Source organism: Rhodococcus sp. IEGM 1305 (assembly GCF_030058635.1).
GTDB classification, from domain to species: domain Bacteria; phylum Actinomycetota; class Actinomycetes; order Mycobacteriales; family Mycobacteriaceae; genus Rhodococcus_F; species Rhodococcus_F opacus_D.
The window spans coordinates 1-81,119 of sequence record NZ_JASHKX010000029.1 but is presented as its reverse complement, the minus strand read 5'-3'; the positions used below and the strand labels follow the sequence as shown (position 1 = coordinate 81,119).

Below are 81,119 nucleotides of genomic sequence, written 5' to 3'. Positions count from 1 at the left end.
ATCGCCGCCAGCGGCTCGCTTCCGGACCAGTCGTGGCCCCAGTAGCTGTCCGCGGTGATCTCCTCCGCGGAGTAGTACTTCTCGTCCACCTTCATGCCCTCGGTGCCGAACTCGATGTCCCAGCCGCCGGGGGCACGCACGTAGAACGACACCATCTTGTCGTTCGTGTGGCGGCCGAGGGTCGAGGAGACGGAGAACCCGTCCTTGACGACGCGGTCGAGCGCCTGGCCGACGGCGTCGAGCGTGTCGACCTCCACCATGATGTGCACCAGTCCCGGCGCCCCGCCGTGCGGTGCCGGGCACAGCGCGAGGCTGTGGTGCCGCTCGTTGACACCCAGGAAGCGCACCCGCATCGGACCGAACTCCGGCGGTGCCGGGATGCGGAAGGCGCCGCGGGGCAGGAATCCGAGCACCTCGGTGTAGAAGTCGAACGCGCCGCTGAAATCCATCACCGGCAGCACCACGTGGCCGAGACCCTGCGCCCCCGTCACGAACTTCGCGCCGAACGGGGTGACCACCGGGCTGTGGTCGAGGACGGCGCCGTGGAAGACCTCGATCGTCGCACCGGTCGGATCCTGGAACGTGACGACCTCTTCGACGCGGCGGGCGTCGGCCTCTTCCACCGACAGCGGTTTGACGGCGATCCCGGCGCCCTCGACCGCCTCCTGGACGCGGACCAGACCTGCATGATCGCGGACCTCCCACCCGATGGTGACGACTTCGTCCGTCTCGCCCGGCACGATCACGATGCGGGCCGCGCGCTCGTCCATGCGGAGGTACAGGGCGTCCTCGTCCGGGCCCGATCCCTCGGCGAATCCGAGCACGTCGAACGCGAACGTGCGCCACCGCTCCAGGTCGTTGGTCTGGATCTTGACGTAGCCAAGCCCCTTGATATCTGTCATGTGTTGTCCTTCTGCTGTTTTCGAGGTCCGACGGCGGTCAGATCATCGACTTGAGGTTGTCGGCCGGGTCGAGGCCGAGCGAGCTGAGCGCGGAGGCGTGGTAGACGGTGCTCGGGACGTGGATGGCGTGCGCCAGGCCGGCGTGCGCGTCCCGCCAGTACCGCTGCAGCGGCTTGTCCATGCGCAGCGCGTTGCCGCCGGAGCGGGCGAAGATCTGGTCGACGGCTGTGACCGCACGCCACGCGGCACGCACCTGCGTCCGGCGCCCGGCCGCGCGGTCCTCGAACGTGACCTCCCTGCCCGACTCGACGAGGTCCCAGATCCTGTCGACGTTGGCGAGGAGTTCCTGGCGGGCGGCATTGATGTCGGCCGCGGCCTCGCCGACCGCGAACAGCACGTAGGGGTCGTCCTTGATCGCGGTGCCCTGCGCGCCGACGCGGTCGCGCTGGTAGTCGAGGTGAGCGGCCAAGGCGCCCTCGGCGATCCCCACCACGGCGGAGGAGATTCCGAGCGGGAACATCGTCGACCACGGCATGTTGTACAGCGTCTCGGTGCGCCCGAACTTCTGCACCGCGGTGCCGTTCATGACCTCGTCGGCGTCCATCACCCGGTAGTCGGGGACGAACGCGTTCCGGACGATGATGTCCTTGGAACCGGTGCCCTTGAGGCCGACGACGTTCCACGAGTCCTCGACGATCTCGTAGTCGCTGCGCGGCAGGATCATGTGCAGCATCTTCGGCGGCAGGGCCATCGCGCCGCCCTTGTCGCCGAGCATCGCGCCGAGGAAGATCCAGTCGCAGTGATCGGTTCCCGACGAGAACTGCCAGCGTCCGCTGAAGAGGTAGCCGCCGTCGACCGGGGTCGCGATCCCGGTCGGCGCGTACGGCGAGGCCATCCACGTGTCGTTGTCGGCCGCCCACACCTCGTCCTGCACCTTCGGGTCGGCGAACGCCAGCTGCCAGGGGTGCACGCCGACGATGCCGCACACCCAGCCCGTGGCCGGGTCGAGGGACGCGGCGGCCATGACCGTCTCCGCGAACTCGCGCGGATGAGCCTCGTAGCCGCCGTACTTGCCGGGCTGGAGCAGCTTGATCGGCCCGGCCTCGCGGAGCTTCTTCGCCGTGTCGTCGGGCAGCCGGCCGATCCGCTCGGCCTCGGGCGCTTGATCGCGGAGCTGATCCGCGATCGCCATGATGTTGTCGAGAACCTCGTGGGTCATCTGTCGTGTCCTTCTTCTCGGAGCCGGCTCAGGCGTTGGTGTCGAGCGGAACGACGCCGTTGGCGAGGTTGTCGGCGACTTCCGCCTCCCAGCTCTGCACCGCCCTGGTGGTGTCGATCTCGAATTCGAAGCGCTTGGTCATGTCGTCGGTGATGTCTTCGACGTCCACGTAGAACTGCTGGTACCAGCGACGCAGCTGGTACACAGGCCCGTCCTCCTCCGACAGCAGCGGGTTGTCGATGCGCGACTTGTTGAGCCAGATGTCGACGTCCTGCTTGAACCCGAGTTCCACGCCCTCGGCGAACTGCGCCGCCATGCCATTCGCCACGTCGTCGGACAGCCCCTCGGGCTTCTTCACCATGGCGCCCCACTGCAGGACGAACGAATTCGCGGTAACCGGGTAGTGGCAGTTGATGAGCACCGTCTCGATCATCATGCCGTTCGCTTCGCTCCACAGCTTGTCGATCATGTAGGACGGGCCGAAGTACGACGCGTCCGAACGCAGCGTCGAATTGGGGTCGTCGTAGCTGGTGCCCACCGAGATGTCGTGGCGGGGCGTCGACTGCATGTACTGGGTGGCGACGTGCCCTTCGAAGACGTTCTTGAAGTATCGCGGGAACGAGAAGTGGACGTAGTAGAAGTGCGCCATGTCGACCACGTTGTCGACGATCTCGCGGCAGTGCGAGCCCTCGACGAGCAGCGAATTCCAGGTCCAGTCGGTCCATTCCGGGGAGCCGAATCCCTCGATCTCGGGAATCGTCACGTCGGCGGGCGGCGGGTTGCCCTGCGGGTCGTTCCAGACGTAGAGCTGCCCGTTGCGCTCGATGGTCGTCCAGGCCCGGGTCCGCGCCAGCGGCGGAACGCGTCGCGCATACGGGATTCCCGTGCACTTGCCGTTGCCGCCCCAGCGCCAGTCGTGGAACGGGCACGCGATGGAATCGCCCTTCACGGTGCCGTGCGCCAGGTTGCCACCCATGTGACGGCAGTAGGCGTCGAGCACGCTGAGAGTCCCGTCGGACGTCTCGAACACCACCAGCGACGTGCCGAACGCATCGACCTGATGCGGGGCGCCGTCCCTGAAGGTCTTCGCCAGACCCAGGCAATGCCACCCCCGCGCGAAACGCGTTGGTGCCGATCCCACTTCGATCATCCGGACTTCGTCGCCGTCAACGGCACTGTTGCGCGCCATGTCTACCTCCGCCTCGCTGTACGTCAAGAACACCCTCGGGGTGTGGTGTAGCTCATAGTCGACGCACGCGGTCGGCTGCGGTACCCGACTCTCCCACTCAGCGAGAGGCTTTCGCATCCACGCCTCAGAGCGGAAGTTCGGCGTCCCGATCACAGGGACCACACCCCCCGTTTACGGGCCGCGGCGACTACCGTGCGGATCACATACCCGGAAATTGGGAGGAACGATGGCCGCACTCATCTCTTCGCAGCGGTACACAGCGGAGGTTCGCCGGCTCTGCGCCGACGCCGTCCCGAGCGGGGTGGTCGTCGCACCCGAGCCGGGAGCGGCCGTCGAGCACGATTTCCTCCTGCTGCGACCGCACCGGACGTCGGACGACGCCCTGTCCCCGCAGGTCCGGAGGGTGGGCGACCACGACCTGCTCGTCCGCTTCCGCAACCGCGACGAGCAGCTGGTCTTCGAGTTCTGGACGAACAGCTTCACCGGAACTCCGACGTCCGACGACCGGTCGGTGGACCTGCTGGAGCGCTACTGCGCCGAGCAGTTCCCCGGGACTCTCCGCAGGTTCCGCACCCGCATCCGGCGGGCCGTGCCGTCCGCAGCGGACTTCTCCGCGTCGCTGCAGCAGACGTACGTCCAGGACGGCACACGCATGGCGGACGTCACCGTCACGTGCACGCAGGGTGGTGACGTGCTCGCGCAGGCGTGGGCCACGTACGCACTCCCCGACTGATCTCGACCTCGTTCTCCCACGAATTGGTCAGCCGCGCAGGCAATTGTCTGCGCGGCTGACCAATGTCTGGGAAACTATCCCACCGGGTCGGCCAGCCTCGTCCGGGAACGGCTGAACTCGAAACCGCGGAACCCCTCCTCCGCGACGTCCGCGCAGATCCGCCCGTACGCGCCGAAGCCCCCGAGGTACGGCATGAACACGCGGGGCTTGCCCGGAATGTTGGCACCCATGTACCAGGAGTTCGCCAACGGGAACAGGGTCTGCGCGGCGAGCTCACGGCAGTGCTCCACCCACTGCTCGGTGGCGGGGACGGACGCCTCGATCGCGTCGTGGTCCTTCTCCCACAGGTGCTCGATGCAGTCCGCGATCCAGTCGACGTGCTGTTCGGCGCCGAGCACCATGTTCGCCAGCACCGACGGACTTCCCGGCCCCGTCACGACGAACAGGTTCGGGAACCCCGGAACACCCAGACCGAGATAGGTTTTCGGCCCCTCACTCCAGTACTCGGAAAGCGACACACCGTCGCGCCCGACGATCCGCATGCGGTCGAGGGCGCCGGTCATGGCATCGAATCCGGTGGCGAACACCAGCGTGTCGAGGGCGTAGTCGGCGTCGGCGGTGGTGATCCCCGACGGGGTGATCGCTTCGATCGGCGCCGCCTTCAGATCCACCAGGGTGACGTTCGGCCGGTTGTACGTTTCGAAATAGTGGGTGTCGGTGACGATCCGCTTGGTCCCGATGGGGTGATCGTTCGGGATCAGCTTGTCCGCGACGGCGGGGTCGTCGACGAGCAGGCGGATCTTCTCCTCGGCGAACTGGCGTGCCGTCGCGTTCGCGGCCTCGGTCTTCGTCTGGTCCGGAAAGGTTTTCGCGAACAGCACCCCGCCGAGCTTCCATCGCGTCTCGTAGGCCTCGCGACGTGCCTCGTCGGAGACCTCCAGCGCCGACTTCGGATGTGCGTTGTACGGCGAGCCGCCACCGCTCTCCCGGGACAGCCGTCGGCGCTCGTCGTATCCCGCCTTGATCGCGCGCCGCATCTCGTCGTCCCACGTCTGGTTGCCCGCCGGGACGCTGTAGTTGGCGCTGCGCTGGAACACGTACAGGTGCTCGGCCTGCTCGGCGATGAGGGGAATCGACTGAATTCCCGAGGAACCGGTGCCGATGATCCCGACCCGTCTGCCGGTGAAGTTGACACCCTCGTGCGGCCACTGTCCGGTGTGATGTGTGTCCCCGGTGAACGATTCACGGCCGGCGATGTTCGGCATGTTCGCGGTGGACAGCGCGCCGGTCGCGAAGATGCAGTACCGGGCGGACAGGACGTCGCCGCGGTCGGTGCGCACCTCCCACCGGAGCGACTCCTCGTCCAGTTCCGCGGAGGTCACCCGGGTGCCGAACAGGAAACGGTCGCGCAGGTCGAACCGGTCCGCGACGTGATTGATGTACGCCAGGATCTCGGGCTGGGTGGCGTACTTCTCGCTCCAGTCCCACTCCTGCTCGAGTTCCCGCGAGAACGAGTACGAATAGTCGACGCTTTCCACGTCGCACCGGGCGCCGGGATAGCGGTTCCAGAACCACGTTCCGCCGACGCCTCCCGCCGCCTCCACGCCCTGGACGGTCAGACCCAGGCTCCGCAACTTGTGGACGGCGTACAGTCCCGCGAATCCCGCGCCGACGACAACCGCGTCCACGTCGCCGATCCGATTCGCACGAGCATCAACTTCGGTGCGTGCACTCACGGGCGCGCTCCTCTCCCATTCGACAGACACATTCGGCAGCAAAGGCCTGTCTGGGACGGTAGGTCGCGGCACCGGGCAGCCACAGGTTCGTTCCCGGTGAGCGGTCGGGCAGCGCCTAACTGGACACGACGGGAGCGAGAGCGGGGTCGATCACGTCGGCCAGGGCGTCCCACGGCACGGTGACGGTGACGAGTCCGATGGCGTGCGGCCCCACCTGGTAGTCGTTGAAATGGATCTCCATGCCTGCCGGGGTGGCCAGCCAGTTCGCGAAGTTCGCCTCGGTCGGCTCGATGCCGCTGCGCTCGAAGTCCGCTCCCGCGACCGTCGCGGGGAGCAGGCGCGCGGATTCGTCCGACAGCGTCTGCAGTCCCGCCGGCAGGTCGGGGAAGAGATCACCGAGCGTGATCGGCGCGGCGGTGTCGGCATTCACCACCACCGTCGCGACGATCGGTGTCGGATGCGCACCGGGTGGGTCGGCGTTCCACGACGTCACCAGCAGCCCGCTGATCACGTGCTCGCCGATGTGCGCGACGCTGTGCTCCTGGCTGCTCAGCGTGAAGGCGTCGGTGCCCCAGCCGTCGATCTGGTCCTGGAGTGCGGCGCGCATCGATTCGTTGAACTCGGCGGTGACCGCCGGATTTCCACCCTCGATCTGCGGGATGAGGACGTCGTAGCCGACGCGGCCGGTGGAACCCGTGACCTGGAGCTCGGTCTCCGTGTAGGGCAGGCCCGCGGGCGTGGTCGCCTCGGTGCCGGGCGTGTCCGCGGCGGTGACGGTCGTCGTTGTCGGCGGCTCGCTCACTGCGGTGCCCGTCTGGTCGGAGCAGGCGGCCATGGCGAGGAAGACCGCAACGAGCGCCGCTGCCCGACCAGATCTCCGGATGCCGCTCATGAGCTATCTCTACCACGTCGATTCCGCGGGGTCACCTACCGATCGGGTCGACGATGGTGTGCAGCGTGTCGACGAAACCCTGTGCGGTGGACGCGTCGTAGAGGTCGGCGGAATACACCAGTTCGGCATCGATTCCGGCGGGCCTCCCGTCGACGTCGTGACGTTCCGTGAAGTGGAAGTGCAGATCGCACTTGGCGATGTCGAGTGGACGGGGTGTGACCTCGAAGTCGAGCCCGGACACGTTCAGGGCAGCGGGAGCGAAGTTGTTCAGCGACAGCGCAACCTGGAACAGCGGGTGCAGGGACGGCGACCTCGGCGGGTCGAGCACCTGGACGAGTCGCTCGAACTGCACGTCGGCATTTGCCAGAGCCCGAAGCTCCACGCCGCGTGACCGATCGACGATGTCGCACAGCGTCATTGTCGGGTCCACCCGGGTGCGCAGAACCAGCGTGTTGACGAACATCCCCACCACGTCGTCGAGCGCCGGGTCTCCCCGGCCCGCGATCGGAGTTCCGATCGCGATGTCGGGGTCGCCGCTGACGCGGGCGAGCAGGACCGCCACCGCCGACCTGAGCGCGGTGAACAGGCTGGCGTGGTGCTCGTGCGCGGTGGCCAGCAGGCCTCGGTGCGCATGCTCGTCGAGGGAGAACGGAAGTCGCCCCGCTCGGTAGGTCCACCGGCGCGGCCTGGGGCGATCGGTGGGCAGCGCGAGCTCCCCCCGAAGTCCCGACAGCTCCTTCGTCCAGTGGGCGATCTGCCGGGACGCGACACTGTCCGGGTCGGCCTCGTCACCGAGCAGTGCCCGGCGCCACACCGTGTAGTCGGCGTAGTGCACGACCGGAGGCTCCCATGCGGGCTCACTGCCGTTCGCCCGGGCACGGTAGGAGTCGGCGAGATCTCGTGCCAACGGCGCGAGCGACCAGCCGTCGGCGGCGATGTGGTGGACGACGCAGGCCAGAAGGTGGTCGCCGTCGCCGAGCCGGAACAGCCGGGCGCGCAGAGGAGGCTCGCGCCGCACGTCGAATCCCGCGGACAGCAGCTCCGACGTCTGCGCTTTCACGTCCGCGGCGCCGGTCTCCACCGGAGTCAGGTCGGGCAACGCATCGGCCACGTCGAGCACACGCTGGTACGGCCCCGACGGCGAGTCGGGAAACACCGTCCGCAGCGAGCGGTGTCGGCCCAGCACATCCGCCATCGCCGAGCGCAGCACCTCGACGTCGAATGCACCGCGTACTCGTACCGTGAACGGGATGTTGTGGAGAGCTCGTTCCCCTTTGGTGCGGTCGATGAAGTACTGCGACGGGGACAGCGGCACCCGGTCCGGCAGTGGTGCGACGCCCAATTTCGGTTCGCCGGACCGCCCCGCGTTCTGCGGGCGTGCGCCGGTGTCCGCGATCGTCCGTGCGAGTGCCGCGACCGTCGGTGCATCGAAGAGTTCGCGCACGCCCAGCGTGGTGCCCAGCTCGGCGTTGATCGTCGCGACCACCCGGATGGCCGACAGCGAATCGCCGCTGAGATCGAAGAAGGAATCGTCGGCGCCGACCGAATCCACGCCGAGTACCGCGGCGAACACCCGTGCGACGCGGCGTTCGGCCGGGGTCTCCGGGTCACGATGAGGCACCGAATCCGAGCCGAACTCCGGCAGCGGGAGCGCCGCCCGGTCGAGCTTCCCCGTCGGCGTCAACGGGATCGAGTTCACGAGCATGATCGATTTCGGAACCATGTAGTCGGGCAGGAATCGTGCCAGGTGCGCCTTCAACATTTCGCGATCGATGAACGCGTCCCCGTCGGCCATGATGTAGGACACCAGGGTCGGATCTCCGGCCGAATTCCGTTGCACCACCGTCGCGGCGAACGCGACGCCCGGATGCGTGTTCAGCGCGGCATTGATCTCGCCCAGCTCGACACGGATACCTCGGATCTTGATCTGGTCGTCCGCCCTGTCCAGGAACTCGAGCGTTCCTGCCGCCGTCCAGCGCACCACGTCGCCGGTGCGGAACATCCGGGAGCCGCTGCGACCGAACGGGTCGGCGACGAACCGGGACGCGGTCAGCCCGGGGCGCCGATGGTAACCCCGGGCGAGTGCCGGGGTGGCGAGGTAGAGCTCTCCGACAGCGCCCGGCGGAAGCGGACGTAGACGGTGATCCAGAACCACCGCGTCCACGCCGCGCATGAGCGAGCCGATCGTCATCCGCTCGTCCGGTGACAGAGGATCCGTGAGAGTGACGCTGCACGTCGTCTCCGTCGGACCGTACGCGTTCCGCATGGTCCGGCCACCGGCCCACCGCCGCGCCAGTTCCTGCGGACACGCTTCCCCTCCGACCAGCACCAACTCCAGTTCGTCCATGACGCAGGAGTCGACGGCGGCCAGGGCGGACGGCGTCGTCAGGAGGTGGGTGACGTGTTCGTCGCGCAACAGTCGTGACAGTTCCTCACCGCCGAACACCCCGGGCGGGGTCACGACGAGCGTCGCGCCGCCGACGCAGGCCGCGAGCACTTCGACGAGCGCGGTGTCGAAGCTCGGCGAGGCGAAATGCAGGACACGAGAACGCGCGGACACCGCGTACTTGTCCCGAATCTCCTGGGCGAGGTTGGCCAGACCGCGATGGGTGACGACGACGCCCTTCGGCGCTCCCGTCGACCCGGACGTGTAGATCAGATACGCGGGATGGTCCACGAGCAGCGGACGGGTCCGTTCCGCACCGGGGAGGGTTTCCTCACAGAGGTTTTCGAGTTCGTCGATATCCGTGGTCAGCCATGCGACGGTGCCGGGCAGTCGGGCGCGCTCCGAGCGGACGGTCAGCCCGACTGTCGCACCGCAATCGTCCAGGGCGTACGCGATGCGAGCGCTCGGGTGCGAGGGATCGATCGGAACGTATGCGGCGCCGGCCTTCGCGACGGCCCACAACGCCAGCACCGACTCGAGCGACCGCGGGATGGAGACCGCGACGATGCTCTCGGGTCCGATGCCCCGGCCGGTCAGGAGCCGGGCGAGCCGGCCGGCGAGCCGGTCCAGGTCACCGTAGGACAGTTCGCGTCCGCGATCGCGGATCGCGATCGCCTTCGGGTGGTCGGCGACGGTCCCCGCGAGGAGACGGTCGAGTGTGATCGGGTCGGCATCCGGAAGTCCCTGCGCGGGAGCGAATTCTCCGCGCTCGCCGGCGAGGAAGACGTCGAGGTCGGCGACCGGTCGTTCCGATTCGATCGATGCGGTGAACCTGTCGAGGTAGGCGAGGAAACGCGCATGATGTCCGGTCAGTTCGGCGTGGTCGTACAGTGCCGGATTTCCCTCGAAGTCGATGCGGGCGGCGCTGCCCTCTGCCCCCGGATAGATGTTGACGGCGAGGTCCGCGACGGGACCGGTGGTGAGTACCCGGACCGTCCCGTTCACGGCGCCGAGCGTGATCTCCTTCGTGAACATCATGACGTTGACCACCGGACCGAAATGCAGGAGTTCGACACCGCCCGTGGCGAGGTCCCGGCCGATGTCCTCGCGGCGGTAGCGTTGATGCCGCAGTGCCGCTGTCAACGCCGCCTCGGCGGTTCCGACCGCCTGACGGACGGTGGCAGAGCCGATTCCCTTCAGCCGCAACGGAATCACATTGGAGACCGAACCGCCCGAATACCTGAGGCGGGCCGTCGTTCTCGCCGACACCGGAAGCGACAGGACCACGTCGTCGACGCCGGTCATCCTGGCGAGGTAGGAGGCGAAGGCGGCGACCGTCACCGCCGTCGAATTCCGTGAGCTCTTGCTCGGGCTCGGGTGCCCGGTCGCCGTCCCGGCGTCGATGTCCGGTCGCGCCGTGCGACCGCTGAGGCTGAGGACCGAAGTCAGGTCGCCGCCGGATTCGCGCCAGTAGTCGCGGTCCCGGGCGAACCGGGTCGAGGCACGGTAGGTCGCGTCCTCCCGCACGAGACGTTCGGGCCCCACGATCCGGCTGTCCGGCGGCTCCCTGCCCTCGATGGCGGTGACATACAGTTCGGCCGTGCGGCTCATCAGCATCATCGCGGCGTACCCGTCCGACACGATGTGGTGAGCGCGGGAGTACCAGTAGTAGTGATCGTCGCCCAGCTGCAGAATGCGCGAGACGAGGAGCGGTCCGTCGTACATGTCGGTGCGAGCGCTCCGGTCATTCCGCATCCAGCGGTGGGCAGCGTCCACGGGATCGCCCTCGCCGCGAAGGTCGGTGGTGGGCACCCGGTCGTCGACGGTTGGGTCCACGACCTGATGCGGCTGCCCGTCGATGTCCACCAGGCGCACCGCTCCCCAGCCGAATTCGCGATTCGCGCGCCGGGTGGCTTCAGACAGAACGGCAAGGTCGGCCGGACCACGCAGATCGACGTAGTGGGCGATGACGTACGGGATCTCCGGCGTGAGCTGTTGCGCGAACCAGATGGATCGCTGCGCCGCGGTCAGCGGGAAGGCGCCCACGGCCGCTCGCGCCGGGCGCCCGAGCGGGCGTTCCACGATGGCGACGTCGGGCCGGACGGGCGCGGGCCTTTCCGGGCAAGCGCACGCCGTGCCGCCGGATTGCTGCTGCGAATCGAAATCGAAATTCATCTTTCCCCCTCAGGCTGCGCTCTGCACTCCACCACCCCACTGCGCAGAGTCGTCGCGGATGTCGGATCGGCGACTGCTATGGCACCAACCATCAGCCTCCTCGCCCCGCACCGCCTTCACCAGGCACCCCAGGGTGCGTACCCGCCTACCCTCCGAATTCGGGGAGGTGCCCGCGCCGCCACCCGAGTAGCGTCGAACGGGTGACTATTCGCCTTGGATACCAGATGCCGAATTTCAGTTACTCCACTCCCGTCGCGGACCTGTTCCCGACCGTCATCGCGCAGGCCCGCGAGGCCGAATCCGCGGGCTTCGACACCGCATTCGTGATGGACCACTTCTATCAACTGCCGGGCATCGGTGCGCCCGACGAACCGATGCTCGAGGCGTACACCGCCCTCGGCGCCCTCGCCACGGCCACCGACAACATCCAGCTGTCCGCGCTGGTCACCGGCAACACCTACCGCAACCCGCCCATGCTTGCCAAGGCGGTGACCACCCTGGACGTCGCCAGCGGCGGTCGGGCCGTCCTCGGAATCGGCGCCGGCTGGTTCGAACTCGAGCACACGCAGTACGGCTACGAGTTCGGCACGTTCACCGACCGATTCGAACGGCTCGACGAGGCACTGCAGATCATCGCGCCGATGCTGCACGGCGAACGTCCGACGTTCGACGGCAAGTGGTATCACGTCGAGAACGCGATCAACGAGCCGCGGATCCGCGACGACCTGCCGATCATGCTGGGAGGTGGCGGAGAGAAGAAGACGTTCGGTCTCGCCGCCCGGTTCGCGGACCACCTGAACATCATCTGCAACGCCCGCGAACTGCCGCGCAAGCTCGAGGCTCTCGATACCCGGTGCTCGGAGATCGGTCGCGACCGGTCCACGCTGGAGACCAGTTACCTGGCCTTCGTCATCATCGACGAGGACGGCGACCGCGCCCGGCAGCTTCAGCACGACTTCCTGCTCACGCAGGGCGTCGACCTGTCGACGGCGTCGGACGAGGAACGCGCCGCCGCCACCGACCGGCAGTTCTGCGGTGCCCCCGACGAGGTGGCCGAACAGCTGAAGACCCGTGTCCTCGACGCGGGAATCGACGGCATCGTCCTCAACCTCGTCGCCAACGGGCACGAACCCGGCATCGTCGAACTCACCGGGCGCACGTTGCGTCCCCTGGTCGACGCCTGACCGTTCCGGCAGCCAGGAATACGCGCACTACCTCTGCGGTTGGACCCAGAGGTAGTGCGCGAGGCTAGCCTCTCGCGCCTGTTCTTGGTGACGAAAGGTGACGAATCCCGTGAGCGCTGTTCTGTCGATTCTCGATCTGGCCTACATCCGCGAGGGCGACACGGCGCGGGACAGTTTCGATGCGAGCGTGAAGCTCGCACAACTCGCGGAGACCCGCGGGTACCGCCGCATCTGGTACGCGGAGCACCACAACATGCCGTCGATCGGCTCATCCGCGACGAGCGTCCTCATCGCGCACGTCGCCGCGCACACCGAGAGCATCCGGCTCGGCGCCGGCGGCATCATGCTGCCGAACCACGCGCCGCTGACGATTGCGGAGCAGTTCGGCACCCTCGAGACACTGCACCCCGGTCGCATCGACCTCGGACTCGGACGCGCCCCCGGCAGTGATCAGAAGACGATGTATGCGCTGCGCCGCGACCCGGCGTCCGCGGACCGCTTCCCGCAGGACGTGCTGGAACTCCAGGCATACCTCCGCGGTGTGTCACGGGTTCCCGGCGTCGACGCGATCCCCGGCAAGGGCACCAACGTTCCCCTCTACATTCTCGGGTCCTCGACGTTCGGCGCACAGCTCGCCGCGAAGCTCGGACTCCCCTACGCCAACGCGTCGCACTTCTCCCCCGACTCGCTCGTCGATGCCGTCACGCTGTACCGGGAGCGGTTCGAGCCGTCCGAGGATCTGTCCGAGCCGTACGTGATCGCCGGCGTCAACGCCATCGCCGCGGACACCACCGAGGACGCGCACCGGCAGTTCGAAGCGTCCCTGCGGCGGCGGGTGGTGCAGATGGTCGGTCGGGGGCAGAAATTCACCCCCGAGGAGGTCGACCTCATCATGACGTCCCCGGCGGGTCAGCAGGTCGCGCAGATGGTGCGCTACTCCGCCGTCGGAACGCCGACCGAGGTCAAGACGTACCTCGACGAGTTCGCCGAGCACGCGCAGGCCGACGAGCTGATCGTCGCCTCCCATGCCGAGAACACCGAGTCCTGGCTGAAGACATACGACCTGCTCGCCGACGTGTGGCGCTCCGCGCCCGTGCGCCTTTCTGGTAGCTAGCACAACCAGAAAGGCGCACGGGCGGCGAAGCCGCCTACTGCTCGTGGACGATCACGCCACGCAGGTTCTTTCCGTCCCGCAGATCCTGGTAGCCCTCGTTCACCTGCTCGAGCGTGTACTTGGTGGTGATCAGCTCGTCGAGCTTGAGCTGACCCGCGTCGTACAGGCGCAGCAGGCGGACGATGTCGTACTGCGGGTTGGCCGAGCCGAACAGCGAACCCTTGATCGTCTTCTGGTTCAGGGTCAGGTCGGTTCCCGAGATGTGCACCGTGAGCTTCGCCGGGTCGGCGAGGCCGGTGATGACGACGGTGCCGCCCTTGCCGATGACGGCGGTCGCGTTCTGCACCACCTCTTCGTCGACGGTGCCAACCAGGATGAGGGCCTGATCGGCGCCCTGCCCCCAGGTCAGTTCGTTGACCTTCTCCGCCGCGGTCGCGGCGTCCGCGAACGCGTGGGTGGCACCGAACTTCAGCGCGGCCTCCCGCTTCATGGCCACCGGATCCACCACCACGACGTACTTGGCGCCGGCGCTGACCGCGCCCTGCACGGCGTTGATGCCAAGACCGCCGATGCCGTAGATGACGACGGTGTCACCGGCGCGAACTCCGCCGGCGTACACCGCGGTGCCCCAACCGGACGGCACACCGCAGCCGACGAGGACGGCGGTCTCCAGCGGAAGCCAGTCGTCCACCTTCACCACCGAGTGCTGCGAGATGGTGGCGCGCTCCGCGAACGTGCCGAGCATGCACATGGCACCGAAATCCTGCTTGCCCGAGTGGAACCGGAACGAGCCGTCGGGCATCGAACCCTCGAGGATGGTGGCGCCCATGTCACACAGGTTCTGGCGGCCGGTGGCACAGTACCGACACGTGCCGCAGTTCGGGATGAAGCTGCAGACCACGTGGTCGCCGGGCTTCACCTTGGTGACGCCGGGGCCGACTTCCTCGATGATGCCGGAACCCTCGTGCCCGCCGACGATGGGGAAACGCGGTGGCAGATCGCCGTCGGTGAGGTGCAGGTCCGAGTGGCACAGGCCTGCCGCCACATACTTGATGAGCACTTCGCCGGGGCCCGGACCGTCGAGCTCGAGTTCCACGATTTCGAACGGCTTGTGCGTTTCGAACAGAACCGCTGCTTTGGTCTTCATGTCTTCTCCTCGTTGAGTGACGGTCAGAGTGCGATGTTGACGGCTTTGGTCTGGGTGTAGAGATCGATGGCGGTCGCCCCGAGCTCACGTCCCCAACCGGACTGCTTGTATCCGCCGAACGGCATGGCGGTGTCGAACCCGTTGTACTGGTTGATCCACACCGAACCGGCCTTGAGCTGACGGGCCGTGAGGTGCGCCTTGGACAGGTCCTTGGTCCAGATTCCGGCGGCGAGGCCGTAGATGCTGCTGTTCGCCGCCTTCGCGACTCCCTCCTCTGCGTTGAACGGGAGCGCTGCGACGACGGGGCCGAAGATCTCCTCCTCCACGATGCTGAACTCAGGTTTCACGTCCACGAACACCGTCGGCTCGACGTAGAAGCCGGTGTCGCCCCAGCGCTTTCCGCCGGTGAGGGCGCGGGCGCCGTCGGCGAGTCCGGCGGCCAGGTAGCCGGTGACCTTGTCGAACTGCTCCTGCGACACCAGCGGTCCGAGCTGGGTGGTGGGGTCGAGTCCGGGGCCGATCTTGACCTGGCTGGCGGCCTCGGCGACCGCTGCGGTGAAGTCGTCGAAGATGCTGTCCTCGACGAACATCCGGGTGCCTGCGACGCAGCACTGGCCGTGGTTGAACAGCCAGGCGTTGAGCGATCCGGTGACGGCGGCGTCGAAGTCGGCGTCCGCGAACACGACGTTGGCGCTCTTGCCGCCGAGTTCGAGCGACACCTTCTTGAGGTTGCCCCTAGCGGCGTCGACGATCTTCTTCCCGACCTCGGTGGAGCCGGTGAACGCGATCTTGTCGACGTCGCCGTGGGCCGACAGTGCCGCGCCGGCATCGCCGTAGCCGGTGACGATGTTGACGACGCCGGGCGGGAAGCCGGCCTCCTCGAACACCTCACCGAGCAGGATCGCGGTGAGCGGGGTCTGCTCCGCGGGCTTGAGGATCACCGTGTTGCCGGCGGCGAGCGCGGGGGCCAGCTTGAATGCGGCCATCAGCAACGGGAAGTTCCAGGGAACGATCAGACCGCAGACGCCGACGGGTTCACGCAGCGTGTACGCATGGAACTGGCCACCGGGGACGAACGGCATGCTCACGTTGACCGTGCTGCCCTCGATCTTGGTGGCCCAGCCCGCGAAGTAGCGGAAGATGTCGGCCGACCAGGCGACGTCGACTGCCGCGGCGATGCCCGCCGACTTGCCGTTGTCCAGCGCCTCCAGCTGGCCGAATTCCTCGGCGCGCTCGGAGAGGATGTCGCCGACCCGCCAGATCAGCCGTTCCCGCTCGTTGGGCTTCATGGTGGCCCACGGGCCTTCGTCGAATGCCGTGCGAGCGGCCCGGACCGCACGGTCTACGTCTTCGGCGCCGCCGCGCGCGACGGTGGTCAGCACCTGCCCGGTGGCCGGGTCGATCGTCTCGAACGTCTCACCGCTCGCCGATTCCACCCACTGCCCTCCGACGAGGAATCGCTTGGTGCCGGACAGAAAGTTCCGTACCGACGGCAAGAGTTCCGCTTGGCTGGGTTCGATCGTCGCTGTCATCAAAACCTCCGAAGTTGTGAATGTGACGTGGCTCATAGTGCACTGGTTGCCATATCACTAACTGTCCTGACTTCGGACACCTCCGGACGGTCGCGGATCGGTGGATGAAACTGCAGCTAGACGGTGATATCGAGAGCTCGGATCCGGACGTAGAGCGTGCTGCGGCTGATGCCCAGTGCGGCCGCGGCATGCACCTTGTTGCCGCCGCATTCCTGCAGTGCGTCGACAATGGCCTGCCGTTCGGCGCGCTCACGACCTGCCAACCGGGACACCCGTGTCGGCGTCCGATACTGGTCAGGTAGATCCACGACAGCGATGTTCGCGCTGCTGCGCCTGCCCGCAGCGGCCTTCAGCACCACGGACAGTTCCGCGATGTTGCCCGGCCAGTCGCGGGCGATCAGAGCGTCGAGCGCGCTCGCGGTGAGCCGGAGACCGGGATCGACCGAATCGAGGATCCCCTGCGCGATGTCGGCGAATTCGCGGCTGCGTTGTCGCAACGGCGGAAGCACCACTTGTCCGGGGCAGCGGCCCACCAGACCCGCCACGCCCGGCGGCAGGTCACCCAGAGGGGAACTCGTCATCACGATGCGTGGCCCCGCGTCGGCCGCCAGCATCTTCACGACCAGCGGCAGCATCGACTCGGGTAGCAGTTGCACTTCCTCGATCACCAGGACCGCGGAGGGTCCGGCCGCCAGCGTGAGAAGTCGGTCGATCCACGCGTCGGCGCCGTCGAGGGCGATGGCGGCGGCGTCCATACATACGAGCGACCGGTCGCCGGCCAGATCACGAACCGCCGTCGTCCTGCCGGTTCCCGGTTCTCCGCTGATCACCACCGGATCCCGGGTCTCCCGCAGCCGCGACAACTCCGACCTGCTGCGTTCGACGACGGAACTCGACGGGGACTTGCCGCGCCGGATGGGGGTGCTGGTCCGGCGGTCCGGTCGGACGACGAACACGGCCCCGCCGTCCGTGCCCGCCACGCGGTCGGCGCGGACCAACGCCGGTTCGCCCGAGGACAGTTGGATGCGCACCGTCTTCGACTGCTCCGGACGCAGGTCCGCGGCAAGCCCTCGCAGCGTCGCGTGATCGGACACCTGGAGCAGGTCGAGCGCCACCCGATTGCTGAGCAGGATGTCCTCGCCGATCGCGGTGACCGCCATCTGATTCTGCGGCGACACCCGCTGGAACGCGTCCACGAGCCGCTGCTGAGACACCCGGGACCCTTCGAGCAGCCGTCGTTCGATGTCCCCGGCCGCGCGGGCCAGGAACGGGGCGAACAGCGGGTTGGCGCGCGACGCGACGCCCGTCATGTCGAGGATGCCCTCGACGCGGCGCGTCACCGGGTGGACGATCGGGTGTCCGTAACAGCTGAGGTCCTTGAACCGCTCGAGGTAGTGCTCCTCGCCGTGGATCACGACTCCACGCCGGACCTCCATCGGCGTCCCCAGCGCGGTGGTCCCGACGCAGTCCTCGCCGAACCGCGAACCCAGCACCGCCCCGGCGCCGTCGATCAGGCGCTCGAGTCGGGGGCCGTCGAAGAGCCGGGCGACGATGCGGCAGTCGCGGTCGGCGAGCAGGACACAGAATCCGGTGCCCTGGATCTGCTGTTCCATCTCGTCGAGGACGGGCCGGGCCGCCTGCAGCAGCCGGCTGGAGTTGTCCAGGTCGGAGCAGGGGTCACCGGTCGGCGTCGAACTCGGTTCCAGGCCGCTGAGCGCCGAACGCTTCCAGGACAACGCGATCTCCGGCCGCATCGCCGCGTGCCCGGTCATGCCGCCAAACTCCAACCTCGACTCCTTGCCGCGCGCGGGTCGGGTCGTGCACCGGTGCACGACTCACACCCGAACGTACCCACCCAGTGTGACCCACGCCATAGTGCCTGTGGGCGCGGCGAGCAACTGTCCGGAATCTGGACAGTGCCTCGTTCACTCAGTCGAACAACCCCCGGACGAACGGGATGGTGTCGGCCTGCGAATCGACGAGAGTGCCGCTGTGGTCGGTCGGATACGTCTTGAACGTGACCGGCTCACCGTTGGCGGTCAGTGCCGCGACCAGCGAGAACGCCGAGGGCGCGGGCACGTCGATGTCGGCGAGCCCCTGCCCGATGAACAGGGGACGGTCGTACCCACTCGTCGGGACGCCCATGTAGTCCACGAGCAGCCCATGGAAGTTCGGGATCTGGTTCAGCGGCTTGCTGAACAGGTCGCCGACCACCACACCCTCCGCGGCGTCGTGGAGGTCGTTGACGCACAGCTGCTCCGCGGCGTCCACGTACCGGGCGCCGAGCGGGGTGAGATACGAGTCGAGGTCGATCTCGGGGTGCGCCGACCGCAGTCCCGCGAGGATGTAGAACAGGTACGACGTGAGGCCGGCGGGGATCGCCGTGGGCGGCACCCCCGGGCCCAGCGGCAGCAGTGTCAACTCGATGTTCGCGGGCACACCCGTTCCCACGGCCCCGCGGTAGTCGAGCGTCTCGCCGCCGTACTCGGTGGCGTAGCGGGCGGTGGTGATCGCGGCACCGCCACCCTGCGACTGGCCGACCACCACCCACTTGTTCGACAGGGACTCGTCGACGGCGCGGGCGGCCTTCACCGAGTCGACGACGCTGTGCGCCTCGACCTTTCCGTCGAGGTACGGCATCACACCGGGTGTGCCGAGGCCGACGTAATCGGTGGAGACGACGGCATATCCCTGCTCGAGCCAGCGTCCGAGGTACGGGTAGTCACGCTCGGGAAGCGCGGGACCGACGAGCGAGGGAGCACAGTCGTCCGCGAGCCCGGACGTGCCGTGTGCCCACGCGACCACCGGCCATCCCCCGTCGGGCGCGTCCCCCGGTGGCACGTACACGGCGCCGCTGCTGAGTGCGGGGCTCCCGTCGGACCCGATCGACCAGTAGGTGATTCGCTGCGCGTCGGCAGTGCCGGGGATCCAGAGGTCGGCCGGTAGCGGCTCGACCTCCACGACGCTCCCCGGCCCGCGTTCGGCCTCGTCGGCGAACGCGGCCGGGGAGGCGAGGCAGGTGCCGCCCACCGTCAGAGATGCGATCGCGACACTTGCCGCGGCTCGCGCCATACGTACCGAGTGTGTCTTCACCGCTTCAAGATAGAGCCTCCCCCGCACGTGAGTGGCAAAGCGTGCGGGAGCACACTTTGCCACTCACGTGCGCTACGTCTGGGACGCGAGATCCCGTCCCCGGGTCTCCGGGATCGTGAACAGTGCGGCGATCGAGACCGCGACCAGCGCGAGCGCGTACCACTCGAACAGTTCCGGCGTACCGCGGTCGGCGAAGAACGTCTGGACGTATGCGGCCGTCCCGCCGAACGCTGCCACACCGATCGAGTACGGCACTCCGACACCGGCGGCACGTAATCCGGTCGGGAACAGTTCGGCCATCATCGCGGGCATCACGGACAGGATCGCGCCCATCACGAACAGGGCGATCGCCATCGCGATGAACAGCGTGACCGCGCTGTGCCCGATCATGGCGTTGAGCGGGAACAGCAGGGCAGCGATACCGACGTTGCCGATGTACAGCACCGGTTTGCGTCCGATCCGATCCGACAACGCACCCCAGAACGGCAGCGACGCAATCAGTACGAGGTTCGCGCCGACCCCCGCCCACAAAGCGCCGGACGGATCGATGCCCCGGACGGTGATCGCGTACGCCGGCGCCGACACGGCCCACACGTAGTAGACGACGGTGCCGCCGACCGTGAAGAACAGGATCTGGAACACCTGCCGCCGGTGCGCCAGGAACAGCTGCCACATCGACTGCTTCGCCGTCTCGTCACCCGACTCCTCGTAGACTTCGGTCTCCTTCATCCGGGACCGCATCCACAGCACGAACAGCCCGAGCACGCCGCCCAGCAGGAACGGCACCCGCCACCCCCAGTCGGCCATCTGCTCCGAACTCAGCGTCGTCGTGAGCAGTGCGCCGAGAAGCGTGCCGACGACGACTCCGGTGGTGTTGGAGATGTAGATGAGACTCGACCACAGTCCACGCCGGGCCGTCGGCGCGAATTCGACGATGTAGGTCTGCGCGGAGGGCAATTCACCGCCGTGCGCGACGCCCTGCGCGAGGCGCGCCACGACGAGGACCACCGCCGCCGCGACACCGATCGTCTGATGGGTCGGGGTCAGACCGATGATCAGGCTGCCGACCGCGGCCAGTCCGACGGCGAGCGTCATCGACAGCTTGCGTCCCCGCCGATCCGACAGCCAGCCGAACAGCAGACCGCCGAACGGCCTGGCGACGAATCCGACGGCGAAGACGCCGAACGACGCGAGCAGGTCGGAGACCGCGGAGCCGGTGTGGAAGAACTGCGGGGCGAAGAACGCGGCGAACGTCGCGTAGACGGTCCAGTCGAAGTACTCGATCCCGTTGCCCGTGCCCACGCCGACGATCGCGCGGGCCTTCTCCCAGCGCTCGGATCTCTGCTGGACGGTGTTCACGGTCCCGCTCTCGGTGGCGATCTCGGTCATCGTGCGTCGCTCCCCGCCGCCACAGCAGCATTGTCGGACCGGGCCTTGTCCAGCCGTCGAACGGCCAGTCCGGCGTAGATGGCGGCGGCGTCGGCGAGCACCGCGTCGTCGAATTGCGCTCGGGGCGAATGGTTCATGGGAGCGGCAGCGGGATCGGCGCCGGGCATGCACGCGCCCAGTCCGATGAACGCACCGGGCACTTCCTGCAGGACGTAGGAGAAGTCCTCGGACCCGGCCATCGGGTGCGTGACCGTCTCGTATCGGTCCTCGCCCATGAGGTCGCTGACCACTTCGGCACCGAACGCGACCTCGTCGACGTCGTTGATCGTCATCGGGAACTCCGGGGCCACGGTGACGTCGACCTCGACCCGTTGCGCGGACGCCACCCCCTCGAGCACCCGGCGCAGCGCCGCCGGCACTTTCTCATACGTGGCGGGCGAGTAGCACCGGACCGTCGCTTCGAACCGCGCATCGTCGGGGATGATGTTGTGCCGCGACCCGGCCTGCACGTTCGCGACCGTCACCACGACGGGGTCGAACACGTCGAACGTCCGGGTGATCATCGTCTGCAGCGACGTGATCATCTCGGCCATCGCGGTGATCGGATCCCGGGCGGTCGACGGGGACGATCCGTGTCCACCCGCCCCGCGCACCGTGACCGTCAGCTTGTACGACGCCGCGAGCAGCGTCCCCGCCTTGGAGAAGAATCGCCCCTGCGGCTTCTGGCAGGAGAAGACGTGCATGCCGTAGGCGGTGTCGGCGCGGCGGCCGGCGACGTCGAGGACACCCTCGTCCACCATCACCTTGGCGCCGTCCCACCCCTCCTCACCGGGCTGGAACATCAGGACGACGTCGCCCGCCAACTGGTCGCGATGACGGCTGAGCAATTGCGCGGCGCCGACCAGCGCGGCGGTGTGCAGGTCGTGCCCGCACCCGTGCATGGCGCCGTTCTGTGCCGCGAAGTCGAGTCCGGTCTGTTCGGTGACCGGGAGTCCGTCCATGTCGGCGCGCAGCAGCACCGTCTGCGCGGCGTCGACCGACCGCCTGCCGCCGCGAAGCACCGCGGTCACCGACGTCGTGTTCGTTCCCGTCGAGATCTCGAGCGGCAGGCCGGTCAACGCCTCGAGGACACGTTCCTGCGTGCGCGGCAGGTTCAGTCCGACCTCCGGTTCGCGGTGCAGTACGCGACGCAACTGCACGAGGTCGCCCTGGAGGGCGCGGGCGTCGTCCACGAGATTCATTGCTCTCCCTTATGTCGGTGGTCACTTTCTCGACCGAATGCGTCGGTGGTCATATGCTGTGATCCGCGCAGCGACGGACCGCCGAGATCGTCGAAAACGATCATCTGTGCCGATTGAGGGAAGGTTTTATGAGCGAAACGCTGACAGAATCCGAGCTTTCGCTCATTCATGCACTGCAGATTCGTCCGCGCGCGACGTGGTCCGAGCTCGCCCCGATCCTGCGGACGACGTCCGCGACGCTGGCGAGGCGGTGGGAGTCGATCACCGAACGCGGACTGGCCTGGATCACCGCGTACCCCGCGCCGATGACGGGCGCCGGTGCGTTCACCGCCATGATCGAGGTGACGTGCGATCTCAGCGGCACGAAGGCACTGGTCGAGGCGCTCACCCGGGACCCGCGGGTGGCGTCGATCGAACATGCGGCGCGCGGGCGGGACCTCATCCTGACGGTGCAGACGGGATCCCTGCACGAATTGTCGGACCTGGTGCTCGAGGAATTGCCCCGCCACCCGAGCGTCAATTCGACCCGGACCCACACGTGCACCGCACTCCACGCGGAGGGCAGCCGCTGGCGCCTCGATTCCCTGGACACGGCACAGTCCGCCGCGATCGCCGCACTGGAGAACACCCCTCCGCAGTCCGGATCGGCTCGGCCGGAAAGCCTGACCGACGAGGTCGCCCGCGCGCTCGTCCGCGAACTCACCCGGAACGGCCGGGCATCCGCGCGCGAGATCGCCTCGGTCATCGACCGGCCCGCGTCGTCGATTCGCAGGCAGCTGGCGGGGTTGCTGCGCTCCCGGGCCGTGGTGCTGCGCTGCGACGTGGCCCAGGACGCGACGCGGTGGCCCATCACCGTCACGTGGTGGTGCCGCCTGCCCGTGCGTGCACACCGGGAAGTCGTCGAGATCGTCAACGCCCGGCCCGAACTGAGGTTGTGCATGTCGCTCACCGGGCCCGCGAACTTCCTCGTCAGCATGTGGGTGCCTTCGCTGCCCGACCTGTTGCGGGTGCAGGAGTGGCTGGAGAGCCGGGCCCCCAGCCTCGAGATCATCGACTCGTCGGTGACGCTCCGGTCCCGGAAGCGGATGGGGTGGGAACTCGACACCCACGGCCGCGCGACCGGTTATGTCACCGTGCACGGCAACTGACCGCTACGGTCGAATGCGCATCATCGGACCGGCTGGAGCAGGTGATCACCGTGACCTCTACCGCGAAATCGTCGACTACCGGCGAGCGCGCCGACTTGCTGGAGTCGCTGGCGAAACACCGCTACTTCCTCCGCTACACCGTCCGGGACCTCACCGACGAACAGGCGGCCCAGCGCACGACGGCGAGCGAACTGTGCCTGGGCGGACTCGTCAAACACGTGTCGGACGTCGAATCGGTGTGGGCCGACTTCATCGTGCGCGGCACCGACGCTGTGCGTGGCGGTCCCGCGGACGGCACCGGCGCCGACGATCGCGAGAAGGAGTTCACCCTCCGCGACGACGAGACGCTGGCCGACGTCCTCGACCGCTACGCGAAGGTGGCGCACCGGACCGACGAGATCGTGGCCTCGCTGCCCGACCTCGACATCTCGCATCCGCTGCCGAAGGCGCCGTGGTTCGAACCGGGATCACGCTGGTCCGCGCGCCGGGTCCTGCTCCACATCATCGGGGAGACCGCCCAGCACGCCGGGCACGCCGACATCATCAGGGAGGCTCTCGACGGGTCGAAGTCGATGGGCTGAGTCAGCCGCGTTTGCGGGCCTCGATGAGGAAGCGGGTCGAGTGGGCCACGAACGGCCCCTCCGCCTCGATCAGGCCGTGGAGTTCCCGCAGACGTTCGCGGTACTCCGCGACGGTGAAGCCGGGCACCATCCAGATCACTTTGCGCAGGAAGTAGATGACGGCGCCGATGTCGAAGAACTCGATCCGCAGAGATTCGAAGCGGAGATCGACGACGTCGAGACCGGCGGCCTGCGCGTCCGCACTCTCGTCCTCGTAGTGGCGGCCACGCCGCACCTTCTCCGGTTGCGGCCCCAGGAAGTACTCGACGAGTTCGAAGACACTCGCATGCCCGACGTGCTGCGAGAAGTACGTGCCTCCGGGTCGCAGGACGCGGGCGATTTCGTCCCACCACACCGTCGCGGGATGCCTGCTCGTCACCAGGTCGAAGGCGCCGTCGGCGAACGGCAGCGGCGGTTCGTCCGCGTCGGCCACCACGACCGCACCGAGCGGATGCAGCAGCGCCGTCGCCTTCGCGACGTTCGGCGGCCACGATTCCGTCGCCACCATCACGGGAGGCATCGTCGTTGCACCGGCGAGGACCTCCCCTCCCCCGGTCTGGATGTCCAGAGCGGCGTCCGCGCGCGCGAGGCGTTCACCCATCAGGCGCTGATACCCCCACGACGGCCGCTGTTCGGTGGCCCGGCCGTCCAGCCAGGAGAAATCCCAGCCGTCCACCGACACGGATTTCGCCTCGGCCACCAACTCCTCGAATGTGCGTGCCATGCCGGGAAGCCTGTCAGAAAGTCCCGGATCGATCGAGCGGATTATCGGGGAAGCACCGGGCCCTCGCCGATGTTGATCCAGGCATGACCGTGCCGGAACACCGCACCCGAATCGCCGAGGAACGCGCCGACGCCGAACGCCGCATCGCCTCGCTGACCGGCCGTTTCACCGCAATTGTGGAGGGGTCGGAATTCACCACGGACGACGACGAACACGACCCCGAGGGCTCGACGATCGCCTTCGAACGGGCCCAGGTGTCGGCTCTACTGGCAGACGCGAGGCGCGAGGTCGAGGACCTGGCGGCGGCGCAGCAGCGACTCGACCGTGGGACGTACGGTCTCTGCATTCGGTGCGGTCTGCCGATTGCCGATGTGCGACTCGACGCGCTGCCTGCCGCGCAGACCTGTATCGACTGCGCCGGTTAGCCGGTGTCGCCGGGCAGGAGGGCTCCCCATTCCCGGGTGGCCACGTCCCGTGCCCGTCGATGGTCGTCGGCGTCGGGGTGCACGCCGTCGGCGAGGTCGGCGAGAGCTTCCGCCAGATCCCCGACATCGACCTGATGCCGCATGGAGGAGTCGAGTAGTTCGTCGAAGGCCTGGTCCGCGCTGTACGAGCTACCGCGCGCGGTGGTCAGGATCTGTACTGCAGCGTCCAAAGCGGACAGGTGCCGTGTCGCGCGGGTGTCGCGGTGAGCTTCGATCGTCAATCTTCCGCCTCTGAGGTGTCGCCACTGGGCGTTGCCGGTCTCTTGTCATCACATCACATCACGATCCGGACGTCCGTGTTGCCGAATCGAGACCGTGTCCGAAAGTTGTTTCTCGCCAGCAGGATACGAACTCCGGCAAGATACTTGTAACTCGCGTTACTACTCCAGGGTTCTACCCGTCGGTAGGGGGCGGGCGGCACGACATTTCTGAATGGCTCCAGAACAGCGGATCGAAACCGAACAGACTGGCCGTTCCGCAATACTGGTTTCCGGGTGGAGGCCCTCCGCCCGACGCGATCGGACGGCCGTGCGCCGCGCAGTCCTGTGGACCCGTGTGACCAGAACTGTTCAGAATCGGGATGATTGACGTGAAACTCGTCGTCGACCTCAATCGGTGCCAGGGCTACGCGCAGTGCGTGTTCCTCGCACCCGGCGTCTTCACCCTGCACGGAGAAGAGGCTCTTCTCTACGACGCGGGCCCCACCGACGACGAACGCGACCACGTGGCGCAAGCCGCCGCCGCGTGCCCGGTGCATGCCATCACCACGGACATCCCCGACCGACACGATGGGCAGTGACGTGCGGATCGTCATCGTCGGAGCGTCGCTCGCGGGCCTGCGCGCCGCGGAGGCACTGCGGGGGCAGGGCTTCGACGGTTCCCTCACCCTGATCGGCGACGAACCCTACGAGCCGTACGACAGGCCCCCGCTGTCGAAGGCCGTGCTCCTCGGAATCATGCCGCCCGACCACGCGGCGCTGCCCTTCCGCCCGGACCTCGACGCGCAGTGGCGGCTCGGCGTGCGGGCCACCAGTCTCGATCTGGAGCACAACCGGGTGGTTCTCAGCGACGGCGACACCGTCGAGTTCGACAAGGTGCTGATCGCGACCGGCGTCCGCGCCAGGCCGTGGTCGAATTCGTCCGAGGCCGCACTCGACGGCGTCTTCACCATCCGAACCTGCGACGACTCACGCCGGCTGAACGAGCGACTGTCCGCCGGACCACGTCATGTCCTGGTGATCGGGGCGGGGTTCACCGGCTCGGAGATCGCGTCGGTGTGCCGGGAGCGCGGGCTGTCTGTGACGGTCACCGAACGCGGCCCGGCACCGCTGGTCGGCGCGCTCGGCGGAGTGGTGGCGGCGGTCGCGGCCGACATGCAACGCGACCACGGCGTCGACCTGCGCACCGGGGTCACGGTGACCGGGCTCGACGGGGACAGCAACGGGCAGCTGTGCCGTGCGCATCTGTCGGACGGGACCACACTCGACGTCGACGTGGCGATCGTCGCGCAGGGCAGTATCCGCAACACCGACTGGCTGTTCGGCTCCGGCCTCGCCGCCGGGCCCCGCGGAGTCACGTGCGACGCCGGTTGCCGGGCGTTCGACATCAACGGCATCGTCACCGACAACGTGTTCGTCGCCGGCGACGTTGCGCGGCAACCGCATCCGCTCTACGACTACCAGCTGCTGGCATTGGAGCACTGGGGTAACGCGATCGGTCAGGCCGAGGTGGCGGCGCACAACATGATCCACGACGGTCTCCGCCGGCGGCCGCACCTCGAGATTCCGGCGTTCTGGTCCAGCCAGTTCGGCGTCAACATCAAGTCCGTGGGCATCCCCACCTACTCCGATCAGGTGGTGATCACGCAGGGGTCCGTCGCCGACCGGCGTTTCGTGGCGGCATACGGCTTCCGCGGACGCGTCACGGCCGCTGTGGCGTTCAATCAGGGTAAGTGGCTCGACTTCTACCGGGGACTGATCGAGTCTGCCGCGGCGTTTCCCCCCGACTTCGATGTCATGGACCGGGCGGAGCCGTTCGAGGTGCGTGCGTCAGAGTTGCCGGACCCGGCCGTTCTCAGCCACGGCCCCACCGTCGCGGTGACCGGCCATCTGCCCACCGAACGTCGCGTCGAGTTCGTCTCGCTACCGAAGTAACAGGGAGAGTGTCCATGTCGCGTGCGCAGCTGTTCCAGCGGATCACCGACCAGGCGAGCCGGCCGAATCCGTATCCGCTGTACGAGGAACTTCGTGAGACTCGGGTGGCGCCGCAGGACAACGGTTCCTACCTCGTCGGACGGTACTACGACGTGAAGGCACTCCTGCACGACCCGAGGATCAGCTCCGACCTGCACAACCGTGGTGCGGGACTCCCCGGAGCGGATCGTGCCGGCGACGGGCCGGAGTCGTTCCTCAAACTCGATCCGCCCGAGCACGATCGACTACGCAGACTGACGACGCGGCAGTTCGGTCCGCCGCACAGCCCCGACCGAATCGACTCCATGCGTGGCGAACTCGCCGCACTCGTCACGAAGCTGGTCGACGGGCTGGACGGTAAGGAGCGCATCGACATCGTCGACGACTTCGCCTACCCCTTCCCCGTCACCGTGATCTGCCGACTACTCGGGGTGCCCCACGAGGAGGAACCTCGGTTCCACGCCTGGGCCGACGCGTTGGTGGCAGCCATCGACCCGCGGCGTGCCAGCGCCGACAACGATCAGGTGAAGGTGGCGCAGAAGGCTCAGATGGAGATGGCCATGTTCATGGCAGGTCTCATCGAGGACCGTCGCCGCGATCCCGGTGACGACATGTTGTCGGGGCTTGCCAACGATTCGGGGCCCGACGGTCGGTTGAACACCGTCGAGTTGGTCACCAACTCCATCCTGCTGTTCATCGCCGGGCACGAGACCACCGTCAACCTCATCACCAACGGCATGCTGACCTTGCTGCGCAATCCCGACGTTCTCGAACGTCTTCGCGCCGAACCGCAGTTGATGCCGCAGGCCGTGGAGGAACTGCTCCGCTTCGAACCGCCCGTGCATCTCCTGGGCCAGCGCACGCCGATCGTGGACATCGAAATCGACGGTGTCACCGTCCCGAAGGGTTCGCCTCTCGTACTGGCATTGGCATCGGCCAATCGTGATCCCGAACGCTTCGTCGACGCCGACAAGTTCGTCCCCGACCGCACGGACAACCAGCACGTCGGTCTGGGCAGCGGCATCCACAGTTGCTTCGGCGCACCCCTCGCCCGCCTCGAGGGGCAAATGGCGCTCGCCGAACTCATCCGCCGCCTCCCCAATCCGCGCCTCGTCGAGGACCCGCCGCCCTACCGGCCCAACCCGGTGCTGCGAGGTCCGCGGCACCTGCTGGTGGACTGTGGGTGAGCCGCCGCTGCGCATCCTCGATCAACTCACCGGGGTGATGTCGGTGGTTGATGCGGGGTCTTCGGGTGGGGTCGATGTGTGGTGGCGGGATCCATTCGGTTCGGCCCGCGTATGCGGAGTGATGGGGCGCGGACCTCGTCGCCCACCCGGCCGGACCGTCGTTGACCTGAGCGTGGCAGGCGTCGCAGACCAGGGCGAGACCCTCGATGTCGGTGTGTCCGCCCTTGTGCCAGTCGGTGACATGGTGCACCGCACACAGACTCGCCGGCGCCGAACACCCCGGCCGGGTGCAACCCCCGTCCGAGGAGATCAGGGCGAGCCGCTGATCGGCGCTGGCCAGTCGACGCCGCCGCCCCAGGTGCAGTGGACGACCCGCATGGTCGAACAGCGCGAGCACCGGATGCGCCTCCTCGGCCAGCGCCAATGCGTCCGCGATGGGGAGCACCCCACCTGTGGCTGTCGTGGCCAGGCCCCCGACCGCCTGCTCCAACTGCTCGAGTGTCATCGTGACGATCACTGTGGCCGGTAGACCCCGGTGCCGGCCGAGCACCCCCGACTCGAGCAGCGCCCGGAACACTGCGCTGAAGGCGTCGTGATTGCGCTGCGCTGCGGTGCGGGTATCGCGGGCGGCCGCCGCCGCCAACAGGTCACGATCGATCGACGGGTCTTCGCCGTCACCGGCCGGTGAGTCGGGATCGTCCGGATTGTTTATTCCGGGCCGCGCCCATTTTGCGAGGATCGGATCGAGCATCGCCCGCGCGACGGGGTCGAGTTCACCGGAGATTCTCGACATCAGTTCGGTGTCCTGCCGGCCGATCGAAATGCCCCGTCGGCGTTTCCGGTCGCGGTCGTCGCCGAGGTTCCCGTCCGGATTCAGATATGCCAGCAGCCGATGCCCCGCCTGCTCCACATCCTCCGGGGTTCCGCTCCTCGCCAACGTGGCCAGTACGGCCTCGGCGTCGGCCACCGCGTCGTTGTCGACGGCGTGGGGAATCTTGCGCATCACCTTCGCGATCGCCCGCACATGATCCGTGCCGATGTCACCGTCGCTCTGTGCCGCAGCGGTTTCCGGCAACACCGGTGGCATCGGAACGCCAGCGAGAGTGTGCCACACCCCCAGCTCGCGGGCGGCGGTGACGCGGGCGGACGCGTCCGCGCCCGAGATCCGCAGCACGTCGATCAGGAGTTTCTTCGGCGACGTATACCCCAGATTCGCCGGGACCGAGCGTTCCACGCTCTCCACGACCAATCGGTGTGAGGCCGACTCCGCACGGCGAAGGGACTGTTCCATTCCGCGCATCACCTCGACGAGCTCAGTGTCCGACAACTCGGCCAGGTCGGCATCGAGCAGCCCGTCGACCGCGGCAGCGAGCATCGACAGATGCTCCGCCACCCGGCTACCCACCGACCCCCCAGTCGAACTCATGTGCGAATACTATCGCGGGGGTCCGACAAGTTTCGGACGCGAACTCCGACGGCCTTACCGCTTCGACACCGCGACATACACGAGCCGCTCAGAGCCGGCAGGCGCGTGGACATGCACCCCCGCCGGAGGACAAACAAAATTCAGTACGCCAGAACCGTTGCAAGCAAGACTCATAAAGAGATACCTGACGCTGGAAGCCAAGCCCACGATGCAACGTAGCTGTCGCCAGCGATCCTTTGGACACGCTTCCGACCGAGCCTCGCCACCGAACCGATCAGAGCCCGCGATCGCGCAGCGACTCGGACGGCGTCACGCCGTACTTGCGGCGGTAGGCGGCGGCGAATCTGCCGGTGTGCATGATCCCCCAGCGTGTCGCGACTTCGGAAACAGTTGCGCAGGAATCGCTTCCGGTGAGGTCTGCGTGGACACGCTCGAGGCGCACGTCGACGAGGTACTCCATCGGTGTCATGCCCACGTATTCTCGGAACCCCTGCTGCATGCGCCGGACGCTCACGCCGACGAGTTCGGCCATCTCCCCCGCGCTCCACGGGCGGGCCGGGTCCTGCTGGATCGCGTCGATGACCCGCTTGACGATGCGCGGCCGGATTCCCGCGGCACCCGTGTCGTCGTCCGGCATCGCGGTGAGCACGAGCGCCGTGGTCAATGCTCCACACAGTTGTTGCGACACCTGATCGCTGTGCAGGAGAACGCTGTCGCGCAACGCCTGGTCGGCGACGGAGCGGACGAACCTCAGCCAGTCGGCGCCGGCGCCGGTGCGTAGGTCGAGTTGCCGCGGCAACTCCTGCCCGGGCCGTGCGAGCACGCGGTCCATTTCGCGCTGCAGGTAGTCCCTGTCCACCTTGAACCCGATGATCTCGCAGGAACTGCTCCAGTTGGTGATGACGGTCCGGGTGTCGGGCGGGCAGATGGTGGCCAGCCCCGGTGTCGAGGTCACTTCCGTGCCGCCGGTGACGGAGACGATGCGGCCGGCCAGCGGGATGTTGATGCCGTAGGCACCGGGATGGTCGGACTCGATCGACACGGGCGCCCCGAAACCGATCCGGGCGAGCCTGGACGCGCCCATCTGGGAGGACTCCAGCGACGATCGCGCCGCGGTGTCCCGCGACAGCGGACGCAGCTCGTGAGGGAAGTACGCGTCCGCAACCACCTCGTGAACCTCGTCCCAGTCGGTGAAACCGGGACCTTCCAGCTCTCCTCGCATGCGTACGTCCAGACCTCTCACCTCGCGCCACGACCGCGCATGGGCAACTCCCGACCCTAGCATCGCCTGTGACTCACGTCACTGCAAGGACGTCCGACACCTGTCCGGCAAACCCGTTTCGCGTTCCGGATCGCGCCTTCGCAATGCGGATCGACGGACTGTGACGGCCGTCATACGTTGTGCAGGTCCCCCATCGCGGGGGCTATCGCACGAATCGTGCAGAAAGGCGGTCAGGAGAAATGGACCAGCGCACTCTGCGTAACATTTTCGGCCAGTTCGCCAGTGGCGTCACCGTGATCACGTGCGCCAATGCCGCCGGCGAGCCGCACGGCGCGACCGTCACCGCCTTCACCGCCGTCTCGATCGAGCCGCGGCTGTGCCAGGTGACGTTGACCCGGAAATCGAAGGCATGCAGCTACCTCGGTGATGCACCGTTCGCGGTGAACATTCTGGCCGCCGATCAGCTCGACACGGCCATGCATTTCGCCGGCAAACCGCAACGGACGGAACCGGTGTGGGACTCCTCAGGCATCGCTCCCGCACTGTCCGGCAACGCGGCGACGCTCACGTGCTCGCCCTGGGCGTCCTACGACGGTGGTGACCACATCATCTTCATCGGCGAGATCGTCGATGCATCCGTCGACCAGACCAAGGACCCACTGCTGTTCTACCGCAGCACCTTCCACGATCTCGGTGCCGCGTCGGGCACCACGGCGTGGAACGGCTGCCTCGACGACCCCCACAGCGGATGGTTCGACGCCGCCGCGTCGTTCACACCACTCCACCTGCAGCTCGCCCAGGCTGCCTCGTAATCCTGACCGAAAGGGAACACCATGACCACCACCGAAGCTGCCGCCGATACCGACGTCGACCGCACGAAGGTCAATGTCGCCGCGGACTGTGAAGCGAACCGGACCGCGAACTTCGCCACCCGCCCGATGACCGGTGACGAGTACATCGAGTCGCTGCGCGACGATCGCGAGATCTACCTGCACGGCGAGCGTGTCAAGGATGTCACGACGCATCCGGCGTTCCGTAACCCGATCCGGATGACCGCCCGCCTCTACGACGCGATGCACACCGGCGAGCACGTCGACGCCCTGACCACCCCGACGGACACCGGCAGCGGGGGTGTGACGATGCCCTTCTTCCGGGCGCCCAAGAACTCCGACGATCTGCTGAAGGATCGTGACGCGATCGCCACCTGGGCGCGGATGACGTATGGGTGGATGGGCCGCAGCCCCGATTACAAGGCGTCGTTCCTCGGCACCCTGCACGCGAACAAGGAACTGTATTCACCGTTCCAGGACAACGCCGAACGCTGGTACAAGGAATCGCAGGAGAAGGTTCTGTACTGGAATCACGCGATCATCAACCCGCCGGTCGACCGCCAGCTCCCGCCCGACGAGGTCGGGGATGTGTTCATGAAGGTGGAGAAGGAAACCGACGCCGGCCTCATCGTCTCCGGTGCGAAGGTCGTGGCGACCGGGTCGGCGATCACCAATTACAACTTCATCGCCCACTACGGGCTGCCGATCAAGAAGAAGCAATTCGCGCTGATCTGCACGGTGCCGATGGACGCACCGGGGGTGAAGCTGATCTGCCGCACCTCCTACACCCAGCAGGCCGCGGTGATGGGCTCCCCGTTCGACTACCCCCTGTCGAGCCGGATGGACGAGAACGACACCATCTTCGTCTTCGACAAGGTGCTGGTGCCGTGGGAGAACGTGTTCATGTACGGCGACGTGGACAAGATCAACGCGTTCTTCCCGCAGTCCGGGTTCCTGCCCCGCTTCACCCTTCAGGGCTGCACCCGCTTGGCGGTGAAACTGGATTTCATCGCCGGGCTGTTGATGAAGGCCCTCGACGCCACCGGAGCGGGCGGCTTCCGCGGAGTGCAGACCCGCGTCGGTGAGGTCATCGGCTGGCGGAACCTGTTCTGGTCGTTGACCGAATCGATGGTCCGCGACCCGGAACCGTGGGTGGGTGACACCGTCATCCCGAAGCTCGAGTACGGACTGACGTACCGGATGTTCATGCAGCAGGGCTACCCGCGGATCAAGGAGATCATCGAACAGGACGTCGCGTCCGGGCTGATCTACCTGCCGTCCTCGTCCGCCGACTTCAAGAGCCCCGACGTCCGCCCGTACCTCGACAAGTACGTCCGCGGCTCGGAGGGCATGACCGCGGTCGAGCGCGTCAAGATCATGAAGGCGCTGTGGGATTCGATCGGCAGCGAGTTCGGTGGCCGCCACGAACTCTACGAGCGCAACTACGCCGGCAACCACGAGGGCGTGAAGGCGGAACTGCTGATGTTCGCCGAGAACCGGGGCACGGTCAGCTCGATGAAGGGTCTGGCCGAGCAGTGCCTGGCCGAGTACGACCTGGACGGGTGGACAGTGCCCGACCTGATCGGCAACGACGACGTGTCCTACTTCGGCCGCAGCTAACCGCGCAGACCAGGAGAAACCATGACCACCATCGACAGCCCCACCGCGGTCGGCTCCGGCAACGCCGCCACCGACAAGTTCAAGGGCGCAAGGTTCACCGCCGACACGTCCCCGGAACGCCTGTCCGCGATCGCTACCGAGGCGCTCGCCGGGCTGAGCGCCCTGATCCACAAGCACGCCGTCACCTACCCGGAGTACCGGGTCCTCAAGCAGTGGCTCATCGATGTCGGTGAGGGTGGCGAGTGGCCGCTGCTGCTCGACGTGTTCGTCGAGCACGACATCGAGGAGGTCAACTCCACCCGGTTCCGGGGCACCAAGGGCAGCATCGAGGGACCGTACTACGTGCCCGGCGCACCGGAACTGCCCGCGCGGTGCACCCTGCCGATGCGCGAGGAGGACCGGGCCCACCCCGCCCTCGTCCTCCGCGGCCGGGTCACCGACCTCGACGGGGCAGGCCTCGGCGGGGCGATCATCGAGTTGTGGCACGCCGACGACGAGGGTTACTACTCGCAGTTCGCCCCGCACCTGCCGGAATGGAACCTGCGTGGGACCATCGTCACCGACCCGGACGGGCGGTACGAAATCACCACCATCGAGCCTGCCCCGTACCAGATCCCGACCGACGGCCCGACCGGACAGTTCATCGAGGGGGCCGGCTGGCACCCGTGGCGTCCGGCGCACCTGCACCTGCGGGTGACGTCCCCGGGCAAGCAGCCGATCATCACCCAGCTGTACTTCGCCGGCGGCGACTGGATCGACGACGACGTCGCCACCGCAACCAAACCCGAACTCCTTCTCGACCCGCAGCTCGACGACGCCGGGCGTAAGGTTGTCAGCTACGACTTCGCGCTCGATCCCGCCGCGGACTGAGACACCCACCCTCCCCCGGGCGACGCGAAAGATCTTGTCGCCCGGGGGATCGACGTTTGTGGAGGAAACATCATGCCGAGCACATCACCGGCGCGGACGACAGAGTTCGTGCACACCGCGACGGCCGTGATCGAGGTGGTCGTCGAGGGCAGCGGTCCGTCGGTGATCTTGCTGCCTTCCCTCGGCCGCGAGTCGTACGACTACGACGACGTCGCGAGTGGACTCGCGCGGAACGGTTTCCGGGTGTGCCGTCCCCAGCCGCGCGGCATCGGCCGGAGCACGGGACCCCTGGAGGACATCACGTTGCACGACCTGGCCGCCGACGTCGGAGCAGTGATCGAGGAACAGGACAACGGTGCGGCCGTCGTTCTCGGACATGCCTTCGGGCACTACGTCGCACGGATGCTCGCCGCCGACCGGCCCGACCTGGTGCGCGGGGTCGTCGTGGCTGCGGCGGGTGCCCGCAACTACCCAGCCGCGCTGACGGCGCTGGCGGTCAAATGCTCCGATTCCTCACTGCCCGAGGCAGAGCGGATCGGCTACCTGCAGGCCGGATTCTTCGCACCCGGCAACGATCCGGCCGAGTGGCTGACCGGCTGGTATCCGGAGGTGTCGAAGCGGCAACTCGCTGCCTCGGCCGCCACACCCAAGGACGAGTGGTGGGAGGTCGCGCACCAGCCGATCCTGGACCTGCAATCCGCTCTCGACCCGTTCCGTCCGCGCGAGACGGAGAACGAATTGCTTGATCGGTTCGGCGAGTTGGTCACCGTGACCGTCATCCCGAATGCGAGCCATGCGCTCATGCCGGAAGCGCCCGCACAGGTTGTGCGGGCGCTCACCGACTGGATTCGGGCTCTCGACAGCTGAGTGGTCAGACCCTCTCGAAGATCGCGGTCAGTCCCTGGCCACCGCCGATGCACATCGTCTCGAGGCCGTAACGGGCTCCGCGACGGTCCATCTCGCGCAGCAGTGTAGTCAGGATCCGCACCCCGGTCGCACCGACGGGATGCCCGAGCGAGATTCCCGAGCCGTTGACATTGGTGCGGTCGAAATCCTGTGCACCGAAATTCCATTCGCGCGTGACCGCCAGCGCCTGCGCCGCAAAGGCCTCGTTCAGTTCGATGAGGTCGATGTCGGCGAGCGTCAGCCCGGCGCGTTTCAGGGCCCGTTCGGTGGACGGCACCGGTCCGATACCCATCTCGGACGGCTCCACTCCCGCGACCGCCCAGGTGACCAGGCGTGCGAGGGGCCGGAGCCCCAAACGCTCCGCCTCCGCCCGGGTGGTGACGAGGCATGCTGCCGCACCGTCGTTCTGCCCACTGGCGTTGCCGGCGGTGACGGTCGCGTCGGGGTCGGTGCCGCCCATGATGGGCCGCAACCGAGCGAGCGACTCGATTGTCGTGTCGGCTCGGGGGTGCTCGTCCCGATCGACGACCTGCGGATCGCCCTTGCGGACGGGAACTTCCACCGGAACGATCTCCTCGGCGAACTTGCCCGAGTCGATCGCGGCGACCGCCCGCCGGTGGGAACTCACCGCGAGCTCGTCCTGCTCGAGGCGGCTGATGTCGTACTTGCGGCGCAGGTTCTCCGCCGTCTCGAGCATGCCGCCCGGCACCGGATAATTGCGTCCGCCTGCGGTGACACGACCGCGGGCGAGCCGGTCGTGGAGCGCTGCCGGCGCACCGTTGGCTCCCCAGCGCATCGACTCGGTGTAGTACTCGGCGCGGCTCATCGATTCCACGCCGCCGGCGATCACCAGTTCGGCGATCCCCGTCTGCACCCGCATCGCCGCGTCGAGCACCGCCTGCAGACCGGATCCGCAACGACGGTCGAGTTGCTGACCGGGAACCGTCACCGGCATTCCCGCGTCCAGGGCCACAACGCGGCCGATGGCAGGCGCCTCACCGTTCGGGTAGCACTGACCGAAGATCACGTCGTCGACGCTGCCCGGATCGACCTTCGTCCGCGCGAGCAGTTCGGACACCACCCGAGCGCCGAGGTCGGCGGCGGGTACGTCCTTGAACTGACCGCCGTATCGGCCGACGGGGGTGCGCAGGGGCTCGCAGACGACGACATCGTCCGCCTGGGCATTCGTATTTTCAGGCACTGCGGAAATCCCTTTCGTGATCGGTCCAGCGCTGCGCCCATTCACGCAGTTCGACCGCTCGGATCTTGGCTCCGTTGCCGCCCACGGTGGTCGGCATTTCCTCGATCACGTGCACCGCGGCGGGAACCTTGAACGCCGCCAGCGACTCTGCGCACCATGCCTTGAGCTCGGCGGCGCCGGCCGACGCACCGTCGGTGGGGACGACGAACGCCACCGCCTCGGTGTATCCGCCGGAGCCGGTGATGCCCACGACCTTCGTCAGGTGGACGGCGTCGTGTTCGGCCAGCCGGTGCTCGATCTCGGCGGGGTCCACCAGGAATCCGCGTAGCCGGAGGACGTCCCCCATCCGGCACACGTACGTATAGCCGCCGTCGCCGGTCGCGACGGCCAGGTCGCCGCTGCGGAACCACCCGTCGCTCGTGAACGCCCGACCCGCCGCATCCGGATTGCCGAGGTAGGCGTCGACGACGTTCGGTCCGCGCACCTGGAGCTCGCCCTGCTCACCGTCCGGAAGGACGGAGTCGTCCAGCGGGTCGACGATGCGAACCTCGATGCCGGGTTCGACCGGACGCCCACCACCGTTCCAGCGCAGGGATTCCGGGTCCGCGGCATCCCACAGGAGCATCAGGGCGAACACCTCGGACGACCCGAAGACGCCCGTGGTGACGGCGTCGAATTCGTCGCGCACCCACGCGGCGACCTCGTGCGACCGGCCGAGGAAGTCGGCGATCCCGAGGCGTTTCAACGACGACAGGTCGGCGCGGTTACCCGCGTACCACGTGTCGTGGAGCCGGGTGAAGAGATCGTCACCGCCGACGACGTGCGTCACCTTCGCCGATTCCATGCGGGCCAGCGTGGCCGCGGCGTCGAAGACGGGTTCCATCAGCAGCGTGCCGCCACCCGCGAGAGTGGCCAGAGCAGTGGAGTATCCGAATACCCCGGACACCGGCAGGACGCACAGGGTGACGTCGCCCGGTTCGACGCCAAGGACGACGGCGTCGGCTCGCGCGTGCCGTACCACCGCCGATTCGCGGTGCGCCGCGAGTTTGGGGACACCGGTAGATCCGGACGTCGTGAACGCGACTGCGAGCACGTCGTCCGGGTCAGCCCGCTCGCCGGCAGCCGTGACGGTTGCCCTGTCGGGTGTCTCCGGCACCTGGACGGTTCCGGTGTCCGCGCTGCCCGCTGTCCAGGCACCGCCGCCGAGGTCGAATCGCGCCAGGTCGGGAGCGGCGCTTTCCGTTCGAGGTCCGCACACGACGGCAACAGCCGGTGCCGGGAGGTCGAGGGAGTGCTGTGCCTCTTCGAGTCGGCCGAACAGGTCGAGACCGTGGAAGTGGTCGGCCACGGCCACCACCGCAGGTCGCGCCGAGGTGAGGATGTGTGCGATCTCGTGCGTGTTGTAGCGGGTGTTGACGCCGATGACGTGTGCACCCACAGCGGACGCGGCGAGTTGCCACACGATCGCGTCCGACCAGTTCGGCAACAGGACGGCCACACACTGGCCGCGCCCGACGCCGACGCGCAGGAGTTCCGACTTCAGGGCGTCGACGCGGGCACGAAGTTCGGTGCGGCTGGTGACGACCGGATCGCCGTCGACGACGTCGAGGGTTGCGGCGGCACCCGGGGCGGCGGTCACGAGTTCGTCGAGCAGCGAGGCGAGTGTGTCACGACGCGTCGCCGTGTCGTGCGCCGTCACGAGAGCACCACCGCCGCACGCAGTTCGGTCAACCACTCGTCCGCCACCGAGGCGAAGTCGTCGATCTCCTCCATGGGGTAGTGGCCGATGCCCTCGAGCAGGGTGAAGGACGCAAGTCCGGGACGGGCGGCGTCGAGCGCCGACACGGTCTGCTCGACACGTCCGGCGTCGATCCACGGGTCCTGCGCGCCGGCGACGAGCCTGAGAGGACAGGTGATCTCGGCGATCCGGTCGCGCACGTCGTGCGTCCCCCAGCCGATCAGGTCGGACGACGAGATCTCCGGGTCCTCACGCTTGTGCATCGTGGCGATCAGGTGCGCCTTCGCCTCGGGCACGGAATGTCCGACGGAGGCGAGCGTGCCCAGGTAGGTGCGGTCGGCGCGGCTGGGCCCGGCGACATCCTCGAGTTCGCGCCGCAACCCTCCCACGTTGACGCGGCCGGGACCGGCCTCCGCTGCCATCGCAATCGCTCCGGCCAGCGGCCTCGACGACCGCGCGGCGAGTTCGAGTGTCAGTTTGCCACCGATGGAACACCCGACGACGAAGGGGCGTTCGACGGCGAGCGCATCGAGGACCTTCCCGAGCCAGTCTCCGAAGGCGACGATGCTGGTGACGGGACCGTCGACCGCGGGCTCGGAACGTCCGTGCCCCGGAAGGTCGGGGACGATCACCCGGTAGCCCCGGCCTGCCAGTTCGGACGCGACGTGCCGCCACTGGACTCCGCTCTGGCCTGCGGTGTGCAGGCACAGAACGGTGGGCGCCTCGGTGGCCCGCTGATTGTCGGGGGTGATGATCTCGACGAAGCCGAGCGCTCCGTCGATCTCCAGGTATCGGGCCTCGATCATGGCCGGGCCTCCCTTCCGCACGTGAGTGGCAAAGTGTGCCCCGACACGCTTTGCCACTCACGTGCGGCGCTGCGGGCATGGGCGATGATGATGTCGAGTGGTTTGGTGAGGCGCAGGTACTCGTACCCCACACCGCTGGAAGAGAATTCACCGATGATGGCGCGGCGCATGAAATCGTTCCGTTCGGCGAACACCAGGTCGACCCAGGTGACGGCCGGGGCGATGAGCGTGAACGTTGCCCCACCCGGGACGCGGCGGGCGACGTCGATGATCGTGCCGCGGTAGATCCGCAGCTGCAGTTCGCGGGCCCGGCCCGAGGAGTCGGTGCACCGCACACCCACGGTACCGTCCCACGTCGACAACGAGGACGCGAAGGCGGTATCGGCGGAGAGGGATTCGCGGAGACACTCTCCCCAGGCGGGCGTGCAGAAGTCGACAGCGGGATTGAAACGGACGTCGGACGGTTCGGGCGAACGCCACGTCTCGATTCCCTCCTCGCGAATCGACCCGGCCTCGTCGACGAGCCGCACTTGGCGATCGAACACTGCTCCGGTCTCGGACTGTCCGACGCGCGTGACTACGGACTCGACGTGGACGACGTCGGCACCCGTTACCGTGGACTGCGAATTCCATTGCAGTCCGGTGCGTGTGGCACCGGACGTCGTCGCCGGAGCGAGTACTCCCGCTACGACGATTCCCGTCAACGACGCCTCCGGCAGCGACAGTCCGAGTTCGGAGACGCGCCGGGCGTCGCTCACAGTGCGATCGCCGACGGCGATACTTGTGGTGAGTGTGCTCATTCGCCCGCCCTCCCCAGCAGTTCGTCGGAGATGATCCGCATCTGGATCTCGCTGGTGCCCTCGAAGATCTTCGTCAACCGCGCATCCCGCCAATGCCGCTCGACCTGGAAGTCGGTGGTGTACCCGGCGCCGCCGTGAATCTGCACCGCCTCACTCGTCACCCGCTCGGCCATCTCCGTCGCCACCAACTTGCACATCGACGCCTCCAGCGAACACCGACGGCCGGTGTCGATATCGGTGGCCACCGAATACATCAACTGCCGGGCGGCCTCGATGTCGGCGGCCATCTTCGCGACCTTGAACCGCAGATGCTGGAAATCGGCCAACTCGTGCCCGAACTGCCGGCGGGTGTGCAGATACGCGATCGAATCCTCCAACGCACCCCGCGCCAGACCGATCGCCCGGGCCGCGGTATGCGCCCGCCCCACCTCCAGACCGGACACCGCCAGGTAGAAACCCTTGCCCTCCGCACCGAGCATCGCCGTGGCCGGCACCCGGAAATTGTCGAACGAGAGCTCCCACGTGCTCCACCCGAAATACCCGATCTTGCGGATCTTCGTCCCGCTGATCCCCTCCGGGAACCCGCCGCGCTGCTTGTCGATCAGGAACGCGCTGATCCCCCGGTGCGGTTTCGCCGGGTCCTTGTGCGGATCGGTGCGCGCGAACAGCACCAGGTAGTCGGCCTCGTCGGCGTACGTGCACCACATCTTGGTGCCGCTGATCACCCAATCATCGCCGTCGCGGGTCGCGCGACACGAAATGCTCGCCACATCGGATCCGGCCTCGGCCTCCGACAGCGCATACGCGCCCAGGTACTCGCCACGAGCGACCTTCGGCAGCAACACCGCCTCCTGCTCCGCGGTGAACCCGCCGCCCATCCCGTTGCCGCGGGCCAGCAGCCCCGACACGCTCATCCACGCCCGGGACAACTCCTCCGCGACCAGGCAGTACTCGAACACCCCGAGACCGAGACCGCCGTGCTCCTCGGGGATCATGATCCCGAAGAACCCGACCTCGGCCATCGCCTTCTTCAACGTGTCCGGGATGGTGCCGCGGACCGGGTCGAGTTCGTTCGCGACCGGGAGCACCTGCTTCATCGCGAAATCGCGTGCCAGGTCGCGGATCGCCACCCGGTCCTCGGTCAGATACCGCGGCGAGTCGGTACGCGGCTGTGACGGCCGGTGAGTCATGGACACTCCTCATCCACTCGAACTACGGGGCGCGTGACTCGGGGGAACTCGCGGTTCCACACTCGGATCACATTAACGCTTGTTCACCCAGTAGAGCACGGACGGGAACGCACCGTCAATGCCGAATCTCCCCGAGTCAGGCGGGACGGTATCCGACCAGGTTGAGCGCGTAGACGCCGTACGAGTCCGCGACCGTCTGCGCGGACAACGGTCCGTCCGGGCGGTACCAGAGCGCGATTCCCGCGCACATGGTGAGCACCGCAGTCACCGCCTGGTGAACATGGGGGACGTCGAAGTCACCACCCGCCACACCCGCCTCCGCGATGGTGACGAACAGGTGCTCCTGCGCGTCGCGCGAGCCCACGACCCGTTTGCGGTCCACCTCGTCGAGGTACCGCAGCTCGGTGTTCGCCACCAGGCAGGCTTGCTGATTGCGGGCGGTGTACAGCGAATGCGCGACCACCGCGGCCATCCACTGCTCCGCCGGCGCGGACCCCGCCTTCCGCAGAGCGGTCCGGGTGGCGGTGAACTGCTCGTCACTGGCCGACCGCAGAATCTCGACCAGGAGCTCGTCCTTGTTCTCGAAATGGTTGTACACGTTGGCGGCACTGCAGCCCGCACGTTTGGCGATGGTGCGCATGGTCGCCGCATGAAAGCCGGCGGTATAGAACTCCTCCAGCGCCGCGTCCAGGATCCGCTGCCGGACGGAGGGAATCACCGCACCGCTTGACCGAGTGTTCATCCCTCGGAGAGTAGGGGCCGCGCACAGCGTGGGCAACACCCCTGCAGAAAATGCAGCTCACCAGCCTTCACGCACGTCGATCGGGGTGACGGCGCACGGTATTGACCGACGGTAGCGCGTCCGTTATGGTCCACATCACGTGAACAACCGTTAATAACCAGTTCGCGCATTCCGCTCCTCACACCGTGGAGGTAAGCCACCTTGAGCACCCTCGAAGAACGAATCCGCCGCCTCGAAGACCTGGAGGCCATCCGGTACCTCGACGCGCAGTACTGCCGCCATCTCGACGACGGCAACTGGGACGCCCTGATGGATCTGTTCACCGACGACGGCGAATTCGACGGGCTGTCCAACCCGAAGGGCAAGAGCGAGATGCGGGCGTTCTTCGCCGGCCTCGCCCCTGGCGGGCTCACCGCGTTCTGGCATTTCATCACCAACCTGGAGATCGACCTCGACGGCGATCGCGCCACCGTCCGCTCGTTCCTGTGGCAGCCCTGTGTATCCGACGCCAACGCCTCCATCGCCGCCGGCCGCTACACGGACGAGGCCGTCAAAGTCGACGGCCGCTGGTTGTACCGCGTCAAGCAGGTGCGCTTCCACTACTTCGGTCCGCTCGCGGAGGGCTGGGACGAGAACCAGTTCGCACTCGACTCGGCGCGACGCGCGGCGGTGAACGCGTGACCACCGAGTCCCCCGCCACCGCGGCGAGCGCAGCCGTCTGGTCACCGATTCTCGTGTTGCCGGAGTTCGTCGAACTGCGGCGTCGACGCCGGGCGGTCACTGCCGGACTCGGCCTGATCGCGATCGCACTGTTCTCAGGCTTTCTCGTCGGATTCGCGTTCTTCCCCGAATCCCTCGGCGACAACTCGGCGTTCGGCATCCCCTTGTCGCTGTGGGTGGTCTTCTCCCAGTTCGCCGGCACCTGGGTGCTCGTGTACGCGTACTTCCGGCTTTCCCGAACCTATATCCAACCCGCAGCCGATGCCGCAGTCCGGGCCATCGCGCAACGTGATCAGGAGGTTGCCTCATGACCGGCGACGCCGATTTCCTCGCCATCGGCATCTGCGCTGCCGTCATCTCACTCACGCTGTGGGTGACATTCGCCGCATCGCGCCGAAGCCGAAGCGCCACCGGATTCTTCGCTGCGGGTCGCTCGATCACCGGCTGGCAGAACGGTTTCGCGATCGCCGGCGAATTCATTTCCGCCGGTAGCTTCCTGGGCACCACCGGCTTGATCTTCTACAAGGGCGTCGACGGCGCCGTCATTCTGTGCACGTCGGTGGTCTCCTTCCTCCCCGTCCTCTTCCTCCTCGCCGAGAAGATGCGGAACGTCGGAAAGTTCACGCTCGCGGATGTTCTGGTGTTCCGGACCGGCGCACGACGCGTCCGGGTGGTGGTTGCGCTCAGCACCATCGTCACCGGTACGTTCGTGCTGCTCGCCCAGCTCGTGGCGGCGGGTGTCCTGCTCGAGTCCGTCTCGGGGATCCCGTTCGGTCTCTCCGTCGTGGTGGCCGGATCACTCATGGGCATCTACGTCTTCGTCGGCGGAATGCTGGCGACCACGTGGGTTCAGGTGATCAAGTCGTCCATCCTGTCGATCCTGGCGATCGTGGTGTGCCTCGGGATCCTCGCGAAGTTCGGCTTCAGCGTCCCCGGCATGCTCGGGGCGGCAACCTCGAACGCCGCGGCCGGAGATGCCATCCTCTCGCCGGGTCTGATCTTCGGGCAGACCGGTGCGATCAACCTGATCTCGTACTCCCTGGCGTTCGCGCTCGGCACGGCCGGTATGGCGCACATCCTGATTCGCTTCTTCACCGTCCCCGAGGCCGCGACCGCCCGGAAGTCACTGGGCTGGACCGTCGCGCTGTGCAGCATCTTCTACCTGATCGTCATCGTCATGGGCTTCGGCACCGCCGCGCTTCTCGGTCCCGACGGGGCGGATCGTGTCGGCGCCGGCGGCAATCTCGCGGCACCCACGCTGGTCACGGAACTCGGCGGAGGCGTCGGCACCATCGGTGGTTCGATCGCGCTGGCCATGGTGGCTGCCGTCGCGTTCGCGAGCATCGTCGCCGTCGTCGCGGGCGTCGTGATCTCGGCTGCGGGAACGTTCGCCCACGACGTGTGGCCCACCCTCACCCGCCGGAAGTCGGCCGACGCCGGCACGGAGACTGCGGATGCCCGCGAGGCGACGATCGCCCGGTATGCGGCGGTCGCGTTCAGCGTCGCCGCGATCGGACTGACGATGGCAATCGGCGACACTACAAATATCACCTACTTCATGGGTATGGCCTTCATGGTCGCAGGCAGTGCGCACCTGCCCAGCCTGCTGCTCAGTCTCAACTGGCGGCGGTTCAACAGCACAGGCGCCGTGTGGGGCATCTCCGTCGGATTAGCATCCACCGTGGTCAGCCTGATGTTCACGGAGGCGCTCTGGCTGGGTAGTGGACCGGCGCCGCTGACCATTCAGTTGCCGGTGATCATCACGATGCCGCTCGGGCTCGCCGCCGCCGTGATCGGCTCCCTCGCCGGCGAACGCCTTCACGGCCGTTCGGCAGATCGAGACGAGAAGTTCGCCGAGATGCTGGTGCGCGCCGAGACCGGTATCGGCGCGGAACTCGCAGAGGCGCACTAGGTTTCACGCTCGGCCGATGCCCCCGCCGTCACGGCGGGGGCATCGGCCGTGACGTGTGTCCGGCGCCACCCTGGACAGCACTTGTACCTATCGGTACAGTCTGTACTGAAAGGTACAAGAACTCCCGAAGGAGCGCCCACCATGTCCGTTCGCCCACCCGCACCCCCGTTCACACTCGACACCGCGATCGCGAAGGTCCGCGCCGCCGAGGACGGCTGGAATTCCCGTGATCCCGAGAAGGTCGCGCAGGCTTACACCGAGGACAGTTGGTGGCGCAATCGGTCCACCTTTCTGCAGGGGCGCCGCGAGATCGTCGACTTCCTCGCCGGGAAGTGGGACCGCGAACTGGAATACCGTCTGATCAAGGAACTGTGGGCGCACGACGGGAATCGGATCGCGGTCCGGTTCGCGTACGAGTTCCACGACACCGACGGGCAGTGGTTCCGCGCGTACGGCAACGAGAACTGGCAGTTCGACGACAACGGTCTGATGCGGTGGCGTCACGCCAGCATCAACGACGTGCCGATCGACGAATCCGACCGCAAGTTCTTCTGGGACATGTCCGGCGTGCGACCGTCGGATCATCCCGGACTGAGCGATCTCGGCCTCTGACCGCCACACGAGGAGTAGTCATGCCCCGAGCAGTAGCCGAGCGCGGCGACGTCGTCCCCGTGCTGGCGGAGGTGTTCCGATCCCACGGGTTCGACGGCGCGAGCCTGGCCGTCATCACCGAGCACACGGGACTCGGCAAAGGCAGCCTGTACAACTTCTTCCCTCGCGGCAAGGACGAGATGGCCGAGGCCGTCCTCGACGAGGTCGACGCCTGGTTCCAGACCGCCGTATACCTGCCGCTGCGCCGGTCCGAGCCCGCCGCCGCCCGCCTGGAGCGGATGTTCGACGAGGTCGAGACGTACTTCCGGTCGGGACGCCGAATCTGCCTGTTCGGCGCGTTCGCGCTCGGCCTCGAACGCGACCGCTTCGCCCACCGCGTCCGCGCCTACTTCACCGACTGGGTCGATTCGCTCGCCGGCGCCCTCGCCGACGCCGGCCACGGCAGGCAGTCGCGGCCGCTCGCCGAGGAGGTCGTCGCGGGTATCCAGGGCGCGCTCGTCCTCGCGCGTGCCCTGGACGACCCTGACAGCTTCACGCGCATCCTCACCCGGCTACGCCGCTCGGTCGGGGATCCGACGACATCGCGCGCGTAGGATTCGAATGCGTCAACTCGAGAAGTGAGGCAGCCGTGATCTTCATCGTCGTCAACTTCACCGTGAAACCGGACCACGCGGACGGCTGGCTCGACCTGGTGCAGCCGTTCACCGACGCGACCCGAAACGAACCGGGCAACCTGTGGTTCTACTGGTCGCGGGCGGTGGAGGATCCGAACCTGTACGTCCTCGTCGAGGCATTCCGTGACGACGACGCCGCCGTCGCCCACGTGCAGAGCGAGCACTTCCAGAACGCCTTGCGCGAGTTGAAACCCGCCCTCGCGCAGACGCCGCGGATCATCAACACCACGATCGACGGCACCGAGTGGTCGCTGATGGGTGAACTCGAAGTCGACTGACCCCGTCCGGCTTCACCCTGAAGTCGCGTGCACCGCGCGTTAGCCTGGAAACGTGGCTTCCGATCTCACCGAATTCGACGCAGTGATCTTCGACTTCTCCGGCACGCTGTTCCGGCTGGAGGAGGACGACAGCTGGATGGCCGACCTCACCGACCACGACGGTGAGCCGTTCGACCTCCACCAGCAGGCCGAGTTGATGCGGCGCATGACGGCGCCCGTCGGCCAGACCGTCGAGATGGACGCGGCCGAGCACCACGCGTGGACCAACCGCGACCTCGACCCTCGGTTCCACCGGCAGGCGTACCTCGACGTCCTGCGCAAGTCCGGGGTCGCACACGAGGACCAGGCGGTCGGACTGTACGAGCGGGTCATCGACCCGGGATGCTGGAGCGCATACCCCGACACCGCGGAAGTGCTTGCATCACTGAAGGACCGGGGAATCAAGGTCGCGGTGCTGAGCAACATCGCGTTCGACATCCGGCCCGCGTTCGCGGACCTGGGAGTCGAGCATCTCGTCGACGCGTTCGTGCTGTCGTTCGAGGTGGGTGCGATCAAACCGGACCCGAAGATCTTCGAGCACGCTCTCGCCGCACTCGGTTCCGAGCCCGAACGTACTCTGATGATCGGCGACAGCGAGGAAGCCGACGGTGCGGCACGAAAGGTGGGCTGCGCGTTCGCACTCGTCGAACCCGTTCCCCTCGCGGAGCGCCCGGACGGTCTCCGAACAGCCCTCGGCGCCTTCGACCTGTGAGTACTTATTAACCACGGGCGGTTAACAAGTACTCACGGGTGCGAAGCGCACAATCCGCGGCCGGTGACGAGAGGCAGATCGAGTGCGGTCACCAGCCCCGGCTTAGCCCCGACCACCGCGTGCACCGAATTCACCAGCCGCATCGCGGTGACGATCATCCCCGACACGTTGTGGTCGCCGTTTTCGCCGCGGTGGTTGAACTCGACGGTCATCATCGGCTCGCCCGTGATGTCGATGCGGTAGCACCCGTCGCCGCGGGTCGGTTTCGGCCAGTCCGGTTTCTGTTCGGGGTGGGTGCGGGTGACGTGCTCGAGGACCACACGCGGCACCCCGTCGACCGTGCCGACGACTTCGAACCGCACCGCCGCCGCCGTTCCCTTCGCGATGTGGCACGACAGAATGTCCAGATCCTGCTCGGCGGGGATGCGTTCGAATTTCTCCACGAGCGGTTCGTCGAGCGTGAGGTCCAGTCCCGCGGCGATCTGGCGGACGACGCTCCCCCACGCCAGCGACAGCACGCCCGGCTGGAACAGCATCGGCGTCTCCTCGACAGGTTTGCCGAAACCGAAGATTTCGGTCATCACCACCGGCTGGTAGTAGGTGGAGTAGTCGGCGATCTCGGCGCAGCGCACCTCGTCGATCCGCTGCGACAGGCTCGTCATGGCCAGCGGCAGAATGTCGTTCGCGAATCCGGGGTCGATACCGTTCACGTGGAGGCTCGCGTCTCCCTGCTCGCCGGCGCGGTGGATGCGGTCGACGAGTTCGTCCGGGACCACACCGATCGGGTACTGCAACAGAACGGGTCCCGAGGACACGACGTTGATGCCCGCCTCGAGGAAGGAGATCAGGTCCTCGATGGCGTCGAAGATGCGGTCGTCCGTCATCGCGGTGTGCACGATGCAGTCCGGCTTCAGGGCGAGAAGTGCCGCTTTGTCGTCGGTCGCCGCCACGCCGAGTTCTCTTCCGAGACCGGCCAGCTCCCCGGCGTCCTTCCCGACCTTCTCCGGATTGGACACCCACACGCCGACCAGTTCGAGGTCGTCGCGGGCGTCGATCCCTGCGATGGCGTGACGCCCGACCGTACCGGTGGACCATTCGACGACGCGGTATCTCATGAGTTCTCTCCGAGTTCCAGAAGTAGCACCCCTCCCGCGAATGTAACAGGTTCTAGTTTACCGGGTGGACGATTGCCGAATAGTGCTATCGCGGTTCGGCGTCAGGGAGAATCCATACGTATGACACCCACGGACGTCTACCGCGCACCGATGCGTTCCCGTCGCGACGACGTGGACCCAGGGCTCGCGGTGCAGCGCGCGCTCGCGATGGACGTGTGTGGAATCGGCGGGTTGCTGGCCCCACCTCCCGTCGATCTGAGTGAGGCGCTCGACGCGACCGAGCGCACCTACGGTGATCCGGCCGCACGCCGGCTCGAACGCTTCACGCAGGTGCTGGACGGATCGTTCGTCTGGTCGCGTGACGCCGACGGGCTCTACCTCCTCGGCCGGATCGACGGTCCGTGGCGCTACGACTCGAGTCCGGAGGCCGCGGCTGTGGATCTGGTGCACCTCCGAGACTGCGAGTGGCTCGACGTACCCGTCGCCGAGCTCGACGTACCGCCCGCGACCGTGCACACCTTCGCCCGCGGTGGACGCAACTTCCAGCAGACCCACCACCCTGACATCGCCGAGCAGACGCGGCGCGTGTGGGACCGCGGAAGGCGGTGACCCGACGCGCCGCGCCGAACGTGGCTGTCCGACCTCCCCGCCGTCGTCGAAACGCTGAGTCGGGAGTGGTCGCTGGACGTCGGTCGCCCGTTCCAGCCGGGCGGCGTGACGTCCTGGACGGCGCCCGCGCTCGACCACCGCGTGCTCGGCCACACCACGGCGCTGCTCCTCGAAGCCTGCGAACCCGGCACCCTGGCACATTGCCGCGATGCTCCGCCCGTGAGTACTTATTAACCGCCCGTGGTTAATAAGTACTCACAGGCGGAGCTACCAGCGGTACCCGAGCAGGCCCAGGACGAATTCGAGCCAGTCGGGAAGTCCGGGGTCGCGGAACATCGAGGGCCTCCTCAGCACGGTGTAACGGTGTCGACCTGTCTATCGGCACCGAAGACCCCGGCGTTAGAGCACTGCATCTCGTCGGATTTACAAATCTTCATATTTGTCTAGCCTCTGGATCTAAGTCCGTGTACTGTCCAAGTGAGAGTGAGCTGGTTCATACCGGCACGGCTACTGGACGAGGAGGTTCGGATCGTGACGACGACGAATGTCGGCAGGATTTCAGGAGAGGCGCCACCGGAAGCGTGGCGTGACCGCAAGCGCTACCTGTGGTTGATGGGATTGATTCCCCCGACCGCAGTGTTCCTCGCTGCGGGGCTCGTGTGGGCTTTCAACCAATTGGGATGGTCGGCGGCTGCTCCGGTGTGGTGGTGGATCGGCGCCCTGCTGTTGTTCGGACTGCTTCCGCTCCTCGACAGGTTCTTCGGGCCCGACGGCCAGAACCCGCCCGAGGAAGTGATGGAACAGCTCGAGAACGACAGGTACTACCGGTACTGCACCTACGTGTTCATCCCGTTCCAGATGGCGAGCCTGGTGTTCGCGTGCTACCTCTGGTCGGCGGACAACCTCTCCTGGCTCGGCATCGACGGCGGCCTCGGGCTGGTGTCGAAGGTCGGCGTCGCGTTCAGCGTCGCCGTCATGGGCGGCATCGGCATCAACACCGCACACGAGATGGGCCACAAGAAGACCGAGCTCGAACGGTGGCTGGCCAAGATCACTCTCGCGCAGACCTTCTACGGTCACTTCTACATCGAGCACAACCGGGGCCACCACGTTCGGGTTGCCACGCCGGAGGATCCGGCGAGTTCACGCTTCGGCGAGAGCTTCTGGACGTTCCTGCCCCGCAGCGTCTGGGGAAGCCTGAAGTCGTCCTGGGAGCTCGAGAAGACGCGGATGCAGCGACTCGGCAAGAGCACGTGGAGCATTCACAACGACGTACTCAATGCCTGGCTCATGTCGGTAGTGCTGTTCGGTGTGCTCATCACCGTCTTCGGTCCGGTCGTCATCCCGTTCCTGATCATTCAGGCGGTCTACGGTTTCTCTCTCCTCGAGACGGTCAACTACCTCGAGCACTACGGCTTGATGCGTCAGAAGACCGCCAGCGGCCGCTACGAGCGCTGCGCTCCCGCACACAGCTGGAACTCCGACCACATCGTCACCAACATCTTCCTCTACCACCTGCAGCGCCACAGCGACCATCACGCGAACCCGACCAGGCGGTACCAGACGCTCCGGAGCATGGACGGCGCCCCCAACCTGCCCAGCGGCTACGCCAGCATGATCACGCTCGCGTACTTCCCGCCGCTCTGGCGCAAGGTGATGGATCACCGCGTGCTCGACCACTACGACGGCGACATCACCCGTGTGAACATCCAACCCGGCAAGCGCGAGAAGGTGCTGGCCAAGTACAACGGCGGAGTTCGGTGATGGCCGCCTACCAGTGCCCGGTCTGCGACTACGTCTACGACGAGGCGTCCGGCGCACCCCGGGAGGGATTTCCCGCCGGCACCGCGTGGGCCGACGTGCCCGACGACTGGTGCTGCCCCGACTGCGGGGTCCGCGAAAAGATCGATTTCGACCCGAAGGTGGCGTGACATGAGTACCGATTTCAAGCTTTACCGCTGCGCCCAATGCGGATTCGAGTACGACGAGGCCGAGGGCTGGCCGGAGGACGGCATCGAGCCCGGCACCAGGTGGGACGATATTCCCGAGGACTGGTCGTGCCCCGACTGTGGGGCCGCCAAGGCGGACTTCGACATGGTCGAGGTCAGCCGGGCATGAGCGCAATGCCGAATCTCTCCACGGAACTGTCGACGGTGGTCATCGTCGGGTCCGGTATCGCAGGGGCGAGCGCCGCGCAGACGCTCCGGTCGGAAGGCTTCAGCGGGCGCGTCGTCCTGATCGGAGACGAACCCGCACCGCCGTATCGGCGGCCGACGGTGTCGAAGGACCTCCTGTCGGGTGCCACTGCCCCGGAGAAGGCCGCGCTGAAGCCGGACTCTTTCTGGAAGGAAAGAGATATCGAATTGATCACCGGTGCAACGGCAGTCGAACTCGACACCCGGCGGAAGTTGCTGACGCTCTCCTCCGGCGACACACTGCAGTTCAGTGCCCTGCTGCTCGCGACCGGTGGCCGGGCCCGAAAACTCGAGGGTGTCTCCGGTGCGCACGTCTTCACTCTGCGGTCGATGGCCGATGCCGATTCCCTTCGCGAGTCGATTCGGCGCACCGGTTCCCTGCTCGTGATTGGCGGGGGTCTCATCGGATGTGAGGTCGCGGCCACAGCGAGGTCGCTCGGCGCGGAGGTCACCGTCCTCGAACGAGACCCGTCGCTCCTCAGTCGAATTGTGCCCCCGGAAATCTCGACGATGATCGCGTCGCTGCACTCCGAGAACGGCGTCGACGTCTGCACGGATGTCGCACTGTCGTCGCTCGACGTGAGCGACGACGGCTCCGTCCGCGCCACCGCAGACGACGGTCGCAGCTGGAGTGCAGGCACCGTCCTCGTGTCGGTCGGCACCGTCCCCGAGGTGACGCTCGCGGTCGCGGCGGGACTGCGCGTCCACAACGGCATCACCGTCGATGAGCGGTTTCGCACCTCGGCCGACGGCGTCTACGCGGCCGGAGACGCCGCCAACCTCCCCGGTGCGCGTGTCTCCGAGCGTTTCCGTTCCGAACATTGGAACGGCGCTCAGGCACAGGGGATTGCCGCCGCGCACTCCATCCTCGGGAAACCCACGCCGTTCACCGACGTTCCGTGGGGATGGTCCACGCAGTACGGCCACAACGTGCAGTTCGCCGGCACGACCCGTTTCGACGACGACTACGTGATCCGCGGTTCGATCGACGATCGCGATTTCACAGCGGTCGCGGTGCGTGCGAGCACGCCGGTCGGGGTCATCGCCGTGGGCCGCCCGAAAGACCTCCGAACCGTGCGCACCATGATCGCCCGGGGCGGCACAGTCGACCGCGCCGCATTGGCGGACGAGTCGGTTGCTCTGACCGACGTGCTCGCCGGCGAGCGGGAAGGTCGGGTTCCGGCCGCCCGCTAGCATCGAGGTCATGTCCGCAGACGACCGCACCGAGCGACAGAGTCGATACCGGCTGGCCGCGACGTCGCTGATGCGGGAGACAACCCTCGATGCGCTCCGGGAACTGCTGCTCGAACGTCCCTGGCCGACAATCACCATGACCGACGTCGCGGTCGCCGCCGGGCTGAGCAGGCAGACGATCTACAAAGAGTTCCGCTCGCGGCGCGGCCTGGCGGAGGGGTACGCACTTCGGCTGACCGACAGCCTCGTCACCGTCATCGAATCCGCTCTGTACGAGAACCCCGGCGACGCGACAACTGCTCTGCGGGAAGGTTATGCGACGTTCTTCGAACTCAGCGGAGCCGATCCCCTGGTGATGTCGCTGCACCAGGGGAAGGCACCCGAGGATCTGCTGCGCCTGATCACGACGGACAGCAACATCATCATTCGTCCCGCGGCCGATCGGCTCGCAGTGACGTTGCAGCGGTCGTGGGTGAACTCGTCCCCGGACGATGCGGACATTATCGCGCACGCCATCGTCCGGCTCGCCTTGAGTTTCATCGCCAACCCACCCGAGGACACCGCGGCGGCGTCGGCGAACACCGCCCGGCTGTTCGCCCCGTTCGTTGCGGCTCCGCCACCCGTGAGTACTTATTAACCGCCCCACGTTAATAAGTACTCACGGGGTGTCAGCCCAGCGGGGTGCCGACGTAGTTCTCGGCGATGAGGGTGCGGCCGGCGACGGAGCGGGTGACCATGTCGAGTTCGGCGACCTGCCGCTTGTGGCCGAATCCGGTGTCGTCGGGGAGTCGGTGCAGCATCGAGGACATCCACCAGGAGAAGTGCTGGGTCCGCCACACGCGTGGGAGGACGCTGTCGGTGTAACCCTCGAGCCCGGCCCGGCTGCGGGTGGCGAAGTATTCGGCCATCGCCTTGGAGAGGAAGTACACGTCGGCGATCGCCAGGTTCATGCCCTTCGCGCCGGTGGGGGGCACGGTGTGGGCGGCGTCGCCGGCGAGGAAGAGGTTGCCGTGCTGCATGGGTTCGCACACGAAGCTGCGGAACTGCAGGATCGACTTCTGGAAGATCTTGCCGTCCTTGATCTCCGCGCCTTCGCCGTCGACGCGGGCGTGCAGTTCCGACCAGATGCGGTCGTCGGACCAGCTGTCGATGGAGTCGTCCGGGTCGACCTGCAGGTAGTGCCGCTGGACCTCCGGGGTGCGGGTGCTGATGAGCGCGAAGCCGCGGGGGTGGTTGGCGTAGATCAGTTCCTCGGACGACGGCGGGGCCTCGGCGAGGATGCCGAACCAGGCGAACGGGTACTGGCGGAAGTGGTCGGTGCGCACGGTGGTCTCGGGGATGAGACCGCGGGTGGTGGTCCGCGAGCCGTCGCAACCGGCGACGAGCGCACAGGTGAGTGTCTGCTCGTTGCCGTCGGCGTCGAGGTAGGTGATCTTCGGGTTGTCGGACGTGTGGTCCAGAACCTGCACGTCGGAGACGCCGAAGCGGATGTCGCCGTCGTCTTCGAGACGCCGGGCGATGAGGTCTTTGAGGACCTCGTGCTGCGGGTAGACGGTGACGGCGCGGCCGCCGGTCAGTTCGTCGAAGTCGATGCGGTGGCCGCGGCCGCCGAACCGCAGTTCGATGCCGTGGTGGGTGAGTCCTTCACGCTTGACGCGGTCGCCGAGTCCGGTGTCGACCATCAGGTCGACGGTGTTCTGTTCGAGCACACCGGCCCGGATCGTGCCCTCCACCTCCTCGCGGGTGCGGCTTTCGAGCACGACGGAATCGATGCCCTTCAGGTGCAGGAGATGGGACAGCATCAGTCCTGCGGGACCCCCGCCGACGATCCCGACCTGTGTGTTCATGAGCAGACTCCTCGCGTAGTTCGTGACACCAGTCACTGTGCTGCCCGCCGTGTGATCGCAACACCCCCTCTTTCACTGAGTGAAAGACGAGCTACGCGACGCCGCGGGAAATGCCGCGTGCGGCCGCCCGCACCGCCGGGATCAGGGGCGCGGGATCCTTCTCCGCCGGAACCACGACGGACACCGCTGCCACCACCTCACCCGTCGACCGCGACACCGGCGCGGCCACGGCCAGCGTTCCGACGTTGAGGTGTTCGCGGCACGTGACCCAGCCGGTTCGGCGGATGTCGTCGAGGGTGCTGCGCAGGCGATGTTCGGTGGTGATGGTCGACGGGGTGAAGCGTTCGAGGCCCGCCGCGAGGACCTCGTCGAGCAGGTCCTTGCCGCCGAACGCCAACAGCACGAGGCCGCCGCTCGACGCGTGCAGCGGCAACCGGCCGCCGGCCCTCCCGACGACGGTCACGGCACCGCGCGCCGACAACCGTTCGATGTAGAGCGCCTCGAGATCTTCCCGGACCACGAGCTGGACGTTCTCACGCGTCGCCTCGTACAGGTCCTCGAGGTAGGGCAACGCCACCTGCCGCAATCCGTGGGCGCGGGGCGCGAGCGCACCCAACTCCCACAGCCGCACCCCGATCTCGTAGTGCCCGTCGTCGACGCGTTCGAGCGCGCCGTTGCCGACCAGTTGACGGCACAGCCGGTGCACCGTCGGCAGCGGCAGTCCGGTGCGCCGGCTCAGCTCCGACTGCGACAGCCGAGGGCGCTCCGAGGTGAACGAACCCAGCACCAGGAAGGCGCGTCCCAGCATGCTGCGGTCGTCTTCGGACATGCCGCCAGTATCCCGGTCACCACCAGCGGGTGGCCATGCCGATCTGACGGTCGAGTTCGGGGACGAGGCTCCGGACGTACGTCGCCGAGAGGTGATGCGAATCGTGGTACACGAGGATGTTTCCCTGCACCGCACGGCAGATCGCCACGTCACACACGGCGTCCGTGAGGTCGAGCGGATGCACCGACAGCAGGTCGCGGGCCGCCTCGAGCGTCGGGTTGTCCGGGGCCAGCACGTCGTCGCGGGGCATCCCGCAACTGTCCGCGTCGCCGCCGTCGGCGAGGCAGTCGACGACCGAATACGGGACGCCGTCGTTGTGCAGCCACGGCGTGTCGCGGATGCCGAGGAACGGGAGCCCGAAATCCGCCAGCCGCGCCCACAGGCCCACGTAGTCGTCGGGGGTGACGTCGCCGGCGCCCTCCTCGTTGGGCCTGGAGGACGTCGAGAACACCCAGTCCGGCCGGTGATCCCGGAGACGGTCGAGCACGTCGCGGGACCAGTCGCCGCACTCGGGATACGGCTCGCCGGCGAGCAGCGGGACGTCCGCGACGGTCAGCGGGCACCCCATCTTGAGGTACGTCTCGACCCGGATGCCGCGCTGTTGCCCGATGCGATCGAGCGCGGGCACCCAGTGCTCGGCGTGGGAACTGCCCACCACGGCGATCGTCCGGTCGGCGGTGAGGTCGCCGTACACGCAGGTGACGACGTCGCGGGTGCTCAGATCGGAGATGCAGCCGTCGAGGGTCGGCTGCGGAAGATCTCCCGACGCCTCGAGCAGGGTGGGTCGCATGTCCGTGCGCGGCGCGAACGCGCCGTCGGTCAACGACGCCGCGCCCGGGTACAGCCACGGGTCCAGCTCACCGACCCGGGCGGTCGTCTCGGGGTTGCGGACCAGATACACGTGCCAGCCGGACGCGGTCCCGACCACGGCGACGCCGAGGATCGCGACCAGCGCGGTCAGCGCTCGCCTCGGCCGGGCCGACCCGGTCTGGAACCGCGCTTCGATCAGCCGCTGGGTGAGCCACGCCAGCACCAGCGACACGAGGGTCACCGCGAGTCCGCCGAGCGCTCCGACCGCGGGCCGCTCCCGCCACGTGAGGTAGAAGATGAGGATCGGCCAGTGCCACAGGTACAGCGAATACGCCAGGCCACCGAGTTCGACGAACGGCCGCGACGCCATCATCGTCACGATCCCCGGCTGCTCGGACCGCCCGGCGCCCGCGAGGATCAGCGCCACCGCCGCGCCGACCGGGATCAGGGCCGCCGGTCCGGGGAACAGGGCGGCGCCGTCGACGAGGAACCCGCATCCGAGGACCACGGCGAAGCCCGACACCGCGAGGACGGTCCGCGACCACCGGGGCAGCGCGACCCGGTGCACGACGAGCGCGAGCAACGCCCCCGCGAGCAGCTCCCACAGTCGCGCGAACGTGTCGAAGTACGCCCACGACTGCCGGTCCTGCGACAGCACGGCCGCGTAGGCGAACGACGCCACCAACCCGAGAACGAGGACACCACCCAGCACGCGGCGGAGGAGGTCCGGTCGGCCGCGACGACGGCACGTCCACGCGATCCCGGCCACCACCGCGAGGGCGACCAGGTAGAACTGCCCCTGCACGGACATCGACCACAGGTGCTGCAGCGGACTGACCGACGCGTCGGCGGCGGCGTAGTCGGACGCCGTCCGGGCCAGCTGCCAGTTCTGCACGTACAGCAGTGACGCGAGGAGTTGGTCCGCAATCCCCGACCACTGCGTGAACGGCCGCTGGATCACCGTCACGACCGCGGTCGCGGCCGACACCACCACGAACGCGGGCAGCAGCCGGCGGGCGGTGCGCCGCAGGACGGCGGGAATCGACGGACCCGAATCCGCCCCGGCGCGTCGCACGAGCATGCCCGTGAAGAAGAACCCGGAGAGGACCAGGAAGATGTCGACGCCGCCGGACACCCGCCCGAACCACACGTGATAGACCACGACCAGCGCGATCGCGATTCCGCGCAGACCGTCGAGGTCGTACCGGTAACCGTTCACGGCCGACGGTGGCGCCGCGGCGTGGCTCGGACGGCTCGCAGCCACCTGGGGGTTGGGTCTCACAATCCGTCCTGGCTCATCGATTCGGTACCCGATCGATTATCCACACAGGCTTTACCAGTTCTTGACCTGCCGGGGCGTGGAGTAGCCGATGTTTGACAGGCAACTATGGCGCGCCACACAATAAGTCCGCGTATAGAACTAGGGTTCGCATCGCGAACAACCCGCGCACATCACCGCCGAACGTCGAGGACACCATGACCACTTCCCAACGAAGCGCCGCCCGCGCCTCCACCGCCCTCTGGGTAGCGCCCCTCTGCTGGGTAGCCGTACTGCTCGACGGTTTCGACCTAGTGGTCCTCGGCGCCGTCATCCCTTCCCTCCTCGACTACGAGGACTGGGGGCTCTCGACAGGAACGATCACGTTCATCTCGACTTTCGGCCTGGTCGGCATGACGATCGGAGCGCTGGTCATCGGGACGCTGACCGACGTCATCGGACGCCGGCGCGCCCTTCTGTATGCCGTTGCGGCGTTCTCCGTTCTCACGCTCCTCTGCGCCGTGGCGCCCAATCCGTTCTTCTTCGGACTGTTCCGCTTCCTCGCCGGAGTCGGACTCGGCGGCGCACTGCCGACGGCGCTGGCCCTGGTCAACGAGTTCTCGAAGAGGCAGGGCGGCGGTTCCGCGTCGACGCTGCTGATGACCGGATATCACGTGGGTGCCGTCGCAACCGCTGCGCTGGCGATCGTGCTGATCGAACCGTTCGGCTGGCGTTCGATGTTCGTCGTCGGCGCCCTGCCCGCCGTGGTCCTGATTCCGCTGATGCTGCGCTACCTCCCCGAGTCCCCCTCGTACCTGCTGGCACACGGCAAGCGCGCCGAGGCCGAGGCCGTCGCGAAGCAGTACGGCCTGGAACTGGAGGCTGCACCCGCCGCCGACGCTCCCGTCGCGGCCTCGGCCAACCCGGTGCGCGCCCTGTTCTCGCGCCCGTTCCTGCGCAACAGCATCGCCATCTGGGTCACGTCGTTCATGGGACTGCTGCTCGTCTACGGTCTCAACACGTGGCTGCCGACGATCATGCGCGAGGCGGGCTACAACCTCGGCGCGTCACTGACGTTCCTGCTGATCCTCAACGCGGGCGCGGTGGTCGGACTGCTGATCGCGGGCGGCGTCGCCAACAAGATCGGCCCGCGCACCGCGGCCATCATCTGGTTCGCGGGCGCCGCGGTGTTCCTCGCCCTGCTCAGCGTCAAGGTGTCGTTCGGCATCTACGCCCTGGTGTTCCTCGCCGGCTGCTTCGTGTTCAGCGCACAGGTTCTCGTCTACGCGTTCACGAGCGCGAACCACCCGCCGCAGATCCGCGCCACCGCGCTCGGCTGGTCGGCCGGTGTGGGCCGGGTGGGCGCGATCTGCGGTCCGATCCTCGGCGGCGTCCTGCTGGGCGCGGGCTACGCGGTGCCGTGGGGCTTCTACGCATTCGCCCTGGTAGGGCTGTTCGGAGCGATCGCCATCTCGTCCACCCGGACGGTGCGCTGAACTCCTGACAGCCGTCCGATGAGTTTCGGGCGTGGGCGCGGTCTATATCGGCGAGGATGAATCGACGAGGACCTGCGAGAGGAACTGCGCCATGAAACCCATCACCCCCTGCCTCTGGTTCGACACCCAAGGCGAAGAGGCCGCGAAGTTCTACACGTCGCTGTTTCCGAATTCGCGGATCACGGAGGTCACCCACTACGGTCCGAACACTCCCGGTCCGGAGGGGGCGGTGTTGACAGTGTCCTTCGAGATCAACGGGCAGCCGTTCATCGCGCTCAACGGGGGCCCGCAGTTCACGTTCGACGAGGCCATCTCCTTCGAGATCCTGTGCAAGGATCAGGCGGAAGTGGACCGGTACTGGGACGCCCTCACCGGCGACGGCGGTGAGGAGAGCCAATGCGGTTGGGTCAAGGACCGTTTCGGCGTCTCCTGGCAAGTGGTGCCCGAGCGGCTGTACGAACTCATGCGCGACCCGGACACCGAGAAGGCGCAGCGCGCCATGCAGGCCATGCTGCAGATGCGCAAACTCGACGTCGCCGAACTCGAGAAGGCGTTCGCGCAGGCGTGATGCCTGCCGACGAGAAGGTGGACGGCATGAGCGCGGACGGCAAGACCCACATCAACGGGGTGCACACCGTTGCGGTCCCCGTGACCGATCAGGATAGGGCGCTCGAATTCTATGTGGGCGCACTCGGTTTCGAACGCCGCATGGATGCGGAGTTCAGCCCCGGACAGCGGTGGGTGGAGGTGGCGCCACCGGGATCGGCGACGTCGATCGCGCTCGTGCCCGCACGCGACGGCGTCCCCGCGGGCGTCGAGACGGGCATCCGACTGACCACCTCGGACGCCGACGCCGACCATGCGACCCTGTCGGCGAACGGCGTCGACGTGGACGCGGAGGTGCTGCGGATGGGCGACTACGTGCCGCCCATGTTCTACTTCCGTGACCCGGACGGCAACAAACTGGTCATCGTCGAAGTGGGGTGAGCTGCACCCCCGACGACAGGGTCAGCACCTGGTCGGCGCGTTCCGCGTCGCAGGATTCGTGTGTGGCCACGACGACGGTCGCACCGCGCGCGGCCTCTTCGCCGACGACGTCGCCGATCACCGCGCGGGCTTCCGCGTCGAGACCGGTGGTCGGCTCGTCGAGGAGTAACAGGTCGCCGCGTTGCACGAGCGCCTGCGCGAGCAGGGCACGTTGACGCTGGCCGCCCGACAGTGTGCCGATCCGCCGCCGGCCGAGGTCTGCGAGACCGAGCCTGCCCAGCGCCTCGTCGACGGCCTCCCGGTCGCCGGGAGTGAGCCGTCGCCACAAGCCACGCCGGCGCCAGGCTCCCATGGCCGCCACCTCGCGCACGGTCAGCGGTAGCTGATCGCTCACCGCATTGCGTTGCGGCACATATGCCGTGCCCAACCCCTTCGTGCCGTCGATCCGTCCCGCCGTCGGTCGCGCGATGCCGGCCAGGCACTGCAGGAGCGTCGACTTCCCCGAACCGTTGTGCCCCACGACGGCCGTGACGGTACCCGGCGCGAGCCGGGCGCTCACACCGTTCAACGCCGGGGTCGGGCCGTACCGAACCTCAATTTCGCTTACGACAATCATTATCGTTAGATTAGCAGAGTGCAGTGGCTACTCGACCCCCTGATGGTGTCCTTCGTCCGGCGTGCGCTCTTCGCGGGAATGCTGGTGTCCGTGCTCTGCGGGCTGGTGGGCACGTGGGTCGTGTTGCGCGGCATGGCCTTCATGAGCGAGGCCATCTCGCACGGCATGCTGCCCGGCGTGGCCGTCGCCTATCTCGCCGGCGTGAATCTCCTCGTCGGCGCGGCCGCGAGTGCGGTCGTCATGATCCTCGGCGTCGCCTGGGTGTCGAAGAACTCGCGACTGTCCGAGGACACCGGGATCGGCCTGTTGTTCGTCGGCATGCTCGCGCTGGGTGTCGTGATCGTCTCGCGTGCAAGGTCGTTCGCGGTCGATCTCACAGCCTTCCTGTTCGGTGACGTCCTGTCGGCGACACGAGGAGATCTGATCTGGCTCGCGGCGGCGGCCGCGGTCGCCGGGATCGTCTCGGTGATCGCGTACCGCCCGTTCGTCGCCCTCGTCTTCGACGAACGCAAGGCCCACACCCTGGGCCTGCAGCCGCGGTGGGCGCACCTCGCACTGCTCGCTCTGGTGGTCCTCGCGGTGGTCGCGTCGTTCCGCATCGCCGGCACCCTGCTCGTGTTCGGTCTCCTCGTCGCCCCGTCCGCCACCGCAGCACTGTTCGGCAGGTCGATCGGCGCGACGATGACGATTGCCGTGCTCCTCGGCTGGTCCGCCACGTTCGCCGGGCTGATCGTGTCGTGGAATGCCGACACCGCTGCGGGCGCGACGATCGCCGGAATCGCCGTGCTCCAGTTCTTCGTCGCGGCCCTGGCCCGGTCGGCGGCGCGACGACTTCGGCCTGCCCTTCGGCCCACCCCGATACCCGTTCGATAGATGGAGACCATGAATGCCGAACACCACCCTCGCCCGCGCAGCAATTGCCGCGGTCGCCGCGCTGGCCCTCGGAGCCTGCGCATCTCCACAGGAGGAGGCCGCGTCCCCCGACGGCCGGAGTCAACCGGGTAGCGACCTTGCCGCCGAGGCCGGATCCACCGAGGTCGACGGGCCCGAACCCCGGCTCGTCGTGTCGGACGCCGACTCCGGCCGGGTGGACGTGCTCGACCTCGCTTCGGCAGAGAGACTCCATTCGTTCGAGTTCGACAATCCGGCGCGGGTGACGACGGTGAAGGACCGCTACGCGTTCGCCGTGGACGGCGACGGTGGCGCGGTGCATGTTGTGGACGCCGGTTCCTGGACCATCGACCACGGTGACCACACCCACTCGTACACCAAACCGCCGGTCGAACTCGGCGCCCTCGAGGGTGGCAAGCCGGGGCACGTGATCGAAGGCGACGACAAGGTGGCGACGTTCTTCGACGGCGACGGACTCGCCCGCGTGATCGATTTCGCCGCCCTCCGCAAGGACAGCATCGACGTCGGGGCCGTCGTGGACGCCGACGCACCGCACCACGGCGTCGCCCTGCCGATCGCTGACGGTTTTGTGGTGTCGCACTCGGCCCCGGACGGAAGCGATTCCCGCCCCGGCACGTTCGAGGTCCACACCGCGGACGGGGAGGTCCGGCAGAGCTTCGACACCGCCTGCCCGAACATGCACGGCACGGCGGTGTCCGACACGAACGTGCTGGCCGCGTGCGACGACGGACTGTTCCTCGCGACCACCGCGGCCGGGGCGTGGACGTCGGAGAAGGTTCCGTACCCGGCAGGCATCGGCGCCGCCACCCGACCCACGTCGTTCCGCGGACACGACGGCCTGCCGATCCACGTCGCCGCCGCCGGACCCGCTGCCACCAACGACGGGGTGCTGGTCTTCGATGCCCGCACCCGCGGGTGGACGCACGTCCGGACGCCGGATCGCGCGCTGAGCGTCGCACTGGCGGGCGACGGTCGCTCCGTGTTCGCGGTCCTCGCGGACGGCACCTTCCGCGTGTACGACACGACGACCGGCGCGGAGACCGCGTCCTCGCACGTGCTGGCCGCCCCCTACGACGGGAGCGACGGGTCCGCGCCCCTGCCTGCCGTCGTCGTCGGCGGCACCCGCGCATACGTCTCGGATCCCGCATCGAAGACGGTGACCGAGATCGACTTCCGGGACGATGCGCGGGTGGCGCGGACTCTCGACGTCGGTGTCGCCGCGTCCACCCTCGGCGTGGTGGGGCTGTGACCGGGATGCGGCGCCTGCTGCCGCTGACCCTGCTGGCCGCACTCGCGGCGCTGTCCGTGACGGCGTGTTCCCCGGGCGCCTCCGACGGACCGGTCGTGGTCGTGACCACGAACATTCTGGGTGATGTGGTGCAGAACGTCGTCGGCGACGAGGCCGACGTGATGGTGCTGATGCCGAGAGGCGCCGATCCCCATTCGTTCGAGATCTCCGCGTCGGACGCCGCGCGGGTGGAGCGCGCCGACCTCCTCGTGTCGAACGGTCTCGGACTCGAGGAGGGAATCGGCAAGACCGTCGACACCGCACACTCCGAGGGAGTTCCGATCCTGCAGGTCGGTGAGGCCGTGCGGCCGATCGAGTACCGTTCCGGAAAGTCCACGGGCACCCCGGATCCGCACATCTGGACCGATCCGGACCGGGTACGCGAGGCCGTTGCACTGATCCGCGACGCGGTGATCGACCACGTGCCGGAGATCGACGCGGGGGCCGTCCGCCAGAACTCGGACAGCTACGCCCGGCAACTCGAAGAACTCACCGCCCGGATGACGGACAGATTCGCGGCCGTCCCCGCAGACCGGCGAAAGCTGGTGACCAATCATCACGTCTTCGGTTATCTGGCCGAACGTTTCGGCTTCGACACCGTGGGGGCGGTGATTCCCAGCGGGACCACCCTGGCGTCGCCCAGCGCGTCGGACCTCTCGGACCTCGCCGCGACGATCACCGCGTCGCGGGTTCCCGCGATCTTCGTCGACTCCTCCCAGCCCGATCGGCTCGCGCAGGTCTTGGCCTCGGAGGCCGGTGTTCCCGTCGACGTCGTCTCGCTGTTCACGGAATCACTGGGCGAAAACGGCTCGGGCGCGGGCACGTACATCGAGATGCTGGATTCGAACTCCCTGGCGATCGCGGAGGGGTTGAAATAGCGATGCATTCACACATGCACACTTCCGACTTTGACAACCGTTTGCAATAAGAGTTAATTCTCCTGGGTGACCCTTACGCGTAGACCTCTCCCCACCGCCGTTGCCGCCGTGGCACTCTCGGCAACACTGCTCACGTCCTGCTCCACCGACTCCGGCACGGCCGAAGCGACCACCACCGACTCGGCCACACCGCGGCTGGCACTGAGCTACGACGGCGGCGTGCTGGTTCTCGACGCGCAGAGCCTCGACGTGGTCGGTTCGGCCGAGGTGGACGGATTCACCCGGCTCAACCCCGCAGGCGACGACCGGCACGTGCTGGTCAGCACCGGAAACAGTTTCACCGCCCTCGACACCGCCGAACCCGCCCTCACCGACGTCGCGTTCGAGGCGAAGACGCCCGGACACGTGGTCCGGCACGACGGCAAGACCGTGTTGTTCGACGACGGCACCGGACTGGTGCGCGTGTTCGATCCGGCCGGACTCTCCGAAGGCACACCCGACACCACCGAGTTCACGACGCCGGAGGCGCATCACGGAGTGGCCGTGGAACTCTCCGACGGCAGCCTGCTCACCACCGTCGGCAACGAGGACGAGCGCACCGGCATCGTCGTACTCGACCGCGACCGCAAGGAGATCGCGCGCAACGAGGACTGCCCCGGTGTGCACGGTGAGGCCGTCGCCGCCGGCGAGACGGTGGTCGTGGGATGCCAGAACGGCCTGCTGATCTACCGGGGCGGCGTCATCACCAAGGTCACCAGCCCGGACCCCTACGGGCGCATCGGAAACCAGGCCGGCGACGAGGATTCACCGATGATCCTGGGCGACTACAAGACCGATCCCGACGCCGAACTCGAACGCCCCGAACGGGTCTCGCTCACCGACACCGCCACCGGACAACTCACCCTCGTCGACCTGGGCACCAGCTACACGTTCCGCTCGCTCGGTCGAGCCCCGCACGGTGAGGCCCTCGTCCTCGGCACCGACGGCGCCGTGCACGTGATCGACCCGAACAGCAAGGCGGTCAGCCGCACCGTCGACGTCCTCGATCCGTGGACGGAGCCGGACAAGTGGCAGTCGCCGCGGCCCGCGCTGTACGTGCAGGACCACACCGCCTACGTGACCGACCCCGCGAACAAGAAGATCCACGCGATCGACCTCGACACCTGGACCGTATCCGGGCAGGCCGACCTGCCGGAGACCCCGAACGAGATCACCGGCGTCACGGGCTGATTCGCTTACCGCGGCGTCAGTCTTCGGTTTCCAGCGGTCCCAGTTCCGCGTCGAGCGCCTCCTGCACCACCGCCATCGCCGACAACCCGGCGGGGGCGCCGCAGTAGGCGCTCGCGTGGATCACCGCCTCGACGATCTCGGTGCGGGTCAGACCGTTTCGCAGTGCACCCCGCACGTGGCCCTTCAGTTCACCGTGCGCACGCAGCGCGATGAGCATGCCGAGGTTGAGGAGGCTGCGGCTGCGCCGGTCCAGCCCCGGCCGGTTCCACACGGCGTCCCAGACGTGCTCGGTGACGAACTCCTGCAGCTGTTCGCTGTCGGTCCCCGCCGTGCGAGTGAGTGCCCGCTCGACGAAGTCGGGGCCCATCACCTCACGCCGCACCGTCAGCCCCGCCTCGACGGCCGGACTCCGCTTCCCGGGTTCTTCACTGGTCATGGGTTCACTCCTGTTCACAGCGCCTACGTGTTCGGGAGTCACTCTACGATTCGACGACGGAGTGCCCGCCTGCCTCGGACCATCGCGTCTCCGCGCCCACCACGGTCCGGGCTGTCGGTGATCCGGGATATAAAGGTCCCGGACCACCGACCCGCTGCCCAGGAGCTGTGATGCCCACCGAACACGACGTGCGCGCGATGATGCTGGCGTTGCCGGAGGCGCACGAGGTGGTGATCGCCAACTGGGGCGACCAGCCGACGTTCCGCGTCCGCAAGAAGATGTTCGGTCTCGTCGGTTACGGCGCCCCCACCGTCTGCCTCAAAGCGACGAAGGAAACGCAGGCGGCCCTGCTGCAGGAGGATCCCGACGTCTTCCTGGTCGCACCGTTCTTCGGGCGGTGGGGCTGGATCGACGTCGTCCTCGACCGAGTCGACGCCGAAGAACTGGCCGAACTCGTCGAGGAGGCGTGGCGTCTCACCGCCCCGAAGCGGGTCGTGGCGGCGTACGACGCCGCGGCGGGCCTGCATTTCAGGACATGATGGCTGTCGTCACGTCGCCGACCACCGCCCTCGTGTGCCGCTGACACACCAGCCACGTCGTCATTGCCAGCGGCAGCTCGGTCAGCGGTCGCCAGGGCCACCCCGGCATCTGTTTCTCCGCCGTGTACCGGCTCACCAGCACAGCGTCCGCCTTCGCGGCAGCCGCACCGGCGAGCGCGTGCTCGACGAACTGCGCGAACTGCCAGTACGGCCGGATACCGGCCTCCACCGCCGCGCCGATCAACCCGTCCTGCTGCGTGGGAACCTGGTCGCGGGAATGGACGAGCACCCGGAGCCCATCGAGATCCCGCAGCGAGCAGGATTCTGCAGACGCCAGGGTGTGGCCGGGGCGAACGGCGAGCCCAAACGGCTCTTCGCGGAGTTTCCACGACGAGCAATCACTGGGCGGTGATTGGTGCACCATGCACAGGTCGAGTCGCCCTTCCCGGAGCATCCGCAGTTGGTTCGTGCTGTTCGCCTCGACGAGTTGTAGCGCGCATCCGGGCACCTCGTCGTCGAGGCGGCCGACCATGCTCACGAGCCATTCGCTGGACGTACCCGGTGGGACGCCGATCGTGACGACTTCCCGGATCTCGGTCGCGCCGGACACCACTTCCTGGGTTGCAGCCTCGAGCGCCAGCAGTTGTCGTGCGTGCTGGAGGAGTGCCTCGCCCGCGACGGTCGGAGTGGCGCCACGTGCCGTTCTGTCGAACAACGCCTGGCCGAGTTCCCTCTCCAGCGCCTGCACCTGCCGGCTGAGGGACGGTTGAGAAATCCGCAACCGCTCCGCAGCGCGGTTGAACGATCCTTCTTCGGCTATAGCCAAGAAGTAATGAAGATGGCGAAACTCCACGGTCGGTTTCCTCCACTGCAGGCGTTCGACCAGGATACGACACCGGCTATGCCTACTGCGTATAGCTGGTGTGCTCAACAGGGCTTGGACAATCCCTGTGAGGGCGGTCTCTAATGGAACGAAGCCGAGGGCGAGTCACCCTCAGATGCCGCTCACACTCAAGGAGACCGATGAAGCTCGGGGTCTACTCAGCTTGCCTACCTTCCCTGGTTCCGCCCGAAGCGATCGATGCGGCGGCAGCGGCGGGCTACGCAGGCATCGAATGGCGCGTCGCGAGTGACATCGGTTCTTCCGGCCACCCGCATTTCCTCACCAACAATCGCTGTACCGTCGCTCCCGACAGCCGGTCCGTCGCGGACATCTGCACGCGGACACGTGCTGCGGACTTGGAGGTCGTCGCGCTCAGCCCGTACATCGACTCCGGCGACGTTGCGGGGGTCCAGGAGATGATGCGGTTCGCGCGAGCGAATTCGGTGCCGAGCATCCGGTTGCGCGCCCCGTGGATGGATGACCGCGGGTTTCACCGACTGTTCGCGGAAGCGCGGAAGTTCTTCGACCACGTGTCTACCCTGGCCGGGCACTACGGGGTCCGGGCGCTCCTCGAGATCCACCAACGCTCGATCTGCCCCAGTGTCTCGCTCGCGCATCAACTCGTCGGCCACTTGCCGCCCGATCGAGTAGGAGTGATCTACGACGTCGGAAATCTCGTGGTGGAAGGGTACGAAGACCATCGCATGGCCCTGCAGATTCTCGGCGACCACCTCTCCCACGTCCACGTCAAGAACGCTCACTACGTCAGGCCGGCAGGCGGCGGGGTATGGACCCACCGGTGGTCGCCGATGGACGACGGCGTCGCCGACATCCCCCGGGTTCTCCGCCTCCTCACCGAAGCCGGCTACCGCGGGTGGGTGTCCGTCGAAGACTTCAGCGATTCCCGGCCCGTCCACGAACGACTGCGCTTCAACGCGCAGTTCCTGCGGCAACATGCCGACTTCGAAACTCCAGTCCCCCAGCCACTCTGATCCACACATCACATCTCGACAGGACGATCATGAACGAATACCACAACACCCCGGTTTCAGTTGTGACCGGAGGCGCAGGGGCCCTCGGCTCGGCGATCAGCCGCCGATTCGCGCAGGGCGGTGACACCGTGATCCTCCTCGACAACAACGCGGATGCCGTGCGGGCCGTTGCCCGGACGCTGTCGGACGAGACCGGCGCACAGGTTCTCGGATGGGTCGTAGACATCGCCGACGAGGAATCGATCCGCCTCGCCGTCAAGCGAATCGACGAAGATTTCGGGCGGTTGGACCGCCTCGTGAACAATGCGGCGATCAACCCGCGCGCACGGCTCGCGAACGTCGACGACGCCGAATGGGACACGGCGATGGCAGTGAACCTTCGCGGTCCGATGTCGCTGTGCCGGAGTGCCGTTCCGATCTGGTCTCGCACCGGGTCGGGACGGGTCGTCAACATCACCTCACGAACCTGGCTGAGCGGCGGACCCACCGCCTATGTCACCTCCAAGGCCGGAGTCGTCGGCCTCACCCGCTCCCTGGCAGTCGAGCTCGGTCCCCTCGGTGTCACCACCAACGCCGTCGCGCCCAGCATGGTTGTCACGCCCTTCACCCAGGGTGGGCGCACAGACGACGAATTCGCGCTGTTCGTCGACAGACACACCAGGATGTCGCCTCTCGGCCGTCTCGCGACAGCCGACGACATCGTCGACGCCGTCGAGTTCCTCACGTCCGACAGGGCCACGTTCATCACCGGCGAAGTGCTGCACGTGTGCGGCGGCGCCCAACTCGCGGCGGCGCCGTGACGCGCTCGCCTCAGTACCCACACCACCCCTGCCTCGCCTTCACCGGGTAACAAGCCAAAGGAACACACTCCACATGCCCTCACCCGAACGCCCCCACCCCGACGATCCGACTCCTCAGCCCAGCAAGAAGATGGCCCGCAGGGCAGCACTCGGAAGTTTCCTCGGCAGCGTCGTCGAGTACTACGACTTCTTCGTCTACGGCACGGCCGCGGCCCTGGTCTTCGGCAAGATCTTCTTTCCCAACAGTGATTCCGCTGCCGGCACACTGGCATCGCTCGCCACATTCGGGGCCGCCTACATCGCGCGACCGCTCGGGGCCCTGCTCTTCGGGCACGCCGGCGATCGGATCGGCCGCAAGAACGTCCTCCTCTTCACATTGCTCCTCATGGGCGCGTCGACCTTCGCCATCGGGCTGCTGCCCACCCATGCGACCATCGGCGCCGCAGCGCCCGCCCTCCTCGTCGTATGCAGGCTCCTGCAGGGAATTTCTGCCGGCGGCGAGCAGGTCGGGGCCAGCCTGCTCACCATGGAGCACTCCCCCGAGAAGAGTCGCGGCTTCTACACGAGTTGGCTCCTCAACGGCGCCGCCACCGGTTCGATCCTGGCGACCTTGATCTTCATCCCCGTGGGAGCGTTGCCCGAGGAGCAGCTTCTCACCTGGGGATGGCGTATCCCGTTCCTCCTCAGCTTCGTCATGGTGTTCATCACCCTCCTGGTGCGGCGCGGGGTGGACGAGTCCCCCGAGTTCGTCGAAGCCGAAAAGGAGGATGCTGTATCGGAATTCCCCGTGACCACGCTCCTCCGCACTCAGCTGCGCGCGACCGTGATCGTCTTCGTCGCGGCCTTCAATACGGTCATCTCGACGATCGTGATCGTCTTCGGCCTGTCGTACGCGACACAGGAACACGGTGTCGATCGGTCCACGATGCTCACGGCGATCGCCGCCAGCCAAGTGGTCGCGCTGTTCTTCCATCCGCTGTTCGGATTCATCGCGGACCGGATCGGCCGGAAAGTGGTGTACGTCAGCGGCTGTCTGCTGTGTGCCGTGGGGGTCTTCGCGTTCCTCGGCGCGATCTCCACCGGCAGTACGGTACTCATCGTCATCGCGACGGTGGGACTCAAGGGCGTCGTGTACTCGGCTCCCAATGCCCTGTGGCCGTCGTTCTTCGCCGAGATGTTCACGCCGAACGTCCGTTACACCGGTGTCGCTGTGTCAACCCAATTGAGCTTCCTGCTCACCGGCTTCGCACCCACGATCTGCTACGCCCTGATCGGCGGCGACGACAACTGGGTCCTTGCCGCCTCGGCAGTTGCGGGTATCTGCGTTCTCGCCGCGGCGGCGGCCCGGATCTCCACCAAGGCCCGAGTGGAGAGCCGGCAGGTACTGGCGCACACCTGATCCACGCGGTTGCGCTGCGTCACCCCTCGTCGGCCTTGAACCGCCCGAGCTGGTGGCGCAGCGCCGTGTCGAGGTCGGGGCGCCGGAACCGGTGACCGCGGTCGAGGAGCTTGCCCGGGGCGACGCGCTGATCGGCGAGGGCGAGTTCGCGCGCACCCTGCTCTCCGAGCAGGAGCTTCGGCCCGAAATCGGGGACCGGGAGGAAGGCCGGACGGTGCAGTACCGACGCCAGGACTGCGGTGTACTCCTCGTTGCGAACCGGATTCGGCGCCACCGCGTTGACCGGACCGCTCAATCCCGAATCGACGACGGCGCGATGGTAGACGCCGATCAGATCGTCGATGTCGATCCACGACAGCCACTGCGTTCCGGCACCGAGACGACCTCCGAGTCCGACCTCGAACAGCGGCCGTTGCAGGCGCAGCACGCCACCGCTCGGCGACTGGACGATCCCGGTGCGGACGTGCACCACCCGCAGTCCGGCGTCGGCGGCAGGCTTCGCCGCGTCCTCCCAGTCCGCCACGACGTCGGCGAGGAAGCCGTCGCCCCGCGGGTCCTGCTCGTGCAGCACCTCGTCGCCGCGGTCGGGGCCGTAGTACCCGATCGCCGACGCACCGACGAAGATCTTCGGTCCCTGCCCGGACGCTGCCGCCACTTCCGCCAGCCGACGGGTGGGCTCGATGCGACTGTCCCTGATCGCCCGGCGGTGACCGTCGGTGAACCGTCCCGCGATGGACGCGCCGGCGAGGTGGATCACGGCGTCGACTCCGTCGAGCAGGTCCGCGGCAGGAGCGTCCGGGTTCCAGCGCCGCTCGTCGGGTGTGCTGGGCGCGCGGCGCACGAGCCGGATCACTCGGTGCCCGCCGGTGCTCAGGAACGCAGTGAGGGCGGAGCCGACCAGACCGGAGCTCCCCGTCACGGCGATGGTGAGGGGGCCGGGCAGGAGTGTGGACGCCCAGTGGTGCCGGTCCATGTCGTCGGCGAGCTGGCGGTGCCGGTAGACGAACGTCGAGCGGAGGAAGTGGCCGGGCACGATGGTGTCGACCCGGTCGGTGACCCGGGTCCGGCCCTCGGACACGACGTCGAACGTGTGCGTGTGCCGCCACGGCACCAGCAGGCGCAGCGGCAGCGCGGCCGAATAGTCGACGAACCGGTGCGGGGGGTCGTACTCCTTGGCGTCGTGCTGCGCGATCCACGTCAGTCCGCCGGGTAGGCGCAATTCTGCACGACCCGATTTCAGAGACTCGGATTCCTTCGCGAGACTCAGTGGCTGCCACGGCGGTGAGAGCCGGGTGAACGCCCCGGCCCTCGTGTGCCAGGCGAACAACTCGTCCCGCGAGGCCTCGACCACACTCGAATGCACGATGCCCATGACCCGACCTTAGCCGCGATGGCGGGCGAGGCGGTGACAACGACGAGTAGCGTGTGGGAATGACGCAGTTACGTGTACTGGTCACCGGTGCCACCGGATACATCGGCGGACGCCTCGCTCCCCGGCTCTCGCAAGCCGGCTATCGGGTGCGGGTGCTGGTGCGTTCACCCGAGAAACTGACCGACGTCCCGTGGGCGTCCGACGTCGAGATCGCCCGCGGCGACCTGAGCGATCCCGAATCCCTTTCTGCCGCTTTCACGGACGTGGACGTCGTCTACTACCTCGTGCATTCGATGGGTGGTTCGGACGAGTTCGAGGAGGCCGAACGCGTCAGCGCGGAGAACGTGGCCGAGGCTGCCCGCACGTCCGGTGTCGGCCGGATCGTCTACCTCGGCGGGCTTCATCCCGACTCGGTGGACCTCTCTCCGCACCTGCACTCCCGCACACAGGTGGGGCAGATTCTCGTCGACTCCGGTGTTCCCACAATGGTTCTGCAGGCCGGGGTCGTCATCGGCTCCGGTTCTGCGTCGTTCGAGATGATCCGCCACCTCACCAACCGGCTCCCCGTGATGACCACCCCGCGGTGGGTGAACAACAAGATCCAGCCGATCGCGGTCCGCGACGTGCTGCACTACCTCGTCGCCGCAGCGGAGGCACCGTTGCCGCGCAGCCGCACCTTCGACATCGGCGGCCCCGACGTCATCCGCTACGGCGAGATGATGCAGACATACGCCGAGGTCGCCGGTCTCCGTCAGCGTCGCATCCTCGTCCTTCCGGTGCTGACCCCGAAGCTCGCCGGTCTGTGGATCGGCCTGGTCACCCCGATCCCCCGCTCGCTCGGGCGGGCCCTGATCGAATCCCTGCAGAACGACGCCGTCGCCTCCGAGCACGACATCGACGACGTCATCCCACCGCCGAAGGCAGGCCTGACCACGTACCGGAACGCCGTGCGACTGGCGTTGCGGCGCATCGACAACGGCGAGGTGGAGACGACCTGGGCCAGTGCGTCCCCGGTCGGCGCCCCGTCCGATCCGTTGCCGTCCGACCCGGATTGGGCCGGTGAGGTCGTCTACACCGACGAACGCACCAAGGACTGCGACGCGGACGCCGGAACGCTGTGGAGCGTCGTGGAGAGCATCGGCGGTGAGAACGGCTGGTACTCGTTCCCCCTCGCGTGGTCGGTGCGCGGCTGGCTCGACCGCGTGGTCGGCGGTGTCGGTCTCACCCGCGGACGCCGGAACCCGAAGCAGCTCAACACCGGCGACCCCCTGGACTTCTGGCGGGTCGAACGCATCGACCGGGGGTCCCTGCTACGACTGCGCGCCGAGATGCGGGCACCGGGCGGGGCGTGGCTCGAATGGCGCGTCCACAGTGTGGATTCCGACCGGTCCCGACTCGATCAGCGGGCCATCTTCTTCCCGAAAGGCCTCGCCGGAAGGCTGTACTGGTACTCCATCATGCCGTTCCACGGAATCATCTTCAAAGGCATGATGGAGAACATCACCGGCTCCGCTGCCCGTCAGACCGTGCAGAGCGGCTGAATAGCCTCTCGGCCACCGGTGGTCGGGGACGTCAGCAGCAGGCACGAGTTGTAGCCACGCGATTCCACCACCTGCCGGATCTGCTTCCATCCCACGTCGTCGACCGCCGGGTTGCGGGAGAGGACGAAACCCGAAGCCCGTGCCGGGTCACCGACGAGCGCCCACGAGTAGTCGTCGGCGATGTAGGTGACCACATAGTTGGTGGGACCGTCCGGTGAACTCTGGAACGGCACGTCCGGGAAACTCACGTGGAGTTGCGCATTGGTGACCGGGTCGTTGACACGCGCATTGCCGTTGATTCCGTTCGTCCCTCCCGCCCAGGTGGTGCACGAGTTGGCGACGCTGACGTTCGACGAGTCCACGAGTCCGTACGTCGCCCTGGTGTCCCGCGCGCAGTCCAGGTTGAAGGGCTGTGGCACAGCGGCCAACTGATACCACGTGCCGAGGTACCGCGGCACGTCGAGGGACGGGACTGGTGCGAGCGCACCGGGCTGAGCCTGCGCCGGGCTCGCCGCCAGCACCACGGCCGCAGCGGCGGCCAGCAGTCCTGCGGCGAATCCACGAGCCTTCGAGAGTGTCATCTCGGGTCCTTTCACGATCATGCGTCGACGAAACGGGCAACCTGAACGGAGTGCCTGTGCAGCACCCTCTCTCGGGACATTCGACGCCACTTCCGGATCGGATGGGTCGATCCGGGACAACCTTCGACCCATCCGTTCCGGAGACCGCTCCGAATGCCTGTCGATGGTGCTCATCCGCACCCACACCGGAGAGAGGCAATAACCCATGAACATCAGCACACGAGTTCTGGCAGTCGCAGCGAGCACGTCCCTCGTCCTGCTGGGCGCAGCGTGTTCGTCGGACGACAGCGACTCGTCGAGCAGCGGCTCCGCCTCGGAGGCGATGACGTCCGAGTCGATGTCGTCCGGTTCGATGACCTCGTCCGCGATGGCCGATCCCGCCGCCAACCTGGTCGGTCCGGGCTGCGCCGAGTACGCGAAGACGGTGCCCGACGGTGCCGGTTCGGTCAGCGGCATGGCGCAGGATCCGGTCGCGACCGCCGCGTCCAACAACCCGCTGCTCACCACCCTCACCGCCGCCATATCCGGTCAGCTCAACCCGCAGGTCAACCTGGTGGACACGCTGAACAGCGGACAGTTCACGGTGTTCGCGCCGGTGGATGCCGCGTTCGCGAAGGTCGACCCGGCCACGATCGAGACCCTCAAGACCGACCCGGCGCTGCTCACCAAGGTCCTGACCTACCACGTGGTCCCCGGCCAGATCGCGCCGAGTGACATCGACGGCCAGCACACGACCGTCGAGGGTGGCACGGTCACTGTCACCGGTTCGGGCGACGACCTGAAGGTCAACGACGCCGGCGTCATCTGCGGTGGCGTCCAGACCGCCAACGCCACGGTGTACCTGGTCGACACCGTCCTGATGCCCCAGTAAGCACGCTCGTCTCAGAGTTCTCCGTGCCCGGCGGCATCGGTCCCACACCGATGCCGCCGGGCTCTTGCGTGCTCCCACGTGAGTGCCACGGTGTGCTCGAGCACGCTTCGCCACTCACGTGAGCGGGTGCGGGTCCGCCCATCCGACGCAAAGTCAGCTCCGAATAACGGTTATGGAGAAAGGCTCACCCACCGCCCCGGCGTACGTGCTCGTACTGCCCGGCGGCAAACCACGCAGTCAGGCACCCTCGCGGTGCTGGCATCTGTCGAATCTGCGCATGACCTGGATGGCCTGGTCTCTGAGGTCGAGGCTCGGGCGGCACGGAATCGTCGTGGAGCGGTTGCAGTACCGGGTCCGCGGATGGAACGCCCCCGAGGCCAGCCCGGTGCACGACGCCCGGCAAGCCGTCGAACGGGCCCGGCTGCGGTTCGGGGACGTCCCCGTCGCCGTCGTCGGGCATTCGATGGGCGGCCGCGTCGCCGCCCACCTCGCCGCCCTCGACAACGTCCGGGCGATCGCCGCGCTCGCACCCTGGTGGCCCGCGTCCGACGGCGAACTGGTGCCCGCCGACCGCAGCCTGATGGTCGCGCACGGAACCGCCGACCGCTGGACGGATCCCACAGCTTCCCGGGTCCAGACCGAGCAGGCGCTGGCTCGTGGGGTGAACGCCTCGTGGATTCCCCTGACGGGAGCCGGACATTTCATGCTCGCCCGTCCGCGCTGGTGGCATCGCATCACCGCCGATTTCGTTCTCGACGCCTTCGCCGCGGAAGGTGTCGTCGCCGCACCGACTGACCGGAAAGCAGGTCGCCATGCATGATTCGGAGAAGCTCGAACGCAGGAACGTCGCGGTGATCGGCAGCGGCGTCGCAGGGTTGACCGCCGCCTACGTTCTGTCCCGCCACGACCGCGTCACCCTCTACGAGGCCGACGCCCGTCTCGGCGGCCACGCCCACACCCACCATCTGACGCTCGACTCGGGCGCAGAAGTGGACGTCGACACGGGCTTCATCGTGCACAACGACCGCACCTACCCCACGCTGCTGCGCCTGTTCGCCGAACTCGACGTGACCACCCAGGATTCGGACATGTCGATGTCGATCCGATCCGATGCGAGCGGGCTCGAATACGCAGGCGCGAAGGGGATCCGCGGGCTGTTCCCCACCGCCCGCACCCTGGCCCGGCCGCGGTATTGGCGGATGCTCGGCGAGGTCCTCCGGTTCCACCGTTGTTCCCGTGCCGTGCTCGACACCCCGGTCGACGAGGCCGGCGGGCAGGAACCGCTGGGCGAGTTCCTGAGCCGCAACGGTTTCAGCCCGTACTTCGTCGAGAATTTCATGACTCCGCTCGTCGCGGCGGTGTGGTCGTGCGATCCCACGGCAGCGGCGCACTACCCCGCCCGCTACCTGTTCACTTTTCTCGAGCACCACGGAATGCTCACCGTCTTCGGATCACCCACGTGGCGCACCGTGACGGGCGGCTCGGCTCGCTACGTCGAGAAGGTGGCGGCGCACCTCGACGAGATACTTCTCGGCACCCCCGTGCAGCGGGTGGAACGCACCCAGGACGGCGGCGCGTGCGTCGTCGACGGCAGCGGCGACGTCCGGTACTTCGACGCCGTGGTGGTGGCCGTTCACCCCCGTCAGGCACTCGCCCTGCTCGGCGACGCCTCGGACCTCGAGATCGAGATCCTCGGCGACATGCCGTACTCGGTGAATCACGCCCAGCTGCACACCGACGAGTCGCTGCTCCCCCGCGCGGAGAACGCCCGGGCCTCGTGGAACTACCTGACTCCCGCCGACAGCACGGACGCGACGGGCGTCATCGTCACCTACGACATGACCCGGCTGATGCGCCTGAACACCGTGCACGACCGGCGGTTCCTCGTCACGCTCGGCGGGAAGCACCTCGTCGACCCGTCGACGGTCGTCGCCGAGATGACGTACGAGCACCCCGTCTACACCCCCGAATCCGTGGCGGCACAGTCGCGGCTGAGCGAACTCGGCTCCGGCACATTTGCTTTCGCGGGCGCCTACCATGGCTGGGGGTTCCACGAGGACGGGGCACTCTCGGGCCTGCGCGCCGCCGAACGGATCGGCGGCTCGTGGGATACACATGCCGGACGACACCGCGACCGGGAGACGGTGTCATGACCGCGCCGGCGATCTACTCGACGACGATCCGGCACGCCCGCACCGAACCCGTCCGCAACAGTTTCCAGTATTCGAGCTACAGCTGGTACGTCGACGTCGACGACCTTCCACACCTGCCCGGGTGGCTCGGCCCGTTCGCCCGCTTCCGCGCCGAGGACCACTTCGAGCCGGTCCCCGGTGCCGCCGCGGACACGCTGCGCGCCAGGGTGGATGCGTTCCTCGCCACCCACGGAATCGACCTCGGCGGCGGGACGGTGACGGCGCTCCTGAACGCGCGGGTGCTCGGGTACGTGTTCAACCCGCTCAGCGTGTACTGGTGCCACGACGTCGACGGCAGCCTCCGCTGTGTGATCGCCGAGGTACACAACACCTATGGTCAGCGGCACAGCTACCTGATCCGACCCGACAGCCGCGACCGTGCCGAGGTGGACAAGCAGTTCTACGTCTCCCCGTTCAACGACGTGAGCGGCCGTTACGAGATGTGGTTCCCCGAGCCCGGCGACACGCTCTCGCTGAACGTGGTACTCCACCGGGACGGGCACGCCCCGTTCACCGCGACGGTGCGGGGAACGCGGCAGCCCGCCACCCACCGCACGGTCCTGAGGACCCAACTACGCACTCCCCTGGCACCTCTCGTGGTGTCGGTTCGCATTCGCATCCAGGGGATCACTTTGTGGGCCCGCGGACTCCCCGTCGCGGCTCGGCCCGACGGCCGGCAGAAGGAGACAGTTCAGTGAGAAGGAACAAGGACACGGACATGGACGCATCGCCTGCCGTCAGTACCGCCGACCTCGCGTTCACCGTCGAGGATCCGCGGATCGACAACCGGATCTGGCCCGGCCTGGCCGACGTGCCGACCGGTCTGCGTGCCTCGCTGTCGGCGAAGATTGCCGACCGCCTGTTCCGCCGCGCGGCCGCCGACCTCGACGTCCGCATCGAGTACCCCGACGGCACCCTGGTTGGGGCGCGCCGGGAACAGGAGATCCTGCCGCGCATGATCATCCGCAACCCGGATGCGTTCGCCCGGCGGGTCGGGACGAGCGGCCTCATCGGTTTCGGCGAGTCGTACATGGCCGGCGACTGGACGTCGCCGGATCTCGCCGCGGTGCTGAGCGTGTTCGCCTCACGGATGGCGACCCTCGTTCCCCGCCCGCTGCAACGGTTGCGCGCACTCTATGTCGCCAAACACCCCGCCCAGGAACGCAACACCGAGCAGAACACCCGCTCCAACATCTCCCGGCACTACGACCTGTCCAACGAGATGTTCGAGACGTTCCTCGACGAGACGCTGACGTACTCGAGCGCACTGTTCGCGTCGACGCCGACCCGGGTGGGGCAGGTACGGGACGTGACGGTCCTGCGGGCACCCGTCCCACAGATCACCCCGAAGTGGGAGGATTTCGCGGACGCGCAGCGCCGCAAGATCGATCGGCTGCTCGACGAGGCCGGCGTCGGTGCGGGCACCAGGCTGCTCGAGGTCGGGACGGGCTGGGGAGAACTGTGCATCCGGGCGGCGGAACGCGGCGCCGTGGTGCGTTCGGTGACGCTGTCCAGCGAACAGCAGAGCCTGGCCCGCCTGCGCGTCGCCGAGGCCGGCCACTCGGACACCGTGCAGATCGACCTGCTCGACTACCGCAACGTCGACGGCGAGTACGACGCCATCGTGTCGGTCGAGATGATCGAGGCTGTCGGACATCAGTACTGGGCCACCTACTTCCGGGTGCTCGACAAACTCCTCGCTCCGGGCGGAAGGGTGGCGCTGCAGGCGATCACCATGCCGCACGATCGGATGCTCCAGACCCGCAACACCTACACCTGGGTGCACAAGTACATCTTCCCGGGCGGTTTCCTCCCGTCGACCGAGGCGATCGAATCCGTCACCGCCGAACACACCGCGCTACGGGTGCGGGAGCGACTGAGCATGGGACAGCACTACGCGGAGACGCTCCGGCTGTGGAAGGACCGGTTCGCCGCGCACAGCGCGCAGGCGGAGGAACTCGGATTCGACGAGACGTTCCGTCGCATGTGGCATTTCTACCTCTGCTACTCCGAGGCCGGGTTCCGCTCCGGCTACATCGACGTCCAGCAGTTCGTCCTCGACAAGACGGGAGCATGACCGTGACCGTTGCCGCCGAACTCGACAAGGCGTTGCGTCCGCTCGTCCGCGGGGAATTGCCCGTTCATCTGACCGCGTGGGACGGCAGTACCGCCGGCCCGGTGACGGCGCCGAAGGTGGTGCTGCGCAGTCCCGACGCCCTGCGCCGATTGCTGTGGAGCCCCGGGGAACTCGGGGCCGCACAGGCCTACGTGACGGGTGAGATCGACGTCGAGGGCGACCTGGGCGAGGCCCTGGCACATGTGTGGGCGGTGGCGCGCGAGCGAGGTCTCAGCGGAGTCCGGCCGAGCCCGTGGACGGTCGCGAAGGTGTTGCGCGTCGCCGCGAAGCTGGGTGTCACGGGCGGGCCGCTTCCCGCACCCGCCGCACAGGCGAACATCCGCGGACGGCTGCACAGCATGCTGCGCGACCGCGCCGCGATCAGTCACCACTACGACCTGTCCAACGATTTCTACGCGCTGATCCTGGACCCGCAGATGGCCTACTCGTGCGCCTATTTCACCCGGAATGCGCCGGGAACGCCGCAGGATTCGGACTACGGACTCGAGGACGCCCAGCGGGACAAGCTCGACCTGGTGTGCCGCAAGATCGGACTCGAAACCGGCATGCGACTGCTCGACATCGGATGCGGCTGGGGATCGCTGAGCCTCCACGCCGCGGCCGAATACGGCGCACACGTCGTCGGTGTCACCATCTCCCGTGAGCAGAAAGTGTTCATCGACAAGCGGATCGCCGAGCGCGGTTTGCAGGACCGCGTCGAGATCCGTCTGCAGGATTACCGCGAGGTCCCCGACGGCCCGTTCGACGCCGTCGCGTCCCTCGAAATGGGTGAGCACGTGGGCGAGAAGAACTACGCCCGGTACGCGCAGGCCCTCCACGACAACGCGAAGCCCGGTGCGCGGGTGCTGATCCAGCAGATGTCGCGCACCGGACGCCATCCCGGCGGCGGCCCGTTCATCGAGTCGTTCATAGCTCCCGACATGACCATGCGTCCCGTCGGTGAGAGCGTCGCGTACCTCGAACGAGCCGGGCTCGAGGTGCGCGACGTGCACGGTCTCCGTGAGCATTACGTCTGGACCGTCGACGCCTGGCTGGAGAAGTTCGAGTCCCGCTGGGACGACGTCGTCGAGATGGTCGGGCTCGAGATGGCCCGGGTGTGGCGGCTGTACCTCGTCGGCGGCGCGATGAGCTTCGAGCAGGGCCGCATGGGTGTCGATCAGATCCTGGCCGTGAAGCCGACCGCGGCGGGTCGGTCGATGATGCCTGCCGTGCGGGTCGACTCCGCGGGATCCGGCGTGCTCCGATGAACGGGATCGACTGGTCGGACTTCGGCGCCGTCACCGCGGCGAGCGTTCTCGTGCTCGCCGTCCTCCAGGCCGCGACGTTCCTCGTCGGGCGGCGGATCGGACGCTACAACGTCGTCGATGTGTCCTGGGGCCTCGGTTTCGTCCTGGTAGCGCTCGTGGCCGCCGTCGTCGGCGACGGCGACGCACTGCGCCGCTGGCTGGTGGTGGTGCTCGTCGCGGTGTGGGGTCTGCGACTGACCTGGCACATGTACGCCAAGTCCGCGGGCAAGGGCGAGGACCCGCGCTACGTGGAGATGCTCGACCGGGCGGGCGGCGACTCGCCCTGGGTCGTCGTCAGGAAGATCTTTCTCACCCAGGGACTCGCGCAGTGGTTCGTCTCGCTGCCGCTGCAGGTATCGGCCGTACTCGGTCCCGCATCCGGCCTCGGCGCGGTCGTCGCGGTGCTCGGAGTCCTCCTGTGGGTGGTCGGTGTCGTGTTCGAAGCGGTCGGCGACCACCAGTTGAAGGTGTTCAAGGCGGACCCGTCCAACAAGGGCGTGATCATGGACGTCGGCCTGTGGGCGTGGACGCGGCACCCGAACTACTTCGGCGACTCCTGCGTGTGGTGGGGACTCTGGCTCATCGCGGCCAGCGTGTGGCCCGGCGCCGTCACCGTGCTGTCTCCCGTGGTCATGACGTACTTCCTGGTGTTCGCGACCGGCGCGCGACTGCTCGAGAAGACGATGTCGCAGCGTCCCGGCTACCCCGAATACCAGCAGCGCACCAGCTATTTCCTCCCCTTGCCGCCGAAGCGGTGAGTGCCATGCCGGCATCGCTCGCATCCCCTCGGATCCCATCGTGGTCACACCGGCCGCAACCTGCTATTAGGCTGTGGATCGATGAACGGAATGGGCCGATGACCGGTGTCGACAGGGACACGGAGAACGTGACGCTGACGGCGTTGCTGGCGCGTATCGCGCAGGGCGAGCGGGATGCCTTCAGCGACTTCTACGAACGCACCAGCGCGCGGGTGTACGGCATGGTGCTGCGGGTCCTGCGCGATCCCGGATACAGCGAGGAAACCACCCAAGAGGTGTACCTGCAGGTCTGGAACAACGCGGACAAATTCGATCCGAAGCAGGGGTCGCCGCTGTCGTGGCTGATCACCCTCGCTCATCGCCGTGCCGTCGACCGGGTGCGGTCGGAGCAGTCCGGCACCGAACGGGAAGCCGCCTACGGCGCCTCGAGTTGGTACGGACCGTTCGACGCGGTGTCGGAGGAAGTCACCCGACGCGGCGACACCAGCGACGTCGTCGACTGCCTCGGCACGCTCACCGAAGTCCAGCAGAGAACGGTGGTCCTCGCCTATTACGGGGGCCTGACGTACCGAGAGGTGTCGGAGCGGCTGTCCGTGGCGCTTCCGACGGTGAAATCACGAATTCGAGACGGATTGATCAGGCTCAAGCAATGTCTGGGGGTGCAGTTCGATGGATGAGTCCCAGCACGAAATCCTCGACCTCGCCCAGGTGTACGCCCTCGACGCCGTCGACGATCAGCAGCGCCGCGAGATCGACACCGCGGTCCAGAGCGCACCGCCCGACGTTCGCCTCGAATTCGACACCACCGTCCGCGGTGTGCACGAGACGATGGCCGCCCAGTCGGCGTCCACCGCGGTCGAGCCGCCCGCTCACCTGCTCGGGCGCATCCTCGATGCGCTGCCCGGCACCGCCGCTTCGCCCGCACCGATAGCGCTGGACGAGGTTCGTGCGCGCAAGCGCAGGCGCCTCGTGGCGGCGTTGAGCGCGGCGGCAGCGGTGATCGTCCTCGCCGTGGGTGGTATCACCGTCGCCCAGCAGTTGCAGAGCGAGGACGGCCAACCCGTGCCCGCTCAGATCCTCGCGGCCGACGACGTCCGCACGGCGGTCGCACCGATCGCCGGTGGCGGTTCGGCCACCGTCGTGTACTCCAAGGACGTCGACGCCGGAGTGCTGGTGATGAACGACGTCCCGCCGCCCGCACCGGGTTCGGTGTATCAGATGTGGCTGCTCGGACCGTCACACGAGCCGGTGTCCGCCGGAATCATGGAAGCCGATGACGTGTCACCGTCGACCACCGCGGTCGTGAACGACATCGACCAGTCCACGGAACTTGGATTCAGTGTGGAACCGCCCGGCGGTTCCACCCAGCCGACCGGCGACATCTTCGCGACGGTGAACCTCACCTGACACGTGAGTGGCGAAGCGTCCCCCGGGACGGGTAGCCCCGCACCGTGGGGGGGGGCCGGTCACGCGTGGGCGGCG

79 protein-coding genes are annotated in these 81,119 nt (G+C 67.5%); 48 read left to right on the top strand and 31 right to left on the bottom strand.

Features of this window, described 5'->3' with window-relative positions; genetic code table 11:
- The 3 genes from bphC to QM693_RS28485 all read right to left on the bottom strand — a co-directional run.
- The coding region (gene bphC / locus QM693_RS28495; RefSeq protein ID WP_283353996.1) for a biphenyl-2,3-diol 1,2-dioxygenase at positions 1-902 on the bottom strand (902 nt) is incomplete at its 3' end.
- 37 nt (positions 903-939) lie between these two features.
- Complete coding sequence (locus QM693_RS28490) at positions 940-2,121, bottom strand: acyl-CoA dehydrogenase family protein (protein WP_283353995.1); 1,182 nt, start codon at positions 2,119-2,121, stop codon at positions 940-942.
- A gap of 28 nt (positions 2,122-2,149) precedes the next feature.
- Positions 2,150-3,310 carry a 3-ketosteroid-9-alpha-monooxygenase, oxygenase component gene (locus QM693_RS28485; RefSeq protein WP_283353994.1) on the bottom strand — a complete coding sequence of 387 codons (1,161 nt, stop codon included), beginning with the start codon at positions 3,308-3,310 and terminating at the stop codon, positions 2,150-2,152.
- Between the two features lie 226 nt (positions 3,311-3,536).
- On the opposite strand from QM693_RS28485, the gene QM693_RS28480 reads away from it, so the two are divergent.
- A complete protein-coding gene (locus QM693_RS28480) occupies positions 3,537-4,043 on the top strand; it encodes a hypothetical protein (RefSeq protein WP_283333739.1) in 507 nt (168 codons plus the stop codon).
- Positions 4,044-4,117: 74 nt separating this feature from the next.
- On the opposite strand, the gene QM693_RS28475 is transcribed toward QM693_RS28480, so the two are convergent.
- From QM693_RS28475 to QM693_RS28465, 3 genes are all read right to left on the bottom strand, one after another.
- On the bottom strand, positions 4,118-5,740 hold the full coding sequence (locus tag QM693_RS28475; protein ID WP_283354000.1) for a flavin-containing monooxygenase: 1,623 nt from the start codon (positions 5,738-5,740) through the stop codon (positions 4,118-4,120).
- 154 nt (positions 5,741-5,894) lie between these two features.
- Positions 5,895-6,671, bottom strand: coding sequence for an RsiV family protein (locus QM693_RS28470; RefSeq protein WP_283333738.1), 777 nt, complete (start codon positions 6,669-6,671; stop codon positions 5,895-5,897).
- 31 nt (positions 6,672-6,702) lie between these two features.
- The gene (locus QM693_RS28465) at positions 6,703-11,232 is read right to left on the bottom strand and encodes a non-ribosomal peptide synthetase (protein ID WP_283353993.1); all 4,530 of its coding nucleotides are present in this window, start codon (positions 11,230-11,232) and stop codon (positions 6,703-6,705) included.
- A 200-nt stretch (positions 11,233-11,432) separates the two neighbouring features.
- On the opposite strand from QM693_RS28465, the gene QM693_RS28460 reads away from it, so the two are divergent.
- Both QM693_RS28460 and QM693_RS28455 read left to right on the top strand, forming a co-directional pair.
- Complete coding sequence (locus tag QM693_RS28460; RefSeq protein ID WP_280780554.1) at positions 11,433-12,416, top strand: LLM class F420-dependent oxidoreductase; 984 nt, start codon at positions 11,433-11,435, stop codon at positions 12,414-12,416.
- 109 nt (positions 12,417-12,525) lie between these two features.
- Positions 12,526-13,530, top strand: a complete 1,005-nt coding sequence (locus tag QM693_RS28455) for an LLM class flavin-dependent oxidoreductase (RefSeq protein ID WP_283333736.1) — start codon at positions 12,526-12,528, stop codon at positions 13,528-13,530.
- Positions 13,531-13,564: 34 nt separating this feature from the next.
- On the opposite strand, the gene QM693_RS28450 is transcribed toward QM693_RS28455, so the two are convergent.
- The 6 genes from QM693_RS28450 to QM693_RS28425 all read right to left on the bottom strand — a co-directional run bounded on the left by QM693_RS28450 (position 13,565) and on the right by QM693_RS28425 (position 21,932).
- The gene (locus tag QM693_RS28450; RefSeq protein WP_061041241.1) at positions 13,565-14,677 is read right to left on the bottom strand and encodes an NDMA-dependent alcohol dehydrogenase; all 1,113 of its coding nucleotides are present in this window, start codon (positions 14,675-14,677) and stop codon (positions 13,565-13,567) included.
- Between the two features lie 23 nt (positions 14,678-14,700).
- Positions 14,701-16,209: an aldehyde dehydrogenase family protein gene (locus QM693_RS28445; protein WP_283353992.1), complete on the bottom strand. Its 1,509-nt coding sequence runs from the start codon at positions 16,207-16,209 to the stop codon at positions 14,701-14,703.
- Between the two features lie 116 nt (positions 16,210-16,325).
- Positions 16,326-18,041: a sigma-54-dependent Fis family transcriptional regulator gene (locus QM693_RS28440; RefSeq protein WP_502942681.1), complete on the bottom strand. Its 1,716-nt coding sequence runs from the start codon at positions 18,039-18,041 to the stop codon at positions 16,326-16,328.
- A 97-nt stretch (positions 18,042-18,138) separates the two neighbouring features.
- The gene (locus QM693_RS28435) at positions 18,139-19,281 is read right to left on the bottom strand and encodes a lipase family protein (RefSeq protein WP_283353999.1); all 1,143 of its coding nucleotides are present in this window, start codon (positions 19,279-19,281) and stop codon (positions 18,139-18,141) included.
- A gap of 93 nt (positions 19,282-19,374) precedes the next feature.
- Positions 19,375-20,691, bottom strand: a complete 1,317-nt coding sequence (locus QM693_RS28430) for an MFS transporter (RefSeq protein WP_283353990.1) — start codon at positions 20,689-20,691, stop codon at positions 19,375-19,377.
- A complete protein-coding gene (locus QM693_RS28425; RefSeq protein WP_283353989.1) occupies positions 20,688-21,932 on the bottom strand; it encodes a M20 metallopeptidase family protein in 1,245 nt (414 codons plus the stop codon). Before QM693_RS28425 ends, QM693_RS28430 begins: the two co-directional genes overlap by 4 nt.
- 128 nt (positions 21,933-22,060) lie before the next feature.
- Between QM693_RS28425 and QM693_RS28420 the strand changes: the two genes are divergently transcribed.
- Positions 22,061-23,080: an Lrp/AsnC family transcriptional regulator gene (locus tag QM693_RS28420; protein ID WP_283353988.1), complete on the top strand. Its 1,020-nt coding sequence runs from the start codon at positions 22,061-22,063 to the stop codon at positions 23,078-23,080.
- Between the two features lie 41 nt (positions 23,081-23,121).
- A complete protein-coding gene (locus QM693_RS28415) occupies positions 23,122-23,661 on the top strand; it encodes a DinB family protein (protein ID WP_283353987.1) in 540 nt (179 codons plus the stop codon).
- Position 23,662: 1 nt separating this feature from the next.
- On the opposite strand, the gene QM693_RS28410 is transcribed toward QM693_RS28415, so the two are convergent.
- Positions 23,663-24,424: a class I SAM-dependent methyltransferase gene (locus QM693_RS28410; RefSeq protein WP_283353986.1), complete on the bottom strand. Its 762-nt coding sequence runs from the start codon at positions 24,422-24,424 to the stop codon at positions 23,663-23,665.
- Between the two features lie 83 nt (positions 24,425-24,507).
- On the opposite strand from QM693_RS28410, the gene QM693_RS28405 reads away from it, so the two are divergent.
- Positions 24,508-24,849 carry a TraR/DksA family transcriptional regulator gene (locus QM693_RS28405; protein ID WP_280780563.1) on the top strand — a complete coding sequence of 114 codons (342 nt, stop codon included), beginning with the start codon at positions 24,508-24,510 and terminating at the stop codon, positions 24,847-24,849.
- Here the strand turns inward: QM693_RS28405 and QM693_RS28400 are convergent.
- A complete protein-coding gene (locus QM693_RS28400; protein ID WP_280780564.1) occupies positions 24,846-25,130 on the bottom strand; it encodes an ANTAR domain-containing protein in 285 nt (94 codons plus the stop codon). The two genes, QM693_RS28405 and QM693_RS28400, sit on opposite strands and share 4 nt — an antisense overlap.
- A 359-nt stretch (positions 25,131-25,489) precedes the next feature.
- On the opposite strand from QM693_RS28400, the gene QM693_RS28395 reads away from it, so the two are divergent.
- The 3 genes from QM693_RS28395 to QM693_RS28385 are packed head-to-tail and all read left to right on the top strand — an operon-like array spanning position 25,490 to position 28,288.
- Complete coding sequence (locus QM693_RS28395) at positions 25,490-25,708, top strand: ferredoxin (RefSeq protein ID WP_005251142.1); 219 nt, start codon at positions 25,490-25,492, stop codon at positions 25,706-25,708.
- Complete coding sequence (locus tag QM693_RS28390) at positions 25,698-27,062, top strand: NAD(P)/FAD-dependent oxidoreductase (protein WP_283353985.1); 1,365 nt, start codon at positions 25,698-25,700, stop codon at positions 27,060-27,062. Before QM693_RS28395 ends, QM693_RS28390 begins: the two co-directional genes overlap by 11 nt.
- A gap of 14 nt (positions 27,063-27,076) precedes the next feature.
- Positions 27,077-28,288 carry a cytochrome P450 gene (locus QM693_RS28385; RefSeq protein ID WP_283353984.1) on the top strand — a complete coding sequence of 404 codons (1,212 nt, stop codon included), beginning with the start codon at positions 27,077-27,079 and terminating at the stop codon, positions 28,286-28,288.
- On the opposite strand, the gene QM693_RS28380 is transcribed toward QM693_RS28385, so the two are convergent.
- Positions 28,185-29,714, bottom strand: coding sequence for an HNH endonuclease signature motif containing protein (locus tag QM693_RS28380; RefSeq protein WP_283353983.1), 1,530 nt, complete (start codon positions 29,712-29,714; stop codon positions 28,185-28,187). The two genes, QM693_RS28385 and QM693_RS28380, sit on opposite strands and share 104 nt — an antisense overlap.
- 274 nt (positions 29,715-29,988) lie before the next feature.
- A complete protein-coding gene (locus tag QM693_RS28375; protein ID WP_283333722.1) occupies positions 29,989-30,936 on the bottom strand; it encodes an AraC family transcriptional regulator in 948 nt (315 codons plus the stop codon).
- 239 nt (positions 30,937-31,175) lie between these two features.
- Here QM693_RS28375 and QM693_RS28370 point away from each other — a divergent pair, with 239 nt between their 5' ends.
- From QM693_RS28370 to QM693_RS28355, 4 genes are all read left to right on the top strand, one after another.
- Positions 31,176-31,748: a flavin reductase family protein gene (locus QM693_RS28370; protein ID WP_280780569.1), complete on the top strand. Its 573-nt coding sequence runs from the start codon at positions 31,176-31,178 to the stop codon at positions 31,746-31,748.
- Positions 31,749-31,769: 21 nt separating this feature from the next.
- Positions 31,770-33,386 (top strand): 4-hydroxyphenylacetate 3-hydroxylase family protein, encoded by a 1,617-nt coding sequence (locus QM693_RS28365; RefSeq protein ID WP_280780570.1) that lies wholly within the window; start codon positions 31,770-31,772, stop codon positions 33,384-33,386.
- A gap of 21 nt (positions 33,387-33,407) precedes the next feature.
- The gene (catA, locus tag QM693_RS28360; RefSeq protein ID WP_283333721.1) at positions 33,408-34,256 is read left to right on the top strand and encodes a catechol 1,2-dioxygenase; all 849 of its coding nucleotides are present in this window, start codon (positions 33,408-33,410) and stop codon (positions 34,254-34,256) included.
- A gap of 72 nt (positions 34,257-34,328) precedes the next feature.
- A complete protein-coding gene (locus QM693_RS28355; protein ID WP_280780572.1) occupies positions 34,329-35,123 on the top strand; it encodes an alpha/beta fold hydrolase in 795 nt (264 codons plus the stop codon).
- 4 nt (positions 35,124-35,127) lie between these two features.
- On the opposite strand, the gene QM693_RS28350 is transcribed toward QM693_RS28355, so the two are convergent.
- The 6 genes from QM693_RS28350 to QM693_RS28325 all read right to left on the bottom strand — a co-directional run bounded on the left by QM693_RS28350 (position 35,128) and on the right by QM693_RS28325 (position 41,639).
- Positions 35,128-36,363, bottom strand: a complete 1,236-nt coding sequence (locus QM693_RS28350; RefSeq protein WP_283353982.1) for an acetyl-CoA C-acetyltransferase — start codon at positions 36,361-36,363, stop codon at positions 35,128-35,130.
- On the bottom strand, positions 36,356-38,062 hold the full coding sequence (locus tag QM693_RS28345; RefSeq protein WP_283353981.1) for an AMP-binding protein: 1,707 nt from the start codon (positions 38,060-38,062) through the stop codon (positions 36,356-36,358). Before QM693_RS28345 ends, QM693_RS28350 begins: the two co-directional genes overlap by 8 nt.
- On the bottom strand, positions 38,059-38,907 hold the full coding sequence (locus QM693_RS28340) for an alpha/beta fold hydrolase (RefSeq protein ID WP_283353980.1): 849 nt from the start codon (positions 38,905-38,907) through the stop codon (positions 38,059-38,061). The genes QM693_RS28345 and QM693_RS28340 overlap by 4 nt, the downstream gene beginning before the upstream one ends.
- A complete protein-coding gene (locus QM693_RS28335) occupies positions 38,904-39,707 on the bottom strand; it encodes a hypothetical protein (RefSeq protein WP_283353979.1) in 804 nt (267 codons plus the stop codon). The genes QM693_RS28340 and QM693_RS28335 overlap by 4 nt, the downstream gene beginning before the upstream one ends.
- Positions 39,704-40,897 (bottom strand): acyl-CoA dehydrogenase family protein, encoded by a 1,194-nt coding sequence (locus QM693_RS28330; RefSeq protein WP_283353978.1) that lies wholly within the window; start codon positions 40,895-40,897, stop codon positions 39,704-39,706. Before QM693_RS28330 ends, QM693_RS28335 begins: the two co-directional genes overlap by 4 nt.
- A gap of 136 nt (positions 40,898-41,033) precedes the next feature.
- Entirely contained in the window at positions 41,034-41,639 is a 606-nt protein-coding gene (locus QM693_RS28325; RefSeq protein WP_283353977.1) for a TetR/AcrR family transcriptional regulator, read from the bottom strand.
- Positions 41,640-41,840: 201 nt separating this feature from the next.
- Between QM693_RS28325 and QM693_RS28320 the strand changes: the two genes are divergently transcribed.
- The 7 genes from QM693_RS28320 (at position 41,841) to QM693_RS28290 (ending at position 46,586) form a co-directional block, all read left to right on the top strand.
- Positions 41,841-42,320, top strand: a complete 480-nt coding sequence (locus QM693_RS28320) for a nuclear transport factor 2 family protein (RefSeq protein WP_283353976.1) — start codon at positions 41,841-41,843, stop codon at positions 42,318-42,320.
- Positions 42,317-42,670 (top strand): DUF485 domain-containing protein, encoded by a 354-nt coding sequence (locus QM693_RS28315; RefSeq protein ID WP_283353975.1) that lies wholly within the window; start codon positions 42,317-42,319, stop codon positions 42,668-42,670. The genes QM693_RS28320 and QM693_RS28315 overlap by 4 nt, the downstream gene beginning before the upstream one ends.
- Complete coding sequence (locus QM693_RS28310) at positions 42,667-44,271, top strand: solute symporter family protein (protein WP_283353974.1); 1,605 nt, start codon at positions 42,667-42,669, stop codon at positions 44,269-44,271. Before QM693_RS28315 ends, QM693_RS28310 begins: the two co-directional genes overlap by 4 nt.
- Before the next feature lie 141 nt (positions 44,272-44,412).
- Positions 44,413-44,883, top strand: coding sequence for a nuclear transport factor 2 family protein (locus tag QM693_RS28305; RefSeq protein ID WP_283333712.1), 471 nt, complete (start codon positions 44,413-44,415; stop codon positions 44,881-44,883).
- Positions 44,884-44,903: 20 nt separating this feature from the next.
- Positions 44,904-45,476, top strand: coding sequence for an LmrA/YxaF family transcription factor (locus QM693_RS28300; protein WP_283353973.1), 573 nt, complete (start codon positions 44,904-44,906; stop codon positions 45,474-45,476).
- Positions 45,477-45,511: 35 nt separating this feature from the next.
- A complete protein-coding gene (locus QM693_RS28295) occupies positions 45,512-45,835 on the top strand; it encodes a putative quinol monooxygenase (protein WP_167115687.1) in 324 nt (107 codons plus the stop codon).
- 52 nt (positions 45,836-45,887) lie between these two features.
- Complete coding sequence (locus tag QM693_RS28290) at positions 45,888-46,586, top strand: HAD family hydrolase (protein ID WP_283353972.1); 699 nt, start codon at positions 45,888-45,890, stop codon at positions 46,584-46,586.
- Positions 46,587-46,618: 32 nt separating this feature from the next.
- On the opposite strand, the gene QM693_RS28285 is transcribed toward QM693_RS28290, so the two are convergent.
- Positions 46,619-47,701, bottom strand: coding sequence for an NAD(P)H-dependent amine dehydrogenase family protein (locus tag QM693_RS28285; protein WP_283353971.1), 1,083 nt, complete (start codon positions 47,699-47,701; stop codon positions 46,619-46,621).
- Positions 47,702-47,821: 120 nt separating this feature from the next.
- On the opposite strand from QM693_RS28285, the gene QM693_RS28280 reads away from it, so the two are divergent.
- From QM693_RS28280 to QM693_RS28250, 7 genes are all read left to right on the top strand, one after another.
- A complete protein-coding gene (locus QM693_RS28280; protein ID WP_247250936.1) occupies positions 47,822-48,310 on the top strand; it encodes a GAF domain-containing protein in 489 nt (162 codons plus the stop codon).
- Positions 48,311-48,415: 105 nt separating this feature from the next.
- Positions 48,416-48,544 (top strand): hypothetical protein, encoded by a 129-nt coding sequence (locus QM693_RS28275; RefSeq protein ID WP_283353970.1) that lies wholly within the window; start codon positions 48,416-48,418, stop codon positions 48,542-48,544.
- 249 nt (positions 48,545-48,793) lie between these two features.
- A complete protein-coding gene (locus QM693_RS28270) occupies positions 48,794-50,074 on the top strand; it encodes an alkane 1-monooxygenase (RefSeq protein WP_502942680.1) in 1,281 nt (426 codons plus the stop codon).
- Entirely contained in the window at positions 50,074-50,241 is a 168-nt protein-coding gene (locus tag QM693_RS28265) for a rubredoxin (protein WP_005251085.1), read from the top strand. The genes QM693_RS28270 and QM693_RS28265 overlap by 1 nt, the downstream gene beginning before the upstream one ends.
- Position 50,242: 1 nt before the next feature.
- Positions 50,243-50,428, top strand: coding sequence for a rubredoxin (locus tag QM693_RS28260; protein WP_009475223.1), 186 nt, complete (start codon positions 50,243-50,245; stop codon positions 50,426-50,428).
- On the top strand, positions 50,425-51,699 hold the full coding sequence (locus tag QM693_RS28255) for an NAD(P)/FAD-dependent oxidoreductase (protein ID WP_283353968.1): 1,275 nt from the start codon (positions 50,425-50,427) through the stop codon (positions 51,697-51,699). The genes QM693_RS28260 and QM693_RS28255 overlap by 4 nt, the downstream gene beginning before the upstream one ends.
- A gap of 10 nt (positions 51,700-51,709) precedes the next feature.
- The gene (locus QM693_RS28250; protein ID WP_283353967.1) at positions 51,710-52,336 is read left to right on the top strand and encodes a TetR/AcrR family transcriptional regulator; all 627 of its coding nucleotides are present in this window, start codon (positions 51,710-51,712) and stop codon (positions 52,334-52,336) included.
- Between the two features lie 31 nt (positions 52,337-52,367).
- On the opposite strand, the gene QM693_RS28245 is transcribed toward QM693_RS28250, so the two are convergent.
- The 3 genes from QM693_RS28245 to QM693_RS28235 all read right to left on the bottom strand — a co-directional run bounded on the left by QM693_RS28245 (position 52,368) and on the right by QM693_RS28235 (position 56,467).
- Entirely contained in the window at positions 52,368-53,546 is a 1,179-nt protein-coding gene (locus tag QM693_RS28245) for a 4-hydroxybenzoate 3-monooxygenase (protein ID WP_283353966.1), read from the bottom strand.
- Between the two features lie 91 nt (positions 53,547-53,637).
- On the bottom strand, positions 53,638-54,375 hold the full coding sequence (locus tag QM693_RS28240) for an IclR family transcriptional regulator (protein WP_280780593.1): 738 nt from the start codon (positions 54,373-54,375) through the stop codon (positions 53,638-53,640).
- 16 nt (positions 54,376-54,391) lie between these two features.
- Positions 54,392-56,467 (bottom strand): acyltransferase family protein, encoded by a 2,076-nt coding sequence (locus QM693_RS28235; RefSeq protein WP_283353965.1) that lies wholly within the window; start codon positions 56,465-56,467, stop codon positions 54,392-54,394.
- A gap of 194 nt (positions 56,468-56,661) precedes the next feature.
- Here QM693_RS28235 and QM693_RS28230 point away from each other — a divergent pair, with 194 nt between their 5' ends.
- The 3 genes from QM693_RS28230 (at position 56,662) to QM693_RS28220 (ending at position 58,926) form a co-directional block, all read left to right on the top strand.
- The gene (locus tag QM693_RS28230; protein WP_283353964.1) at positions 56,662-57,939 is read left to right on the top strand and encodes an MFS transporter; all 1,278 of its coding nucleotides are present in this window, start codon (positions 56,662-56,664) and stop codon (positions 57,937-57,939) included.
- Between the two features lie 91 nt (positions 57,940-58,030).
- Positions 58,031-58,507 (top strand): VOC family protein, encoded by a 477-nt coding sequence (locus QM693_RS28225; RefSeq protein WP_283353963.1) that lies wholly within the window; start codon positions 58,031-58,033, stop codon positions 58,505-58,507.
- A 26-nt stretch (positions 58,508-58,533) separates the two neighbouring features.
- Positions 58,534-58,926: a VOC family protein gene (locus QM693_RS28220; RefSeq protein WP_283353998.1), complete on the top strand. Its 393-nt coding sequence runs from the start codon at positions 58,534-58,536 to the stop codon at positions 58,924-58,926.
- On the opposite strand, the gene aztA is transcribed toward QM693_RS28220, so the two are convergent.
- A complete protein-coding gene (gene aztA / locus QM693_RS28215; RefSeq protein ID WP_283353962.1) occupies positions 58,907-59,542 on the bottom strand; it encodes a zinc ABC transporter ATP-binding protein AztA in 636 nt (211 codons plus the stop codon). The two genes, QM693_RS28220 and aztA, sit on opposite strands and share 20 nt — an antisense overlap.
- Positions 59,543-59,560: 18 nt before the next feature.
- Here aztA and aztB point away from each other — a divergent pair, with 18 nt between their 5' ends.
- From aztB to aztD, 4 genes are all read left to right on the top strand, one after another.
- Positions 59,561-60,415 (top strand): zinc ABC transporter permease AztB, encoded by an 855-nt coding sequence (gene aztB, locus QM693_RS28210; RefSeq protein WP_283353961.1) that lies wholly within the window; start codon positions 59,561-59,563, stop codon positions 60,413-60,415.
- A 13-nt stretch (positions 60,416-60,428) separates the two neighbouring features.
- The gene (locus tag QM693_RS28205) at positions 60,429-61,703 is read left to right on the top strand and encodes an ABC transporter (RefSeq protein WP_283353960.1); all 1,275 of its coding nucleotides are present in this window, start codon (positions 60,429-60,431) and stop codon (positions 61,701-61,703) included.
- 5 nt (positions 61,704-61,708) lie between these two features.
- Positions 61,709-62,620 (top strand): zinc ABC transporter substrate-binding protein AztC, encoded by a 912-nt coding sequence (gene aztC / locus QM693_RS28200; protein ID WP_283353997.1) that lies wholly within the window; start codon positions 61,709-61,711, stop codon positions 62,618-62,620.
- A gap of 66 nt (positions 62,621-62,686) precedes the next feature.
- On the top strand, positions 62,687-63,850 hold the full coding sequence (gene aztD, locus QM693_RS28195; protein ID WP_283353959.1) for a zinc metallochaperone AztD: 1,164 nt from the start codon (positions 62,687-62,689) through the stop codon (positions 63,848-63,850).
- 16 nt (positions 63,851-63,866) lie between these two features.
- Here the strand turns inward: aztD and QM693_RS28190 are convergent, their stop codons facing one another.
- Positions 63,867-64,286, bottom strand: a complete 420-nt coding sequence (locus QM693_RS28190; protein WP_283333693.1) for a carboxymuconolactone decarboxylase family protein — start codon at positions 64,284-64,286, stop codon at positions 63,867-63,869.
- 170 nt (positions 64,287-64,456) lie between these two features.
- Between QM693_RS28190 and QM693_RS28185 the strand changes: the two genes are divergently transcribed.
- Positions 64,457-64,825, top strand: a complete 369-nt coding sequence (locus QM693_RS28185; RefSeq protein WP_283353958.1) for an MmcQ/YjbR family DNA-binding protein — start codon at positions 64,457-64,459, stop codon at positions 64,823-64,825.
- On the opposite strand, the gene QM693_RS28180 is transcribed toward QM693_RS28185, so the two are convergent.
- Positions 64,815-65,678 carry a LysR family transcriptional regulator gene (locus QM693_RS28180; RefSeq protein ID WP_283333691.1) on the bottom strand — a complete coding sequence of 288 codons (864 nt, stop codon included), beginning with the start codon at positions 65,676-65,678 and terminating at the stop codon, positions 64,815-64,817. The genes QM693_RS28185 and QM693_RS28180 overlap by 11 nt on opposite strands.
- Before the next feature lie 170 nt (positions 65,679-65,848).
- Here QM693_RS28180 and QM693_RS28175 point away from each other — a divergent pair, with 170 nt between their 5' ends.
- The 3 genes from QM693_RS28175 to QM693_RS28165 all read left to right on the top strand — a co-directional run bounded on the left by QM693_RS28175 (position 65,849) and on the right by QM693_RS28165 (position 68,899).
- A complete protein-coding gene (locus QM693_RS28175) occupies positions 65,849-66,700 on the top strand; it encodes a sugar phosphate isomerase/epimerase family protein (protein WP_283353957.1) in 852 nt (283 codons plus the stop codon).
- 29 nt (positions 66,701-66,729) lie between these two features.
- The gene (locus tag QM693_RS28170) at positions 66,730-67,500 is read left to right on the top strand and encodes an SDR family NAD(P)-dependent oxidoreductase (RefSeq protein WP_283333689.1); all 771 of its coding nucleotides are present in this window, start codon (positions 66,730-66,732) and stop codon (positions 67,498-67,500) included.
- A gap of 73 nt (positions 67,501-67,573) precedes the next feature.
- Positions 67,574-68,899 (top strand): MFS transporter, encoded by a 1,326-nt coding sequence (locus QM693_RS28165; protein WP_283353955.1) that lies wholly within the window; start codon positions 67,574-67,576, stop codon positions 68,897-68,899.
- Positions 68,900-68,918: 19 nt separating this feature from the next.
- Here QM693_RS28165 and QM693_RS28160 read toward each other — a convergent pair whose 3' ends face one another.
- Entirely contained in the window at positions 68,919-70,271 is a 1,353-nt protein-coding gene (locus tag QM693_RS28160) for a TIGR01777 family oxidoreductase (RefSeq protein WP_283353954.1), read from the bottom strand.
- A 59-nt stretch (positions 70,272-70,330) separates the two neighbouring features.
- Between QM693_RS28160 and QM693_RS28155 the strand changes: the two genes are divergently transcribed.
- Positions 70,331-71,812: an SDR family oxidoreductase gene (locus tag QM693_RS28155; RefSeq protein ID WP_283353953.1), complete on the top strand. Its 1,482-nt coding sequence runs from the start codon at positions 70,331-70,333 to the stop codon at positions 71,810-71,812.
- On the opposite strand, the gene QM693_RS28150 is transcribed toward QM693_RS28155, so the two are convergent.
- Entirely contained in the window at positions 71,791-72,393 is a 603-nt protein-coding gene (locus tag QM693_RS28150; protein ID WP_283353952.1) for a lipocalin family protein, read from the bottom strand. The two genes, QM693_RS28155 and QM693_RS28150, sit on opposite strands and share 22 nt — an antisense overlap.
- A gap of 205 nt (positions 72,394-72,598) precedes the next feature.
- Here QM693_RS28150 and QM693_RS28145 point away from each other — a divergent pair, with 205 nt between their 5' ends.
- The 9 genes from QM693_RS28145 to QM693_RS28105 all read left to right on the top strand — a co-directional run bounded on the left by QM693_RS28145 (position 72,599) and on the right by QM693_RS28105 (position 81,044).
- Positions 72,599-73,264 (top strand): fasciclin domain-containing protein, encoded by a 666-nt coding sequence (locus tag QM693_RS28145; protein WP_283333684.1) that lies wholly within the window; start codon positions 72,599-72,601, stop codon positions 73,262-73,264.
- Positions 73,265-73,436: 172 nt separating this feature from the next.
- Entirely contained in the window at positions 73,437-74,084 is a 648-nt protein-coding gene (locus tag QM693_RS28140) for an alpha/beta fold hydrolase (protein ID WP_283353951.1), read from the top strand.
- Positions 74,077-75,417, top strand: a complete 1,341-nt coding sequence (locus tag QM693_RS28135; RefSeq protein ID WP_283353950.1) for an NAD(P)/FAD-dependent oxidoreductase — start codon at positions 74,077-74,079, stop codon at positions 75,415-75,417. Before QM693_RS28140 ends, QM693_RS28135 begins: the two co-directional genes overlap by 8 nt.
- Entirely contained in the window at positions 75,414-76,154 is a 741-nt protein-coding gene (locus tag QM693_RS28130; RefSeq protein ID WP_283353949.1) for a DUF1365 domain-containing protein, read from the top strand. The genes QM693_RS28135 and QM693_RS28130 overlap by 4 nt, the downstream gene beginning before the upstream one ends.
- Positions 76,151-77,533 carry a class I SAM-dependent methyltransferase gene (locus QM693_RS28125; RefSeq protein ID WP_283353948.1) on the top strand — a complete coding sequence of 461 codons (1,383 nt, stop codon included), beginning with the start codon at positions 76,151-76,153 and terminating at the stop codon, positions 77,531-77,533. Before QM693_RS28130 ends, QM693_RS28125 begins: the two co-directional genes overlap by 4 nt.
- Entirely contained in the window at positions 77,530-78,840 is a 1,311-nt protein-coding gene (locus QM693_RS28120) for a class I SAM-dependent methyltransferase (protein WP_283353947.1), read from the top strand. Before QM693_RS28125 ends, QM693_RS28120 begins: the two co-directional genes overlap by 4 nt.
- Positions 78,837-79,637 carry a DUF1295 domain-containing protein gene (locus tag QM693_RS28115; protein WP_283353946.1) on the top strand — a complete coding sequence of 267 codons (801 nt, stop codon included), beginning with the start codon at positions 78,837-78,839 and terminating at the stop codon, positions 79,635-79,637. The genes QM693_RS28120 and QM693_RS28115 overlap by 4 nt, the downstream gene beginning before the upstream one ends.
- A gap of 98 nt (positions 79,638-79,735) precedes the next feature.
- A complete protein-coding gene (locus QM693_RS28110) occupies positions 79,736-80,314 on the top strand; it encodes a sigma-70 family RNA polymerase sigma factor (protein WP_011595276.1) in 579 nt (192 codons plus the stop codon).
- Positions 80,307-81,044, top strand: coding sequence for an anti-sigma factor (locus QM693_RS28105; protein WP_283333678.1), 738 nt, complete (start codon positions 80,307-80,309; stop codon positions 81,042-81,044). The genes QM693_RS28110 and QM693_RS28105 overlap by 8 nt, the downstream gene beginning before the upstream one ends.
- Positions 81,045-81,119 lie beyond the last annotated feature (75 nt).

What these genes read in the sequence shown, in the direction of transcription:
- QM693_RS28490 (WP_283353995.1), bottom strand. Translation starts at nt 2,121, where the DNA reads ATGACCCACGAGGTTCTCGACAACATCATGGCGATCGCGGATCAGCTC.
- QM693_RS28485 (WP_283353994.1), bottom strand. Translation starts at nt 3,310, where the DNA reads ATGGCGCGCAACAGTGCCGTTGACGGCGACGAAGTCCGGATGATCGAA.
- QM693_RS28480 (WP_283333739.1), top strand. Translation starts at nt 3,537, where the DNA reads ATGGCCGCACTCATCTCTTCGCAGCGGTACACAGCGGAGGTTCGCCGG.
- QM693_RS28470 (WP_283333738.1), bottom strand. Translation starts at nt 6,671, where the DNA reads ATGAGCGGCATCCGGAGATCTGGTCGGGCAGCGGCGCTCGTTGCGGTC.
- QM693_RS28465 (WP_283353993.1), bottom strand. Translation starts at nt 11,232, where the DNA reads ATGAATTTCGATTTCGATTCGCAGCAGCAATCCGGCGGCACGGCGTGC.
- QM693_RS28450 (WP_061041241.1), bottom strand. Translation starts at nt 14,677, where the DNA reads ATGAAGACCAAAGCAGCGGTTCTGTTCGAAACGCACAAGCCGTTCGAA.
- QM693_RS28445 (WP_283353992.1), bottom strand. Translation starts at nt 16,209, where the DNA reads ATGACAGCGACGATCGAACCCAGCCAAGCGGAACTCTTGCCGTCGGTA.
- QM693_RS28435 (WP_283353999.1), bottom strand. Translation starts at nt 19,281, where the DNA reads ATGGCGCGAGCCGCGGCAAGTGTCGCGATCGCATCTCTGACGGTGGGC.
- QM693_RS28430 (WP_283353990.1), bottom strand. Translation starts at nt 20,691, where the DNA reads ATGACCGAGATCGCCACCGAGAGCGGGACCGTGAACACCGTCCAGCAG.
- QM693_RS28425 (WP_283353989.1), bottom strand. Translation starts at nt 21,932, where the DNA reads ATGAATCTCGTGGACGACGCCCGCGCCCTCCAGGGCGACCTCGTGCAG.
- QM693_RS28420 (WP_283353988.1), top strand. Translation starts at nt 22,061, where the DNA reads ATGAGCGAAACGCTGACAGAATCCGAGCTTTCGCTCATTCATGCACTG.
- QM693_RS28410 (WP_283353986.1), bottom strand. Translation starts at nt 24,424, where the DNA reads ATGGCACGCACATTCGAGGAGTTGGTGGCCGAGGCGAAATCCGTGTCG.
- QM693_RS28405 (WP_280780563.1), top strand. Translation starts at nt 24,508, where the DNA reads ATGACCGTGCCGGAACACCGCACCCGAATCGCCGAGGAACGCGCCGAC.
- QM693_RS28395 (WP_005251142.1), top strand. Translation starts at nt 25,490, where the DNA reads ATGATTGACGTGAAACTCGTCGTCGACCTCAATCGGTGCCAGGGCTAC.
- QM693_RS28390 (WP_283353985.1), top strand. Translation starts at nt 25,698, where the DNA reads ATGGGCAGTGACGTGCGGATCGTCATCGTCGGAGCGTCGCTCGCGGGC.
- QM693_RS28385 (WP_283353984.1), top strand. Translation starts at nt 27,077, where the DNA reads ATGTCGCGTGCGCAGCTGTTCCAGCGGATCACCGACCAGGCGAGCCGG.
- QM693_RS28380 (WP_283353983.1), bottom strand. Translation starts at nt 29,714, where the DNA reads ATGAGTTCGACTGGGGGGTCGGTGGGTAGCCGGGTGGCGGAGCATCTG.
- QM693_RS28375 (WP_283333722.1), bottom strand. Translation starts at nt 30,936, where the DNA reads ATGCGAGGAGAGCTGGAAGGTCCCGGTTTCACCGACTGGGACGAGGTT.
- QM693_RS28370 (WP_280780569.1), top strand. Translation starts at nt 31,176, where the DNA reads ATGGACCAGCGCACTCTGCGTAACATTTTCGGCCAGTTCGCCAGTGGC.
- QM693_RS28365 (WP_280780570.1), top strand. Translation starts at nt 31,770, where the DNA reads ATGACCACCACCGAAGCTGCCGCCGATACCGACGTCGACCGCACGAAG.
- catA (WP_283333721.1), top strand. Translation starts at nt 33,408, where the DNA reads ATGACCACCATCGACAGCCCCACCGCGGTCGGCTCCGGCAACGCCGCC.
- QM693_RS28355 (WP_280780572.1), top strand. Translation starts at nt 34,329, where the DNA reads ATGCCGAGCACATCACCGGCGCGGACGACAGAGTTCGTGCACACCGCG.
- QM693_RS28340 (WP_283353980.1), bottom strand. Translation starts at nt 38,907, where the DNA reads ATGATCGAGGCCCGATACCTGGAGATCGACGGAGCGCTCGGCTTCGTC.
- QM693_RS28335 (WP_283353979.1), bottom strand. Translation starts at nt 39,707, where the DNA reads ATGAGCACACTCACCACAAGTATCGCCGTCGGCGATCGCACTGTGAGC.
- QM693_RS28330 (WP_283353978.1), bottom strand. Translation starts at nt 40,897, where the DNA reads ATGACTCACCGGCCGTCACAGCCGCGTACCGACTCGCCGCGGTATCTG.
- QM693_RS28325 (WP_283353977.1), bottom strand. Translation starts at nt 41,639, where the DNA reads ATGAACACTCGGTCAAGCGGTGCGGTGATTCCCTCCGTCCGGCAGCGG.
- QM693_RS28310 (WP_283353974.1), top strand. Translation starts at nt 42,667, where the DNA reads ATGACCGGCGACGCCGATTTCCTCGCCATCGGCATCTGCGCTGCCGTC.
- QM693_RS28305 (WP_283333712.1), top strand. Translation starts at nt 44,413, where the DNA reads ATGTCCGTTCGCCCACCCGCACCCCCGTTCACACTCGACACCGCGATC.
- QM693_RS28300 (WP_283353973.1), top strand. Translation starts at nt 44,904, where the DNA reads ATGCCCCGAGCAGTAGCCGAGCGCGGCGACGTCGTCCCCGTGCTGGCG.
- QM693_RS28285 (WP_283353971.1), bottom strand. Translation starts at nt 47,701, where the DNA reads ATGAGATACCGCGTCGTCGAATGGTCCACCGGTACGGTCGGGCGTCAC.
- QM693_RS28280 (WP_247250936.1), top strand. Translation starts at nt 47,822, where the DNA reads ATGACACCCACGGACGTCTACCGCGCACCGATGCGTTCCCGTCGCGAC.
- QM693_RS28265 (WP_005251085.1), top strand. Translation starts at nt 50,074, where the DNA reads ATGGCCGCCTACCAGTGCCCGGTCTGCGACTACGTCTACGACGAGGCG.
- QM693_RS28260 (WP_009475223.1), top strand. Translation starts at nt 50,243, where the DNA reads ATGAGTACCGATTTCAAGCTTTACCGCTGCGCCCAATGCGGATTCGAG.
- QM693_RS28255 (WP_283353968.1), top strand. Translation starts at nt 50,425, where the DNA reads ATGAGCGCAATGCCGAATCTCTCCACGGAACTGTCGACGGTGGTCATC.
- QM693_RS28250 (WP_283353967.1), top strand. Translation starts at nt 51,710, where the DNA reads ATGTCCGCAGACGACCGCACCGAGCGACAGAGTCGATACCGGCTGGCC.
- QM693_RS28245 (WP_283353966.1), bottom strand. Translation starts at nt 53,546, where the DNA reads ATGAACACACAGGTCGGGATCGTCGGCGGGGGTCCCGCAGGACTGATG.
- QM693_RS28240 (WP_280780593.1), bottom strand. Translation starts at nt 54,375, where the DNA reads ATGTCCGAAGACGACCGCAGCATGCTGGGACGCGCCTTCCTGGTGCTG.
- QM693_RS28230 (WP_283353964.1), top strand. Translation starts at nt 56,662, where the DNA reads ATGACCACTTCCCAACGAAGCGCCGCCCGCGCCTCCACCGCCCTCTGG.
- QM693_RS28225 (WP_283353963.1), top strand. Translation starts at nt 58,031, where the DNA reads ATGAAACCCATCACCCCCTGCCTCTGGTTCGACACCCAAGGCGAAGAG.
- QM693_RS28220 (WP_283353998.1), top strand. Translation starts at nt 58,534, where the DNA reads ATGAGCGCGGACGGCAAGACCCACATCAACGGGGTGCACACCGTTGCG.
- aztA (WP_283353962.1), bottom strand. Translation starts at nt 59,542, where the DNA reads ATGATTGTCGTAAGCGAAATTGAGGTTCGGTACGGCCCGACCCCGGCG.
- QM693_RS28205 (WP_283353960.1), top strand. Translation starts at nt 60,429, where the DNA reads ATGCCGAACACCACCCTCGCCCGCGCAGCAATTGCCGCGGTCGCCGCG.
- aztC (WP_283353997.1), top strand. Translation starts at nt 61,709, where the DNA reads ATGCGGCGCCTGCTGCCGCTGACCCTGCTGGCCGCACTCGCGGCGCTG.
- QM693_RS28190 (WP_283333693.1), bottom strand. Translation starts at nt 64,286, where the DNA reads ATGACCAGTGAAGAACCCGGGAAGCGGAGTCCGGCCGTCGAGGCGGGG.
- QM693_RS28185 (WP_283353958.1), top strand. Translation starts at nt 64,457, where the DNA reads ATGCCCACCGAACACGACGTGCGCGCGATGATGCTGGCGTTGCCGGAG.
- QM693_RS28175 (WP_283353957.1), top strand. Translation starts at nt 65,849, where the DNA reads ATGAAGCTCGGGGTCTACTCAGCTTGCCTACCTTCCCTGGTTCCGCCC.
- QM693_RS28170 (WP_283333689.1), top strand. Translation starts at nt 66,730, where the DNA reads ATGAACGAATACCACAACACCCCGGTTTCAGTTGTGACCGGAGGCGCA.
- QM693_RS28165 (WP_283353955.1), top strand. Translation starts at nt 67,574, where the DNA reads ATGCCCTCACCCGAACGCCCCCACCCCGACGATCCGACTCCTCAGCCC.
- QM693_RS28160 (WP_283353954.1), bottom strand. Translation starts at nt 70,271, where the DNA reads ATGGGCATCGTGCATTCGAGTGTGGTCGAGGCCTCGCGGGACGAGTTG.
- QM693_RS28155 (WP_283353953.1), top strand. Translation starts at nt 70,331, where the DNA reads ATGACGCAGTTACGTGTACTGGTCACCGGTGCCACCGGATACATCGGC.
- QM693_RS28150 (WP_283353952.1), bottom strand. Translation starts at nt 72,393, where the DNA reads ATGACACTCTCGAAGGCTCGTGGATTCGCCGCAGGACTGCTGGCCGCC.
- QM693_RS28145 (WP_283333684.1), top strand. Translation starts at nt 72,599, where the DNA reads ATGAACATCAGCACACGAGTTCTGGCAGTCGCAGCGAGCACGTCCCTC.
- QM693_RS28140 (WP_283353951.1), top strand. Translation starts at nt 73,437, where the DNA reads ATGGAGAAAGGCTCACCCACCGCCCCGGCGTACGTGCTCGTACTGCCC.
- QM693_RS28135 (WP_283353950.1), top strand. Translation starts at nt 74,077, where the DNA reads ATGCATGATTCGGAGAAGCTCGAACGCAGGAACGTCGCGGTGATCGGC.
- QM693_RS28130 (WP_283353949.1), top strand. Translation starts at nt 75,414, where the DNA reads ATGACCGCGCCGGCGATCTACTCGACGACGATCCGGCACGCCCGCACC.
- QM693_RS28120 (WP_283353947.1), top strand. Translation starts at nt 77,530, where the DNA reads ATGACCGTGACCGTTGCCGCCGAACTCGACAAGGCGTTGCGTCCGCTC.
- QM693_RS28115 (WP_283353946.1), top strand. Translation starts at nt 78,837, where the DNA reads ATGAACGGGATCGACTGGTCGGACTTCGGCGCCGTCACCGCGGCGAGC.
- QM693_RS28110 (WP_011595276.1), top strand. Translation starts at nt 79,736, where the DNA reads ATGACCGGTGTCGACAGGGACACGGAGAACGTGACGCTGACGGCGTTG.
- QM693_RS28105 (WP_283333678.1), top strand. Translation starts at nt 80,307, where the DNA reads ATGGATGAGTCCCAGCACGAAATCCTCGACCTCGCCCAGGTGTACGCC.